The organism is Aneurinibacillus sp. XH2 (assembly GCF_001439585.2).
Lineage (GTDB): Bacteria > Bacillota > Bacilli > Aneurinibacillales > Aneurinibacillaceae > Aneurinibacillus > Aneurinibacillus thermoaerophilus.
The window spans coordinates 287,844-403,186 of record NZ_CP014140.1 but is presented as its reverse complement, the minus strand read 5'-3'; the positions used below and the strand labels follow the sequence as shown (position 1 = coordinate 403,186).

Here is a 115,343-nt window from a genome sequence, read left to right as displayed (position 1 = left end):
CCAACTGATCGCGCTCTTTTCCTTTCTTTTTGGCTTCCTCCTGACGCATTTCTTGCTGGCGGTACGGATGGATTGGCTGAATATGACCCGTTCTTTCAATTCTCACTGTTATCACCCCGGCTTTCTTTATTACATTTATATACTTCTTATTCATTCTTTTTTATTCTTCATTGCTCCATTAATATATACATTTCGTTTGAACTTCGGCATTTGTGCCTATTTCCAGTTCATTAACCGCCTTGTTCTCGATAACAAAAAGCCGATTACTTGTTAATAAAGTAATCGGCAACTTTCACAAAAAGTTTAAGTTTTTCTTTACTTCTCCGCTGCTTCTTTTGCCGCAGCAATGGCTTTCTCATAATCCGGGTGATTTGTTACCTCCGGAACGTATTCCACATACGTTACTTTATTGTCTTTATCCAAGACGAAAATCGCGCGGGTCAGCAGACGAAGTTCTTTAATCGCTACGCCGAATGCTTCGCCGAAAGAAAGATCACGGTGGTCGGACAGCATTTTTACATTCTCAATGCCTGCTGCTCCGCACCAACGAGCCTGGGCAAAAGGCAAGTCTACGCTTACCGTCAACACTTCCACATTTGGAAGTTTGGACGCTTCTTCGTTAAAGCGACGGGTTTGCGCATCGCATACGCCTGTATCAATGGAAGGAACAACGCTGATGAGGTGCACTGTTCCTTTGCCATCATTCAAGGAGTACGGCTGCAAGCCTTGCGCCAATACAGTAAAGTCTTTTGCTGTATCGCCTACTTTTACTTCTTCACCGATAAGGGTTACCGGGTTGCCTTTAAATGTAACGGCTCCTGCTCTTTCAATTGCCATATGTAATTCCTCCCATTCAAAAGTGGGTTGTCCTAGTTACCATTCTAGTAGAGTTTCAACTAAATTACAACATTTACACGTTGTTAACATTTCTAACTTCTACATCGTTTCTTTTATTTTTTTCGCTTTTCCTTTCAACAATTTAAGTGCACCATTTTCTAACCCAACAGTATAGGTAGCCTTATAAAGCGAAATTCGCTGCTCCCCCTGCACATTTTCTTCGGCTTCAATGATCACGACCACTTCGGCTGTGGAAGAAGTAGTGGAGCCGAGCACAATATTTTTCAGCCGGACACTCAATGTATGCAAATATCCTTCCCGAAAGTTTTCATAACTGGTACCAGTCTTCCTTCATATATTAAGGATGCGAATGGAGGACACGAAAAGATGCCTTTCCACGTGTGATTCATGACGTGCTGCAAATGGTGTGGGGACAATCGAGACAAGCTGTTTTACAACATCAACACCCTCTTTACCCCATAAGCTGTAATATGCCGTATCCGACAAAAATAATGAGTATAAAAAAAGCGAGAGTCCCTGTACTGTCATCGATCTATCCCATACAGAACAGGAACCTTCGCTTACTTTTAACCTAAATGGCTCTTCAAACGGTGAATCTGCTCACGATTTTCATGCGCCGTATCAATCGCATAGCGTACTTCTGCACGCAAGTTGCCAATTTCGCGCAAAATTAAATTGTCGCTCTCCAGATTTTTCACCTGCGCTGCACTAATCAATTGCTTCATTTCTTCGAAATTTTGTTGTACTAACCGATCGAGCTCATCAAACCGTTTGTCCGCTGCCTCAAATTTCCCATCAACTTCGTCAAACCGCTTGTCTACCGCTTCAAGCTTCCGATCAATTCCGTTAAACCGTTCGTCTACCGCTTCAAGCTTCCGATCAATTCCGTTAAACCGTTCGTCTACCGTTTCAAACTTCCGATCCATCTCGTCGAATCGTTTGTCTACCGTTTCAAACTTCCGATCCATCTCGTCGAATCGTTTGTCTACCGTTTCAAACTTCTGATCTATCTCGTCGAATCGCTTGTCTACCGTTTCAAACTTCCGATCCATCTCGTCGAATCGTTTGTCTACTGCCTCGAACCTCTTATCCACTGCACAAAACCGCTCATTCATTTCTCTTCTAAGCGATTTTTGTTCGTTCTCGAACCGATCCATCCGTGAGTCAATGCCGTGTATAGCTTCAAGAATTCGCTCGAGCATTTCACCGCTCATCTTTACCGCTCCCTTTCCCGCTTCTTATAGTATCCATTCTAACATAAAAGCCCGAAACACCTGTACAACTTATCTGGCCACAGTCAACCCGTACACTTCCGCTCCCGGAATCCCTTCTTTCAGCGCACGAGCGGCCGCATTTAGCGAACTTCCTGTCGTGTATACATCATCCAGCAGCAACAGCGCCTGTACCTCAAAGCTATTCACTGCTTGCGCGTCCGAAAAATAAAACGCGTTTTCCAGCGCGTGCAGACGGGCCGCACGTTTTTTCTGACTCTGCTTCTCCGTTTCTTTTCTTCGCTCCAACAGTCCATACACAGGCAAGCCAATCCTCTGCCCCAAGAAACGCGCCATTTCTTCCGCCTGATTAAACGTCCGCTCCACTAAGCGTTTTTCATGAAGCGGAATATACGTAATCGCGTCGATCTTCATCTCTCTATAATACAAATACCAGGCACGCCACAATAGCTCCACCATCATTTCTGCCAGCCTGCGATCTCCACGATATTTATATCGTGCAAGCAACTCTTTCATTGGCTTGTTATAACGGACCGCGCTGCGCGAATAGCAAAAATGCCTGCTTTTGCGCCGGCAACAATCCGGACACGGCTCATTCGTCGGCCAAGCACGCCCGCATATCGGACAAATGGTATCTGTCAAAAACACAAATTGCGATTCGCAAACACTGCAAAACGTCAGTCCTCCTTTTCCTGCTCCAGGCTTAACAGCCGCCTCTCCGCGCTTCGGATTCCCACACAGCGTACACCGCGGCGGTGGCGGATACAAAATATCCAGAAGCCAGCCTGTCCAACGTTTCCAATGTAACAAATTCATATTCTCTCCTCCCTCTTTGTGGCCTTTAGATATCCCAGTTTTTTCGCCAGCCGGTTCATCTCCCGAATCTGTCGAATAGACGCTTTCATCGCCTCAGTCACCTCTTCCGCCATAAAAATAACCATACCATCAGGAGCGACCGCTGAACGGCCTGCTCGCCCTGCAATCTGAACGAGCGCTGCTTCATCAAAAATCGGCGCGTCCGCCTGGCACACCAATACCTGAATCCCCGGAAGTGTCACGCCTCGTTCCATAATGGTCGTCGTCAGCAAAATCTGTAGCCTGCCCTCCCGCAACGCTTTCACTTTCGCTTCGCGCTCCGGATCAGCGGCATGAACAACCGCCAGTTTATTCTGCCATTTGCTGTTGTATGCCATAATATATTCGTATAATTGAGGAAGCTGCTGAATAGCCGGAACAAAGATAAAAGCGGGCACCCCTTTTCGTTCGATATCCTTCAAAAAGGAGAGGAGGGAAAAAATCGGCTTTTTCGCGCTTAAACGTGCGTTTAATTTGCTTTCCTGGCGAATTCCTGGTTCGGGTAGCGGGTGTCCATGGTAGCGAACCGGAATTTTGACATGAGGCAGAAAATCCTTGGCATAGCTGGGTTTGCGTATTCTTTTTTGATAGTCGGGGCGCGGCGTAGCCGTCAAGTATATGATTTTCCCCGACAACGTTCGGGCGCGATTCACCGCAAACGGCAGCATCTCATCTTGGTTGTACGGAAATGCGTCAAGTTCATCAAGTATCACCACGTCGAAATGCCGGTAAAAACGAAGCGCTTGGTGAGTTGTAGCCAGAACGAACCGTGACGCATTCCACTTATCCTGCGCTTTGGCACCGCCGTATAATACGGAAAGCGGATGGTTCGGAAACGCGCGACGCAGCCTCGGAGCCAGTTCCAGCACAACATCCCGGCGCGGAGTTGCCCAAAGCACGCGCTCTCCGTTCGCCAGCACATCATGCAGCAACGGAAACATGACCTCCGTTTTTCCTGCGCCACAGACTGCCCACACCAAAAACTCCTGCATCCCCGTCTCCTGTCGGTAAAAATCAAGCATACTACGTGCCGCAGCCCGTTGCGCCTGTGTCAACTGCGGATAATAAAAAAGGGCTTCCTCGGTGCAACCTTTCGGATTCCGCTTTCTCTCATCAGCTGCAAACAAATAGTAGCTACTGCAACTACTACTGCGCCCCATTGTCAGGCAACGGCAACAGTACGGACATTCTCCCTGACAGCGATAACAGTAAACAATATGGATGTGCTCCTCTTCCGCCCCGCAACGGTTACAGCGGTACCTTATTCTTTCTTCGCTTTTCTCGCCTCGGATCAAACACCAGATCCAAGAAACGAAAAGGGAGAAGCTACTCCCTTCTCCCTTTTCTGAGACCCTTTCCACTCCTGGTTTGCGTTCGACCTTCCCGCTCTGTATCCATTCCTGCAGAAGCTCTTTCATTTCTTCTTCTGTTATCCTTCTCCTGCCATCACGAAACAGTAACTGAAACAGCCAATACACTTCCTCTTCCAAGAGTGCCCGTCCCTGAAAAAGCTTGTAGATTTTCTCCTTATCTTCCCATTTCATAATTCTATCCTGCTACTTTTCAGAATCATATTCATCGTCATCTTCCGCGACCTGCCAGAGCCCCTCATCCACTTTACATTTTCTTAGAATCACTTCTCCTTTTTCCCCCATGAAAAATTCGACAAAGTCGCCTGTCTGCAAATTCACCCTTTCTCTAATTTCTTCTGACAGAAACAAAACTCCGTCTTTCGTCACTTTCACTTCTGTAGTTTTTTTCATAGGTACTTTTTCTCCTTTCCAAAATTAATAACAAGGATGCATATTTTGTCATTCTTTGTACCTATTTAATTCGCCAAAACCCATTATTTTCCTTTTTTTATTTTTCAATTTTTTGTTTTTTTCTGCATTTAATCCCGAATTTTTACATGAAATTTTATGTCTGACAAATCTAAAACGCGGAAATACTGGAAAGAAAGAGGTGAGAATAGGTGGCTAACAAACTCTATGTATCGCACGCGCGCGAGAAATTCCGCGAACGAACAAAAAAATTAAAGCTGGGACAGTACGTTAACGCTCTATATATTAATACATACGATCCGTCCTATTATGAAAAACGACTTCGCTACAACCGCTATGACGCTCGTGCTCTCTATTATTTAGGTCAGCGTTATGAAAAAGAAGAAAACTGGGGACAGGCGCTTCATTATTATAAGCAGGCAGTGCAGGCAGAGCCGCACTACGAAGCGGCCATCGGCGCGCTGATCCTGCTCCGGCGCAAACAAGAAGAAAGGTTCAGAAAACTCGCATCGCAAGCAACACGCAGGAGACCCGTAAGAAAAAAAATGTCGCTGCTCCAGATGGTAACAGCGATTTTCACAGGTTACTTTCTCATTTTAATGATCGTATTTGGTATTCTTCTTCGCTAGCGTCTTATTCGACCATTTCGTTTATGTTCCTCATCCAAGTCCGCAGCTGTTGATTAAGCAAAAGTCAAGATAAAGAATAAAACAGATTGCCCGTATGCTTTTTTAATGTGGAAAATCCAAAAACCATGTATGAAGCGGAAGCAATGGTTCTTGAGGTTTTATATTTCTGATTGGCAAATCGGGCCACGCTCTTTGAATCATTGGAAGTAAAGTGGAACTATTCACTTCTTCATTCACATATATTTGAAGTGAGACACCATGCGCTGCAGATACCCAAAGCGCGTGGCGTACCGCGTATTCCAGGTGTTCGTCCGGATTGTCGAGCAAGAGCACCACTTGCAGCGAACCGCTTTTTCTTCCGGTACGCTGCAAATGCGGCGGAAAACGATCAAAAAGGAAGCGGCCGCCCCATACGAGAACCCAAGCCAGTATCACATAGACAGCCGCCGTGATGGCAGCAACTGACCATACCCCATCATGTTTCCCCCCTTTTTTCTTACTATATGCGGAACAAAGCAGGAAGGAAACTGATAACAAACCGCTCCATTATTTATTTGCCCGTTTCTTGCTTCTAACTTTCCGGCTTCTCACACTATGACAACCGTACCCAACCGTTTTTGATCGACATAACAACCGCCTGCGTACGATCCTGCACATCCAGCTTTTGTAGAATGCTGCTGACATGGTTTTTTACCGTTTTTTCGCTGATGAACAATTCTTCACCGATCATGCGGTTGCTTTTTCCTTCTGCCATCAATTGCAGCACTTCGCGCTCGCGCGGCGTCAGCGCCAGAATGTTGCTTTCTTTCTCGCTGACACCAAGCTCGCTCACATCGCTTAACAGCACATTCTCATCATGGTTGTGCTCAATGCTGCTTAGACGACGAAACTCACTAATAAGCTTGCCAGTTACTTTCGGATGAATATAAGCTTCCCCGCGCACTACCGAGTTAATCGCTTCGATTAGCGAGTCGGAATCCATTTCTTTCAACAGATAGCCGGCCGCTCCGGAAAGAAGAGCCTTGTATACATAATTCTCATCATCATGAATCGACAGAATAATAATGCGCGATTCCGGCGCTCGTTCCTTGATGCGCTGCGTAGCCTGCACGCCGGTCATTTTCGGCATGTTAATGTCCATCAGGATTACATCCGGCTGAAATTCAACTGCCATCTGGCACGCTTCCTCTCCATCGGACGCTTCGCCAACAATATGGAAACGATCCTCCATCTCCAAAATCCGCTTAACTCCTTCACGGAATAACTTATGGTCATCTACTAACAGAATCGAAATCTTTTGCTCCGTCATACTAACCTCCATACATTCATTAAGGTTTTGTTTCTATGCTATTACCACGCTTACTGCCTTCTTCAATACGAAGAGGAATACTAAACAGGACGCTGGTTCCTTTGCCGGGGGCGGACGTAATTTTCATCTTGCCCTGCAAAAGCTTGACCCGTTCTCTCATCCCCATGATTCCAAATTGCGGCCGCTCCGCTTTTACCGCTTGGTCGAATCCCACTCCATCATCGAGCACGCGAAAATGCACCACATGTGGCTTAAATTCAAGCCTTACTTCCACATGGCGGGCTTTTGCATGCTTTGCTGTATTGTTTAGCGACTCCTGAATTAAGCGGAATACGGCGACTTCAATCGAATTCTGCAGGCGGCATTCCGGGGTAAGCAACGTAAGCTTCGTCTCGATCCCATGCCGCTTCTCATATTCCTCAAGGTATTTACGAAGCGTCGGCACAAGTCCTAGATCATCGAGTGCCATCGGACGCAGATCAAAAATAATCTTTCTTACATCCATAAGGCTTGCCCTTGTAAGTTCTTTTAATAACCTAAGCTCTACCTTAGCTTCGTCAATCCGATTTTGATTAAGCATTCTCTCAACGATTTCGCTCCGCAAGGTAACATTGGCCATCGATTGCGCCGGACCGTCGTGAATATCGCGCGCCACTCGCTTCCGTTCTTCTTCCTGGGCCTGAATGATCTGAATTCCCAGCAGCTGCTGATTCTGGGCTGACTCCAGCGCAATCCCCACTTTCCTTAAGTTGCCCTGCAGGTAGTTTAGCACAATTCCCATCTGCGCAATCAAGTTTTCCGATTTCTCTATGGTGCTTAAAATGCTGCGGTGGCGCCGCTCCAGCTCGTCCCGCCGCTGCCTGAGATGGAGCTCCTTATCCCTTGAGAGCGACAGCTTAATCTGCATCTGGCTGGCTTGCTCATACGCTTCGCGTATTTCCGCCTCACTATATTGGTGGAAACTACGGCTAATACTAGCCAGCTTCTGGCGCGCCTTTCTCGCCTGCAGTTCAAGTTCATCCGTCTGGCTAATGACCCATTCGATTTCTCTTTTTAGGGCTTCCAGTTCGAGGCTGATATAATTGCTTTCTTTATGCGCGTTTTCCGCGATATCAAAAATCTTTTCCCTACTTTCTTCCACCGACGAAATCGTCTTATTCATGACCTCATCAAGCAGTTGAAAATCAATGTTCGCCTCGGTCACGTACATCCCCTCTCTATCATTAGCCAATAAGTACCATTCGAATTGTTACCTTCTACGCTTCTCTTCCCTACTGGTTGACTTCCTTTATAGGCAAGAAGAACAAAAACTCTTTTCCTATTGTATCATTCATCCCACATAAACAAAACAAGACCCACACACTATTGATGTGTTGGGTCTTTAGTCTTATTTTTATTAGCGAGCGGAAAGTTCAGAAGCTTCTTTCTTAAGAATTTCTGCCTTATCCGTTCTTTCCCATGGAACATTTAGGTCATTGCGACCAAAATGTCCATACGCGGCAGTTTGACGGTAGATCGGTCGACGCAAGTCAAGCTGTTTGATAATGCCTGCTGGACGAAGATCAAAATGTTTGCGCACAAGCTGAACAAGAATTTCTTCATCCACCTTGCCTGTCCCGAATGTATCTACATTAATGGATACAGGCTGCGCCACCCCAATCGCATAAGCTACTTGCACTTCACACTTCTCCGCCAACCCCGCGGCCACAATGTTTTTCGCTACATAGCGCGCCGCATACGCACCGGAGCGATCCACTTTGGTCGGGTCTTTACCGGAGAAAGCGCCGCCACCATGACGAGCATATCCACCATATGTGTCCACGATAATCTTGCGTCCGGTCAATCCAGCGTCACCCTGCGGTCCACCGATAACGAAGCGACCTGTTGGATTGATAAAATACTTCGTTTGCTCATCGAGGAACTCGGCCGGAACAACCGGCTTAATCACATGTTCTTTCAGATCCTTCTGGATTTGCTCAAGCGTTATGGACGGATCGTGCTGCGTAGAAATAACGATCGTGTCCACACGTACTGGTTTGTTTCCTTCATATTCAATCGTTACCTGCGTTTTGCCATCCGGACGCAGGTAGCTCAACGTTCCATCTTTGCGGACTTCCGTCAAACGACGGGACAGTTTATGAGCAAGAGAAATCGGAAGCGGCATCAATTCTGCCGTTTCGTTGCAAGCGAATCCAAACATTAAGCCCTGGTCGCCAGCACCAATCGCTTCAATTTGCTCATCTGTCATCTGTCCTTCGCGCGCTTCGAGCGCCTGGTCAACCCCCTGCGCAATATCAGGAGATTGTTCGTCAATAGAAGTTAGAACCGCGCAAGTGTCAGCGTCAAAACCGAATTTCGCGCGAGTATATCCGATTTCACGAATCGTTTCACGAACCACTTTCGGAATATCTACATAGCAGCTTGTCGTAATCTCGCCCGCTACAAGCACCATGCCTGTTGTTACGGATGTTTCCGCCGCTACACGAGCGTTTGGATCTTTTTCAAGAATCGCATCAAGAATGGCATCGGAAATCTGGTCGCAAATTTTGTCCGGATGGCCCTCCGTTACCGATTCCGATGTGAAGAGATGACGGCCTTTTTTCAGCGCCATGTTCACGTACCTCCTTATAAACCATGAATATATAGATGGTCTTGGTTAAGATACGGTACTCCCTTCCCAAACGTTGTCGCAAAGCAGTAAAAAACCTTTTCCATTATTTTATCCTGGAAAAGGGTCATCTTTTTACTCATTCTTTGCCCTTTATCTTCCAGAATCAAGTATGTATCCATACCTGTTCTGCTGGTTAGCACCGTTCATCGCGCCGGGAACACTTGTCCGCGCTAGCTCGTTGCGCGATGTGGTTGCCGGGCTTCATCGGGCCAGTCCCTCCGCCTGCTCGGGATACAAGGGTCTTCCGTTCTCAATGAGCATATCTTATTTAGGTTTGGATGTCAATAAAGAAAAATACTTGGTTGTTCGTTCGACCGTGCTACCGAACTACATATTCACCGCGGATCATAATGTCCGCCGGGCCTTTTACAACTTTGAGGCCACGGCCGTCATCGCGCGGCAACAACAAATGGTGATTGGCTGGTACCGGCTCGCCCTGCGTAATGTTCGTGCCTGCGGTCAAATCCGGGAGACCATACCCTTCGCCCGGCGGCGTATGAGCGACCACTTTTCCGGTCCGAACAATAAATTCCGTGCCCGCATAGCCAATAATCGTCTTTCCTGCCGGAACTTTTTCCACGATCAGCTTCGCCGCAGCCGGTGTCTGCGTGTCGCTTGCCGGTTTGCCGGGCTGGGATTTCACCACATTCAAAATCTCCTGCTTTACTTTCTCCACATAGCTCTTCGTTACAACCGGATCTGCATCGGAGCCGGGCTCAGGCGTAGCTGCCAAACCGGTGGACACCGCCCCGATCACCAAGGCCAACGCGGCACCTGCCAATCCATATCCCCATTTTTTCATGTACATTCCTCCCTGCGTATACTGATCTAAGGGAAGAAGCCGGGCATCTCTCCCCGGCTTTTCCATCCTCCCAATTACGGTATAAATGGTTATCTAATTGTATATACGCCCGGGAAGGAATTTTGTTGTGAATCCATGCTTTACTTTACATAAACGAACAGATTATCCCCTCTCGTTTCGACAAGGATGGACGGAAAGTCGCTGTCCAATTTTTCAAGCGAAAGCCAGAGGACACCTTTTTCGTTGCGTACATATGCATTATTTTTGCTCGGATATTTGCGCACAGTTTCACCACAGCGCATGGTCGCTATTTCCTGGGACGCATCCCAATAAACTTGGCAACCATACAATTGGGCAAACGGGCGAAGCGCGATAAACCATTTGCCATCGATTTTTTTCGCAACGCTTTCGCCCGCAGGAATACCAGCCACCGAAGCAGTCCCGTTCGAATGTAGAACAAGAGCAGTGGAACCATGCAAATACGAAATCGCCTTGATAACCTGCTCATTCGGGTTTTCTACGATAATATCCGGCGTAATGCCGTGCCCGTTGATCTTCCGAAGTTTCGGGGAGAAATACTCTTCGATCGTCAGCTTTAAAATCCCGCCTTGTTTCAACGGTACCAATTCCTGAACCGTGCCTTTGCCGAATGTTTTGGTGCCGACGATTTTGGCAACATTGTAATCCTGTAGCGCGCCTGTCAGCACTTCGGACGCGCTGGCCGTTCCTCCGTTTACAAGGACGACAACCGGAAGCGAGATCGCTCCGGATTTGGCCATAATCGCCGTTCGTTTGCCGCTTCGATCTTTTACATATACAAGCGCGCCTTTATCGATAAATTCATCGGCAATTTCCAGCGCCGCATCCAGGTAGCCGCCGCCGTTGTCGCGCAAGTCAAGAATCAACCCCTTCATCCCGTCCTTTCGCAGCTTGGCGAGATGCTTGCGAAACACTTCTGCGCTATTTTCAGAAAATGTGTAAAGCACCATATATCCAATTTTATTGTCCAGCATGACACTATCGACCGGCGAGAATTGCAGCGCCTCACGCATGAGTGAAACTATCTGCTCCTTTCCCGCGCGTTTAATCGTAAGTTCTATGCTGGAACCGACTTCACCTTTCATCCATTCCGTAACCTGCTCGATAGACTGCCCGGCAACCCGCTTGCCGTCAACAGCAATGATTTCGTCACCTGCCCGCAAACCAGCTTTTGCCGCAGTCGAACCTTCAAATACACTTTCGATGAGCAATTTGTTATTTTCTTGCTGAATATATACGCCAATGCCTACGAACGTACCTTCTAAGTTGTTATAAAATTCTTCAAACTCCTCATTCGTAAAATAGGTAGTGTAAAGGTCGCCCGTTTCCTCCAACAGCCCGCGAATGGCGCCATCTGTGAGACGCTTTACATCCAGCTGGCTGTTCAAATGTTTTTCCATTACGGTTTGCAGCACTTCATGAATCCGTGCTTCCTCTGCGGCATACGGATTGTTTGCGGCATTCGGCACATTCTCCGCCGCCAGCGTCGGAGCGGCCATGCTTCCTGCTACGGCCATAAGCATGCTCCATACAAGTAAGTGTTTCATCGTTTTTTTCAAAGTACTCAACTTCCTCTCCCTATTCACATTTTGCTGCTTGGTTTACTTCCTTCCTCTTAACTATCATTCGACGCGCGCGCCAACTATCCTTTTTTTTCCTCGTATACAGCGAGCGCGGCAAACACTTTGCGCCGCATCCACTGACGGTTGATCTGCCTCCCATGAATCACCAACTGGGAGGAACGGCCACCGTCAAGATTAAGCGCGATATGACAGCCGACCTGCCGCAAAATATGTGCCAGTTCGCGACAGGTCAATCCTGAAGGGCGGCCATCCGTCACCGCAAAAATAACATCCGTCTCTGTCAATCCAACGGCCGTGCGCGGATGAGACTCCGCCGCAATCGTCGTTTCTATATGCGGACTTGCCACAAGGCCCGGCAACAGCAGCGGCGACGACTCCACCGCCCAGTGCGCCTCCTGGAAATCAGCAATCGTTCTTCCTTTCACCGTGTCGATCCGGACGATACCTGCGACATCCCGATACAGGTAAAAGCCGCCCATTGAACGGTCAACAGTCGTGCCATTGCTGTATTTCATGCCGGAGATGGAATACCCGCCATCAAGGTGGAAAAAGTTTGCGTTCATTAGAATTATCGGCACTTCCTGTCCTTCTTTTTTGAGCCTGTCATACATACGGGTAAGCCATTCCCCTTCCGGAAGACAGGGAAGCAATTCAATGGGCGTTCGTCGTGAAACCTTTACAAAATGCACCGCCTTTTCTTTCCAATATTTCATTCTACTCTCTGTTCTCTCCTTTTCGTCATCGACCGTATTTTATGGTAAAATAGAAAAGATATTTTGCGGAGGAAAGTACATAGTATTACAGAATACAATGCACTTTCCCAAACATTGAAAAAATGGGACACGCCTGTGTCTTATTTTTTCAGGCACATAAGGATGGGCATCGGTTATGTTATTTCATACGGCTGAATTCTTTTTTCTTCTTATTATTACGTTTATTTGTTATTACTTGTTTCGCAACGCCCGGCTTGTCATTTTAAGCGTAGCCAACTGCCTGTTTTACGCGGCAGCAAGCTGGGGGTTTCTCGGGCTATTTCTTGGCATGTCGTTTACTTCCTATTTAATCGCCCGGCGAATTCCGAAAGGACAAAGTCGGTTCTGGCTCACGATCGGAATTATTCTGAACGTGGCCAACCTAGCATTCTTTAAATATTCTATGTTCATCATTCAAAACCTGGAAGCGGTAACCGGCCTGACGCTGGTCGCCAAAGACGGATTTTGGGCCCATATCGTGCTTCCGATCGGTATTTCCTTTTATACGTTCCAGCTTATCGCCTATCTGACAGACGTATATAAAGGTCGTATCGAGCCTACGGATTCATATCTTCGCTTCTGGGTATTTATCGCGTTTTTCCCGCACCAGCTGGCGGGCCCGATCATGCGTGGGCATGAATTCATGCCCCAGGTAGAACAGACACATAAACTAACGCTGACACCGACGGAATTCAAATACGGTGTCTACCTCATTCTATGGGGACTTGCAAAAAAAATTCTGATCGCGGATCAAGTGTCTCCCATCGTTGATGAATATTTCAAAAATCCAGCTGACTTGACAATGGCCCAAGCCTGGACAGGCGCATATTTGTTCGGATTTCAAATTTACGCCGATTTTTCCGCGTACAGCGATATGGCGGTCGGACTCGGGTATCTGTTCGGATACCGCCTACCACTAAACTTCTTAAGCCCGTATATTAGCGCGAATGCGACCGAATTCTGGCGACGCTGGCACATTACACTATCGAGCTGGATTCGTGACTACATCTACATTCCGCTGGGAGGTTCGCGCAAAGGCCGCTTACGCAAGGACGTCAACCTGCTTGCGGCGATGTTGATTTCGGGACTATGGCACGGCGCGATGTGGACATTCGTCATCTGGGGCTTCCTGCACGGAATGCTGCTGATTATTCATAAATGGTATGCAGACGGACTGAAAAAGCTGTTGGATGCGCTGCCTTCGCCAGGCAAAGCTGTCTCTCGCATAATAGCCGTGCTATACCGGATAATCGCCGTGGTTCTCTTTTTCCACATTACCACGGTTACATGGGTATTTTTCCGGGCAGAAAGCGTGCAGGACGCGTTCGATTATGTAACGGCCATGTTTGACCCGGCAGGCTGGGCCAATTTCGTGCAGCAAATTTCATCACAGGCGTTCTACCTACAGATCGTCCTGGTGCTGTACGCTGCCCACTTGCTGGAATATATCGTGCGCCGCAATGAAGAAGGAATCGCAGCATGGTGGCACCGCCTGGTTCCGTCTCCTGTGCGTGGAATCGTATACGCCCTGCTTGTGTTCGTCGTTATCGCCATGATTAAGGGTGAGAAGCATGATTTTATCTATTTTCAGTTTTAAATTAAACAAAAAAGGGAGCTTCCTTCAACTTGTCAGAAATGAGAAAGGAGAAGTTACATTAAGACGCTCAAAGAGACGTCGGAAGCAGTCGTGGTGGATGCGCGGATTTTTGTGGGCTTTGTTGCTTGTGGCGCTGTGCGAAGCGTTCATTTTCCGCAATCCGGCGCTGTACGGAATGAGCCCGGCCAGCTTTATCGGGCAAATTACAGATGTCGAGAAACGACTGGAAAGCCAGAATACAGCGAAAATCAAACTGCTTGTACTCGGCGATTCGCAAAGCATGGACGCGCTGCGCCCGCCGCTGCTCGCCGCAAGGTACGGCCTGAAACCGGATGAAGTGTTCAACCTGAGCATAAGCGGTGGCAAAGCGGTTGATATGCTGCACCTGTATGAGAAGCACAAGCAAGATCTGCCGAACCTTCAGCACGTCATTATTTCGGTAAACGAGCACCAGTTAAACGCTTCTACTGATTTTTCAGACAACAAATTCCGCTATCACGCGACGCTTGCGGAACGGTTGCAGGTGCCGCATTTCGAAAACAAAATGGATCTGGCTTTCGGCTGGCTGCTTTATTCATATGGACTGCGTGAAGTGTGGACCGAGATGGCGAAGCTGTACTGGGAAGACAAGCTGCCGCAGCCACCGCGGGATCAATACAAATACAAATGGGGGCTGCCGCCTGTGGAAGCCCGCGAGGCCAATCACCTTGGCCCAGCCTATGCTGCCGAAGTAGCCAAGCGATGGATGCGCGACTACCAGTTAAAAGGCGTGGAAACGAACGCCCTGGAACGGCTGATGAAAGAATTGTCCAAGCAGGGAGTATCGTTCACCGTAGTCCAGCTTCCGCGTACGCAGGCGTTTGAAACCATTATGAAAAAACAGTACGCTTCCGAGCAGGCCGCTTACCGTCATCTAGTCGGAGAACTGTCGACCAGATATAATGGGAGATTCATAATCATCCCGCCGACGCTGGATGATTCGTATTTCCGCGATGCGAACCATGTGAACAAGAAGGGCGCAGAAAAAATTACGGCAGAGCTGTCCTTATAGCTCTGCCGCTTTCTCACCATTTTCCGCGCTTATTGCTGCTTCATCGTGAAAATTTCCCGATCATGCTCTCCGATCTTCATATCATAGAATCGCAAATCCTTCTTCGTGACCATGTTTTCACACAAAGTTTTTAATCCGCCTTTCATATCCGCTATATCATACTGGACAGAATCGATAACTGCTCTGCTTTCAAGCTGATTGTTTCGGATCGCGTGTACCATCTGGTGCAATTCTTTCTGCCCGACTTCCAGTATATCTACGCGCTGTTCCAGCTTATCCATGCGTCCTTCCAACGTATCCATGCGCTGTCCGAGCTTGTCCATACGCACTTCCAACGTATCCATGCGCTGTTCGAGCTTGTCCATACGCACTTCCAACGTATCCATGCGCTGTTCGAGCTTGTCCATACGCACTTCCAGCGTATCCATGCGCTGTTCGAGCTTGTCCATACGCACTTCCAACGTATCCATGCGCTGTTCAAGCTTGCCCATGCGCTGTTCCACTTTGTCGAGCCGATTATCTATATTTTCCAACTTCTGATTAACATGCTGCAGCTCGCCCAATATCCGGTTCAACACAGCTTCCATCCCATTGCCTCCCCGTGATTTTATGCACTCATTATACCACAAAAGCCGATCGATGCATTCAATTATTTTACATTTTTTAACAAACGGGAGACTTGTAGACTTTGCTGCTCTCCCTTTTTCCACGACGAAGCGGAACAGAGGCCTGTATTACTGCGGGCAGACAAGATGCATTCGCGTCAGAGTTGAAAACTTTTCAAAACATATGATTGAATATTCATTCACTTATACAAACAACAGACTTCTTTGCAAATTTTTATGTGTGAATAAATGTGAAAAGTTATGAGTGAATATTCATTCACAAATAAATATAAAATATCATCCAAGCCGCATTATTCAATAAACACCGTCTGACTTTCTGCATCCCAACGTGCCTTCGCGCCCAAAGCTTGCACGACATGATAAACCGGAAGCATCATCCGTTCATTTTTAATCTCTGCAACCACATCGGTCGGGACAACCGTTCCGTTTACCATAATCTTTCGTTCTCCTACCTTGATTTGTACGACCTTATCGCCTTTGAATAAAGTAACCGTATGTGCTGCTTTGTCCCAGACGATATCCTTCTCCCCTACACCAAGTACTTCGGCGACATAGCGAACAGGTAAATAGGTACGGTCATCCTTAATGTACGGAGCCGCATCCATAACTTTCTCGTTATCGCCGATTCTATAAATAGTACTGCCTATCGTAAACGAGCCGCTCATTTTTGTATCAGTCGGGGCAGGCGTGATAACGCTTGCATACTGAAACGCAGAACCTGTCGTTACATTGAAAACTTTGCTATTGAATGGATGGGATAGCGCATAGCCCGCAACTTTCGCTTCCATGACTCCTTCCGGCACGCTCCGATCCAGGCCAAGCTTAATTCCCGAAATTCTAATTTTGGAAGGTTTGGTGCTCTCCGCTTTCACATTGAATGTAATCGCATCGTATATAGATTCCGCCTTTACAATCTGCACGGAAGCTGTATCAATTTTCAAATCCCCTTCTATGACTTCAACTTTCGGCGTCGTGGTATATGTAACCCCTTTTGGAAGATAAACCACGACGAATCCGTTCTCCGTCCCAAGCGGTCCCATATCGATCGCCTTTCTAATGGCACCCGGCATTGTCTCAGCGAGGAAAATATCAGGTGCTTCCTGCCCCTGCAAACCAATTCTCAACTTTCCTTCCCCCGCCGCTTTAGGAATCACCGGGGGGATGACTTTAGCGACGAGAACTTTTTGCTTTTCGATACCCGCTCCCTCAACCGTCGCCTCGATATCGCCCAGGGTACCTGTCTTCACGGCGATGGCTGCTTCAAAGACAAGCTTGCGCTTGCTGCCGGAAGGCGTGGACGTGGAAGGAATGGTGAACGTAATCCGATTACTATCGCTGTTGACAACGCCTCTCACGTCGCTGCCTGAATAACTGATAAGATGCCTCACTATATTGCCGGAAGGCGTAACCGTTCCAACGATTTTCACAGTGCTCGGGAACTCGACTTCAACTTCCCGCCCTCCTATGAACGCGCCTGGCGAAGTTTCTTCAATCGTCATTTTGACAACTTTTTTGTCATCAAATTTACTGGAAAGAATCTGGTTAACTTGCTCTACCTTTATATTCGCTCCCCACTTCTGATACTTCGCCACAACCACTTCCGCATCGCTCAGTTCCGTACCGGAAATCGATACGTATACATCCCCCGGAACGGCTCCGTCTTTCGGCTTCACCCTCGGTTTTACATAAAGAAAACCGCGATCCTTACTCCCTGCTGGAATATTCAACGTTGCCCGTAATGTATTCCCATCCTTAATAATATTTGTAAAAGTCGCTCCGGTAAATCCGCCCGTACCTGTCAGCTTGATGTCCCGCCATTCAAACTGCGACGGCAAGCGGAACGTAACCGGCGTAGAGGAGCCCCGCGTAATCTGTCCTGGAGAAGCCTCTTCAATCCGTACTATACCTGTGTCAGCTTCCGTTTCCCCTATCGCCTCTACCGTATCAGCAACGGCTATCGTCTTGCCTGTCCGAACAATAGCGAACGTATACTCGCCGGAAGTAATGGTGCTATCCATCGGCTCCACCTTGACCTTCAGTTCGCCTGTCGCACCATTCACTTTGATATCCAGGGGAATCCGTATCTTGTCCGCTTGATCCCCATCGTTGTTCACGATATTCGGGCCTGCCGGTGTAACGACCAGAGTGCTCTCCGTCATCAGTACCGCCGTGGCGTTTTCCAAACCCGCCGGAACTCGATTCCATTCCACTCCTGGCGGCAATGTCACACGAAATGTGTCTCTAGTAGTAAAGTCGATATCCTTTTCGCCTACATACAAACTGGCAGCCGGATTGCCATCAGCATGATAATTAGACGAAAGATGTAAAATCCGGTCTACGTAATTGTTGCTGTTCGCTTCTACTATAGACATCCAGGGCATCACTGCCAGAGGCGCCGCTAGTGCCACAAAAGAAACCTGCCGTACTCCTTTATACCATTTTTTGTGACCTCTTTTCATCACTTTCCCCCTTTTATGCTCTTGTTTTTGCCTCTCACCATGCCAGAACACGATCAATAGAAAGCGCTATCATTTCCTTGAGCACTCACCCCCCTAAAAATTCTAATATTTTCATATATTTAGATTATATATACAAAATTTTGGAATCGTCAACAAAAAATATAAATAATCATTCTTTTTAAAATATTCTTTGAGACAAAAAAATAGGAGACACTCGCAAGTGTCTCATCAAATGGTTCTGCCTCCCTTTCTCCATCACAATCAACCTTTTATCCGAAATGTTCCGCCGCCTGAATCGACCATTCACTGAAATCAGGATTTTGCTTTTTCCGTGATTCTTTATCATACACAAGCTTCCAGCGCGTGACTGATTTCGGCGCAAGCTTCACCTGCGATAAATCAAAAGCCTGCGCAGCGACGACATCTCCGGCCGCATCGCGCAGCACGAACGCCATATCTTTTTTTAGCGCCACTTCTTCCGTTCGGCCATTGCGCAGGAATAAGTCAACCACTAAGCTTCCATCTTCCACATCATCCACCGCGGCACCAATAAAGTTGATCTGGGCCTCCGTCTCTTGAATCGCTTTTCGAATATTTTCCGTCACTTGCTGTTCCTGTTTTTCCATGTACTCACGCATCGAGAAATGTACCGCCGGTTCAAAGTCTAGCTCCGAAACGACCGGGCGAACCGAGCTATCCTCCATATGGAAGCCTACCTTCCAAGACGAAAAGTCGGCCTGTGGTACCAGGAAGTCATGATGTGGGAACAAAAAGCGCAACGGCACCGCGCTATGCGCGGGAATCACCGTCTCCTTCATGTCAAACATACTGCGGGCCACCGTATTTTGATTGGCATCCTGTAACACCAGCGGCAGCCGTTCCAGAGAAATGTCCGCATCCATATTGTTGCGCAGCACCAGCATCAGCTTCAGCCCGTTCACTTCCTGCTCGATTTTATAGCCGTCAATCGCAACCTGTCCTTCCGCAATCGGGGACAACTCGCTTATGAAGAACTGAAGTACGTATCCTTCCTCCTGAGAAAAACTCTTATCGTGCCCCGGCAGGAAATAAAGTTTCATTCTCGTATTTGTTTCCTCTACTTCGCCGGCCGCTTCCGCTTGTTCCTCTTTCTTTACCGTATTCTCTGCTGTCTCCGCTTCCAACGCTGCACCCGAAGAGCGGAGTTTTTTAAAAAACGAAATCATAGGTAGAATTCCTCCTTTTGTTCCTTGTCTATTATATCCTTTTTGCATGCAAAGCAGAAGGATAAAACAATGGAAAGTAAGAAAAATCTCCGGTGGCAGAACAGAACAAGCCGTTCCGTCGTCTTTTCTCTTATTTCTGTTCCCGCTCCTGCAATAACGCGCGGCGCAGCTTGCCCAAGGCCCGTTGCTTGCATTTTTTCATACGTTCATACGGCACATTCAGCCGCCTGGCAACCGCCCGCAAAGAATAGCCGTCACGAATATGCAAGGTTAGGCAAAGCGCCTCCATCTCCGACAAATATGCCATCCACGCCTCCCAGACAAGGGACGCATCCGGCGGCAATAAGTCCGCGTCTTCCCATTCCGGTGTCCCTTCCTGTTCCTCTTCATCCCCTTGTGCCGTAAGAAGGCGATGACGGTCATACCAGCGTCGTTCCTGCGCGTACCAGTTCAGTAGTGCGCCTCGCACAACCATAAACAAATAGCTGGAAAGCGAAGCGCCCCGTTCCGGATTATACAGCCCGAGCTTCTGCCAGCAGGCGATTCGCGCCACCTGTTTCGCTTCCTCACGCACCACTCCGGCAGAGTAACGGGATATCCAGCGCTCCAGCAACGGTTCATATTCCTGGAAAAAAAGTGCCCAATCTTTCTCTTCCATACTTCTTGTCCCCCATTGTGCGAGGGCCGGCCCTGCAAAGATTGCGCGCACTTTCATCCTAGCGGAAGCGCGCATTCGGCGCAGAACACGGTTATGGAATAGAGAAAAATTGTTCACCTTTTCATATGGGACATAGCGACTATCACGAGATAGGCGTCAGTTTTTACACTTTTCCGCCGTAATAGGGGAAAATTGAGCTTCTTTCCTGATGCGGGCCGTAAATTTATAATACACAAACTCGGCGTGAATCAGCTGCTTTTTCAAGCGCTGGAATGAATACGGAAGCTCCAGCGTATGGTTATCTTCAAGGACAAGGGTCACAGAGGCATCGTGCGAATGGAAACGGTAGGACTGGATAGAAGACATACTTACGTACGCTGTTCGGTGTGCCGCGTTGTCGTACCGCGGATACCAAAACGGTATGAGCGTCAGCCCGGCGGAAAGCACGAACGGCGCATGCTTACGCTGACCCAGTATCTCATAGGAAAAACGTAAAAGAAGCTTTTCGCTCATACAAAACCAGCGAATTAAACGCTTACAAAAATCCTTGCTGTTGCAGACTACATAATAAGTATCTGCACCAACATACAAAACCGTAACATCCCCCACACCCGGCTGCCGCGCCGGATAAAACGCATGGCCATGCCGCGCAAATTGCTCAACCGCTTCTGCCACTTCGACAAACTCCTCCATATAATCCCTCCCTATATACTACATTTTTAGGAATAATGTCCTTAGGTATATTATATCAACATTTTTTGTAAAATCAGGATATGATTCATCGCAAGTTTCATGATGATTTCCTAATATTTGTTGTTTTTCAACAAAAATCTATCCTGCTATCTTTACCGTCTCGACATCTGTATGATAGAACCTCATGTTCCCTGCCCGCTCGTCCTTTTTTTGCAACAAAGGAAGAAGCGCTGCAAGTGTATTTCGCAGCGCCTTATGCAACAAACATTACTGGGCGGAACCGCCGCCAGCGGATGCTCCTGCGGCAACCCAAGGTTTCTCATATGCCAGCTTCAGATTATCAAGTTGAATCAATGTGTCAAAAATTTTCTTTTTCTTATCGGCTACTGCCAGCTCGGCAGCGGTCACGTCAGCTTTAATTCCTACGCCGGTATCATAGCGTACTTGCGCCATTTTCAACGTTTCTTCCGCTTTTTTAAGCTCAATCGTTAACGCTTTGTACTGATCTTCCAGTTGCTTGATAGAATAATAGATAGCACGCATGCCGTCGGCCAAATTTTTCTTCGTATCATCCACTTTATTGGCCACTTGCCGTACTCCAATTTCTTCCGCTTTGTAAGAAGTTGAGCTACTTGCATTATACGTATATAGCTCCACATTCAAACGCTGGATTTTCAACTGTTTTTCCGCCATATCGACCAAATCGCTGTTGGAGACGACGTACGTTATATCATTTTCCAGGTCGGTTTCGCTTCTCTCAAACGGTTTGAACTGTGGTTCATCAACGAGCGCAAAACGTGCCTCCTGCGGAGCACCAATGAGCGCATTCAGCTTCGTCCAGGCATCATCCAGCGCTTTGTCCGCGGCAGCTTTCTGTTTTAGAGCCGATTCATATTTCCCTTCTTCCTGGCTTAATTCGTACTGGCTCAGCGCCCCTTCTGATGCTTTATAGAAAGCCACATCTTTTTGCACTTCCTGGTTTTTGACATTGGCCTCAGCCAGCTCTTTCTGTTTCTGCGCTTTTAAAACATTGTTGTAAGCTGTTTTCACCGAATAAATAATGTTGTCTTTTTCCAGATCATATTTGCGCTTGCTGATGCCCCAAGCCGTATCCGCTTGTATTAAAGCTTTCGCCTTGGCACGCTCTGCTGCTTCTTTCTCTCCGTTGCCTACACCGATAGGATAAGATTGAATACCGGAGCCGATAGTTTGTCGAATTTCAAACGAGCGATCGATTTCATCCGCCGCATTTTTGAGCGGGATGCTTGCGTTAAACGCCCGTTCCAGCGCCTGTTCATACGTAAGCGACTGGCTCTGGACGACCGAAGTTGTTTCAGCCGCGTATACCGGAAGGGAAAGCGGGAATAATAGAGCAGTAGAAAGGACAAAAGCAGGTAGCTTTTTCATATTTTTCATCTCCCTCTAACAAAAGGAAAATAAAGTTGTAAGAAAAAAGGAACTCCCAGATGGGAGCCCCTTTTTCATGTAGTTGTCAAGCTTATTATTTCACTTGGATTGTGATTTCGCTCGTTTCTTTGTTCCAGTTGATTTCAGCATTCAGCGCGTTAGCCAGGTAACGGATCGGAACCATTACGCGGTTGTTTGTTTTCTCTTTATTGCGCCATACCGGAACATCCATCGGAGTTTTTACACCGTTAATTGTCAGGAACTTGTCGCCGACTTTACCGGAAATTACGCGGTCGCCTTTGAAGATCGTGAACGTGCTTGTTTTGTCATCCCAAATGATTTGATCGTCGGATACGTTCAGCGCGTTAGCAGCGAAGCGTACCGGCAGGTAAGCGCGATCCCAGCCTACAAGCGGAGCAGCATCCATTTCGATTTCTTTGCCGTCAACCGTGTATGTTTTGCTGTTGAGCTTGAATACAATATTCTTCGCTGTTGTATCGGACGGAGCCGGCGTGATCGTTGAACCAATTTTGAAAGTTACAGCATGTTGTGTATTGAATGTGCCCGGATTCTTATTATCAGTTCCTGTATAAAGGCCTGTTCCTACCCAACCTTTAGAGTCTTTCACATAGTTCTCAACAACTGCAGAGCCACCGATTTTCGCTTCGATATCGCCTTCCGGAACGGTACGATCCAGCGTCAGACGAACATCAGAAACTTTCAACTTCATCGGCTTAGAAGTGCTTTCCCCTTTAATCGGGATAGCCAGCGCATTGTCGTTTTCAATGCGGCGAACGTTGCTCGTATCGATCGTGCCGTCGCCTTCTACAACTTCAACTTTCGGTACTTTAGAGAATTTCACGCCGCTAGCGAGACGAACGATGATTTCTCCATTTCCGCTCGGACCTTCAACATTCTTTTCAAATACACCTTTTTTCGCTTCTGTAATGTAGAAGGTAGGACCTTCCTGATCCTGCGCACCAATTTTCAGTTTTGCAGTGTCACCTTCCACAGAAACGGCTGCCGGAGCGATGGCTTTCGCAACGACTGCTTTTTGTTCGTTGATACCGCCACCGGAAACAGTAGCTTCAATGTCGCCCGTTTTGTTAGCATCGATGCTCAGACGAACTTTAAATTCAATTTTTCCAGGCGTTGTGTTTTCTTTAGTAGTTGGGTTCTTAATTGTAATGCTAAACTCATCGTCTGTACCGTCAATATCTGTCGGTTTGATAGCTTCCACTCCAGATGTGCTCCAGTCAGACACTTCAACAACTTTCACCCAAGACGGGAACTTCACATCAATATCGCGTTCTTTGTAGAAAGAACCCGGTACAGATTCCTCAATCGTGATTTTAGCTGTCTTCGTATATTCATCGAATTTACCAGCTACCAGCTCTTCTACTTTTTCAACTTTAATATTAGCATCGTAATCGCCATATTTTGCTACTGTCAGGTCAGCATCAGAGAAATCGCCGCCACTAATGTTAACAGTTACATCTGTGCCTTTTGCAGCATCACTTTTCGCTTTAATGCCAGGCGTGATGTAGATGTAACCAGGAGTCTTAGTCTTTTCTTTAAGTTTTACCGGAATTGTTATTGTACTATCATCGTTTTTAACAGGAGAGCCTATTTCTGCATTACCAATAAAGCCACCACCAGGTGTAACCTTTGTGTCAGACAAGTTCCATTCAAAGTTGGACGGTAACTTCAATTTCAGATTATGTGTTGTATCTGCTGAAATAGCTTCAGCAAAGTTTTCGTCAATACGAATTTGTCCGCCTATACCGTTCTTACCAATGTAACGAACAGTATCCACAACAGCACGTGTATTACCAGTGTTTACTGTAGCAAATACGTATTCACCGGAAGTAACAGTGCTGTTCATGCTATCAATTTTCAATTTCAGTTCACCGCTGGCACCATTCATTTTCACATACAGCGGAATATTAATTGCATATTTGTCATCCGCTTCTCCATCGTCAAAACCTGTACCTAGAGGACGAACTTCAATCGTTCTGCTTGAAATGACATTAACTTCTGCTTTCGTGTCAGCAGCAGCTTCACTTTCAGAGCTGAAAGTTTTACCTGTCTTATCAACATAAAATTTAGAAGAATTAGGGAAGTTCCATTCAGTACCAGCCGGCAGCTCCACACGGAACGTATCGCTCGTAGCCACTCCAAAGTTTGTGTCATCTTCTTTAATAATAAGGTGGGATTCACCCTTTAATGTTCCATTGCTGCCTACATTCACTTTCTTATCAACAAGGTTTGTGCTGTTCGCGCTTACTACACCTGCGCCGAACGGAGCAGCTACAGAAGCGAGAAGCGCAGAAGTCGTTAAAACTTTAAGAGCTTTATTCGTCTTCACGTTTTTTTCCTCCTAAGTTAGGGTAATATTTTTGCGGAATTTGCCACCGTGTTTACCATTCCGATTCTTAGCCGTCAGTAAACACGTGTCTTCATTGTGAAGGAACATTTCCGCTTTCGGTTCGGTTGAGAGTATTGTTTATCTATATATCTCGAGCCTCTTACTCCCACTATGTACCTTCACCCCCTTTCGAGGAGTAGAGCTCTTCTTATGTACAATGTAGTATAATGAAAGTTTCACGTGAGACTAAATCATAGAATGACTCTGGTATAATCTACTATTTCATGTCTCACAAAGCACAGTATACAATGCCCCAGTCTAAAAGTAAATAGAGAAGCTAGTAAAAAATGCATCTATTCACTTGTTAGACATATCTGCAATATACTGCATTAATATAGACGAATATTCATAGAGAAAAGTTGCGCAAAATCTAATGTATTTTTTGGTTTGCTACTTTCTCTTTGAAATATTCATCCTCTGTCATTTGACTTACATCTTATTAGACGATGAAACCTAAAAAAAGTTGCACCTGCCGAAAAAAATTTTTTTCGGCAGGTACAAAAACCTATCGTTTTTTCATGAACTGATTCTGTCTTAAGATTCGGTTCTCTCTTCTCTCAGCAAAGAAACACTAACCCCAAACAAAATCCAGAAAATAAACCCTGTCCCGATAACCGAGTCATTGAACATAGCCTGTACAAGGTACGCACACCATCCGGCAAACAAGCTGGCGAGAATCGCCTGCCGTTCTGTCTGAATTCGTCTTTTAAAAAGGAGCACATGCTGCCAGGCATGACGCACAATAAGAACGAGAAATGCCAGCAACATGATTACCCCTGAACCAAATGCCAGCCCAATGTACATGTTATGCGGCTTATCCACAATCGTGTTCGGATCATTGATTCCCGAATTTTTATACGGATCGTCCTGCGGAAAGTAATACGCTAACGTATCCATTCCATAGCCAAGGAACGGGTTTGCCTGAATAAGTTCCAGTGTTTTGGACCATATATAGACACGCCCCGTTCCCGCTGCCCAGCCCTGCGGCGGTAAGTTGAATTCGTCGTCTGCATTTCCAGACTCGGTTGCCGCACTAGCAACATGCACAGAAAACGGGGAATGCTTTTGTACAAAATCTTTCCATCCAATTGCTTCGCCTGCGCTGTTCTTCCCTTCCATTGCCCCGCTGGAAGTTCCAAAGAAAAAGCCTAAACTCTCCTTCCATACTAGCGAATTATGGCTATTCATAGCAAAGAAAACTAACGGGAACGCAATGAGTATAACTAATGCTGGTAAAAGCGCGGCTTTTTTGTTTCGTCTTAGTAAAACCATTACAAAAATAAGCGGCAATAGCACAACGAACGTAACAAAGCCACTGGTTGACAACGAACTAAGCAAAAGAGCAAACGCAACAACGGCACAAATAATATCCAATGCCTTCTTCTTTCCTTGGCCAGAAAGCAAGGCTTTTGTCAAAAACAGTACAACAAGCATACCGGCAATCCCGCTAACATAGTTAGGATTGTTAATGGTACTGCTCACGAATCCGTTTAATGATTCTTTCGATAATCCGGCCGGAAGCAGAATCCCCTGGAAAAAGGCATTATTCAGTATATCGTAACCATAAAAATACGCGAGACCAAGCCCGGCATTGATGAATAAAAGCGGGTACAGCGCATAAATAAGAAGATCCATTTTCTTTTCTGTATACAAAATATTAGCGGCAATAAAGAAAAGAATAAAATAGCCAAGGTACGTCAGCGTTCCCTCATGTCGGTTGTACTGTCCAAACATCGCAAGCGTTTTATACTCCGCAAATACACCGGATAACAGGACAAACACAAACATGATAAGAAGCGGAAAATTTATATAGCTTGGTTGAATCTGATACCCTTTGGCCAACATCTTGTATACAAAAACACAAATAGCAAATGCAACTACAAGCATAAGCCAGATAAATTTGTAATATGTAAAAATATCCGCCTTCATCCCCGTATCAAGTGACGTACCTGTAATCACAGGAGAGAAGAAGGGAAAAATGGCGGCTCTTGTTAGCAATGGAATAACAGCAAGCGCAAACAGTAACCCCCAGATTAAGACTCGATCCGCGCTTTTCTGTCCTTCCATATTCAGCATTTGATCAATATTCATTCCCTGTTTTGTGCTCACTTTATTTCCCCTCCTTCGTTATTTATATTTCGTCGCCATCTCTCTCAGCATGGCGTCTGCCTGTGCGGATAACTGTGGATTCGTATTTACTTTCTTCGCTTCTTCTAAATATCTTTTTGCCTTTTGATAGTTTTGCTTCTTATATAGTACCTCTCCATACTGAACAAGATATTTCTGATTCCTCACTAAAAATGGCCTTTGCTTCCGCGCCTGAATAAAATATTTTTCCGCCTCATCATATTTACCCTGACCGGCAAAACTGGAAGCGTATCGCCATTGCAATATGTAGCTGTCTGAATGTGTGGCAAGCAACGGTTTTAGTACTTTCTCCGCTTCGGCAAATTGGTTTTGCTGCAAATGTTTTTGCGCCTGCATATATGCTTGCGCATCCGCTTGATACACTTTATCCTGGTTTCCTCCCATGACTATGGCAGTGATGATACCGATAAGTGTCAACCCAAGTAAGCTATATACAATATTATTTCGCGTTCGTCCTGAGACCTTTTCTTCCATTGCACTTCCTCCATTTCTCCTTTTGCCCTTTACTCGTTTCGACAAATCTTGCTAATCATCCTGCCTATCCAACAAAAAACTCACTGGCTTATCTTTTTCCACATAGAAGACAAACGGCCGCTTTGTGGCACGTCGGTTGAAAAGAAAACGACAAAAAAACAGGGAGCTTCCCTGTAAAAATGCCTAGCTTCTTCTTTTGCCCACGATTTTTTCTTGTCCCACGGCTATTTCAAGATTCAATTTCTTGATTAAATCTTGTTCATAAAGCTGTTGATTATGGTTTACCCCGCTCGATTGTTCCCACTGAAAAACGACCCGCAATGTCTGCAACAAAATTTTAATATCAAGCGCCAGCGAATAGTTACGTACATACATTAAATCAAACCGTAACTTATCCTCTACCGTCGTACTATACTTTGCCATCACCTGCGCCAGGCCGGTAATGCCAGGCTTCACAGACATTCTATATGTGTAATCGGGTAAATTCTCCTTAAATTGATTGATAAAAAAAGCACGTTCCGGCCGGGGCCCAACCAGACTCATATCCCCTTTCAATACATTAAAAAGCTGTGGAATCTCATCCAGCCTTGTGGCCCGGATAAACTTCCCTAACGGCGTAATGCGCGGATCGTCATCCGTCGCCAGGGTCGGGCCTGTCTTCTGCTCCGCATTATGTACCATACTTCTAAACTTGTAAATCATATATTCTTTGCCGTTCCGGCCGATTCGTTCCTGCTTGAAAATCGCCGGCCCTTTCGATGTAAGCGGAACGAGAATAAACAGGACAAGCATGATAGGGCTTAACAATACGATTAAAACCGCGGACACCACGATATCAAATGCACGCTTCAAAAACAATTGTGCAGCGGTTAATCCCGGAGGCTGTACGGACAATACCAACATGTCGTCAATTTGCTGGGGTTCGGCATCAAGAATAAAGAGTTCAAACAGTTCCGGTACAAGCAACACTTCCTTACCATAACGGGAACAATAACTCAAAATATCAGCCTGCTGTTCCCGGCTAAGCGATGGGCTAAGCAATACGACATCCACTTCTTGTATAAGGTTCATCATCCGCTTCCATTCACTTACCGGTACAAAGTTATGAATAATGAACCACCCGGACGTGTGCTGCATAAATTTTCGAGCAAACTGAAGGCCCTGCTCCAAATTTTCGTCAATAATCAATACTTTCCTGCGTCCATACCGCTGCTTAGCTATCCACCAAATAAATGAACGCACTAAAGTAAAAAGGATAACCTGAATGATAAACGAAAGTACGATAATGCTTCGTGGAAAAGAAAATCCCCGGTACCAAAAGGTAAGCGCCATCGTAAACAAACTCAACATCCCAATGGAAAGAACAATGGTGTAAATGAGATGATATAGACTTTTCCTTCTCCAATTGGAATACAAGTCAAACATGTAAAAAATAATAAGCGCTACAAAAGACAAGAAAGGCCAGATAGTTATATAAGAAGACCAGTTATACATAGGTATAACTTCACCAAACTTTAAACGGAAGGCCAAAATAATTCCTACATTTACTAGAAATAAATCAAAAATAGAAAACAAAACTTTATAAAATTTGACTACTGAATTTCTGCTCATACCGTTGCCATCCCCAAAAAATAAGATTTCTCAATAAAAACCTCCATTCATTAACAATATACCTGACAAAATGCTACATGTGGAGGAAATTTTTTCACGATTTATTCCGCATACGTAGATAATATCTTCCATATTTGTTCACTAGAACGTTTCCATGAAAATTGTTTGCATCTTATTTTTCCTTTTTTCTCAAGCTCTTCACGCAGTTTCTTTTCCTCTATCACCCTTTCGATCCCTTCTGCTATTGACTTTACTTCATAAGGATTTACATATATAGCCGCATCCCCTGCAACTTCCGGCATCGACGTCGTATTCGATGTAACCACCGATGTTCCCGTAGCCATCGCTTCCAAAATCGGAATCCCAAAACCTTCATATAAAGAAGGATAAATAAAAGATAAGGCTCCCGCGTAAATGGCCGGTAAATCCTGGCCCTCCACATACCCCGTAATAATCGTTCTTTCCGGCAGTTTTCCAAGCTCTTTATTTGCGGCAAACGCCAAATTTCGACTTCCCACAATAACCAGTGATACATGCTTATATTTCGTATTTATTATTTTCCAGGCTTTAAAAATACGCTCAAAATTTTTGCGAGGCGAAATGGACGATACACTTAAAATATAATCCCCATGCAATCCATATTTCTGTCGAACACGTCGAATTTGTTTAGGAGACACTTGGAAAAAGTGATTTTCTATGCCACAATTAACAACACTTACTTTTTCCGGTGACACATTTAATATTTCTATTATTCTACTTCTGGAATATTCCGAGACCGTCAAGATATGTTCTACTCTTCGAGTAAGCTTAGGCAACAACCAGCGGTACCAAGCCGCAAATTTCGAACTATACCATTCCGGGTGTTCAAGATGGGCAATATCATGGAGCGTTACAACTTGCTTAGATACTAATAAAGGCCCCGCCCCCGCTGGCGACCAAAGCAGAGCATTCCGCGGCATTCTGCCCGGAAGTACAATCTGCTCCCAAAAATGACCTGCTTCTCCGGAAAAGCTCTTGCCCGGCTGTATGATATGAACTCTATCCCGTAAATGATTAGTAATCTCCCAAGCATACCGTTGTACTCCGGTAACAACTTGATTCATGAAACGAGCATTTACATAAATATCTCCCATTATGTTGTTCCACCTTCCAGGAGTTCCTGGTACAACGTATATACACTTTGTACCATTTTCTCTCGTGTGAAATGCTCATAAACCCTTTCTTTCCCTCGTTCACCATATTGCTTTCGAACAGATTCATTTTCAATTAAGAAAGTAAGAGCTTGTGTCAAGGATTTTATATCTTTTGGTGGTACTACAATTCCTGTTTTTCCATCCTGATTTACAAATGGCACACCTGTAGTTAAATTTGTGCTTACTATAGGCTTTCCGCACGCCATGGCTTCAAGTTGGACAATCCCAAAAGCCTCACTTCGCTCTACAGAAGGTAAAACGAAAATGTCACAAGCATGCAGATATGTCACTAATTGCTCTTTGCTTGCCCCTCCCAAGAAGTTTATTTTTTCCGTAATTCCTAGTTCCTCAGCTCTTTTTTGTAATAACGGTTTTAAAGGCCCTTCGCCAACAAGAAAAAGGGAGGCATTTATCTCTGTCATCGCCTCAATTAAATATTCGACACCCTTGTAATAAACAAGACGTCCTACAAACAAAATAATAGGCTTTATAGCCACCTCTTCTCTTACCTTTTTCACATTCTCAAAAAGCTTGTCTGTTTTTTCCCATTCTTTAACATCAATTCCAAGCGGAATTACCCGACATTTATCTTTATGCTCTTTTAAGTATGGAGAGGCCTCAACCATATTCGGTGAAGTCGCAATGATTGTGTCCACTTTTTCAAGAAATCTCTTTAGAAAAGGGTGATAAAGCTTCAAAAAACGCTTTTGCCTAACGATATCACTATGCCATGTTACGACTGTTTTCGCCGGTATATTTGCTATCTTGTCTACAAGCAAATAAGACAACTCTCCTAACGGAAAAGGAAAGTGAAAATGTATAATATCGGTCTTAATTTTTTTAAGCCAAAGCGGAAACGTAGGAGCTACCGGCATGGAAAAGTAAGTGCCAATACTCGGAACCCTATGTATCTTTGCCTTATGTTCGATTTCCTGTACATATTTCCATTCAGTATTAGCAACAAGCACCTCCATTTCCGCAAGTGAACACATTCCTTCTACCAAATCATATACAACTTTTTCAACCCCTCCAATGACCGGGGGATAAAATTTATTTACTTGTAATATTTTCATATATAACTCCTGTTTTTTTACTTTCTTCTTACAATAAGCTCCGATAGACAGTAACCGTTTCGGAAGCGGCTTTTTTCCAGCTAAACATCCGGGCTTGTCGTCTGCCCGCTTCTTCGTATTCTCTTCTTTTCGCCTCATTTGTCAATAGCTCACCAATACTATCGATAAATTCTTCCGGTTTCTCCAGTGATACCAATCTCCCCGCTTCTCCTACAATTTCAGGAAGAGAAGATACATTAGAAGCAATAACGGCTACCCCACATTGCATGGCTTCCAATACGGGAATACCAAATCCTTCGTATCGTGATGGAAACAGGAACACATCCGCATTCTCATACAGAACAGGTAAGTCCATATCTTCCACATAACCAGTAAAAATTACATCGTTATGCAACCGATATTTTTCAAACGTCTTATATACTTTTTCGTACTTCCACCCTTTCGCCCCAGCAATCACAAGCTTATGAGGAAATTTATATTTTTGTTTAGCAAGAGCATATCCTTCCAGCATAAATGGGATGTTCTTTCTTGGCTCAATTGTCCCTACATACAACGCGTATTTTTCCGGTAAATTATATTTCGCTTGTACTTCTTCCTTTAAAGGCCTGTCCTCTTTTTTAATCTGGTCGTCTGCCGCCAAATAAATGACGCTGATTTTTTCGTCAGGTACATCATAATAGCGAATAATATCCTCTTTAGTATGCTGTGATACAGCAATAATATGGTCTGCCTTTTTTATTGAATAAGGGAGCCATAAGGAGTGATGGCGATACGTCTGCTCACTGGCCACCTCTGGAAACTGAAGAAAAGCTAAGTCATGAATGGTAAGTACATTTTTTGCCTTTCTGGTTTGATAAGTAATAAAATTACCTCCATGAAAAATATCGAACGATTCCCCTAAGTCGACAGGCAAGTCATGCAAAAAGTTAGGCTTCATTAAACGCCGAATCACCTTATAGAAATACCGGGAATTTCTGATCTTAGTCGACGGAACATCTAACATTTGCAATAATTTTACATTGAACTGTTGATTAAACCAATAAAACAAATCAATATCCTGATTCTCCTGCAGGCTGGCCGTTAGTCTCTCTACATAACGCCCAATGCCGGTGCGTCGTCCTAATAAAGGCTGTGACTCAAATAAAACCTTTATGATAATCCCTCCTAAAAAAACAGGCCCTTGAAGATTATCTCCCAAAGGGCCTCAGAGAATATCAGCGAATAACTTTTACTATGCAATCCTTGCAACAGTCTAGCGTTTCTTCCCATGTCATACACAGGCGAATAATATCTTCCTCGATCAATTCACTGCCTGTTTGTACTTCGACAAACTGTAAATCGGTAATAGCACGAATGGCATGTTTAGCACCCACAGGAATCTGCAAGACGTCTCCCGGTTTTACATGATATAATTGATCGTTTAAAACAAATTGTCCTTCACCGGAAATAATCGTCCATACTTCACTCCGCTTATGATGAATTTGGTAACTTAAGTTTTTCCCGGCATGAACCCCGATGCGTTTCGTTAAAACTTCATTTCCATTCTCTACTTTCGTATGATCCAGTACACGGTACCATCCCCAGCGCCGCTCTTCATACATTGGGCGCTGATTAAAGTTTTTCATAATATCTTTGATTCGGGGACTGGCTTCTTTATCCGTAACAAGAATACCGTCCGGGCTGGCTGCAATCACCGCATTAGATATTCCTAGAATGGTAACTGGAATATCGAGTTCGTTAATCAGATGCGTGTTTTCACACCCCTCGCTAATGATACCTTTTCCCAGAAGATTCGTATTCATCTCTTCGGTTAGTGTATTCCATGTTCCAAGGTCTTTCCATTCGCCTTCGTATGGAAGCATAATAATATTTTGAGCCTTTTCTACCACTTCGTAATCAAAGCTGATCTTAGGCAACTGGTTATATGTATGAAGCATTTCTTCATAATCAGTTGGTAATTTTTTTTCTTTTAAAAGAGAAATAAGGTATCCCAACTTAAATGCGAAAATTCCGCAGTTCCAGAATGCTTGCTGCTTCATAAGTTCTTGCGCACGGCTTGTACTTGGCTTTTCAACGAAATAATCAACAGCTAATACATTCGCTACAACATCATGTTCACCTTTTTTGGGGACAATGTAGCCATATTTTTCAGAAGGGAAGGTTGGTTTTACCCCTATTAACGCTAACTCTGCAGATGATTGTACAAGTGCTGTTTCCAAATCTTTAACCCGATCAAAAAAACGCGATTCCACATATGGATCAACAGGAAGAACAGAAATCACATCATCCTCTCGTACTCCTTCCATGGAGTATAGATATGTGGCTGCTAAAGCGATTGCTGGGAATGTATCTCTACGTTCGGGTTCGATAATAAGAGGAACTTCAGTTCCTAATTGGGCATGCAGCATGTCTACTTGTGATTTGCTAGTGGCAACGTAAGAGTCTTCTGCTAAACCAACTGTATGAAGCTGGTTCCATACTCGTTGTACCATGGATTCAAATTCATTGTTATCATTTTTGAGTACTTTTAAGAATTGTTTAGATCGCGAATCGTTAGATAATGGCCATAATCGTTTACCCGAGCCACCGGAAAGTAAAATGAGTTTCATTTTATAGTGTCTCCTTACATTAAATATACTTCTATATAAGTTGAATTAAATAAATTCTTCTTCTATCCTGTGTTACAATAGAAGCAAACAAACTAGGAACGGGATAGGAGAAATAGACATGAATATTCATCCAACAGAACTGCAAACTGTACAACAAGCGATGAAACAGACAAAAGACAAGCGAATGTATGAACGCTACCAAGCCATCTCTTTATTTCTGCAGGGATACAAATATGAGCAAATCAGTGCCATCATTGGCCGGAATAAAAAAACGGTGGGCACATATGTCAAAGCCTACCGGGAACAAGGCTTAGAGGGGCTCGTGCGCTTGTTCGCCAAGTAACCGTTTAAGTTGTTCGTTTTCTTTCACAACTTCTTCGGCATCTAGGACAGGAACCGTAGAGAAGTCGATGTCTCCATGTTTTCCGCTTTCCAGCTCTCGCTTCCAGTGCCCCACCATGTTAGCAGATAACTCATAACGGCGGGCAACGGCTGCTAAATTACCGGTCTCTTTCGCTTCTTTCACCACTTGTTTTTTGAAATCAATCGAATACTTTCTTCTTGTCATTGATGTCTTCCCCCTCTGTCACTATAAGTGTAATCAAAATACACCCTTAGTGTCCAACTTCTCTAGGGGGCTAAAAAGGCAGAAAACCTTCAAGACCTATCAGCCACAAGCCTCAACATGAAAATCAAAGTTTTTCACAGAAAAAATAAAAGACATGCGCTTCTAAACGACTATACTCTCAATTGCTCGTATAAATTTATCTATAATGGTTGACCATCTATAATACTTATCTACATACCCTTTCCCATTTTTCCCTAATTTATTACATAAATGCTCGTGTTGAAGCAATAGATTTACACATGTTTTAAACTCTTCATAACTCTTGTAATATAAGCCAGCATTCCCACGTTCACAATGCCCTTTTAAAACTTCGCATTCTTCATTAACTAGAACTGGCCTATTTAAAGATAGGCTCTCCAAAACAACCATAGATAAACTTTCGTACTTTGAAGGCATGATTAAAAACTTAGCTCCAGCAATTCCACTAAATTTCTCCTCCTCCGAAACAAATCCTAAGGGTATAATGTCTTCACATTTCGGAATATGTATAACCGATTTTCCCATTAACACAAGCTTTAAATCATTTCTTGTTTCTTCTTTGTAACGCATAAAATAATCAAAGAGTTCTTTACAACCTTTTGATTCATCAATCCTCCCAACATAAATAACATAAGGATCTACAATTTTAAATTGTTCTTTAAATTGTTGCTGAGAAAGAATTTTTTGTGGAACATCCACACCTACTCCGGCAACATCGAATGGAAGGTATGAATTACGAAAAAGCTTATGAACAAATTCTTGTTCCTCAACTGTAAGAAATATATTGTAGCGTGGTAAGTGGAATATAGGTCGAAAAATAGAAAAATATATATATGGCTCGTCATGCGCTGTCGGCACAAAAATACTCTTTTCTGGAACTAATTGTATACCATGAAATGTAGTAAAGTATAAATATGTAAAAAATATAAAAACATCATATTGATTACTATATTTTTTTATATACTCTATCATTTCAAAAGAAACTGGTCCTTGCTGTCTCATCCACTCTAACTCTTCATATACAGTTCTCTTATCGTTATTTAGTATTTCATAAGTTATGGAACCAAACCTATCCATATTCCTTATTTGATTAGTAGAAAACCTTCGAACAAAAACACCATTTATTTCTTCTATATCATGCTCGTAATAATCAGCCCAAGTTGTATAATCAATAGCTTTTGTAGTTAATACTTCTACCTCATAATATTTAGATAAGCGTTCTGCAATCATCCTACAACTAGCTTCCGAACCACCATTAACTTCCAATCCATACCTCTGTACTACAAAAGCAATCCGTCGCTTCATAGCAACTCCTCCACTATTAACTTCCAAGAAGCACCTCTTGTATGCGTTCTCTAAATATATTTTCTGTATTCTTTTTAGAAAAAAACTCTAAACGTTTCTTTTGATTTATAATCATTCTTTCTTTAATCTTAGGTGTGCTTAATACGATATGCATTAACTCTGCAATCTCTTTATATTGCTTTTCTAATACAAGAATCCCGCCATTCCCTAATGTTTCACCTATTGCACTACTCTTGTAGGCTATAATAGGAATTTCAAAATGCATCGCTTCAACTAACGGCACGCAAAACCCTTCATGCTCACTCATACATAAAAAAAGATCCGCGTTTGTATAATAAGCCAATATCTCTTCAAACGAAATATGTCCTGTTATATACACATCTTCTAACTGCAACTCTTTAACAAGCTCCATAAGCTCATTATAGTACCTCTCCATCCCACTATAAGAACCTACCAAAAACAAGCGAGAATCTTCATTAATATATTTTTTATAATAATAAAACACTTTGATAATATCTTCTTGTTTTTTATTAGGGGCTATACGACCAACAAATAAAATATTAGTTATATGCTTTTCTGCTTTGAATTTTTCCATCAGCTTTTGACTTGGATTTCTTTTATAATCTTCGAAGTTTATAATAATTGGTGTTACATGTGTATTTTTATAGCCCAATTCCTCTAACTCTAATCGATTATATTCAGAATCAGCCCAAGCATAATCAATATATGGTACTAAAAACTTTAATTGTCTTCTACCTTCTATACAAAGCTCCTGAATTTCTTTATAATCTCTAAAAAAAACATCAGGAGTGATATTATGATAAATAAGAATTTTTTTTCCCTTAAAATTAGGCAGTTTATATGCAAATGGATAACCAATCGCCATATGATAAATCAAAGAACAATCCTTTGGGCAACTACTTATAGGCAAAGCAACCTCTTGCATTGCAGGATGAATTGATTCGGCATAAATCTTGGAATCAAAACCCATTTCATTTAACAAATTCATTATATTTAAGACGCTATTACTAACCGCATCTCCGGGACTGATAGAAGGTAATAGTTGATTAATTATCAATGAATATTTACTTCCTTCCTACAACATAATAATCTTGATTACCAAAAATTATCTCATTCCAGACTTGCAAAACCTGATTAAATTTATCTAGTGAATTTGACTTAACACCCTCTAATTCCAAGTATGGAAGTTGTGTACTTTCATGATTTGGAGAAAAATAATGTATCTCAACATCAAAGAAACCTGCTGATTCTAAAACAAACTTTGAGGTATATGGATGAACTGGCTTTACATGGGTAGGATCCATATAAAAGCTCTGTGCAAAAATTGATAGACTACGTGGATTTGGTGTCTCCGCAATAAAGTAGCCCATTGGTTTTAACTTCCTATAAGAGATATTTACAAGTGAGATAAATTGTTCGGTTGTTAAATGTTCAATAACTTGTCCTAAGAAAATACCATCTACCGAACGATCAGGAACAGAATTTAAATAGGAAAACAAATCACTTTTAACTATCGGAAAACCACGATCCTTGCAATATGCTACCATGTCTTCATCTATATCTACACAAGTAACTTTTATTCCCTTAGAAAGCAAAAGTTCTGTGAATTCTCCACGCCCACATCCAAGGTCTAAAACATACTGTCCCTCAGAAAAATACTTTAGATACTTCTTTTGTCTATTTATAATCTCTTCTCGAGAACCTCTGTAATATTCTTCAAATAAATAGTAGTCAAATTCTGTGTCCGTTTCCTTAATTTTTTCTTCTAAAGAAACTACGTCTATATTCTCATTTGAAGTTAAAACTTTACTTTCTTTATTTTTCAACATTCTCTCAATCCGACGCAATCTCTCTGTTTGTACTCTTATTGTATGATAAATAGGTTGTATAGTGTTTTTCTGTTCTTCATCAAAAAGTTTTAGTCTCTGTTTCAGCTTTTGTTCTAACTTTTGTTCTAGCTTTTGTTCTAACTTTTGTTCTAGCTTTTGTTCTAACTTTTGTTCTAGCTTTTGTTCTAGCTTTTGTTCTAGCTTTTGTTCTAACTTTTGTTCTAGCTTTTGTTCTAGCTTTTGTTCTAGCTTTTGTTCTAACTTTTGTTCTAGCTTTTGTTCTAACTTTTGTTCTAGCTTTTGTTCTAGCTTTTGTTCTAGCTTTTGTTCTAACTTTTGTTCTAGCTTTTGTTCTAGACTTTCATTATAATCTGTTATTTGCTTAACTTGTTCAATAAGAGGATTAAGAGTACGAACAACATTTGCATTGAAATTTATTTGCTTTTTTACACCCGGATTCACATACCAGTGAATTAGCTTACGAATTAACCTCTTACAAAATACGATTAACCGACCAATAACTTTACGGTTCGATTTGATAGGATAATCTAATGAATAATCCCAGGTTTTTTGTAATAAATGTTGCTCTATTTCTAACTCGGTTAGATAATTTTGACCGTTAACTACTACTTTTTCCGGGATTTCTCGTACATCTCCTCTTGCCAAAACGTTCTCTTTAATTTGTCTCATTATGTCTTTTACATCAATTTCAGCATCATCAAATTCGATTTTCATTAAACCATTACTCCTTTACTAAACTCTACTGTAGCTTTTAAATAACACACACCTACAAACGGAGCCTCGTCACCCGGAACAACCTGTAATAAAGCAGCATGATCCCACCATTCGTAGTTCTTCGCTGTATGTGTATGCCCCTCGTGTGCTGCTACAGTTAAACTATAATTTCCTATACCAAAATTAGCAGGAATTTTAAATATAACAGAAAATTTTTCACCGATTTGTAAACTTTCTATATTCTTTTTTAAGTAGTAAGTATTCGTCCCGAACACTTCGTTCCCTAACCTATCTTTAAACATAAATCCAACAGTTGGACAATCAATTTTTTTCATACATTTCAAATCAATTTTTATCTCTATTTCTTCCCCTACTTGGACAGCATTCACCTTACGATTGCCAGAAAACAACTCAACTTTTTCAATTTTAATATCACCGTTACCAGATCTAGTATCTACTTTTCCATCTTTACCTATGCTCTGCTTAATATTATAATCTGCTTCACGCTTGGCAATAATTGCATTATAATAATCCAGTACCTCTTCAGGTGTCCCTTCTTTAATCATTATCCCCTGATCTAAAAGAATTGCTCGATCGCAAAGATTTTTGACGGCACCAGGATCATGTGAAACAAATAAAATTGTCGTTCCCTCACTACGAAACTTTTTTATTCTATCAAAGCATTTATGTTGAAAATAGGCATCTCCTACAGATAAAGCCTCATCAACAATTAAAACATCTGGTCTTATAGCGGTCGCTACCGAAAAAGCTAAACGAACAGCCATACCGCTTGAATATGTTCTCAACGGCTGATGAATATAATCTCCAATTTCAGCAAATCTTTCAATTTCAGGAAGCAATCTTGTAATCTCTTCATTTGATAAACCCATTAATTGTCCAGACATATATACATTTTGTATGCCTGTAAAATCAGGATGAAAGCCCATGCCTAACTCAAGTAAAGCTGCCACCCTTCCATTAACTTTAAATTCTCCTTCCGAAGGCTGTGTTGTACCTGTTAAAATCTTTAACAATGTACTTTTCCCAGCACCATTATGTCCTATAATGCCAACGGATTCCCCTTCTAAAACATTAAAAGATAACCCCTTTAAAACAAATTTTTCCTCATGTTTTTTACGACCAGTTATCCACTCAAACAGTCTATGCCATTTTCTAGCATATTTTTTATACTTTTTCCCTAGGTTCTTAACCTCAATTCTAGACATTAAATCTCGTCCACCATTTCTTTTTCCAGCTTTTTAAAAGTCACATACCCTAATAACATCATAATTAAAGCACCTAAAAACGGAATGAATAGCTCATTCCATTGTGGCCATTTTTGATAAACAAAAATAGTTTGAAATGACTTAACTATTGGATACATAATATTTAATTCAAAAATAGATTTAAATTTCTCAGGAACAGCTTTGATAGGATAGACAATAGGCGTTAACCAGAACCAGAATTGCAAAAACACGCCAAACGCATGCCCTATATCTCTAAAGAATACATTTATTGTTCCAAGGAACATCCCTATTCCTACAGCAAACATTTGCTGCAATAACAAAAGAGGAAAAACACCAAGAAAATACCAACCTGGGAACTGGCCTGTTATTAACAAAAACACAATAAACAAACCAAAAATAATACTGAAGTTAATCGTCGAAGATATCACCACATAAATAGGTAATGAAGTTCGCGGAAAGCTCACTTTCTTCAATAAGTTCCCCTGTTCTAAAAATACATTTTGAAAACGTTGTAATGTTTCAATAAAATAATTCCATGGCAGTAGTCCTGCACACATATAAATACTATACGCCAATGAGTTATCAATCTCAGGGAGTTTAGCTCTCATTACTTGAGAAAAAATGATTGTATATACTACAATGATTGCTAAAGGATTAAGAATAGCCCACAGTGAACCCAGTATTGAATTAAGATACCTAGATTGAAAATCGCGAGCTGCTAACCCCCAAATAAATCCTCTGTATCTCCAAATTGCCTTTAAAATAATTTAACACCTCTCTTATGCTTGACGGTAACTTTGTAAAATCTCGAATAAAGACTTTTCAAGAGGAATTCTTGGTTTCCACCCTGTAGAATCCTTCAATCTTTTATTAGAACCTATAAGAGTTGGAACCTCAGAAGGTCTTAATTGTAACGGATTTAACTCAGTATCAATTTTCACATTAGCCATAGCTAGTAATAAGTCAAGAACATCTTGAATCCTTGTGCCAATTCCAGAACATACATTATATACGTCACCTGTTTTTCCATATTGAGATAATAACCAATATGCTTGCACAATATCGCGTACATCGGTAAAATCACGAACAGCCTCTAGATTTCCAACTTTTATAATTGGTTCCTGCTTTTCCATCTCAATATCAACAATCTGTTTAGCAAAATCCTGCGTAACAAAACCTAAACTTTGACCCGGGCCAATATGATTAAATGTTCTCGTATGAATAATATCCATCCCATATGCTTTGACATATTGTCTAGCAAGCATCCCAACAGAAGCTTTACTTACACCATAAGGACTCATAGGACGTAATTGGTTCTCTTCCGATACAGGTGATTCTTCTGGTAATATCATTCCATACTCTTCAGAAGATCCTATGGTCAGTATACGACAATCTAGATTACTGTCGCGAACTGCATCCAATACATGCAAAGTACCAAATACATTTGTAGAAAATGTCCCCTTTTTATTAAGCCAAGAGTCCTTAACAGAACTCTTGGCTGCAAGATGAAAAATATAGTCTGGCTTAATATCAGAGATTACCTTTTTAACCCTTTGAGAATCCATAATATCTAATGATATCATTTCAACGTTAGGTAATTTTGCTTCATTATTTCTAGATGTCCCAAAAACTTCTACATTTTGCTCAGTTAGATGGTTAGCTAAATATTTGCCTACGAAGCCTGCAACTCCAGTGATTAGGGCTCTCATTATTAATACACCTTCATTATTTATTTTAACTGTTTACGGATTAAATCCATATCATTATCCACCATCATTGTTACTAATTGTTCAAAAGATGTTTTACGTGGATTCCATCCTAGTTTGTTAATTGCTTTACTAGCATCTCCCAACAATACATCTACCTCGGCAGCCCGGAAGAATTTTGGATCAACAACTACGTAATCCTCATAATTCAGCCCTACATGTCCAAAAGCAATCTCACAGAATTCACGAACGGAATGCATTTCTCCTGTCGCAATCACATAATCATCTGCTTTTTCTTGCTGTAACATCAACCACATACATTCAACATAGTCTTTTGCAAAGCCCCAATCACGCTGTGCATCCAAGTTCCCAAGACGAAGTTCTTTTTGTAAACCGTGTTTAATTCTCGCTACCCCGTCTGTAATTTTACGTGTAACGAATTCTATACCACGTCTCGGAGATTCGTGATTAAATAAAATCCCTGAACATGCGAACATATCAAAACTCTCGCGGTAATTCACAGTAATCCAGTGTCCGTATACTTTTGCTACACCATATGGGCTACGCGGATAAAATGGAGTCGTTTCTTTTTGTGGCATTTCAACAACTTTTCCAAACATTTCACTAGAAGATGCTTGATAAAACTTAGCATCTGGTTTTTCCATTCGCAATGCCTCTAAAATATTTGTAACTCCCAGCGCCGTTACTTGACCAGTTAAAATAGACTGTTCCCATGATGTTGCTACAAAAGATTGCGCTCCTAAGTTATATACTTCATCCGGTTGAATCTTTTTTATAATTGCCACTAGCGAAGATAAATCTGTCAGATCACCGGAAACTAGTGTGATTTTATCTTTTAAATGCTCGATATTAACCATAATAGGAGTACTAGTGCGACGAATTAAACCGTACACTTCATATCCTTTTTCTAATAGTAGTTCTGCTAAATAAGAGCCATCTTGTCCTGTAATTCCTGTAATTAAAGCTTTTTTCATAATTTTGCTCCTCCAAAAAAATCTACATAATCTTTCAAAATAAAAACTATCCATATTTATAAATTGTTTATTTTAATTGATTCCACACTACTAACGCATTCTCTTCTTCAAACTTCCCTTTTAACTTTTCAAACCCTTGCCTATTTAATATCAATATCCGAATCTTCCTACGAATTAACTCTTCCGCTTTCTCTACTAACACCTGTAAATACCCCTTATCAACTCCGCCTACAATCACCAAATCAATAATCCCGGAGTCAATCCCTTTTGCGTAATCACCAGTAATAAGTGCAAGCTCCACATTTCCAAGTTTACGCAATACCTCTTCAATTAACTGATCAATGCCTATGTATTTCTTTACAATATTATGTAAGTCCTCAAATAGCGCGTGACCACGGTTGGCGCGGTACACTTTCGTCCGGCCTTCGCTTTCTGCCTCCAGCAAGCCCGCTTCTGTCAGCCGGTTCAGTTCCACGCGCACCGCGTTGGTCGACTCGCCGAACTCTTCCGCCAGCGAACGCAAATAGCCGCGCGCTTCTGCGTTCAAAAAAAACTTCAGCAAAAGTTTGATCCGCGTTTTCGACGTAATTAAATAGTCCAGCAATTTCTTCACTCCGGAACATCCTGCAAAAATCAGCAGGAAAGTAAATCATTTCCGAGTAATAATTTTACTCGTCATTTTATTAGACGTCAACCGCAGCGGTTTGTTGCGGTCAAAAAATTTTTTCGCTTTGTTTATTTGAACTGTATGCCCTGAATAAACGCGCATTTCACATCGAATCATAGAAAAGACTCGCGGATGAAAGCCGCGAGTCTTTCTTCATTTAATTTACCTTCTCTATTTCGTACACTTCATTATTCAGCAGGTAAATCGCTACGTTGTCACCTTTACGCAGACCGCGCAACAGCGATTGCAGGTTGACCTGACGGTTAAACAGGCTGTCCGGCAGGTAGTAGCTTTGCTTCGCGGTATAGATTCGGTCGCCCAGCGGATCAAGCGAATTAAAGGTAGTCTCGACTTTCGTCAGTACAACGATACTTTTCGCGCCATTGGTTGCCTCTGCCACCTGTACACGATCACCCGGTTTCAAAACGTTGATATTCGTATATTGGCGGTCGCCAATCTGAATCGTTGTTCCATATGCGGCAGTCACTTCGCTGGTCACGCCGTTCAAGTCACGCACCACAATCCGGCCCATTTCCGGAGACACAGATACAACTTGTCCATATACGTTCGGCACAATCGCAATTTCTTTGAGATCATCACCCAAATATGTGGCCCGTAGCACATCGCCCTTCTTCACATCAGACACTCTCGGGTACGGGATACCCGGAATGGAGAAGGTCACGCGGCTATCGATGATGACATCATGCGATCTTCCATTTTCATCCTGTACGGTGAGGCGATTCGAGTATGTGCCCCCATTTTCTGTAACACGGTAAACGAACGAGCGTTCCACTTCAATATCCGTAATCTTGTTTCCATTCATCTTCATCGCGATCTTGTCGCCAATCCGCAGATCGCGCAGATCCTCACCGCGCACATCGTAAATCGTAATATCTACCTTCGGATCAACTACGTATACTTTCGTTTCGCCTGTTGCCAGCTTCACTGTCAACAACTTATCATCCGTATTTACGCGTACCACTTCGGCCCGGACGCGGTTATCGGCGTTAATATAGATAATTTTGTTGTCTTCGTTCAGCTGAATCGAAACGTTCATATCCTTATCCAGTGCATCCAGCTCTTTTTTCGATGAACCGTTAATCAAAATCTCCGCGTTGGAAACGACCTCGTACGCCTTGAGTTCACCGTTGGTGGTCTTCAGCGAAAGAATACGGTTCTTTTTATCCAGAGCAAAGATGCTGCCGGACAATAAGTCTTTATTGTTGTAGACGGTACGATTCTTCACAGCCAGTGACGTAATCATATCCTTCTGTACTTTAAATTCCACTTTGTCGCCGACTTTCACGTCCGCCAGCGTAGGCGCAAGCGCACCGTTTAGCGTAATAATGGCGTTCTGTGCAACCGTATATGCCTGAATCTTTCCATCTTCACCTTGCAGAGTTACGAATCGATCCTTATCGCTGATCGCCTTAACCGTTCCAACGTCTCCCCCATTTGTTTTGCCGGCTTCCGCTTCGACAACAACCTTGCTGACGATGCCGTTCGTCAGCTCCAGCTTAACCTCATCGCCCGGAAGTAAATCTTCGATGCTCGGGAACCGCTTGCCTTTGTATTCGACATACGTAATATCACTGTACTGGTACGTCTCCAGTTTTCCGCTGGACGCTTTAATCGTCAGCAATTTGTTTTGCTTGTCGACATCATAGACACTGCCTTGCAAGCTTTGTGCCTTGCTTAAGCCCGTACGGAACAATTCAGAAACCTGTCCATCCGTGTTCAATCTGAATTCTACCTCATCGCCGTTCACAAAATCGGAAAGCTTAAGCCTGTCCATTCCTGCTCCGATTACCGCATCCTTGGCGATCGTATAAGTTTGCAATTTTCCATCAGCCAGGCGCAATACAACCGTGTTGGCTTCTATAAACACTTTTTCCAGTACCGCTTTGTCATATTTCGACTTTTGTTTAAAGTTGATGACTTCCACGTATCGAGCCTGTCCATTTTCACTAATAACGAGCAATTGACTGTCCGTTCCCAGATTAGCGGATGTTGTCTTTACATTTCCGTTATAAAACTGGGTGTCGCTTGTAATGGTATAGCGGTACTGTTCCTTGCCTGACTCATCGGTCAGCGTTAACGTATTGCCGCTTACGCTTTGCAGATAACCGATGCGGGTGTTAGCCGATTCAATCTTAAGGAAACGTTCTCCCTTGCTGAGCATGGTGACCATTTCCGCGCGCGTTACGGCACGGTTCGGCTTGAAAGCCGTTCCTGCTCCTTCTTTGTATCCGGAGATTAAGTCATTCGCAACAGCTACATCTACATACCCCTTCGCCCAATCCGGAATGCTTGATCCGTCGGTAAACAAGGTGGAAGATGCTTTGCCTACTTCCGACTCCTTGTCAATCATGCGAACCATAAGCTGTGCGACCCAGGCGCGCGAAGCAGGCATATCTGGATAAAAGTTTTTCTCCGTTGGCTTAATCAGACCTTTGGAAATCGCCAGCGCAACGGAACCTTTTGCCCAGTCCGGCACACTGTACGGAATCGCCGTACTCTCGTATTTTTTCGCTTCTTCCGTAAGTCCCATATTTCGGACAACCATCGCCAGCGCCTGCAATTGCGTTACACTTTCGTCCGGTCTAAACGTTCCGTCGTTATATCCGGCCACCACATCGCGAAGCCCCATCTTCAAAATATACTGGCTGGCCCAGTGATTGGCAGACACATCTTTAAACTGGCCGGATGCAGCATTCGACGCGGCATCAGCCACAGCAGGTAGAAGTCCGTTTACGCTAAGCAGTCCGGCAAGCGTAAACGGAACGATAGTACGTGTAATACGCTTCATGTCTCACGGTCACTCCTCTTTCTTGTTTTTGTATCATGTCATTCTCTACTATACTTAATTTTAAAAGATTTTGCAGGTAACGTATACTAGACGAAGATAATATTGTAAATGTTTCAAGAAAGCCCCGCGGTCTTTGCCCGCTTACCCTCATGTTTATATAGCAAAGGCAGAACGCTACGTTGCGAGTTTTTCAAGCGATATCATCAGAAAACAGTCCGGCTGATGGAGCAGCCGGACTGTTTCGCACTGCTAAAATGTAGGGGTTTTTGCGGGAGCCGGCTGGTTCTTGGCGGTTCCTTCCCCTAGTTGCCCTGCTCCGTTTTCGCCCCAGGCCCAGACCGTTCCGTCCTCTCCAATGGCGAAACTGCTGCCGGACTTCGCATATACTTGTTTGATATTTGATAGTTTGCCAACCTGAACAGGCACGCTGCTTTCCTTTCCTTCTGTTTTTCCTATGCCTAATTGCCCTTGATTATTTTTGCCCCAGGCCCAGACTTTTCCGTCTTCATCAAGCGCAAGCCCGTGATCTTCACTTACAGAAATCATCTTGATTTTAGTGAGGACTTCGATTTTTACAGGCATCAAACGATTTTCTCTCGTTCCATCACCCAATTGTCCTTCATCGTTCTTGCCCCAGGCCCAAACCGTTCCATCACTCTTCAAAGCAAAATTGCTGTCTCCAACCGTAAAGAGCTGCTGGACATCGGATAAAAAGTTAACCTGGACAGGAGTTTTACTAGCACCATTACTACCATTACCAAGCTGGCCGAAATCGTTATTGCCCCACGCATACATATTGCCACTCCGTTGAAAAGCGATGATATGGTTCGTTCCCATGACGATCCTGGAAATTCCTTTCAAATCATCAATGCGGACAGGGATGTAGCGGTCTTTGGTCGTGTCGTCGCCAAGCTGACCTTCATTGTTACGGCCCCACGCATAAACCGTGCCATCATTTTTTACGGCAAACGCGTGGCCCTGACCGCCAGCAATGGACGCTATGTCCCGCACCTCCAAAACTCTCGTGGGCGTTTTAACAAAGGCTCCTGCTCCTTCGCCCAATCCCAGCTGGCCGTATTTATTGCTGCCCCACGCATAAATGGTGCCATCCTTCGTTAATGCCAGACTATAGCCATTGCCATCACTGTCGTTGGCCGCTACGACTTCTATAACATCGCTCAATCCTTTTACCTGTACCGGCGTATTGCGTGACTGGTTCGTACCATCGCCCAGTTCGCCGGATTTGTTTGTGCCCCAGGCCCAGACCGTTCCGTCGTTGGTCAGCGCCAGGAAATGCTCCTTGCCATTCACAATGGTTTTTATATCGCTCAGCTCTTTAAAAAGCTGCGGGGTCGCAAGGTTTTTGCCTTGTTCTGTTGTCGGTAGGAAGTTTTCCTTTCCGCTTCTCCAAACTTCTTTTTTACCGATGAAGAAGGTGTGGTCTTTATCTCCCTGAATGCTTACAATTTCATTTTGAATTTGGAATTTCTGTGTGACCGAGGCGCTGAGTTTCTTGCCTGACTTGGCGTAAATACTATCGTTTACGCACAAAAAGTATGTTTGTCCCGATCCATATCCGTTTGTGGGCGGTTTGACCGTAATGGTTTGATCTTTATCGCCAAACACAAGCGTGACAGATACTTTATTGCCGGATTCATCCTTTACGAACAAAGCGCTATCATCGACCGTATAGCGTTCGATTGGCGTATTAAAACGAATCACCCATCTTACGTCAGTCGGCTGTTTGGCTTTCGCGTCCATTCCGTTTTCGGTCTGGATGCTGACAACAGCCGGCGCTCCTGTTTTGATTTCCTGTGCCAAAACAACCGGCGCTCCGGGCAACCATGCACCAGATAGTAACCCACACGCCGTGACCAACGGAATCAACGTGTTCTTTTTATTCATCTTTTTCCTCTCCCAATTATTAATAGTCGATCTAATTATTATTCTACTTTATTATAGGTCTTTTTTAGAAGAAAATCGTTTTATTTCCTTTATGATTTGCAAGCGAACGTTTTTGAGCGGCGGGAGCGAAGCAGCCATAACGCGAGGAGAATACTATAGAAAACGCCAAAAGCGTCCAACCAGACGTCAAGCAGCATGCCGTTGCGGTGGGCGGTAAAAAGCTGGTGGAAAAAAGCCTAATAAAAAGACGAGCGCCAAGCACTCGTCTCTTTCACTCATTGCTTTCCTGTTGTCATCTGCTTGATTCTGCGCGCCGTTTCCAGAAGCGGTTTTTTCTTCTGGCCGACCCAACCGATGAGCTCGGCGACAAGTTGCAAAATGAATAGCAACGCGCATACGATAATGAGCGCGCCCCACAGCGTTGACTGCGAGAACACAATCGCCGCAGTCGCGAATACGAAGCTGATACCGTAGATTGCCAGCACTGCGCCGCGGTGAGACAATCCCATCGCCAGCAGGCAGTGATGTAAGTGCTCCTTGTCTGCCACCGAAATCGGCTGCTTATTGAGGAAACGACGCACCATCGCAAAAATCGTGTCCGACAGCGGTACCCCAAGAATCAGAATCGGTATAATAAAAGCAAATAAGGTTGTGTTTTTGAAACCCATAATGGATAATGTCGCCAGATTAAATCCAAGGAACAAGGCGCCAGTGTCGCCCATAAATATTTTAGCCGGGTGGAAATTGTAACGGAGAAATCCAAGAATCCCGCCCAACAAGATCGCACAGTACAGAGCGACCACTGGATTTGGCATCACGAATACCGCCATAATCATCATCGCGGCCGTGGCGATGCCCGATACACCGGCGGCCAGTCCATCCAGCCCGTCAATCAGGTTAACCGCATTCGTAATCCCAACAATCCAAAAAATTGTAATCCCTATGGCAATCCAATCCCACTCAAAGCTTAGCATGCCCTGAAATGGCAAATTTACAAACTCAATTCGCAGGCCATAGTACACAACAACCGCCGCAGCCACAATCTGGCCTAATAGCTTCAACTTTGGAGACAATTCGAAACGGTCATCGAGCGCGCCCACCAGCACAATGATCGTACCGCCAATAAAGATTCCCAACGTCGCCCGAGAATACGTCTCCACCATCGCTTCAGAAGAAATGCCCATCTGCTCAAGAAACGGGCCAATTTTCTCAAGGAACGGAGGGAATACCAGCAGGTACGCCGCCAAAAAACCGAGGTAAATCGCAAGTCCTCCAAGACGCGGCATCAGACGCTGATGAACTTTACGGTGATTGGGCTTATCCACAGCGCCGACAGCAATCGCGAGCTTTTTCACAAGCGGCGTCGCTATGAGCGCCACGACAAGCGAAAGAATAAACCCGTAAATATAACTACTCTCCATGTTTCCTCTCCTTATATTTTCAATTATATCCTTCAGTCTTTTGCTTCATTTTCTACGCAGTATAACTTGATTCCACAGTACCGATAGCACGAACTTCGGCAAAAGCAACTGCCTTCTCCAACGCTTCGGCTGCGACAGAAGACGATACAGCCATTCCAGATTCAGTTTCTGCCAGACTTCAGGCGCCCGCTTGACTTTACCGGACAGTACGTCAAAGCTGCCACCGACGCCCATCGCCAGATTGACCGGCAAATCGGGCAAATGGCGGGCGATCCACTCTTCCTGGCACGGGGCGCCAAGCGCCACAAACAACAGGTGCGGGCGTTCCCGCTTGATATGATCCAAGATGTTCTTTTCCTCTTCCTTGGAAAAATACCCGTCAAAATGCCCGCTGTAACAAGCATTAGGGTATTGTTTCTTTAGTGTTTCCGCAGCTCCCGCGCTGGATTCGGGAGACGCACCAACCAGCATGTATTTCCAACCGTATGTATCGGCTTGCACCATCAAAGCGTGCAGCAATTCGTAACCCGCCACGCGCTCCGGCAATGGTTCGCCAATCCAGCGGGACGCAAGTACGACGCCAATTCCGTCCGGGGTAACCACTTCAGCCCGGCGCAACAAGTTCAAGTACGAAGGATGCTGGCGTCCCATCATAACAATCTCCGGGTTGGCCGTTACGACTTGTGTTTTCTTGTTGTCCACAATCCGGCGGGTGAGCAGTTCAACCGTCTCCTGCTTGGTCGCATGCAGAAACGGTACACCCAAGATGGTGACCCGCTTACATGTATCCATACCTGTATTCATCCATTCCCGTTTTTCTTCATCTACATACTAAGGTGGTACAATCCTCCATATAGATTATACCGCCTCCATTTTATATTAGATCCGACAAAAGTACAAACAAAAAAAGATCCCTTTTTCTCGACAAAATTTCACAACCTAGAGCTGTTGATTATGGTGAGTGTTTCCTCGTTTACTCATGGAAAGAAAGGATATGCTGCTTTATTGGCCTGGCGGGAACGCCGACCGCCGTACAATGGGCAGGCAAAGGCTTAGTAACGACCGCTCCCGCACCAACAACTGTATATTCACCGATTTCCATACCAGGAATCACGACCGCGCCGGCGCTTATCTGCGCCCCTTCGCGAACCGTGACATTGCCGGATAGGTTCGCACCCGGCAAAACCGCCGCATAGTCTTCAATGACGCAGTCATGGCCGACCGTACAACCGTAATTAATAAGCACGTGTTCGCCGATGGTGACATTGGTCGTAATGACGCTGCCCGCGCATATCGTCGTACCTTCGCCGATCTTGTTTTCATCGCCGCATACGGCAGTCGGATGAATCAAAGTAGCAAATTGTGCGGTCGGCTGCCATTGTTTTATGTGCTCTATGACTTTCTTTTTCACCTGCGGACTTCCTATCCCGCAAATGACAAACACATCCCGGAAGCGCGGTTCCGCTAACAAGTCCAATGGACCGAGCACCGGAAATCCATTGCGTATCTCTCCGTGAATGGATGGGGTGTCATCCAGATAACCGAGCACTTCCCACTCAGGCCGGACATTGTTGATGTCTTTGATTAGCTGGACGGTTTCCCTTCCTTGACCGCCCGCACCAAGAATAATGATTTTTTTCATGTTATTCCCCCTATACTCGGTAATACTTCCGATACCATGCCGCAAAACGATGTAACCCATCCGCAAGCGGGGTTTGTGGACGATAACCAGTCGCGCGGATCAGCTCCTGCACGTCAGCATATGTATCCTTTACGTCGCCCGGCTGCAACGGCAACCATTCTTTTTTTGCTTCCCGGCCAAGCACCTGTTCAAGCGTCTTAATAAATTCAAGCAACGAAACCGGTCGTTGGCTACCGATATTATAAATCCGGTACGGCGCATAGCTCGACGCCGGGTCCGGCGCTTCCGTCCTCCAGGCCGGGTTCGGCACCGAAACACAGGACATTAACCGCACAATCGCTTCCACCGCGTCATCAATATACGTAAAATCACGCTTCATATTTCCCCGGTTAAAAATTTTTATCGTTTCCCCGGCGAGAATGGCGCGGGTAAACGAAAAATACGCCATATCCGGCCGGCCCCATGGCCCGTAAACGGTAAACAGACGGACACCTGTCGTCGCAAGACCATATAAGTGGCTGTATGTATGGGCCATCAATTCATTCGCCTTTTTGGTAGCGGCGTACAGGCTTACCGGATGATTCACGTCATCATGTTCGGAAAACGGCTGCTTGCCATTCGCGCCGTACACCGAACTTGAGGACGCATACAACAAATGCTTAACCCGATGATGGCGGCACGCTTCCAGCATATTTACAAATCCGGTTAGATTTGAATCAGCATATACATACGGATTCTGCAAGCTGTGACGCACGCCGGCTTGGGCGGCCAGATGAATAACTATTTCGATTCGATAGGCGGAGAACAAGTCTTCGATTGCCTGCCTGTCCTCAAGCGCCGCCCGTACGAACGTGAAATGGGGTTGTCCGATAAGCTGTGCAAGCCGTGCTTGCTTCAGCGATACATCATAATAATCGTTGAGGTTATCAAGCCCGACCACAGGATACCCTTCGTGCAGCAAGCGTTTTACCACATGGAAGCCAATAAAGCCCGCACATCCTGTTACAAGAATGGTTTCTTTTGTTCCCATAAGCCGTTCCTTCTCTCTATGTTTGTTTTTTACTATTATACAATAGAACATTCACGGTAGCCGGTCGGGCCGGCAAAACATCTACCACAAAAAAATGCCCCCTGCCGGCGTATATCATCCGGCAGGGGGCTGGCTTTCTTCCTAGTTTCTGTCTTTTTTGTCGTTATTCTTTTTGTCTTTCTCTTCTTTATTTTTATCTTTTTCTTCTTTATCTTTGTCCTTTTTTGGTTCAACCGTTACGTCAAGCTTACCAACATCAATGCTTTTCAATTTGGCAGTAATGGTTGTTGTACCCGGCTTGTGCGCCGTTAACTCCCCTTTCCTGTTGACCGTCGCTACTTCCGGATTCGAAGACTCCCATGTTACACCCGAGCGAATGGATATTTTGCGCGGGAATGAAACATTTACTGTAAGCTGTTTGGTCTTGCCCGGAACAAGGCGACCCGGCTGAATGGACAGCGTTACATTTTTCCGGATGAATGCCTGAAGAAAAGCATTACGTGCTACATTATTTGGATCGATCTCCGCTGCCAAACGTTTTCTCATTTGAATGACTTCATCGATAGAAAGGGTAAGTTCAGCAAGTTTGTTTGCAAATTTCTTGTATTTGCCGTGCTCCAATGTTCGCTTAACAGCATCATCAACAATGTCATCCAGCGGTTTATTCGTATCCACCATATGATCCATCATGAGGTCAGCTATAATTTGCTTGCTAATATCCTTAACAAAATCAAGTAAATCTTTTATCCCAAACTCGTTCCCAAACAATTTTTGCAATGTAGCAGAATGCTTTTGTTTAAAAGAAAGCAGGTTTTCTTGTAGATTATCCGGCGTATAGAAAAGCAGCGTAAAGTCACGAAGAAGAAAAGTCGCTTCTTCAACTGTTACGCCTTTTTGTTTTGCCGCTTCAATAAATTGCGGGTTTTGAATCACGGTATCGCGCCACCAAATCAGGGACTTTTCCTGAATCGAATCGCGCACCTGGCGAAGCTGTGCCTTTCCCTCTGGGGTTAAGCCCTTAAGAACCTGAATAAACTCTTCAATATAGTCCGCTTTCATCCCCATCACAAAGTCATCCGCCTTCTCTTTTGCGTAAGAAACCTGCGGCGCAAAAGCAGCGACCGAAGGCAAGGCTACGGAAGCAGCCAGCACAGGCAGAAGCAACTTACGCGTAAACTTTCTTTCCTTCTTCATACTCAATCCCTCCATTTTCTTATTTAAGCGCATGTGGCAACCCGGCCAGCAGGGCACCAAACAGCCATACCCAGCGATTATCATATAAATCTCCACTAATCTGCGCGGCGTACAGACTGAAAAAAAAGCAAGTAATGACAGTAGCTATCAGAGAAACATCCATCCCTGAAAGTTCGCTCTTTTTCTTGCTTATCATTAACCGTACGGTTGCAAACGCAGCTACTGCCAGTACAATCAGAAATGCCGCAAGCCCAATCGCACCCAATTCGCACATCACTTCCAAAAAGATGTTGTGCGGATAGCGAATTTCTTCGGAGTACATCCGGGCAAACGAACCTGTCCCCCATCCTGTGAACCAGCGCTGCTGGAACAGATACCAGGCAGCCTCAGCAAATACAAAGCGGGCATCCACGGACGTCCCTTTATCTTCCTGAAACAGTAGAGTAAGCCGAATCCATGCGGTTCCTCCGGTAATCTTCTCCACAGGAATAACAGTAAATATGGAAACAAGAAGAGCACCGACAATCCCCAATGTCAGCAGAAAGCGGGAGCGCTTCTTGTTGCTGCTTTTCAACCAAATCAGTAAACCATACATGACAAGCGCCAAAATAAATCCAATGAACGCCTGCCGCGAGCCGGAGTAAAAAGCGGCAATTGCGTAGATGGCAAACGCGATATAGCCGCATACCGCAAAACCACGTACTTTAATACAGTTAATTAGAAACAGCGTACTCAGCGCCCCAATAACCATAAATCGCCCGAACACATTCGGACCGCCACCCAGTGCAGAAATTCTCCCATTAGCCAAACCGCCGCTCAGGACGCCGCCCGCGATCCCCAACAGTGCCAGGCCAAATGTGATGACAGCCAGTCCAAGGAAAAAGTTCACATAATGCTGCCGTGACGTCACCATGCTTAACGCCAGCACAAGCAAAGGCAACGTGTAAAAAGCAAACTCTATCAACTTTGTTGTCCCATAGGAAGGAGAAACGGAATACATCACTCCGGCTGCCAGCACCGCCAGGAAAAGCAAACAGGCAAATAAATAGGCTCTACTAAGAAGAGCATGAAATCTGCGGCGCATGATCATTACGAATACAGTCAAACTCAAGCTGAGAGCGGCAACATAGACCGGGCCATCTATCGTTTCCAGGAAAGGAACACGATTAAAGCGTCCGCCCAGCGATGTAATAACCAGCCCCAGCTCCGGCAGCGCAAAGATCACAAGCGCAAGCAGCACGACCACCAGCAAACCAATGATTTGAATAGCCGGAATGCTTACGCTCAGAGCAGCAAGCATCACACCCAAAAGCGACATACCGAAAAAAGGCAACATTCTTTCTTTGAGCCGGGGAGCTACGGTTTTAAACGACATATACTACAACGCCTTTCCGTGTCATTTTTTATGCGACATCTTTTGCTGTTTTATCTGTTCCGCACAACTTCCGAATGCTCATTGCCGAGAGGAAAAACAGAATCACATACCCGACTGCCATAACGCCTCCGTATAAGCCAATGGCCAGCGCAGGCGGAGCTTTCCACCAGGCCGCGCTGACAAGCGCGGCGATAATCAGCACGATCCGCCCGATCTGCCAAATAAGATGAACGTGCTGGCATTCAATAATATCAAGCGTCTGCGAGAGCGGAAATACAACAAACTGAATCAAGTACATGAAAGAAAGAATCTGGATGTATCGCCCCGCTTCGTACCAGATGCCTCCAAATACGAGCGCAAACAACTGCGGACCGGCGATCCCAAGCAACAAAGAAGGAAGGAGGCCAATGAAAAACAGTTTCTTTGCTGTTTGATAGAATAGACGAAGCAACTGTTCCGGATTTTGCCGGGCGAGCCGGGAAGATTCACCCGTATAGACCTGGGCTACAGATTGCCCGATCATGGTCATGGGCACACCGATAACCCGCTGTCCAAGAGCGAACCAGCCAAGAACCTGCGGCCCGTAGAAACTCGCAAGAATAAGAGCAGGCAGCTGCAAGCCGCTGCTGTTAAGAAGCCCGGACCAGCTGGAGAATAACGGGAACCGATAATAACGACAGGCCGCCTTTCCCACACCAGAAAGTGAAATCTTCCGCAAAATATGCCGGTCATAACGCCACGATAGCAGCGCTAACGTTCCGCTGCCGCTGACCCGTCCAACTACATCTCCATAAAGCAGGCCAGCCGGCCCTTTGATAAATAATCCTGCCAATATCTGTGTACATACCATTCCGAAGCTTTGACTGAATTTCGTACGTGAGATGCTGGCGAATCTCTTATAACGAATCGCCCAATAGTTAAGAGACTGGTAGAGACCCAGCCCCAGAAAGCTGACAGGCAGCAAAAACAGATACGGCAGCATCTTCTCTGCCTTCAACGATAATAGCAGCGTATCGCCGAACAAAAAAACAGCCGTACCTATGAGCAGCGTCATACCAAATACGACCAGGACAGATAAAGCAAATACATTGGCCGCTGTCTCTTCTTCTTCCGGTAGAAGGATCGCCAGCTCATACCGTAAAGATGAAATAACTACAAGAATCGATAACATAGCGGTAAATACCGCCAGTACACCGAAACTCTCCGGCGTATATAGCCGGCTAAGAATAGGAGATGCAAGGAGTAACAAGCCCTGCGTAAGCGCCGTGCCCCCTGCCAATACCACGACGTTTCTGGCAAATTTGCTTTTCGGCAGCCTGCGCTTGATTTTTTCTACTACCCCCTGAACCCCTGCTATTCTATTCACATAGTCCGCCTCCTGTATGTTCACTCAATTTATTTGCAGTCTACTCATTGCGAATTCCGCTTGATACCAGTGTGTAGTCAGCCGGTTTCGTATAAATGGCCATACCTCCGACCACCGCAGCGCCGGAGCCGGGAGCGATCCCAAGCCACACCCTCGCCACTTCAGGCCCGACAACGAAGAAAAGAGGATCGCTGTTGTCAGAGCCTGTAATATATACACCTCCATACCTTTTTTCTGACCAGTACGGAACATTTTCTTCCTTTCCTTTCAGCCACCCTCCATGTTTCGCGTTTACGATATTGCCCCTGGCATCATAACCTTTTATTACAACTCTCCCGGCACTGTTTCCCGGAGAAGCGCGTTTAACAACAAAAGATTTTACTTTTCTTGTATCGATCATGACGCCAAGCGCCGTATCTTTCACAATAAACGTACCATCCTGATTTCTGCTAATTGCCTGGCCGCTGACGCTACCAAGCACATCATTGGATCCGTCAGTCAAAAAAGACATGCCCACAAATGAAATGTGGCCGTCTGGCAGCATGCGGAACCGCTCAGACAGGTTATAACTGGCCAAAAGGTGGCTGTGCTCTTCCAGCACCCGCTCGGAAGCGCTACTGGTAATTGTGGACGGGTACAGGGAGCGATCATCAATACGCGCCGCTCCCATACCAGTCGAAATGACATTGTCACTGCTACCGTTAACGATACGCGCTGCATACGTACCGTTTCCTTCGTTCCGAATGTATTCAAACGTATTAAGCTTTCCATGTTCGATAAGAATTGGCAGCGCTTCAGCCCCCTGAACCAGCCCACTCTGGCTCAACTCAAAACTCGGTTTAATAAAAATATTATTATTGTTGTTTTTATACGTTCCATCCTGGCTTGTAATCACAACTCCGATTCGATCCTCGTTCGCATGAAGTGAGGGACGTACCGAAAATCGGCCTCCCATATACAAATTTTCGTTTATCCAGCCAATGCGACCGTTCTTTCCCTTTTGATTGGTCAGTTCCACTCCGATATGATTACCAATAAACTGACCGAGCCGTACTTCATTGTAGGCAAATCCTTTGCCAGCACCAATAAACTGGCTTCCTATGGTAAAGCAGTCGGCCTGTCGAATATCAATAAAGGAAGATGTGGCATTAAAAATCCGAATCCCGATCGCCTGCTTCGCCGGATCACTGGAAAGCCAAGCAGACTGCTTCTTTCGAATGACAGCAAGACCCGTGTAGGATGCCCGTGTCGTTTTCCCCTGCTCGCCAATTGTTACGAACGGTTCATACGCATCTCCTGTATAAATCAGGGGAGCGTGCTGCTCAACCGAGACATTCGGCGGTATCTGTATCGGGGTATCCAGGGCATAGCCCTCGGCAGGAGGAAATACCAAGACAATATTCGATTCAGGAGAAAATTGTGATGCTGACAGTTTCTCCGCATAAGCAATGGCTTGCGAAACGGCCAATGCATCATTCGTTTTACCATCCCCTACCGCCCCGAATTGCATCACATCTATCATTCGTTTTGCTTTCTGCGCGTCCTGCGTATTTCCGCCTTGAACGTTAACCTCCGGCTTTGATAGCAAAACAAACCCTACAGCTACGAAGCTCATGATAAGACTCAGAACAGATACATAGGTTGACCATCGATGCTTCATGTCTACTCCTTTGTCGGCAGTTGGGAGCCGTCTTCATATACAAGCGGTACGATAAACCTTTCTTCTTCCGCTTTGCTCTTTAGCTTGGAAGAATGTACAGGTATGGCGGCAACGGTACCGAGTACCGGAAGATCAAGATGACTCTCAATTTCTTCTTCTGTACGTATTCTCCGATCTGTTAATTCCAGCAAAAATGCCAGTCCAACCGAAACCGCCAATCCAAGAAAGAAAGCTGTACTGATATGCAACGCCAACGTTACCAACTTAGTCGAAGACGCCCGCTCCGCTTTTGCCTCCGCCAAAACTTGTATGTTTTCGATGTTCATCCGTTTAACAACTTCACTTTGGAAGGTAGCAGCGAGCATATTCGCTATCTGTGCTGCCTTTGTCGGATTACGATCTTCTACGGTAATGGCCATAACCTGCGAATGACGTATGCCGCTTACGCTGATTTTCTTGGCTAATGCTTTCCCTTTATCCGGCTCCCCCAGTTTCCCGGCAACAAGTTCCAGAAGGGAAGGGCTGATAATGATTTCATTGTAGGTTTTAATCAGTTCTACATTCGCCTCAAGCTCCGAGGCAGGAAGCAAATACATTCCGCTTTCCTGCCTGGCCTTATGAATCAGCAACTCAGCGGTCGCCTTATAAGCAGGAGGAATGAAAAAAAAGCTAAGCACAGCGCTGGTTAAGACTGCGGTTAGCGTGATGGTCACTATCATAAAAAGATATCGCTGCAAAACACGAAGAAGTCCTCGTACATCACTCTGTATCCGGTATTGTTCCATGCCTATTGTCCCTTACTGAGCCATTTACTTTACATCAAGCAAACGTTGAATGATGACAGCAACCTGGGCACGGTTGGTTTTTGACTTCGGCGCGAAATGATGCTGATCCATTCCCGTGATGATCCCTTTTTCTACTAGCAGGGCTACGTTTGCTTGCGCCCATGTTGCAATATTCTTCCGATCTGCAAACTTCTCTAACTGTTTCTTGTGCTCCGCAGCAGGCTTTATACCCATCGTTACATCCAGCGCGCGAGCGACCATGGTCGCCATTTGCTCCCGTGTCACCGGCGCATTCGGATCAAACTTGGTTTTGCTCACACCGCTCACGATATGGAGGCGCGCCGCAATTGCCACATCAGCGGCAAACCAGTCTTCGTTTTTCACATCGGTAAACGAAGGGGATGGACCTTCTGCTGTTTTCTCATTTAACTTGAGCGCCTGAACCAGCATACGGGTAAACTGTGCCCTGGTTACATGGCCAAGCGGTTCAAATTTGTCTTCGCTTATTCCATTCAATACACCCGCCGCCACAAGCGCTTGAATCGCTTCTTGCGCCCATGGTACTTCTCCTAGATCAGTAAAAGCAGGCACCGGTTTGTCTTCGGGTTTTGCAGGTTTTTCAGGTGCTGGCTGAACCGGCAACTGTTCCGGTTTTTCCGGTGCAGGTTCTGTCGTTTTCACCGGTTCCGTTACCGGTTCCTTGATCGGCTCTTTTGCCGGCTCCTCCTCTTCATTCGGAGATGCTGTGATTTGGTCTTTTGCCTGCATTACATCTTCAATCGTGATATTGGATTCGCGTACTTCCTGCTTCAGCTTTTCATATTTCTCCGTGTCAACCGTTTGTTTTACCGCTTCTTCCGCAATTTGCTCAAGCGGCTTATTCGGTGATTCCAGCATTTCCTGCATGGCTTTTTCTTTGATCATCTGCTGTTCTTCCGGGGTGAGTTGCTGCAATAATTCTTTCATTTTTTGCACTTTGCTATCCGTTACATCCTCCGTTGCCGCCTTTGCCGTTGTGGTCCATCCTATCGGCAGCAGCGTAACAGAAGGCATTGCCACCGCAGTCGCAAGCAGCGACAACGCCAGTTTATGTCGAAATCCGTTTTTCTTGTTCATATCTATCCCTCCATAATTATTCGTAGCGCAACGCTTCGATCGGGGGAATCCTTACCGCCCGCAGCGCCGGAATCATCCCGAACAGAAGACCTGCACCGATCGCAAACACAATCGTATACCCTACCATCTCCAGCGGAATATGGTTCGGCAGTATCGGAAAATACGTGTGAATGGAATAAAGAATTCCATATGTCGCGGCCAAGCCGAGCAGGGCGCCTGTCACGCTTAAAAAAACCGCTTCAAACAAGAACTGGGCGAGAATATGCCACGATTTTGCCCCAACCGCCTTGCGAATCCCAATTTCCCTTGTCCGCTCTTTCACCGTCAAAAGCATTACATTCATAATCCCAATACCCCCAACCAAAAGCGCGATACCGGTAATCGCAAGGGTAATCACACCGACCAGATCCATCACGGTTTTGATAACATGAATCACTTCTTCTGCCTTTACCAAGTTGAAATCTTTTTTCTTATGGTTTTGTCCGATAACATTGTTGATCTGCTTTTCGACCTGCGGCACGTTTTCCGTCTTTTTCGCGGTGAAAAATAGCAAAGAAGCATTGTCCACGTTGCCTATCTTTTCAACCACATGGTATGGCGCATATACCCGATCATCAATATTGAAACCGAACATTTTCTTCTCATCCAGAACGCCGATCACCATAAAATTCTCCCGGTTAATCGTAACCGTTTTTCCGACCGCAGGCCTGTCGCCGAATATGTTGTGCTTAATGTTGGCCCCAAGTACAATGACATGCTTGTTCTGCTTGCATTCGGCATCGGTAAAAAATCGCCCATCCGCCAACCTGACATCAAGAATAGGCAGAAGATCAGGCGTTGTCCCGGTAAAAATCATTTCATATCCTTTTTTGTTATACATAAGCACGCCCATGAATTCATTTTGTGGTGCCGCCTTTTCTACGCCCGGAACCCGCGCTTTAACATCCATCGCATCCTTGTATGTGAGCGTGCTGGCGGAAGGCGCGAAGGAAGCAAAGTCGGAAATACCGCTATCAATGGCTTTCTTATTCAGCAACTTGCCCGGTACAACGGTAATCTGCCGGGCGCCAAGCCCGGAGAATTGTTGCAGCAAGCTCTGGCTAAAATTGTAGAGCACCGTCATCATCGAAATAACGAGCAGCGCGGCGACCGCCACGCCCAAAATCGCCAGCAACGAACGACCGCGATACATCCAGATGCCACGCAAGGCCATCCTCACATTACGGAATAGCATTACCCGCGGTTCGCCTCCCTTTCCGGCGCACCACGATACGGAACGAGCTTGCGATCCAGCATATACAGAATTCGTTCCGCAATCCGGGCCAGCTCGTAATCGTGGGTTACCAGCATGATGGTTTTGCCCTGTGCATGCAGACGTTGCAAAATGTTGATCACCTCTTGTTTGGATTGCGCATCCAGATTTCCTGTCGGTTCGTCGGCCAACAGAAGCGAGGGCGAGGCGACAATCGCGCGGGCAATGGCTACTTTCTGCTTTTGACCGCCGGACAGGTGAACGGGTACGTCTTTTTTGCGTGAAAGCATCCCGACCCACTCTAGCGCCTCATCCACCCGCTTGCGCTTCTCCCGGGCAGACATCCGGGTATACTGAAGCGGCAGGGCAACATTCTCGCCGACGGTCAGCCGAGGAACGAGCATGAACTGCTGAAAGATAAAGCCAATATGGCGGTTGCGGATAGCAGCCAGGCGGCCCCCGCCATATTCGGTTACATCTTGTCCGGCGAGCCGGTATGTGCCTGAGTCGGGCTTGTCCAGAAGCCCAAGGATATTTAGCAACGTCGATTTGCCGGAGCCGGAAGGGCCGAGGATGGATACGAATTCACCCTGTTTCACATTCAAGTCCAGATCTTCAATGACGGTTCTTTTTTCCCGCCCATCTTTGTAGTGGCGGGAAATGCCCCGAAGCTCAATCATAGTTGCCCATCCGTTCTATGAATGGTTTGAGCTGGAACACGATGTCATCCACAATGTCGCGCGTGTCCATCGTGTCGAGCTGTTCGCCTTTTTGATAGACATCCAGCAAAATATGAAGCAGAATTTTTTGATCGAGCTCGCTTTCCATGAGTTTCGCCATCACCAGATATCAACTCCCATTACTTTTCGGCGCCAAGCGCCACTTCGAGTTTCAGCCGTTTCACGATCGTCTCCGCCGCTTTCTGCTTGCTTTTCGCTTCCGCGATGTCGGCCGCCGGCAACTGATATGTTGGCACAATCTCTTTCAGCATCGCCTTCATCTCTTCCGGCGCAACCGGCATATAATTGTTGGAAGCCGCCTGTTCAAGCTTTTCAAGTTTGGCCATAAATTCCGGAACAGAGAACGGGGTCGCCCGGCCGATAAAAATCCGGTTATGCGCTGTCGCCGTCGTGCCTTCCTCGGCGGTCAGCAGCTCCTCATACAGTTTCTCGCCCGGTCGCATACCGGTGTATTCGATTTTGATATCACGTTCCGGTTCCAGCCCGGACAAACGGATCAGGTCGCGCGCTAGCTTATCAATTTTTACCGGCTCGCCCATATCAAGCACAAACGTCTCGCCACCCTCCGCGATGGCTCCGGCCTGAATAACCAGCTGCACCGCTTCCGGAATGGTCATAAAATAGCGAACCATCTCCGGGTGCGTCACAGTGACAGGGCCGCCTTCTTTGATCTGCTGCTTGAAAAGCGGAATCACACTACCGCGGCTGCCCAGCACATTGCCAAAGCGTACCGCAACGAATTTCGTGCTGCTGCGACGGTTCAGGCTCTGGATAATCATCTCGGCAATTCGCTTGGTCGTGCCCATTACGCTTGTCGGATTGACCGCTTTGTCCGTCGAAATCAGAACGAAACGCTCCACGCCAAACAAGTTGGCGCACTGGGCCACGTTTTTCGTTCCAATAACGTTGTTCTTAATCGCTTCCGCTGGATTGCGTTCCATCAGCGGCACATGCTTGTGCGCCGCAGCATGGAACACCACCGCCGGGCGATATCGGTCAAACACTTCCACAATCCGCTGCCGATCCTGGATATCAGCGATAATCGTCTCATATTTCAGGTTTGGATATTTGCGTTTCAGCTCGTTTTCGATTGCGTAAATGCTGTTTTCACCATGGCCGAGCAGAAGCAACGTTTCCGGGTCAAACGCGGAAATCTGACGGCACAGCTCCGAACCGATCGAACCGCCCGCCCCCGTCACCAATACAACCTTACCTGTCACATAATCGGCAATTCCTTTCAGATCGACTTCCACCGGATCGCGTCCGAGCAAGTCTTCCACATTGACATCGCGAATCGTACTGATCGACACCTTGCCATGAATCACATCGCTGACGCGCGGCAAAATTTTAATATTTGCCGCCGTCTTCTTGCAGATATTAATGACTTTTGCCGTTTCCGACTTTGCGGCGGACGGCAGCGCCAAGATGATCGTATCAATGCCAAGCCGCTTTACGACAGCCGGGATGTCGCGGCGCGTGCCAACAACGGGCAACCCGGCCACTTCCATGTACAGTTTGGATGGATCGTCATCAATGAACGCGACCGGATACAGCGTCGTGTCTGGAAAACGCTGAAGCTCCTTCGCTACGAGCGTGCCCGCGTCCCCGGCGCCTACAATGAGCGCCTTTTTATGGTGCGGCTGGATTTTCACGTATCTGCCGCGCGCGATGCGCCAGATCAGGCGCGAACCGGCAATACCGACCGTTGTCGTCATCCATGAGAGAAGGAAGATCGAAAGCGGGATGACGATACCCACCCCCAGCGCGCGCGCCGTAAAATACAACGCAAAGGTCAATACCAACGCCAGTGTGGTTGCGCGAATGATAAGCAAGAGTTCGCCGATGCTTGCATACTTCCAGACGCAACGATAAAGATGTGATACATAAAACACACCGCATGTAACAAGCAAAATCAGTCCTATCGCATACGGCATACTGTTCCAGAACGGCTCCGGAATGTGTCCTTCGAACCGGAGCAAATAGCTGACAAGCACCGATCCAAGCACGATGAAAGTATCAACCGCCAACAACAGAATTCTCTGCGCATATTTCACAGCGGCTCACCTCCGTTATTTCGTTTCGATATACAGTTTAAGCGCTCGTTTAATACCCTGAATCACCCGTTCCTGCTCCTCTTCCGTTAGGCTGGAGCCGGAAGGCAAGCAAATGCCGTTATGGAATAATTCATCAGATACACTGTGCCCTTCCGCGTGCGGATAATATTTGCAACCTGTAAACAATGGTTGCAAATGCAGCGGTTTCCAGACCGGACGCGCTTCGATGTTTTCTTCTGCGAGCACATCCACAATCTCAGCCGCGCTTACGCCGGTCTGTGCTGGATCTACCGTCAGAGCAGTAAGCCAGCGGGTCGCAAAACCGGATTCTGCTTCCGGCATAAATGCGAAACCTGGCACATCCGCAAGCGCATTGACATAGCGATCAAACACTGCGCGGCGAGCTTGTATCCGTTCATCCAGCACGCGCAACTGACCGCGACCTACTCCCGCGAGAATGTTGCTCATCCTGTAGTTATAGCCCAGCTCGCTGTGCTGGTAGTGGCGAGCCGCATCGCGCGCCTGTGTTGACCAAAAACGAGCTTTCTCCAGCGCTTCCGTGTCGTCCGAAACAAGCATGCCTCCGCCAGACGTAGAAATAATTTTGTTTCCGTTAAAGGAGTACACACCGAAGGCACCGAACGTACCGCTCTTTTTGCCTTTGTATGTCGCGCCGAGCGACTCGGCCGCATCCTCAAGCACCGGAATACCGTATTTTTCGCACAGCGCAAGCAGCGGCTCCATATCAGCGCTCTGACCGTACAAATTCACAATTACAACCGCTTTCGGCAACGCGCCTTCCGCTTCAGCGTCCCGCAGCGCTCGCTCCAGCGCGCCGGGCGACATATTCCATGTCTCCGGTTCGGAGTCGATAAAGACCGGCGTTGCGCCCTGGTACAAGATTGGATTGGCGCTCGCCACAAACGTTAAACTTGAACAAAACACCGTATCGCCCGGCCCGACACCCAACAGGCGCAGACCAAGGTGAATGGCCGCCGTGCCAGAACTGAGCGCAAGCGCTCCCTTCGCGCCGACATACTCAGCCAGTTCGCGCTCGAATTCTTCCACGTTCGGCCCGAGCGGCGCAATCCAGTTCGTCGCAAATGCTTCCGCGATATAATGCTGCTCTTCTCCACTCATGTGTGGCGGAGATAGGTAAATTCGTTTGTTCATTGTTCTCATGCCTCTTTCCGCTCATTTTGGTACGTATTCCCGCTCTGTCCCATAAACTCCGTCGTCGTCGCATGCCCTTCTTTGTTAATGCCTTCCGAGCGGATCACTTTGAAAAGCGTCAGCCACAAAATTTTCATGTCCAGCCAGAATGACTGGCGATCCACATACCAGACATCCAATTCAAATTTTTCTTCCCAGCTGATGGCGTTCCGTCCGTTCACCTGCGCCCAGCCGGTAATGCCGGGTTTTACCTCATGACGGCGAGCCTGGCGCGGTGTGTAGCGCGGCAGATATTCCATCAGCAATGGACGGGGCCCAACCAGGCTTAGCTCGCCTTTGACCACATTGAACAGCTGCGGCAATTCGTCGAGGCTAAGCCTGCGTAGCCAGCGTCCGAACCCGGTCAGGCGAACTTCGTCAGGCAACAACTCCCCGTTTTCGTCCCGCTCGTCGGTCATGGTGCGGAATTTGTAAATGTAAAATGGCTTGCCGTGCAGACCGGGACGCTTCTGTTTAAACAGGACAGGCGAACCCAGCTTTATACGCACAAGCAGGGCGGTAATACCCATAACCGGAAGGGTCACCACCAGCAGAACTAGTGCGCATACCAGGTCAAATACTCGTTTTGCCATGTTCTCCCCTCCGTTTCGCTGCCATCATCGTCAGCTATTTGTCCCGTCTTACCCTTGATTGCGCAGCAATTGGTCTTCAGGAACATCACGCAGCTTTCTGGCCGGAATACCCACAACCAGTTCTTCCTTCTTTACATCCCTCGTAACGACGCCGCCGGCCGCGACCGTTCCGTCCTCTTCAATCACAATGCCCGGCAGTGTAATAGCACCTGCACCAATGCGGCCACCGTCCTTGACGGTAATGCCTTTCATCTTACCGAAGCGCTCTTTGCTGCGGGCCATATAGTTGTCATTGCTGGTGACAACGCCCGGCGCGACAAACACATGGTCGCCAAGATTGGAATATGCCGTGATATAGCAATTGGTCTCCAACTTGCATTTGCGGCCGATGGAGCAATCGTTCTCAATTGCAACGCCGCGGCCTACGATCGTACCTTCCCCCACCGTCACGCGTTCACGAACGGTGGCAAGGTCAGCTACAAATACTTCATTTTCCAGAACAGCTCCCGCATAGATGATAGCCGATGTGCCAATCGTGCAACCGTCGCCGATTACGACCGGGGGATTCTTTTTCACTTCTTTCAGGGCAGAATGTTTCGCTTTAACCGGTTGTTTGCCAATGACCGCGTTATCCTGAATGACTACGTTATGCCCAATGACACTGCCCGCGTAAATGATAACGTTATGCCCGATTGTCACATTCTCTCCCAGCACAACGCTGTCCTCAATAATCGTGTTTTTACCAAATGTTATGTTCATATGTTTAGTTTCCTCCCTTCTTGGTTGCTCCGACCTGTACCGGTGCCACCGCCAGACGATCGCAACCACCGTACGACAAATCTTCTTCTATAACATTAATGAAACGGTGTGCCAGCTTTTCCCACGAGTGATTGCTCTCTACATAGAAACGCCCCTTCTCTCCCATTTGGTGAAGAGCGGTTTGATTTATGGCTAACCATTGCAATGCTTGCGCCATTTCCTGCGGATTGCTAACTTTCAAACCAGCGCCTGAGGTTTCAATTGGCGTTTCCGGTAGCTGGCATAACAGCACGATCGGAAGCTTCGCTGCCATATAGTCATACATCTTATTTAAACTGAATCCCCATTTGTAAATTTCTGCGTCCTGCATAGAAATCAGCCCCACATCGGAACGAAGCAGAATCTCCGGAACTTCCTCTTTTTTGACAGGAGGAATAAAAGTTATATTGGTTAACTTTTCTTTTCTCGCCCGTTCTACAAGCCGCTGCTTCTCCGGTCCATCCCCAATCATAAGAAAATGAATGTGATGATTTCGGTCTTTCAGAATACCGGCTGCATCAAGCACCGGATCCAGATGGTTGGCAATGCCGTGCGCACCCGTATACGTAACAATCAGCTTGTTCTCCAAAGAAGCGAACAACCGCTCAAGATCCGCGGAAAGCAAAGCCTGCTGCTCATACCGCTGCAGGTCGGCACCATTCGGAAGATACAGCACTTTTTCTGTATCAATCCCCTGCTGGGCCACATACTTATCCGCCTTGTCAAACAGGACGATAATACGGCGGGCATTTCTGTATAAAAAAAGCTCTAACTGACGGAGCATCCAAACGACCGGATTCCGTTCAGAAACTTTGCCGAGATCGATCAAGGTTTGTGGCCATAAGTCTCGCTCTTCAAAATAAAACGTACAATTGAACTTTTTGGCGAGCAAACAACCAACAAGCGCCGCCAGCGGGTGCATGAGTGTTCCGATAATTAAATCCGGTTTTTCTTTTCGTTTTTTGCCAAGCAAATAAGCATGGATGGTATAGCTCAGCATGTTGGCGACCCTGCGCCAATCGTTCTTCTTATAGGCAGGTGTTTTGATCCAGACGAAGCGGACGCCATTATACTGTTCTTCCTTCCATCGCAGATGCTTTTCCGGAATATAACGCTCCTTTCTCTCCTGATGGGTAAAGGAAGAAGCAAAAATCGTGACGTTATAATTGTGTTTGACAAGCTCTCGAGCTAAATCGTAATGACGCGTACCACCGCTCGCACCTGGTGCAATCGCATAATGGTTAAAAATCCAGATGTTCACCTCTTGCTCTCCCTCCTTTCAAAATCGAAAATTCCAGGCAATTCATTCCTCCATCCCATCGATAAACCACTTGCTTATCGGTTTGCATGGAAGAAATAAGAAAACAGCTGGAAAGATACAGATACTGTAACCTTTCCAGCCAATCTTTCACCGTTCCCTTTTCTGCAAGCTTTTTTCCTGATTAATTCACGGCGAGAAAAGCCAAAAGAATAAGGTGCTGAAAAGGGAGAAAACGACAAGTCAAGAGAGCGCAAATTCCAGTCATATAGCTCGATGTTTCCATATGCCTTTCATCACACCCCTTCAATATTCTTATAAAATTTCATATCGTTTCGGCTTGACCGCATTTTTCAGTGCATTTCTAGTATCAAGCACAGCATACGCGGTACGGCCGATAAAATCGTAGTCAAAAGCGGTATGATCCGTTGTAATCACCACAAGATCTGCCTTTTTCAACGTTTCCTCCGTAAGATCGACCGACTCGTATTCCTTGCCATGGCGTTTAAAAGACAGAACATGTGGGTCGCTGTAAACGACATGCGCCCCTCTCTCCTCCAGGATGTCAATGATATGAAGCACTGGTGATTCACGAATATCGTCAATGTCTTTTTTATAAGCTACGCCAAGCAAATGGATCGTTGAGCCCTTCAGCGGTTTACCATCCTGATTCAACAGATTGGCAGCGCGCTCCGTCACGAATTCGGGCATGCTTCTGTTAATTTCGCCGGCCAGCTCGATCAAGCGTGTATGGTAGTTGTATTCTCTCGCTTTCCAGGTCAGGTAAAATGGGTCAATCGGAATGCAGTGTCCGCCAAGACCCGGCCCCGGGTAAAACGCCATGAACCCATAGGGCTTCGTTTTTGCCGCATCGATCATTTCCCATACGTTGATCCCCATCTTGTTGCACAGAATCGCCATTTCATTCGCCAGCGCGATATTAATATGACGGAACGTATTCTCATAGATTTTCTCCAGTTCAGCGACTGCCGGGCTGGATACTTCATGCACGTCGCTGTCCAGCACCGCACGGTACATGGAAGCAGCAACTTTGGTGCAATCCGGCGTTACGCCCCCGACCACTTTCGGTGTATTCTTCGTGTTAAACTGCTTGTTACCCGGGTCAACACGTTCTGGCGAATACGCCAGGAAGAAGTCCTTGCCGCAGACAAGCCCCGATTCTTCCAGAATCGGCTTGAGCAATTCTTCGGTCGTGCCCGGATATGTGGTACTCTCCAGCACAACGAGCATGCCAGGATGAAGATATTTCGCCACTTCACGCGCCGACGATTCCACATAACTTGTGTCTGGTTGTTGATAGGTATCCAACGGTGTTGGTACGCAAATTGCCACCGCGTCTACTTCGTTGATAAAAGAGTAGTCAGAGGTTGCACGCAGCTTTTTCCGCTCTACAATTTCGCGCAGATCATCGTCCACAACATCACCAATGTAATTGATACCTTGATTGACCATCTCGACTTTACTAGCCTGCACATCGAACCCAATGACGTTAAAACCGGCTTTCGCTTTCTCAACCGCAAGCGGCAAGCCGACATACCCGAGGCCCACCACACCGATAACGGCCGTTTTCTGTTCAATTTTTTGAATAAACTGCTCGACTAACGAAGTTGCGAACGCTGCTGCTTGTGTCATACTCTCTCTCCCTTCGCTTCGAAGAATTCGCGGACAATAGAAATGACATATTCCTGATCATCAATCGTCATTTCAGGATAGAGCGGCAGCGCAAGCGTACCGGCGGCCGCTTTTTCCGACTCAACAAGACTTCCGGCCACATATCCGAGGTCTTTATATACTTCCTGCCTGTGCAACGGTACCGGATAGTACACGCCGGTCGCGATACCGTGTTGCTGTAAATGACCTATAAGTTCATCGCGATACTTGGTTTGAATGATATAAAGATGGAAAACCGCTTCGCGATTTGGCTTTACGTATGGCAACTTGAGAGGCAGGTCTTTCAGCGCGTTGTTATACATCATGGCTTTTTCACGGCGTTGCCGGTTCCACTGGTCAATGTATTTCAGTTTTACCTGCAACATGGCCGCCTGAAGCGCATCGAGCCGGCTATTGTAACCGATCATGGAATGATAGTATTTCGGATTGCTACCATGTACGCGCAGAATTTGGATTTTGCGCGCCAGTTCTTCATTGTTTGTCACTACGATTCCGCCGTCCCCGTATCCGCCCAAGTTTTTCGTCGGGAAAAAGGAGAAACAACCGGCGGTTCCAAGCGATCCAATCTTTTTCCCATTGTATGTAGAACCGATCGCCTGGCACGCGTCTTCGACTACAAACAGGTTGTATTCATTCGCGATCGCCAATATTTCGTCCATATCAGCGGGCTGTCCGAAGATATGAACAGGCATAATTGCTTTTGTACGCGGTGTAATGGCTGCGGTAAGTTTTGCCGGGTCGATGTTGTATGTGTCTGGATCGATATCGACGAATACCGGTGTCGCACCCAGCCGCGAGATCACTTCCGCGGAAGCGAAAAACGTAAACGGAGAAGTAATCACCTCATCTCCCGGCCCGATTCCAAGCGCGTCCAACGTCAGAAGCAACGCGTCCGTACCGTTGGCGACGCCGATTGCGTATTTCGTGCCGCAGTATTCCGCCATAGCCTGCTCAAAATTTTTCACGAATGGCCCCATAATGTAGTTGCCGCTCTCAAGTACGTTGTCCACAGCCTGCTTAATTTCCGGTTTAATGTCCTGATACTGGGCGGTTAAGTCCAGCAGGGATACTTTGCGCATTGTCTTTGTCATATTAGTAAACTCCTCTCACTATTGTACTAACTACTTCTTTGTGATGGCTCCATTTTACAGGAGCGTGTTTTTCCGCCGCTTCGTATATGGTTAGTACGAGCTGAAGAGCATTACGCCCATCCCATCCGGTGACCAGCGGTTCTCTGTCTTCTCGAATCGCTCGGATCATGTCGGCGATAATATGCTGGTGACCCGGCGTACCATACGGATCCTGCTCTACCTTTTCCATGATTTTAGCAGTCTCTTTTTCCGGTATGTCTTTAAAAATAAGGTGTTTAATCCAGTTGGCAGTCCGTCCTGAAATGACCGCTGTTCCAGTTTCGCCGAAAATGCTAAGCGATTCTTCATAGTTTTGCGGGTACACCGTCGCGGCCGCCTCGATGATGCCAAGTGCGCCGTCTGTGAACCTCAACACAGCAACCGATACATCTTCCGCTTCGATATTGCGCAGGCGGGTCGCGTTATACGCCTGTACTTCTTCGACCGGTCCGGCAAGCCAGTACAGCAAGTCTAGATTATGAATCGCCTGGTTCATTAATACGCCGCCATCCATCGCCTTTGTACCGCGCCATGCCGCCTGATCGTAATAACTCTGGTCGCGGTTCCAACGCACGGTGGCATTCACGTGGCTAAGCTTGCCAAACAAGCCTTTGTCGATAAGTTTTTTCAGTTCTGTCACAGCCGGGCGAAAACGGTTTGGGTGTACTACAGACAGCTTGACATTGTTTTCCGCGCACGCCTGAATGATGCGATCCGCATCTTCCAGCGTCAGTGCGATCGGTTTTTCTACAATGACATGCTTTTTCGCCGCAGCAGCCTGCACGGCCAACGGAGCGTGTAGACCGCTTGGCGTGCAAATGTTGACTACATCAAGATCCGGTTCGTTCGCCAGCATCTCTTCCAGTGAAAGATAGCCACGAACGTTATGTTTTTTCATATATTCCTGAATTCGTGCAGGGTTCGTATCACAAACCGCTGCCAGCTCCGCTTGTTCAATATTACGAATTGCTTCGATATGCTTGGTCGCAATATGACCGCATCCAACGATAGCAAATGAAATAGTAGACATATAAACAAAAGCCACCCTTCATCCAAGAGATAAAATAAATTGAATGATTTCGGGATTGGTTATATAATAGTAAGAAGTAACATTTTGATAAAAAGATAGAATAGGTGAATTATGGGCATTCAACCCGACCTCACACCATACCCTCGACGATAAAACGTCTAAGGCATTGTTGCATGCCCACAGCATGGCCGAGTGCCTGCAGTGATAAAGGTGCAGCAGACTGTTACCTTGGCCCCGGCATTTAGAAGAGGCCGAAAAATTTTTTTCTTTTCTTTTTTGGTTCAAACGAGCGCGGCGGGGGCGCTATAATATCTTTTCCCGCAAGAACGAGACAGGCATTTTCCCGGAAGAAATGCGTGTACTGTTCTCCGATATTTCTATTAATCCATTCATAAGCCGCTTGCAGCGCGAATCCTCTTTTCGTTACATGGTGTGCGTCTGAAGCAATAAAGTGAATTAAATCGTGTTCAATAAGTTTGCGGGAAATGTTTTGTAAACGGCTGCCAAATTGACCGATGACGCTGGCTGCCGTCAACTGGGCAAACGCGCCTTCTTCCACCATGCGATGCAGGATAATGGGACGTTCGCATATTTCCTGATTTCGTTCTGGATGCGCAATAATGGGAAGATAACCTTCTACCTGCATATCAAACAACAGGCGGTACGTATAAGCTGGAACATGATCACATGGCAGTTCAATCAATACATACAACTGTGTTTCATTCATTGTTAACAACGTACGTTCTGCCGCCCGAAAATCCCGAAGAATGTCGCCATATAAATGCAGCTCCATTCCCGGAAAAATTGTGAGCGGAATCACATGTTCTTTCAATAAGCGATTCGCTTCATCCGTTTTCTGCAAAATCAAGGGAGCAGGGTTTTCATATTTTCCATCCTTATGGTGTGGCGTAGCGATCACATGCGTAATGCCATTCTGCACAGCATCTTTTGCCAGCGCCAGTGTATCCTCCGGACACTGCGCCCCATCATCCAGCCCCCATAAGATATGATTGTGAATGTCTACATTCATTCTGTTTTTCCCTTCCCTATCTAAACCTTTTTCTGCTAGTTCTTGTAATAATAGTAGTAATTGTTATGTTTTATTTGCTTATTATTAAGCACGACACCAAGCAGGCGCGCGTTTGTATGCTCAAGCTGCTGCTTGGCCCTAGCGGCCAGGTCACGGTTCGTTTTGCCCGCGTTGACAACCAGAATGCATCCGTCCACTAGTCTGGAAAGAATCGCTGCGTCTGCAACCGCAATGACCGGTGGTGTATCAAGAATGATCGCTTCAAATTGGCTATGCAATTCTTTTAATGCCAGCTTCATCTTCTTTGACCCTAATAATTCGGCAGGATTCGGCGGAATGGGGCCTGCTGTCATAATAGCAAGGTTCTCAATTCCGGTTTCTTGCACAGCATCTCGTAGCTGGATCTGACCTGCTAAGTATGTAGTCAGGCCCCGACGGTTCGGCACCTGAAAAATATGATGACCGGCTGGCTTCCGTAAGTCTGCATCTATGTATAGAGTGCGCTTAGCTGCCTGCGCCATCACCACAGCCAGATTGGTGGCAGTGGTTGATTTCCCTTCTGCCGGACCCGTGCTCGTAATTAAAATTGTTTTGATTTCTTCGTCTACACTCGCAAATTGAATGTTTGTACGTAACGTACGATATGCCTCTGCTATCTGCGATTTCGGATTCCAGTAAGCAATTAATTTTTCATATCGCTTTTTATCAATTGCTGTATTCATCTGTTCTCACCTGCCGCTGCCATCCTAACTTTCTTTTCCTCTTTCAGCCTCGTGTGCTTCGCGCCGTTCTTTGCATCAATGACGGCAATCGTACCAAGCACAGGTAATCCGAGATGTTTTTCGACATCTTCTTCCGTTTTCAACGTATTGTCCATATATTCAAGCAAGAAAGCAAGGCCGACAGAAAGCATGGAGCTAATGGCCAAAGCAATCGCAACATTGACCAGAAGTTTTGGCTTTACTGGCGTGGCTCTCTCATCTGCCTTTGCTTTAGTAAGTACCTGAACGTTGTCCACTTTCATTAGCTTCACAATTTCCGAATTGAATGTCTGCGCTACTGTATTGGCGATAAGTGCCGCTCTTCGCTGGTTCGTATCTTCAGCCACAATAGAAATAATCTGTGAGTTTTTGACTGCGGAAACCTTAATCTGTTCAGTTAAGCTGGCTACTTTATCCGGTTCCCCCAGCTTTTGCGCTACAATTTCCATGATCCGCGGGCTTTTAATGATTACGCTATACGTTTCTATCAATTGCAGATTAGACTCAATTTCTGACATCGAAATGATTCCTGTCTTGTCTCCATCCTGTGATTTGTTTACAAGCAGTTCCGTTTTTGCCTCATACACAGGGGTCATCAGAAATTTGGTAACCCCCGCGCTGACTCCCACAACTCCCAGCGTAATCAGAACAACCATCCAAAGTCGTTTGCGAAGAATAGTGACCATTTCTCTAATATTGAGCGTTTCTTCTTGCAATGACATCCTCCAGTTCCTCTCTCAGATTTTCAATTTTTGTCGATGGCCTTCACGTAAATCAATATATAACAAGGTTTCGAAATGAAAAATGATACAAAAATTGTATTTTATTACGCTATTCTTGGTTAATTCATACCAACTTACTATTTTGAATTTTCAGTTTTAAACTTTACAATGTCACTTTTTTTAGAAGGTTTCATTATTTTTCTGTGATCAATTTATTAAAAGTATATGAAAAACATTATCATTTCGATTTTCATTTTTTCTCACTCTTTTCCTTATATATCAAGCGTTTCAGCCATTTTAATGCAAAGAGGTATGAAGTAAAAAATAATAATTCCTTCTTTTTTCCTTGACAATAAAATTTCTATGAATTTTCACCCAGATCAATCATATCTTTTTTTGTAGTAAATTATATGTCTTCCTATCAAACCCGCCTATTTTTCGAGTTTTTCATCATTTTTAAATAAGAAAATCTCGCGGACATTGTCGGTCTTTCTCTCCTTCCGTGCCACACGCTCCACATGAAAAAAAGAAAACATTTGGAACACACCTCGCAAGTTTTTCCTCACTTACTTATGAAAAGAAAGCATATGTTGCTTTATTACTGTAAAGTAACATATGCTTTCTTACTACAAAAAAAGAGAGGCATTCATAGCCTCTCAATCTATGAATATTTATTTGTATACCCGCAAAAAAGCATCCATACGATCGATAGCCACTTCCAGATTTTCGAGCGATGTAGCATACGAGCAACGGATGTGCGTCGCTCCACCTTCGCCGAATACATGACCTGGAACGACCGCCACCTTCTGCTCAAGAATCAGTTTTTCCGCGAACTCTTCCGCCGTCATACCGGTGGAAGCGATAGAAGGAAACGCATAAAAAGCGCCCTCCGGTTTGTGGCAGGGCAAGCCAATTTGCTCAAATGCCTTTACGACGTAATTGCGGCGTTGCCGGTAGCTCTCAACCATTCGCTTTTTCGCTTCCATACCGTGGCGCAGCGATTCAAGCGCCGCCACCTGTCCCATAATCGGGGCGCACAACATCGTATATTGATGAATTTTTACCATAGCCTGGATGATATCTTCCGGTCCCGCAGCGTATCCAATACGCCAGCCAGTCATCGCAAACGCTTTGGAAAATCCTGATAGCAAAATCGTACGCTCTTTCATTCCCGGCAGCGATGCAAAGCTCGTATGGCTTGTATCGTATGTCAGTTCCGCGTAAATCTCGTCGGAGATTACGATTAAGTCATGGCGTTTGACCACTTCCGCAAGCTTTGCCAGTTCTTCTTTCTTCATAATGGAACCGGTCGGATTGTTCGGAAAGCAAAAAATGATCGCCTTGGTTCTGTCTGTCACCTTTTCTTCAATATGCTGGGGCGTTAATTTAAACTGCTGTTCAATGGATGTCTGCACCGCCACGGGCACGCCACCCGCCAAGCGCACGACCGGATCATACGATACATAGCACGGCTCCACCACTAATACCTCATCGCCAGGATCAAGAATCGCACGCAGCGCCAGATCAATTCCTTCACTCGCTCCGACTGTAACCACAACCTCTTTGTCCGGGCTGTAATGGACATCAAAAGCAGCAGCAAGATATTTGCAAATCTCTTCCCGCAGCTCATACAGACCGCTATTAGACGTGTACGCGGTATAACCTTTTTCAAGCGAAGCGATCGCTGCTTCCCTTGTATTCCATGGCGTCACAAAGTCCGGCTCTCCTACCCCAAGCGAGATAACGCCTTCCATAGAAGACGCCAGTTCGAAAAACCGGCGGATGCCGGATGGCGGAATCAATTGGATCGTACGTGACAATCTACGGTTGGCAACCTGCATCGTACTCATGGCGTCACAACCATCCTTTTGTCATCCTCGGGCTGTTCTAAAATTACGCCGTCATGCTTATATTTTTTAAGAATAAAGTGCGTTGTGGTCGAAATGACAGAATCCAAAGCAGACAATTTCTCCGATACAAACTGCGCAACCTGACGCATCGTTTTTCCTTCAATAACGACCGACAAATCGTAAGCACCGGACATCAAGTATACGGACTGCACTTCTGGAAAACGGTAGATTCGCTCCGCTACATCGTCAAATCCGACATCGCGTTTCGGCGTTACCTTTACGTCAATCATCGCAGTCACCAGGTCATTTTCATCGACTTTTTCCCAGTTTACAATTGCCGGATACTTAATAATGACTTTCTCTTTCTCCAGCTTGGCAATCGTTTCTTTTACGTCTTCCACCGTCGTATCCAGCATCGTAGCGATAGTTTCTGCGGAACGGCGGCTGTTCTCCTCCAAGATGTGCAGCAATTCGCGCTGTTTCTCTCTCTCCATATTCATCCAACCTTTCTGCATAAACTTACTTTATTATTTTATCCAACAGCGCAGCTCGAAGCTTCTCTTTATCCTTATCCGGCTTCAGACCGCAAAGTTCTCCCCTGACTTATAATAATTTTTAAATAATTCCTATCAAAAAAAAGAAAAGTGTTCTTTTATCCGAACACAAGATCATACATGTGCTTCCATGTTTTTATATCAAACACTTCAAAGGCGTTGCCGTCGCCCAGAATGCTGTATCCCGTAATTAAGCCCGCCAACAGAGCGATAAATAAGAGAAAAGGCACAAGTGTAATTTTGAGAAGTAGCGGCATGCTTTCCCTTCTCTTTGCTCTTTTTTTCCGGGATGCTCTATTTTTCCGTGGATACTCCCGGGCGGCCGCCGCAGCTGAAACTGCGGAGCTAGACGGCTGTTTATGTTGTTCTGGCATCTTATCAACCTCTAAAAATTCGATTAGTAATATCCATCATCTGATCGTTGTATGAAAGCGCCCGCGCGTTAAATTGGAGCGCCCGCTGCGCCTCAATAAGCGAAGTCATCTCTTTACGCAGATCGACGTTGGACATTTCAAGGCCGCCCTGGCGAACCGCTAGGCCCGCTTGCAGCGTCATGCCCGCCGGGTTGCTCAGCCGCGCGTATTCGTTAAGCTCCGCCCCAGCCGGTATTGCATAGTAATTCTCTCCGACCCGTTCTAGTATATTCGGGTTCTGCACCGTGTATACCCCGAGGCGCGGTCCCTCCTGCTCCATACCGTTCAAACGATATGTAATCCGTCCATCCGCCTTCACTGTAAAATGCGTAGCGCCGACGGGAATACGGATCGGCTGGGGATCGCCGCCATCATCCATTACGAAATCGCCGGAGCCGGTTACCAACTGAAGCCAGTTTCCTGACGGTATAAGCTTAAAATTGCCGTCCCGGGTGAAAAGCGCCTGAGCACCGTTGGGCGACAACCGCTGTACGCGGAAAAACGCCTCTTCCCCCTCAAGGTACAAATCAGTAGGCACATCCGTCTTCTTGATGGCTCCTGAAGCAAAGTTGGTTTGCAGCATCGCTTCTTTCGTTCCGAATCCCGGTCGGGTGCCAAACGGCGTTAAGCGGCTAGGCTCATATCGCGCGTAAGGCTGATTGTTCAATCGACGAACCAAGAGCGTTTCAAACGTCGTATCCTGGCTCTTGAACCCCACAGTATCGGAATTAGCCAAATTATTCGCAATTGTATCAATGCGCAGCTGCGTCGCCCGCATGGCGGAAGCAGAGTTAATCATAGAATGGTTCATCACTTACACCTTCTTATCCGATTTTCCCGACTTCATTCAGCTTCTGCAACGTAATGTCATATGCCTGCAACACGCGCTGATTCGCTTCATAGCTGCGAAGCACCGCCATTAAATCAATCATCGTTCTGCCGGCGTCAACATTGGAACGTTCAATGTATCCCTGCTTGATGGAAACAGCCGGATCAACCGCCGGATTGTACAAAGTCGGCGCTCCATTTCCTGTATAACGAAAGGTCGTATCCGCCTCTTTCACAAGATCTGCTGTCGGATTATCGATTCGATAAATACCCAGTCGTATGGGAGCAGTGCCCGGATTTCCCAGCGCGATCAATCTCCCGTCGGACGTAACCTGCAAGTTCTCCTTATTCAACGGCGCGTCCCCGAGAAGCGCGCGCAAGTTAATCGGCTGACCAGCCGCATTCAGTACTGGATATCCTTCCATTGTGGTTAGTTGACCAGCGGCATTCATCGTCCAATTCCCGCTACGTGTATAGTAGACTTGTGGAGGACCTCCGCCTTCACCCGGCTTTTGAACCGCAAAAAACATGCGGGGCTGTACCTGCCTGCCGTCCACTTCGATAGTCGGAATTCCCCCGTCAACCAAAGCGATATCCAGCACTTTTCCTGTCTCAAAGATATCTCCCTGTGCAAAATTAGGCACTAATTCCTGATTGTATACTCCATGCGAAAGGCGGCCAATCACCTGCTTCGAGCCCGGAAACGCGGGCAGCCCCGCCACTCCACCGGCCGTGTCGCGAATGCGTTCCAGCAATAGCTCGGGGAACGTGCGGAATGTGGAGTTATCCGCTTTATACCCCGGTGTATTCACATTTGCCAAATTGTTCGTTAACGCGTCCTGCCGCGCCTGATTAGCAATCATGCCTGAAGCGGCAGCGTCTAGTCCACGCAGCATGTTCTTTCCCCCTGTTTTCCTCCATGACAGATAAAGGCAAGCGACGTAAATACGTCTTATTTATTATAGCAAATCAATCTCAAAAAACCTACGGAATCTATACTTACGAAAAAATCTTTTTACGCATTTTCCGCTGCGGAGACTTGTCCAAATTCTCCAGCATAATGCCTGTCCCTACCGCTACGCAGGCCATCGGACTCTCCGCGATGAGCACCGGCACTTTTAGTTCTTCACTCAGCAAACGATCCAGACCATGAAGCAGCGCTCCGCCCCCCGTCAGCATAATGCCGTGGTCAATAATGTCAGCCGCCAGTTCCGGTGGCGTGCGCTCCAGCACATTCTTCGAAGCCATCACAACAGCCTGAGCGACTTCCTGTAACGCTTCACATACCTCTTCAGATGTGACAGTGAGCGTCTGCGGTAAACCTGTCACCATGTCGCGGCCGCGAATATCGATCTCTTCCTTGCGCGATCCGGGAAACACCGTGCCGATTTGGATTTTAATATCTTCGGCAGTACGCTCCCCGATAAGAAGCTTATACTTTTCTTTAATGTATTTCATAATAGCGAGATCACACTTGTCCCCCGCCATCTTAATAGAAGAGGCGGTGACGATGTCTCCCATAGAAAGCACGGCTACATCGGTCGTCCCGCCACCCATGTCGACCACCATATGACCGTACGGCTGGAAAATGTCCATCCCGGCGCCTACGGCGGCCACTTTAGGTTCTTCTTCGAGGAACACTTCACGCGCTCCGCATTTTTGCGCCGCTTCCCGAATCGCTTTTTGCTCGACGGAAGTAATATTGGTCGGTGTACAGATCAAGATACGCGGCCGAGCCATGAAACCTTTGACGCCTATCTTCTTAATAAAATAATTAAGCATCGCCTCGGTAATCTCGAAGTCCGCAATCACCCCGTCTCTTAGCGGGCGGATAGCTACAATATTTCCCGGCGTGCGACCAACCATGCGGCGGGCTTCTTCCCCGACGGCCAGCACCCGTTTCGTATAGGTATCAATCGCTACAACCGATGGTTCATCAAGCACAACGCCATTGCCCTTTACATAAATGACGACGTTGGCCGTGCCCAAATCAATTCCGATATCTCTGCCCATCATGTGAGAGCCTCCCTGTAACTATTATATCATCAGAATATTGTACTACGCATATTGTCCTGTCACAAGGAGAATTTTCTCCTAGGCAAGCTCTTCGGCCTCCTTCTTCCGATATGCCTTGCTTTTGCGTTTGTACTTAATCTTAGTCGCTTCTCCCCCTCTTAGATGACGTACCGACTTATGATATTCGAGAATTTCTTTAACTTCATTGGCCAGTTCAGGATTGATTTCAGGCAGTCGTTCCGTCAAATCTTTGTGCACCGTACTTTTCGACACGCCAAACTCTTTGGCAATCTTGCGAACGGTATTTCTCGTTTCCACAATGTAGTGGCCGATTTTCATCGTCCGCTCCTTGATGTAATCGTGCACGCTTCTCGCCTCCTAATGCTAATTGGTCAGTGGTCTGATACATTATATTGAGGCAAGTGCGCATATATGCGAAAAAAGGCTGATAGCATGTACTATTCAGCCTTTTTTCTTCATTTTCTTTTATTTTCGTTTTATTTTGCCGAAGGCGTGTCTTCTTTTTTCAGCAGATATTGTTCTGGCGGTACTGTTTCTCCATTTTTATGCACCTCAAAGTGCAGATGGATGCCGAGTGCTTTTTCGAATACGTTGCGACCCGCCATTCCAAGTATTGTACCCTGATCGACCGTATCGCCAACCTTCACTTTAGCATCTTCAAGGCTGGCATATACGGTAGAAAGTCCGTTCTTATGCTCGATTTCTACCTGGTAACCGAGCATCGGGTCACGCTCCGCTTTTACAATTTTACCGGCGGCTGCGGCCATAACTTCAAAAGATTTCTTATCTTTGCTCGCAATCGCGATGCCTGTGTTCGGCCAGTAAGAGTTGTCATACTGAATAAGCGCGGCTTCCTGTTCTTTTTTGTCAGATGTGTCATCATAGAACCCCATAACTTTCTCGGTCTCATCCGCTTTTGCCGGCCAAGCGAGCGGTTTGTCGGATACGCTCACCGGTACAGCAGACTGTTCATTCTGCTTAACCTCAGCCACCTGCTGCGGCTGTGTCACTTCCGGCGTAGCCTTCTGTGGCACCCCTGTATTGTTTGAGAAATCTTTGCTGTTTTGATACCACATTACGCCCGCAAGAATAATAGCTGCAATTCCCATATACATTGCGGGAAAAATCCATTTTTTGCCCAAGATACGTCTCCAGCCACCGGATTGTACTTTTTGAATTGGAGAGGATGTTTCAGTAGCTTTTCTTTTTTCATCCATTGTTTATCACCTCAGCATCCAGTTTTGACAGGAATATGAGGGAATAAACATAAGGAGAGAAGTTTTTTGCATAAAAAAGACGAAAATTGGGCACAAGCTTTACTCTTTTTTGCTTATTTTATTACGCTACTTTATCCACTTCTCTCCATTTTCAATGTTAACGCCTTTATAAAAATATTTGACAATTTCCTCTACCGTTTTTCCTTCTTTCGCCATACCATTGGCGCCCCACTGACTCATCCCGACTCCATGGCCATATCCAAACGTGCGGATGACGACGTTTTGTCCTTTAATGCTTAATGAAAAGTGCGAAGAATTGAGGCCGAGAAGCTCACGCACCTGGCGTCCGGTAAATACTTTGTCCCCGATTTTGATCTCTTTTATGCGCTGTCCGGCAGTACGGGAAATAGTTTTGTTCCAGGAATCATTGCCTGCGGCGACAGGTTGGGCAATCTTTACTTTTAACCTCTTTTCAAGTTGGTCAATAGACATTGTTACCGTCTCCTGATAGCGCGGCGCATTGGCGTCCCAGGGCACTTTTACACTGCGAAGATACGGAAGTTTGTATCCCCAATAGTCCTCGGAATTTTCGGTATAACCATTGCTTGTGGCAAAAAAAGTGGCATTAATCGGTTCATTTTGATACGTAAGAACTTGTCCGGATGTCTCCTCAACCGCCTGCCGAATACGCGCCTCCTTCCACGTATATGAACTCCCCCACCGCTCCCTTTTTTGTTTTTCGTCGATATACACTTGATGTTTTACCGTATCAGTCACATGTGCGCCTTTTGGAACATCGCTGAAATCTTTTTTGGCAAGACGGAGCGCGATATACGTGCGAGCGGCAAGAGCCTGGGCTTTGAGCGCTTCCATTTCAAATTCGGCGGGCATTTCGCCCGACACAACACCGCTCACGTAGTCTTCAAGCGGAACTGATTCAATTTTCCCGGTTTCGACCCGGAACACTTTAATCGAAAAGTTAATATGCATAACCGGCTTCTGTGTCGTATGTGAAGTCCTTGGAGCTGCGCTTTTTCTGATAGCAGACGCGGGCCGGGGTTGCTCATCAGATCCAGAATAAATAAGGACAAGCGTCGACGGAACCGCAAGCAGAATGATGACAATAGCAAGGGCGATATAGAAAATCGGCTTCATGTTTCTCCCCTTCCGGATACCAGTTGGACAACTTTTCTTTCTCTACAAAACTATGCCGCAAGAAGAGAAATATGCATCTAATAAAAAGAACAGGCTTATCTTTCACATGCCTGTTCCTTTTTTTCTTATTGTTCATCAAGTAATGCCTCTAGCTTTTTACGTAAAGCCCGTTCGCCACGTTTTCTTTCTTTTTCCTCTTCCTGAAGTGCCTTCATAATAGAAAAACACATTGCAGCTAAAATAACGGCGAACGGCAATGCCGTTACGATGGATGCCGTTTGCAATCCTTCGAGCCCTCCGCTAATAAGCAACACAATGGCAACCACAGATTGCAGAATCCCCCAAATCACCTTGACTTTGTTGGATGGATGCAAATCGCCATTAGAAGAGAGCATCCCTAGGACAAACGTTGCGGAGTCTGCAGAAGTAATAAAAAATGTAATAATAAGCAACGTCGCTATCCCGGCAAGAATAGAGCCTAGCGGCAAATTCTCCAGCATGACAAACAAAGGTCTCGTCACATCTGTTTGGACAATTTCGGCTAAATGTGCCCCCATAAAAATTTCTTGATAGAGGCCCGTTCCACCGAAAACAGCAAACCAGAGAAAGCTAAACAAACTCGGAATAAGCATAACACCAAGCACGAACTCGCGAATCGTCCTGCCTTTGGATACACGCGCAATGAACGTTCCGACAAATGGAGCCCACGCAATCCACCACGCCCAATAAAATAGCGTCCAATTTGCCACCCATGTGCCTTCCGTAAATGGTGTAAGCCGTAAACTCATCTGAATTAAATTTTGCACATAATTTCCTAGCGTAGTTGTATACGTATCAAAAATAAACGAAGTCGGTCCTACCAATAATGTAAAAACCAACAAACTGAACGCCAGTATCAAATTGGTATTACTCAATAGTTTAATCCCACGATCAAGCCCTGTTGTCGCCGACAGCAAATACAACACGGTAACAACAGCAATAATGATAATTTGTGTGGTGGTCGTATTAGCTATCCCGGTAAGATGAGTAAGGCCACCATTAATTTGCAAAACGCCAAGACCAAGGGAGGTGGCGACTCCGAATGCGGTTGCAATAATAGCCAGAATATCAATCAGCTTACCCAAAGGCCCCTTTACTTTTTCGCCTAATAACGGATAAAACGTTGCACTGATCAATCCTTTTTGTCCTTTACGAAATTGGAAGTAGGCAAGCGATAACGCAATGATGGTATAAATCGCCCACGGCTGCAAACCCCAGTGAAAAAAAGAATAACGCATCGCCTGACGCGCCGCTTCCGCTGTTTGCCCTTCTCCGGTGGGTGGAGTCACATAATGACTGAGCGGTTCCGCAACCCCCCAGAACACAAGTCCAATCCCCATCCCGGAACTAAACAGCATTGCAAACCATGTCAGATTGGAATACTCTGGTTCATCATCATCATTTCCCAATTTCACTTGTCCATATTTTCCAAAAGCCAAATAAAGCGCAAATACTAAGAACGAAAAAGCTGCCAATAGATAAAACCAGCCGAAATCCCTGGTTATGACTTCTAGTGTCTGGTCAGCCGCTTGCGAAAGACTTTCAGGCAGCAGACCTCCCCAAACAACAAAAGCAACGATTACTGCAATCGAAATGTAAAATACCAAACTTTCCACCTCTTCTTTTAGTTTTGCAATAGGGAATAGCCAAACAACGCTTCTTTCCCTATTATTCACACTCCTCCTCTCCTGTTTTTAGATAAAAAAATCCCTTGAAAACTGTGAACTTTCAAGGGACTTCTTTTCTCCAATAAAACCAGAATCAAATAAGTACAAAAATGCGCTTAGGCAAGGGACGCTTTTGTAGAAGAAGCAGCCATAGCTATTCCTTCGCTCACTTCATCCTTTACAAGCTGCACAACCGGTGTGCTGTGGCGCTCAATATCCGCGCCCAGCGCGCGAAGCTTGCCTACGATATCCACATATCCGCGGTCAATATGGTGCAGTTCCGTCACTTCTGTCTCACCTTCCGCGATAAGTCCGGCAAGAATGAGCGCCGCCCCGGCCCGCAGATCAGTCGCTTTTACTTTCGCACCCGTCAAGCGCGCCTCGCCGTTTATGATTGAGGTACGCCCTTCAATCCTGATATTGGCACCCATACGCTTAAATTCGTCGACATGCATGAAACGATTCTCGAATACCGTCTCGGTAATCATGCTGGTACCTTTGGCGGACAGCATCATCGCCATAAACTGTGCTTGCATATCAGTAGGGAAGCCAGGGTGCGGCAACGTTTTGACATCGACACATTTCAGTTCCGGGCCGCAGTACACGCGGACACCGTTTTCCAGTTCATCAATAATGACGCCCATTTCGCGCATTTTTGCTACAACTGGTTTTAAATGATCGGCGATGGCGTTCTCGACAAACACATCGCCACGCGTAATCGCAGCCGCCACCATAAACGTGCCGGCTTCAATCCGGTCAGGAATTACAGTATGTACGGCACCAGTCAAGCGCTCCACACCATCAATGCGAATCGTATCCGTTCCCGCTCCACGTACGCGTGCGCCCATCGCATTCAGATAATTCGCCAGGTCGACAATTTCCGGCTCCTGCGCCACGTTTTCGATAATCGTGGTACCCTCCGCAAGCGTCGCTGCCATCATAATATTTTCCGTGGCTCCAACGCTCGGAATATCCAGATAAATTTTCGTACCTTTCAGGCGGCCATCCGTACTGGCAAAAATGTAACCCTGACCGATTTCCACCTTTGCGCCCATGGCTTCGAAGCCTTTCAAATGCTGGTCAATGCCACGCGAACCAATCGCGCAGCCACCCGGAAGCGGAATCTTCGCTTTCCCTTTTCGGGCTAAAAGCGAGCCCATAACAAGGAAAGAAGCGCGCATTTTACGAACCCATTCGTACGGCGCCTCCACTTCTGATAAATTCTTCGCATCTACTTTCAATACTTCAGCTTTACTGTCGTATTTTACATCTACATTCAGTGCACGAATCACTTCGCTAATTGTATAAACATCATCCAGTCCAGGAACGTCATGAATGACACTTACTCCCTCTTCTGCCAGAATCGATGCTGCAATGATGGGCAATACGGCATTTTTTGCGCCGTGTACCCGTACTTTTCCCGATAGACGTCGTCCACCGCGGATAATAATCTTGTCCACGTTACATTTCCCCCCGCGTCCTATGCTAGTATTCCACTGTAATAATTGGTATTCCTGCTATTATCATCGTTTCTTGATTGTTTTTATCATAATGGGTTGCAACTTGCAAGTTCATGGAGCGATGGTTTGTTTTAATAGCTGTATTAAATAGGGGCGAATAAACTGAATAGCTAAGGACCGTTTCTTCTTCCAAGCTTTCAACCATTGTTCCGTCGAGAAAAGCCAGTATTTGTCTGACTTTCTTCTTTTGCAAGTCATTTTCCAGTTTACCATTATAAATTCCCCTAACACAAGAGATAATTTGCGGTAGCTCAGAACTATTTGCAGGAATTTGCATATATTCCGCGATCATGTGCTTCATGACCCGTACCTGGTTTTCTTTACCCCGGAACGTTAGCCCCAAATTACCGTGCATGTCTTTCCCCTGCGCGGAAACATACACGCTCACATATGCAATTAGTTCAATGTCTTCATTGCTCTTTCGCTCACCACGGTATATACGCACGCCGTCGTCCCGCTGCTCTTCCCTCCAAGATACTAAACCGACCTGTCTGGCAATGGCTTGCAAAAAAAGCTCCACGTCCTGCTCATCTTGAAAACGAAGGCCGACCTGCTTATATCGTATCTGTACCTCACGAATGGATGCGCCTGTGCTTTCAACAGCCGCAAGCAATGTCTCCGCATCGGAAAAAGCCCGCTTAGCAATCGCTTCTCGTGATGCTAAAGATACAGACATCCCCGCTAATACAGGGTACGCCAGTAGCAAAAATAACATAAAAATTCCCGCTACCCCGATATATTTCCATACTTCCGTCATTCTCATATATTTTCCTCTCCCGTTTCTCTTGTTTTACTACTCAGTCTGCGCGAAAAACGGGAACCCTATACTGTCAAATGTTTAGAAAAATTGACGAAGCAACTGTGTCCAGCCGAAATAGTCGGTGAAAAAAGACGCAACACCATGCCCGATAAAGATGGACAAAAAAATTTGCAGCAACTTGGCGCGCGCGCCTTTCGGATTTGCCACAAACAGATCAAACCGAAACGCCTGTAGCGCCCAGAAACTCAAGCCAATGCACACAAGCGACAGTAAAATGTTGATCATTCCTGCTACTGCCATGTTCGTCTCACTTCCTTGATATAATTATAATAAACAAACTCACAGGCGTTGCCGCTCTTTCTCTCCCTCCGCCCCACACGCTCCACATGAAAAAAGGCAACGAAAAAAAAAATGTCCCCCGCTTATTGTATCACAATAAGCATAGAGGAACATTCTTCAATGACTTATTCTCTATTCACTGCCCACCAGGTTGAAACATTTGTTGCAGCGGAAACTTATGGTGAATATATTGCATGACCGGATCTGGCATAATGCCAGCTGCAACTGTGCCAACAAGCGCAATCAATACAACCAAACCAATGGAAGCCGGAACTTTCAAAGGAGCTTCCGTTTTGCCTGGACGCATATACATCTGGCGAATCACACCAAAATAATAATAGTAAGACACTACGCTGGTCGCGAGCATAATACCTGCCAGCCAGTAACTACTGTGCACAATGGCGCTCATGAAAATGTAAAACTTGCCGAAGAATCCAGCCGTAATCGGGAGACCAGCAAGCGAAAGCAGGAAGAATGTCATGGCAATAGCCATCCACGGCGCCCGATGATACAAACCCGCGAATGATTTTAAATCTTCCGTTTTCTGATCGCGATTCACGAGCATAATAATCGCAAACGCCCCCATATTGGCGAACAAGTATGCAACCAAATAGAACATTGTTTGCTCAAACATCAGCACCGTTAACGTAGCAAATGGTACAAGCAGATAGCCAGCCTGAGCAATGCCCGAATAAGCCATCATCCGCTTTATATTCACCTGACGCATGGCCAGCGTATTGCCGATAATCATGGATGCCGCAGCAACAATTGCAATGTAAACACTAAGCGTATTCACCAGCACGGAACCTTGCTGACCCGTCTCCATGTCAAAGCTAACTAAACTGCCAAAGCTAATGAGGAAAACACGCAAGACAATCGCAAAGCCAGCCGCTTTGGAAACAACCGATAGAAACGCAGCAATCGGCGTCGGCGCTCCCTGATATACGTCGGGCGCCCACATATGATACGGCACCACAGATATTTTGAACGCGAAGCCGACAAACATTAAGAAAAACGAGAAATAAACCAAAAAGTCGAAGCCATCATAAAAGACGCTCGATAACCGTTCAGCAATCACATACAGATTCGTTGAGCCTGTCAATCCGTAGATAAATGACATGCCATACAACGTAATCGCGGATGCAATGCCACCGGAAATAACGTATTTAAACGCCGATTCATTGGAATGGATGTGCTGTTTTCTTGTTCCGACCAAAATATAGGAAGAAATCGAAAGAAGCTCAAGCCCTACAAACAACGTAATTAAGTCGGAAGAAGAAGCCATCAGCATCGCGCCAAGTAAGGCGGTCAGAATTAAATAATAGTATTCACCTGAATATCTTATGTTTTTACTTTCATCGATATAGGTAAGCGAAATAAGAAACACAAAGGCTACACCGCTTAAGAAAAGCAACTTGAACGCATTGGCGAACCCATCCACACGGTACATATCGTTAAGAATAGATACAACATTTTGGCCGGTGTTTCGTACTACAAAATATCCCGCAACGATGATTCCCAAAAATCCAATCCAGGCGAGAATGCGCCGGTCGGCTTTTTTATTCATGAATAAATCAAGCAGCGAGAGGAGTGTAGCGACACCCAGTATAATAAATTCAGGGCTCATCACCGACCAATCGTATTGAGCAAGGTTCCCCCATTTACTAACACTACTCATCGGCTTTTACCCTCCTATCCTTGGCACGATATTTTGCAGCGTTGTCTGCAGCGGTTCGCTTAGTACGGCAGGATATACACCGATTAAGATAACCAAGCTTAACAGAACAACCATCGGAACAACTTCAATCGCCTGTGCGTCAGACAGCGACTCATGCTTCTGCTGAATAGGGCCAAACGTTGTTCCAAGTATCGCGCGCAGTAAGTACGCTGCCGTCAGGATAAGACCGAGGGCGCCAACAGCAGCGATCACCGGCTTTACGCCGAACAAGCCGACAAAGGAAAGAAATTCACTAATAAATCCGGACATACCTGGCAGACCAGCTGAAGCCATCATAGCGGTCAATAAAACCCCGCTGATCATCGGCATTGATTTCGCAAGCCCGCCCAGCTCACGAATATTGCTTGTGCCCGTACGTTCATGCACAAGCGACACCATATAAAACATGAGGGCTGCGATAAGACCATGCGATACCATTTGGAAAACCGCGCCCTGAAAACCCTGAAGATTCGTGGCGGCAAGACCAAGCAACATAATTCCCATATGGCTTACGCTGGAGTATGCCAGCATCTGCTTGAGTTCATCCTGCACAAGCGCAAGTACGGCGCCGTACAAAATATTAATCACGCCCAATACTGCGATAAGAGTGGACAGTTGATTCATCCACTCAGGGAAAAATGCTGCGTTCATACGAATAAGCGCGTAGCCACCAATTTTAATAAGCACGCCGGAAGAAATCATAATGACCGCCGGATGCGCTTCCTGGTACGCTTTAAGCATCCATGTATGGAACGGAACGACAGGAATCTTAATCGCAAACGCAATCAGCAAGGCCAAGAACAGGCCGAAACGAATAGAATCCGGAATATAGCCTGGCAGATTGGGCACATTACGCGGCGACATCGGATCGGTTAACAGTTGCCTAATCTCTTCCATGCTCAACGTACCTACAAGAATAAACAGCGTTACGAATACGATAAGCATAATCGCCGAGCCTACGCCGTTATAAAGGAGGAACTTCATGGCCGCCCTCTCTCGATCCATGTATCCCCAAATTCCCATCATAAAGAATAGCGGAATAATAGTAAACTCAAAAAAGATAAAAAACTGAAACAGATTCGTTGAAGAGAAGACACCAAGCATTCCCATCTCAACGATTAGAAATAAAATGTAAAACTCTTTCCAGCGCTTATTAATGCTCAGTGCCGCTACCGCTGCCATTGTACTAATGACAGTCGTCAGTACAAGCAATGGCATGGACAGACCGTCCACCCCGACCTCAAATGTAATCGGAATTGCCTGTTCGCCGATCGGAATGCGAATCCAGTTCCATTGCTGTGACAATTGCATGCCTTCCGCTACCAAGTTAAAGTTAGCATACAGCATGAAAGTCAGCACAAGCGGAACGAGCGTCGCCAGAATCCCGATCGCTTTGACTGTGCCAGGCAGGCTTTTCGGGATAAAAGCGAGCAACAGCACACCCAAAAGTGGTGAAAATGTTAGGATTATAAGAAAATAGTTCGCCATTGCCCAACATACCCCCCTGCTATTGTTAAACCAACAATTAGAAGCACGAGCCCGATAAAGGCGATTGCTCCATATGTCTGGATTTGTCCGTTTTGCATTCTTGCGCCCACACCGCCGATTCCCCTTGTAAACGCGGCAATGAGACGCACGAGTCCATCAATAACCCATACGTCAAATATATGGAGTCCTTTTCCGATCGCGCGCAACGGTTTTACAAATACGGTATCGTATATTTCATCCATGTAGTATTTGCGGAACGATACCCGGTACAGCACGCCACCTGTACCTTCCGCCGGCATTTTGCCCCTGCCGTACATCATCCAGGCCAGCGCAATACCTGCAACAGACACCGCAATTGCCACAATCGTTACCCATCCAGCACCGTGCGTACCACCATGAAACGCGGTCATATCTTCCGTCAACCATTCTCCCAGGACAGGTTTCCATGGCGTATTAATAAATCCAGCAATAACAGCTAGCACAGCCAGCACAATCATTGGCAACGTCATAACGCCGGGTGATTCATGCGCCTGACTTCCGCCCCTCGACTGCCCACCGAATGTCAGGAAAAAGAGGCGGAACATGTAAAACGCCGTAAACGAAGCAGCGATCAGCGCAACGACAAACAAGTCAATATGCCCGGAATCCAGCGTTGCCACGAGAATTTCTTCCTTGGACCAAAAGCCGGCAAAAGGTGGGATACCGGCGATAGCAAGACAACCGACCAAAAAGACGGGACCTGTAATGCGCATTTTCTTCCATAGGCCGCCCATTTCAAAAATATCCTGCGTATGCACGGCGTGAATCACACTGCCCGCCGCAAGGAATAATAGAGCTTTAAAGAAAGCGTGCGTCATCAGGTGAAATGTCCCTGCCACATAGCCGGCCGCGCTCGCCGCGCCAAGCGCCAGCATCATGTAACCAAGCTGGCTCACGGTAGAATATGCGAGCACGCGTTTAATATCCCTTTGCGTCAAACCTATAGAAGCGGCAAAGATTGCGGTAAAGCCGCCTATATAAGCGACAACCTCCGTTGCTACCGGCGAGGCGAGGTACAAATCATACATCCGCGCCACCAAATACACACCTGCTGCCACCATTGTCGCGGCGTGAATTAACGCGCTGACAGGCGTCGGACCTTCCATCGCGTCCGGCAACCACGTATGAAGCGGGAATTGACCGGATTTACCAACCGCACCGACAAAAATCAAAATGCCAAGCAATGTAAGTTTCCATTCTTCAATGGCGCCCGCCGCGATCTTATTGAAAATTTCGCTGTAATCGAAACTGCCAACCCACCAAAAAATAAGCGCAAGCGCAATAAATAGCCCAACGTCTCCAATACGTGTCACGATAAACGCCTTCTTCGCCGCCGCTCTCGCTTCCGGTTTATAAAAATAAAAACCTACAAGCAAGAATGAACATACTCCGACAAGCTCCCAGAATATGTACAGCTGAAGAATGTTCGGCGAAAGCACTACGCCCAGCATGGAGAATGTAAAAAGGGCAAGATACTGATAAAACACCGGAAAACGTTCATCGCCGCGCATATAGCCGCGAGAATAAATGTGAACCAGCATACTAACGAGTGTGACAACAACCAGCATCATTGCGTTCAGCTGGTTTACCTCAAAGCCCATTGTAATTTTCTCCCCGGCAAATGTTAACCAATGAAAATCTGTATTGATATAATCTGTGGCTCCCTCGACAAACCGCTCAAAAAAAACCAGAAGGGCGAACACAAACGACGCAGCTGTCGCCAGAATCCCGACGTACGCCGCTCTTTCTTTCCATTGACGACCAAAAGCCACAAGCAGCACGAAAGCTATAAGCGGGAAGAGCGGTATGAGCCAGGCATTCGCTATCATATCCATATTCACCAGTCCTTTTTCCATTCTATCGCTTCATCAAATCCATCTCATCAACCTGTACAGTATTACGGTTACGGTACAGGGAAATGAGAATGGCCAGCCCTACTGCCGCCTCGGCTGCTGCTACCGTAATGGTGAACAACGAGAAAATCTGCCCTGAAATATTTGGAAACATGCCATACTTGGCAAACGCGACAAGGTTAATATTGACCGCATTTAGCATAAGCTCGATCGACAACAACACAATAACGGCGTTCCGCTTGGTCAGCGCGCCATACAACCCGATGCAGAAAAGAATTAACGCAACCAGCAAATATGAAGTAACCGGTATACTCATTCGTCCTCCGCCTCCTTCTTAGCCAAGATAATGGCTCCTACAAGCGCGACCAGCAAAAGAACAGAGACAGCTTCAAACGGAATGACGTAATGGGTGAATAACTGAATTCCAATTTCTTTCACATTGTTCTGCTTTGTGAAATCGGCCTGCTGATCGCCCCAATGTGCGCTTTGAATACCTAAGAATGCAACGATAAAAAACACGGCGATCCCAGCAAACGCAATGTATTTAAAAGGCCCTTTTCTCTCTGTTACTTCCGTCGCATCATGGCGTGTTAACATAATACCGAACAGCATCAAAATAGAAATCGCCCCGGAGTACACCAACACTTGCGTCACACCGACAAATTCGGCTTCCAGCAGCACGTAAAGCCCAGCAATACCTAAAAACGTAAACGCCAGCGCCACTACCATATGCACAACCCGGGTAAAGCTAATCATAAAAACCGCTCCCCCGATGGTCAACAAGGCGAGAACAAAAAAAGCGATGAATTCTCCGCTCATCTATGCGTTCCCTCCCCGTACATTCGTATTATTAGCGTCCAGCCACTTGAGGTTCTTGAACAACTCGTCACGGCTATACGCTGCAAGCTCAAAGTTGGTTGTCATCACAATCGCCTCAGTCGGACACACTTCCGTGCAAAGATCGCACAGAATACAGATTTCAAAGTTAATATCGTACGTATCAATGACTTTTCCTTTTTTGTTCGGATCATCGCTTTTCTTCCCGACAAGATTAATGCAGTCTGTCGGACAAATCCGGGCGCACTGATTGCACACAATGCACTTATCAGGTGAGAAATGCTGAATGCCGCGAAACCGTTCCGGCCACACCATTTCCTGGTCCGGATACATATGGGTCACTTTCTTTTTGGTCATCTGTTTAAACGTGTAAGCCATCCCCTTGGCAAAGCCTAGCATAATATCACCTCTTTTATAGCACTGTTTTTAACACCGCGGTGATTAAAATATTGACAAGCGCAAGCGGCAACAGTACTTTCCACCCCATCTGCATAAGCTGGTCAACGCGCATCCGCGGGAATGTCGCCTGTAACCAGAAAATAAAGAAGACAATAGCGCAAAACTTGATGGCGAACCAAACGATGCCCGGAATAAATCCGAGGAATTCAAACGGCGGCAACCATCCACCTAAAAACAATACTGTTGTCAGCGATGCCATCGCAAAAATGTACACATACTCGGCCAACATGAAGAAAGCCCAACGGAAGCCGCTATACTCAACATGATAACCGGAAATAAGTTCCGATTCTGCCTCCGTTAAGTCGAACGGTGTCCGGCTTAACTCCGCAAGCTGCGCGATGATGAAAATCACAAACCCTAAAAACTGTGGAATAAAAAACCACATACCCATTTCCTTTTGCTTCTCAACAATATCAATCAAGTTGAGACTGCCGGTCATAAGAATAACGCCGACGACAGACAGGACGAGCGGAATTTCGTAGCTGATCATCTGCGCCGCGGAACGCATGGCGCCAATGAGCGCCCATTTGTTATTGGATGCCCACCCACCTGTAACAACCCCCAGCACTGTAATACCGGAAATTGCAATATAATACAGTAGTCCGACACCTAAATCGGCGAAATGAAGCGATTCGGTAAACGGCATCACCGCCAGCACAGCGAACGCAGGCATAAATGCAAGCACCGGGGCGAGAATAAAGAGCGGTTTGTCCGCCGCTTTCGGAATGATATCTTCTTTTAACAAAAGTTTTAGCACGTCGGCAACCGTTTGCAGAAGGCCGAAGGGACCAACCCGGTTTGGACCAATACGAAGCTGCATCCAGCCAAGAATTTTACGCTGAAAATAGATAGAATACGTTACAAATCCAAGTACGATAGCCAGAAGAATGACCGCAGACAAAACAAAAATAAAGCCGTTCTGCCATCCCAGGCTCTGTTCTAGATAAGCGCCCATCAGCCGTCTACCTCCCCTAGCACAATATCAATGCTTCCGAGAATCGCCACCATATCGGCAATGTTTTTGCCTATCAGCAGTTTCGGAAGAATCTGCAGGTTCGCGAAAGACGGTCGGCGGAACTTTATCCGGTACGGCTTATCTTTGCCGTTGCTGGCGATATAACAGCCAATCTCTCCGCGCGGCGATTCAATTCGAGTGAACGCCTCTCCCTGCGGCGTACGAATGACGCGCGGAACTTTCGCCATGATCTCGCCGTCAGCCGGGAATTGCTCAGCCGCTTGCTCAACGATTTTTAGAGATTCTTCCATCTCCCGTAAGCGGAGCTTATAACGGGCATAGCAATCGCCCGCCGTCTCGGTCGGCACTTCAAAATCAAACCGATCATAAATAGAATAGGGAGCATCTTTGCGCAAGTCCCATTTCACGCCAGTGGAGCGAAGCAACACACCACTTAGCGAATAATTGATCGCCTCTTCCTGCGTAATCACACCAATGCCTTTCAAACGGTTTAAGAAGACCTCATTTCCGCTGACAAGCTGATGGTAACCTTCCAGTTGTCCGCGCATGTATGAAACGAACTCTTTCACTTTATCAATCCAGCCTTCCGGCGCGTCCCATTTCACACCGCCGACACGCATGTAGTTATACGTAAGGCGGGCGCCGCACAATTCGTTGAAAAGGGCAAGAATTCGCTCTCGGTCCGCGAACGCGTACAAAAATGGGCTTAACGCCCCGATGTCGAGCAAGTATGTGCCAAACCATACCATATGACTGGCGATGCGCTGCAATTCCATCACGATTACGCGCAGATATTCGGCACGCTCGGGAATTTCCAGCCCCATGAGCGTCTCCACTGTATGCACCATCATATAGTTATTGGTCATCGCGGACAAATAGTCCATCCGATCTGTATAAGGAATGATTTGGGTGTAATTCAAGTTTTCTGCCAGCTTTTCCGTACCGCGGTGCAAATACCCGATCACCGGAGTCGCCCCCGTAATTGTTTCCCCATCAATTTTGACAATCAGACGAAACACCCCGTGCGTACTCGGGTGTTGAGGACCTACATTGAGCAGCATTTCTTCGGTTCTGATTCCCGACTTGGTGCCCACCTCCTCACACCTCCTCGTCATATTGTACATAATCTTTGCGAAGCGGATGTCCTACCCAGTTATCCGGGAGCAGAATACGCTTCAAGTTGGCGTGACCTTCGTATGTAATGCCAAGCAAATCATATGTCTCGCGCTCAAACCAATCGGCGCCTGCCCAAATATCCATAACAGATGCGACTTTTGGGTTATCCCGAGCCAGTTTTACCTTTACGCATACATTGTACCGCTGTTTGTAGGAATAAAGGTACACAATCGACTCCATATACGTTTCATAATCCACGCCAAGACTTAAAGATAAATAATCGAATGCCAGTTCTTCATGGTCATGCAGCAAGCGAGCTACGTCATGCCATTTCTCTTTCTTGACGATTAAGGTTGGCATATGCTCGCTCAACTCGTTAATGTACGAATCCTCAAGCACATCGGTACCAAAGTTTTCTGTTATAACTTTCACAATCTTATCAAGTACCGGCTGCTTTGGAGACGGCTTTTTGGAGCCTTCGTCCGCTTCTGCTCTGCCCGTTGTACCTGCTGCCTTTGCCTTGGCCGCGGCTGCGGCGGCGGCTTTCGCTTTGGCAGCGGCAGCGGCCTTCGCCTTAGCAATTGCATCTGCGTCCCCTTCAGCGGCTTTTCCTCCCGCTCCTTCCGCTTCCATGCGTTTGCGCTTTGCCTCCGCAGCAGCTTTGGCTGCAGCAGCGGCTTTCGCTTTTTCTTCCGGTGTCGGCTTCTTCTTCTCTTCACTCATTCACCGGTCACCCTCTTCCCCGTCTTTGCTTCGTATCTAATCTTCTCTTGTAGTTTGTTAATGCCGTAAATAAGCGCAGGCGGGCTCGGCGGGCAACCCGGAATATACACATCAACCGGGATGATCTGATCCACGCCCTTCACTACGGCATAAGAATGCACATATGGCCCTCCGGCTGTAGCGCATGACCCCATGGCAATCACCCATTTTGGCTCAGCCATCTGGTCGTATAAACGGCGCACAAGTGGAGCCATTTTCTTTGTAACGGTACCAGAGACAATCATACAGTCAGCCTGACGCGGTGAAGCCCGGTAGAACACGCCAAAACGATCCGTATCCCAGTTGGCACCGCCTGTGCCCATCATCTCGATCGCACAACAAGCCAGACCGAATGTTAACGGCCAAATGGAGTTGCTGCGGGCCCAAGCCTTTAACTGTTCAAACGTACTGAAAAAAACATTGCGTTCAAGCTCTTTGCGTTCTTCCAGACTGATGTCCTCCAAGTTCAGTTCCATTCTAACACCTTCTTCTTCCAGGCATAGATTAACCCTATTACAAGCAGCACAATAAAAATAACCATTTCGACCAGTGCGAATAACCCAAGGCTGTCATAGGCGACCGCCCAAGGATATAAGAAAACCGTTTCTACGTCAAACACTACGAACAAAAGAGCGAAAATGTAGTATTTAACGTTAAATTGTACCCAGCTTGACCCTACCGGCTCCACCCCGCTCTCATAAGTTTTTCTCTTTTCCTCCGTCGGATTGCTAGGGCGCAGAAAACGCGCCAATGTAAGCGCACCCACGGGCAAGAGAATACCCAAAAAGAGAAAAATAGCAACAATCAGATAATTATTCATGTATACTGTCGCCATACTTTTCCCCCCTACCCTAAATTATGAATTTTTTATAAATCATTGATTAAAAACTTTAAATAGATGAAAACTCCATACAATTATATCAAATGGTACAGGTACTGTCTAATAGTGGAATTTCAAAGCTTATGATATATTGGGAACTGCGCCGTTTGGTATAATGGTAACGAAATTTTATAGATAAGGAAGTGATTCTTTTGGAGACAAAGAAAATAGGCGTCATCTTCGTCTGTTTAGGAAATATATGCCGCTCTCCACTGGGAGAAGGAGTATTCCGGCATCTGGTGAGAGAAAAAGGAATTGAGGATTACTTCGTCATCGACTCGGCAGGCACTGCGAGTTATCATGTTGGAAAATTGCCGGATCCAGGTTCCAGACGCGTCGCGGAAAAACACGGGATTTCGCTGGCCGGACAATTCGCCCGGCAGTTTACCACAAAAGATTTGACCCAGTGGGATTATGTCATTGCTATGGATGCTTCCAACCAAAGCAACATTCGATGTTTGGGCGCAGTAAACGGAAACTTGCACCTGCTTCGCGAATTTGATCCTGAAGGCCCCGGTGACGTTCCCGATCCATGGGCGCGCGGTGATGAAGCGTTCCTTGAAACGTACACCATTATCCGCCGCTCCTGCGAAAAATTGCTCGAGCATATTATCAAAGAGCACAATCTGCCTAGCTAACTTTGCTTTGTTTGTCTTTCCTTCATTATAACATACGATGCAAACTTTAGTCTTAGACATGAAAAAAGCTCCTCCGAAACTTATGGAGGAGCTTTTCCTTCATAGAATTAGCATATTATTTTCCGGCAACATCTAAACGCGTCATGGCGCGTTGCAGCGCCAACTGTGCACGTTTAAAGTCAATGTCTTCTCTCTCGTTTTCAGCGAGGCGGCGCTCTGCGCGCTCCTTTGCCGCTCTTGCGCGGTCTACGTCAATCTCATCAGGAAGCTCGGCCGTTTCCGCAAGAATGGTGACTTTATCCCTGCGTACCTCCATAATGCCGCCGCTCACTGCGATTTTGTCGTCTTCGCCTTCGTGCTTCTTTACCAGAACCGGAGCAATCTTAAGCGGTGTAACCATCGGAATGTGATTCGGCAAAATACCCAAATCCCCTTCAACACCTCTGGCTACAACAATGCGAGCATCGCCGCGGTAGACAACCCGTTCTGGAGTGACGATTTCGACTGCGATTGTATTCATTTACGAAACCCTCCCCATTATCAGGGTTGAACCACTACATTTTCTTAGCTTTCTCAACCGCTTCTTCGATTGTTCCTACATACAGGAACGCTGCTTCCGGAAGATCGTCGTGTTTACCTTCCAGAATTTCTTTGAAGCTACGAACCGTTTCTTTAACCGGAACATATTTGCCCGGGAAGCCTGTGAACTGTTCAGCAACGTGGAACGGCTGGGACAGGAAGCGCTGAATTCTGCGTGCGCGTCCTACGATCGTTTTATCTTCATCAGACAATTCGTCCATACCGAGGATGGCAATAATGTCTTGCAGTTCTTTATAACGTTGCAGGATAGCCTGAACGCCGCGCGCTACTTCGTAATGTTCCTGACCTACAACGGCAGGAGTCAGAATCCGAGAAGTGGACGCCAGCGGGTCTACCGCAGGATAAATACCAAGCTCGGAAATACCGCGGTCAAGGTTCGTTGTCGCATCCAAGTGCGCAAACGTTGTTGCCGGTGCCGGGTCGGTGTAGTCGTCCGCCGGTACGTAAATCGCTTGGATAGACGTTACGGAACCTTTCTTCGTAGATGTGATACGCTCTTGCAGTTGACCCATCTCCGTAGCCAGCGTCGGCTGGTAACCTACCGCAGAAGGCATACGCCCAAGCAGCGCGGATACCTCGGAACCTGCCTGCGTGAAACGGAAGATATTGTCAATGAATAAAAGTACGTCACGTCCTTCTACATCGCGGAAGTATTCCGCCATGGTCAAACCTGTCAGCGCTACGCGCAGACGCGCTCCCGGCGGCTCGTTCATCTGGCCGAACACCATGGATGTTTTATCGATAACCCCGGAATCTACCATCTCGTGGTACAGATCGTTACCTTCACGGGTACGTTCGCCTACGCCCGCAAAGATCGAGTAACCGCCGTGCTCCTGGGCGATGTTGTTAATAAGCTCCTGAATCAATACCGTTTTACCTACGCCGGCACCACCGAACAGACCGATTTTACCACCTTTTGCGTATGGCGCAAGCAAATCTACAACCTTAATACCTGTTTCGAGCATTTCATCGGCTGTGGATTGTTCTTCAAACGACGGCGCTGCGCGGTGAATCGGATAATATTCAACATCCTTTGGCGCTTCTTTCAGGTCGATTGGCTCTCCAAGCACGTTAAATACACGACCCAGCACTTTCGGTCCTACCGGCACAGAAATCGCTTTGCCTGTGTCTACCGCTTCCATTCCACGAACCAAGCCGTCAGTGGAAGACATAGCAACCGTACGAACAGTATTGTCTCCTAGGTGAAGAGCTACTTCCAAAGTAAGATCGATAACCTTGCCGTTATCGAGTGTTTCGTTAATTTTAATAGCGTTATAAATCTCAGGCAGGTGTCCGCGTTCGAACTGAATATCTACGACCGGACCCATAACCTGAAGTACGCGTCCCTTGCTCATCTGTTTCCCTCCTATCTAACGCATCGAAGCTTATTCGAGCGCGCTCGCTCCGCCTACGATTTCGGCGATTTCCTGTGTGATCGCCGCCTGGCGGGCACGGTTATAAAACAGTGTCAGGCGTTCAATCATATCTGTAGCGTTATCCGTTGCGTTGCCCATTGCGGTCATACGGGCCCCTTGCTCGCTCGCCTTAGCGTCCAGCAGCGCGCTGAAGATAAGGGTTTCCGCATATTTCGGCAACAGGTCGGCAAGCACTTCGTCTGCAGACGGTTCAAAATCATATGTCGGCGTACCTTCTACCTTCTCGATCTCAGCAAGCGGCAAAAGACGCAGTTCCGTCGGCACCTGCTGAATCGCGCTGACAAACTTATTGTATACAAGGTATAACTCGTCAATTTTTCCGTCGGCAAACAATTGAACAGCATTGCGTGCTATGCTTTTAATGTCAGCAAACGTCGGAGAATCGGACAGATTCACGAACTCGTCCGCAAGCGGATATCCGCGTTTTTTAAAGAAGTCACGACCTTTACGCCCCAATGCGATGATCGTGTATTCATCTTTGCTGTTATGCCGTTCGGCGATGGTACGCGCTACGAGACGAAGAACGTTGGCGTTGTATCCGCCCGCCAGCCCCCGGTCAGACGTAATGACTACATAACCCGTCTTCTTTACGGGACGACTTTCAAGCATTGGATGCTTCGCTCCTGACGTACCAGCCGCAATACTCATTACTACTTCGCGCATTTTTTCCGCGTAAGGACGAGCGGCTTCCGCTCTTTCCTGGGCGCGACGCAATTTCGCGGCAGCGACCATCTTCATCGCCTTTGTAATTTGCCGCGTATTCTGCACACTCTTAATGCGCGACTTGATTTCACGAAGTCCTCCTCCGGCCACGATTGTTCACCACCTTTATCCTTCATCTAAATAAAGCTTCTTTCGTTTATACAACATACGAATTACTCAGAAGTTACGAACGTCTTCTTGAACTCTTCAATGGCTGCGTTCAATTGATCTTCTGGTGGTAACTCTTTCGTGTTCACAATCGTGTCGAAGATTTCTTTTTTGTTATGTTCGATATAAGCAAGCAGTTCTTTTTCAAAGCGGCGTACGTCTGCTACCGGAATGTCGTCCATGAAGCCGCGCGTAACCGCATAAATAGAAACAACTTGCTTCTCAACCGGCATCGGTTCGAACTGACCTTGCTTCAGAATTTCAGCCGTGCGCTCACCGCGCGCCAGACGCGCTTGCGTTGCTTTGTCAAGGTCAGAACCGAACTGGGCGAACGCTTGCAGCTCGCGGTATTGCGCCATGTCAAGCTTCAGAGAACCGGCAACTTTCTTCATTGCTTTAATTTGCGCGGCACCACCTACACGCGATACTGAGATACCTGTGTTAACCGCCGGACGTTGACCGGAGTGGAACAGGTTCGATTCAAGGAAAATTTGACCATCCGTAATCGAAATTACGTTCGTAGGAATGTATGCAGATACGTCACCTGCCTGTGTTTCAATGAACGGCAGCGCAGTCAGAGAACCGCCGCCAAGATCGTCGCTCAACTTAGCTGCGCGCTCCAGTAAGCGGCTGTGCAAATAGAATACGTCACCCGGATACGCTTCACGACCCGGCGGACGACGAAGCAACAGCGAAAGTTCGCGGTATGCTGCTGCCTGTTTGGAAAGGTCGTCATAAACACACAGTACATGTCCGCCTTTATACATGAAGTACTCGCCCATCGCTACGCCCGCGTACGGAGCAAGATAAAGCAGCGGAGCCGGATCGGACGCTGTAGCCGATACAACGATCGTATATTCAAGGGCGCCATGCTGGCGGAGCGTTTCCACCACACCTGCAACCGTGGATTGCTTCTGGCCGATTGCGACATAGATACAAATCATGCCATTGCCTTTTTGGTTAATGATTGTATCTAAAGCGATGGCTGTTTTACCCGTTTGGCGGTCACCGATAATCAACTCACGCTGACCACGGCCGATCGGGATCATCGCGTCGATCGCTTTGATACCTGTTTGCAGCGGCTCATGTACGGATTTACGTGCCATAACGCCGGGCGCCGGGCTTTCGATCGGACGGAATTCAGTTGTTTCAATCGGGCCCAGACCATCCAGCGGCTGACCGAGCGGATTCACAACGCGGCCGAGCAGCGCTTCTCCTACCGGAACCTCCATGATGCGACCTGTGCGCTTTACTTCGTCGCCTTCACGGATTTCTGTATACGGACCAAGGATAACGACACCTACATTATCTTCTTCAAGGTTTTGCGCCAGCCCCATTACACCGTTCTGGAACTCAACGAGCTCACCGGCCATAACGTTTTGCAAACCATGAACGCGCGCGATACCGTCACCAACCTGGATAACAGTGCCCACATCCACAACCTGGATGTCAGATTTATATTTTTCAATCTGTTGTTTAATCAGAGAGCTAATTTCATCTGGTCTGATTGCACTCACCTTATGGTTCACCCCTATCTATCATACTTGGGCTTGCTTAATTTGCTGCGTAAAGCGAGCCAGCTTTCCTTTGATGCTACCATCATAGAGGCGGTCACCGATGCGAACAATCATGCCGCCGATAATGGAAGGATCGACCTTTGTCGTTACACGCAGCTTTTTATTTAATTTTTGTCCGAATTGTTCAGCGATCTTTTGCACTTCAGCTTCTGTCAACGGTTTTGCGGTAGTGACTGTCGCGTCAGCAATGCCGCGCGCCTCGTTGGAGAGCTCCGTGAAGTGCTTGAGGACGTCGTTCAGTTCGTCTTCACGTCCCCGCTCAATAAGAATATGAACAAAGTTCAGCGCGATGTCAGAAATTTTACCGGCAAACAAAGCATTCACCATTTCCTTCTTTTCATCGGCTGTCACTTTCGGATGAGCCAAAAGCATGTTCAACTCATCATTTCCTTTAATGATATCCGTAATCTGGATAAGTTCGTTTTCCATTGTTTCGACTGCCTGTTTTTCACTGGCTACTTCATAGAGGGCGCGGGCATAGCGCTTTGCAACAGCACTCATACTTGACCGCCCACCTGTCTCATAAACTGTTCAATCGTATCTTGCTGTTCTGCTTGCGACATTTCTTTTTCAATAATTTTAGAAGCAAGAAGCACGGAAAGACCCGCTACTTGATCGCGTACAGAAGCAAGCGCTTTTTCCTTTTCGCGGTTGATTTCCAGCTTCGCCTCTTCAACCATGCGCTCCGCGCGCTCTTGAGCTGCGGCGATGATTTGCTCCGCTTCGTCCTCCGCTTGCTTTTTCTTCGTTTCTAAAATGCTCTGCGCTTCTTCACGCACCTTTTTAAGTTCAGCCTGCTGCTGTTTTAAAAGGGCTTGCGCTTCCGCATTCGCTTTCTCAGCAGCCGCGATTTGTCCTTCGATATGTTCCTGGCGTTTTTGCAGTACCGACATTGCCGGCTTCATTGCAAACCTGGAAACAAGCGCCAGAAGAATTAAAAACACAACCACTTGGAATAGCAGCGTGCCTAATTGAGGTAACACAGTCCGTCAACTCCTTTCCTGTAGCAGGAGAATTCACTTAGGTACAAAAGGAAGGCGAAGGATAACGGCCCTCGCCCCGATAAAAATATCCAATTGCTGAACGTTTTCTTTACCTATTAGCCGAGACGTCCGAACAGCATGAAACCGATAGCAACTGCGATAATCGGAACCGCCTCTACCAGACCAAGACCAAGGAACATCAGACCCATCAGACCACCGCGTGCTTCCGGTTGACGAGCAACACCTTCAATAGTACGAGAAACTACAAGACCGTTACCAATACCTGCGCCAACAGCGGCCAGACCAAAAATTAAACCTAATGCAATTGCGAAATCCATTATGATTTCCCTCCTCAGCAAATTATCAAAACATGCATTTTTATAAGATTAAAAGGGTTCATTAACAAAAGTAAAGATTAGTGTTCATCCACAACTTTTTGGGAAATGTACACTAGAGTTAATGTTGTAAAGATATACGCCTGAATAGTGCCAACAAATAAGGAATAACCTAACCAAACGATAAGCGGAAGGCTGACAACCGCAACGGAACCTGCAAGCAGAAAAGCAATCAGAACCTCACCCGCGAAAATGTTACCGAAAAGACGGAGCGGGAGCGTCAATGGCTTGATAATAAATTCTTCCATAACATGCAGGATAAACATCAAAGGATGCGGTTGGAACCAGTGTTTCACATAACCTGCCGGGTCTTTCTTGATGCCCAGATAGTGCGCGTAGAGAAGCACCATCAGTGCCAAACCGAACGTTACGCTCGGAGAAGCGGTCGGTGACTTGAACCAGTTCACAGTTACACCTTTTACCGTTTTTCCGTCATGTACAACTTCATGGCCATGTTCATTGATGACCTCCTGAGTGATACCCAGGGCCGGATTCGGTTCAGTATACAGCACGCTGAAGTTGGCCATGACCCCCAGCTGGTTCCCGATAAAAATGTACAAGAAAAGAGTTAAGGCTAGCGTTACAAACTTGGTGCTAGTCTTTGCGTCCATAAATTGGCCAGCAATTCCACGAACGAAATCAATGACCCATTCAAAGAAGTTTTGCCATCCTCTCGGTACGCCCGACGTCATGTTTCTGGTACTAATCATAACGACAATAAATACAAGGACAGCAGTCAAAACAGTCATAAGCATGACAGGAATATCAAATGTCATACCCAAAAACTCAAAGGTTGGAGAGTAGTGTTCCATCTTCTCATTCACCCCTTTCGTAAGCGCGTTATTTTTGTATGGATAAATATTGATAGATAGCGAATAGAAGTGTAACGACTGGAACTGTCATTAACCCAACAATCACCCCGTAGAAGGAAAAGATATGTGGCATTCTAAAGGAGACATATACCGCAAACCCCGCAAGCAAAAAACGGGGCAGCATTCCTACGCTTCTCATCCTCCTGCCGGGGTGCAGCGCCACATCTCCAGCCTGTAGCGTTTTCACAAAAAGGATAAATCCGTTTGCCATGCTGACCAGCATCCCAAGAATTAACCCTTGAAAAAATACTCGCTGCGGCATAAATAGCCACAACAAGACAACACCCGTAAACAGAAGAAATATGTATCGGGCCATCGTTTTAATTGATGAAGTAAATGGTTCCATGCTATTCTCCAAAGAACTGTTTCACCAGAAAGAAAACTCCCATAATCCCTAACCCTAAGCCGAACAATAAACCGATAAGCATAAACCACGGTTCGGTTTTCAGCCAATTGTCGACCGCACGTCCGACCCAGAAGCCAAAAATAACAGAGGTAGCAAGTTCTACCCCTATTGTTCCAACTAATGCAAAAGCTTGCAAAGGTCCGTTCTTCCTATCTTTCACGCACGGTGCCCCTCTCGTTACTCGCTTTTACACACTTCCAGCTTTCCACAAAAAAATTCGACATAAACTATCGATTTTTTCAAGAAAAAGGTTAGGAACAACGTGTCATAACGATGTATGATCTATTGTCCCTAACCATAGTACTTAAGCATTTATCGTTTGTCAACAATATGCAAATGGATTGTCACTTTTTCGACAAAACCGACACGTTTTATACGGTTAAATTGTGGTATTTATCTATTTTCTACTTGACAGGATTCAATTTTTTCCATTTCAACGATCGTTGCCACACCCTGTCCACCACCAATACAAAGTGTAGCCAGCCCGTAACGGGAGCCCCGACGTTTCATCTCATGAAGCAACGTTACAAGCACACGTGCGCCGCTCGCGCCAACCGGATGTCCAAGCGCCACAGCCCCACCGTTGACATTAAGTTTCTCATCCGGAATGTTAAGCTCACGCCCAACCGCCAGCGATTGGGCGGCAAACGCTTCATTCGCTTCTACTAGGTCAATGTCATCGATGAGCAGGCTGGCTTTTTCCAGCGCCTTTTTCGTCGCTGGAACCGGACCGATCCCCATGATCGCCGGATCTACACCCGCGCTAGCATTGGCGCGGATAACCGCCATCGGCTTAACACCCAATTGTTCTGCGCGCTCACGGCTCATGAGTACAAGCGCAGCGGCTCCATCGTTGATGCCAGACGCATTGCCTGCCGTTACCGTTCCGTCCTTTTTAAATGCCGGCTTCAGCTTAGCAAGTTGCTCGACCGTTACGCCTGCGCGCGGAAATTCGTCTCTGTCGAACAGAATAGGTGCCCCTTTGCGCTGCGGAATTTCCACCGGCACAATTTCATCGGCAAATTTGTTTTTCTTCATGGCCGCTTCCGCCTTCTGCTGACTCCAAGCGGCGAATCTATCTTGCTCTTCGCGCGTGATGCCGTATTTCTCGGCAAGGTTTTCCGCCGTAATGCCCATATGATAGCTATTAAACGCGCAGATTAGAGCATCTTTCAGCATGCTGTCTTCCACTGTCTGATCGCCCATGCGGTAGCCTGTACGCGCTTTCGGCAGTAGATAAGGCGCAAGGCTCATGTTTTCCATACCGCCGGCCACCACGATATCAGCATCTCCCAGCATAATGCTTTGCGCGGCAAGATGCACAGCTTTTAAGCCGGAACCACATAATTTATTGATCGTCATGGAAGGAACTTCGTGTGGAAGACCTGCTTTGATCGCAGCCTGACGCGCTGGGCCTTGGCCGAGGCCAGCTTGCAGAATATTTCCCATGATTACTTCATCTACTTGATCGCCGGATACACCTGCGCGATTCAACGCTTCTTTAATCGCAATCGCTCCTAACTCGGTTGCGGAAATGTTGCTCAGTGACCCCATGAAGCTTCCAATCGGCGTGCGGACAGCACTTACAATCACGACATCTCTGTTACTCATGACATCTACTCTCCCTCCGCTTTTTTGCATACCTACTGCATACCCGTACTATATTCGATGATAAAAAAGTGGATTCCTGCCAAAGAGAAAGAATTTAATAATAAATTTGACAACAAATCAAATAAGAAAAATTCATAAGCGCGGAGGAAGAAGCGCCGTATCATCTACACCAGAACTTGTTGTCAAACCGAGCTACATGCTTTTCATCATTCGGTCGATGACAACAAGGGACTCAGCGCGGTTCGCCGTACGATTCGGGCCGAATTTGCCGTCTTTATCCCCGCTCAAGTACCCACGTTCTGACAGAAAGCGAATGCTTTCCGCAGCATAGAGCGGAAATGCAGAAACGTCTCCATACGACGGCTGGGCAATAACCGGCTTATCTGGGTTGCCATATCCTTGTTTAATGGCATTATGCATAATGACAGCCATCTGAGCGCGGGTAATCGGCGCATCCGCTTTAAACGTACCATCGTCAAAACCGGCAACAATTTTCTTCTCTACCGCCGAAAGGATCGATGCTTTCGCGTAGTCCGGCAGCTTGTCCCTAAACGGCGACGCAGCAGATGATGATTTGCCTTTTGTCCAGCCAAACGCTCGGTCCATAAATGTCACAAATTGGCCGCGCGTCACAGGAAGAGATGGCCCCATCTTGGTTGGCGTAATCCCGCTGACGATGCCTTTCTTATGCATCTCAAGCAATATCTGTTCTGCCCAGTGTCCTTTAATATCCGTAAACCCGACATCATCCGGCGCCGGTTTGACCGGCGGCGGAGGAGGAGCAGGCGTGGTGCCTGCAGGATATTCAAGCGAAAATTCATCGAAATAAATAACGCCCTGTGTCTCCAGCGTGGAATCTTCCTCATCCACTACATATAGGCTCTTAAGCGAAACAGGATACGCGACATCGGCCGGGAAGCTTGCCGTAACCTCTTTCCAGTCTGTCCAATCGACTTGCTTCGCCAAATCTACATAATGAGTTTTACCTTTAGCATCCACAAGCTCAGCGCGCAGCCAATGCAAGCTATTATCACCATATACCCACATCTTCATGCCCATCGGCCTACCCGGTAGCACGAGTGGCTTCGAACCGAAGCGTCCATAAGCGAAACGCATATCAACATTGGAAGATCCTGTAAAATTGTACTCCAGACGCAACGCTTTTCCGGAAGCTTTCACCGGTTCACCTTCCATTGTCTGGCGGAAGGAGCCATTCGCACTAATAGAGGCTGGGATGGTTGTATAGCTTAATGAAGTTAAATCATCCGTATTGGTCCAGAATGACCATCTTGTTCCTACACTCACCGGCACTTTACGAATAATGTTCTTGTATGTCACAACAAGTTCGCCCGCTTTGTTCTGCTGGCCTGCTGTAATGGTAAAACCCTGCAATGTGCCAAGTCCCGGAGTCAGCGAAGCTTTTACCATACTTGGAGAAGCCGGGATAAGCTGCCCGGTTTTTGTTTTAAGGGAAACGGAGAAATCGATCTTTCCCCCTGACCGCAACGCCAGCGGCGAAGGTGAAACAATAACATCCGTAACATCCTTTACTTCCGGGCTTGCTACCGTCAGATTGAGACTTTTCTTCACGCCTTTGTATTCGCCTGTAATGGTAATCGTACCGCTGCGTTTTGGTGTGAATACATTTTTATTAAACGTTCCGTCTGCCGGATTCGCTGTCCATGTAATTTCGGCCGGGTCCAGCTTATACGGATTATAGTGTTTGTCATATGCCTTCACCGTAATAGCAATCGGTTTGCCAAGCATTGTTTTACCGTCCGTCGTAAACAGGAAGTTCGCAAATTCTCCCGGAGGAGCGGTATTGAAAACGGCGAGACCCGTCGGTACGGCGCGCATGCTGCTGCCAAGCTTCGGCGTATTTAGGAGCGTCGTCTGCGTGTCTCCCGGATAACGTGCCACCATGGTTGTTGAACCGCCGCCATCCAAGTTCGCCGCGTTGTAGGCGCCAAGTTGCTTCATTAACTGTGCCAATTCATCCAGCGTAACCCCACGGCTTTTCGATGGGCCTTCCACGACAACCATGTACAGTGTCTTGCCGTCTTGCGATACGCCGAACGCGGTGCGCGGCTGGTATCCTCCAATATAATCAGACGGAATTTTGCTCAAGGCTTGTCCGTTTTTCACGAGCAACATGTGTCCGCCCACCGCGCTATATAATTCGCGGTCACCGATCGGAAAATCAGTCGTCGTCTGTAATGTAACCTTTACCGGATCGCCAACTTTAAAATGGCTCATCAAGTATTGCTTGCCGACCCCGTGTCCCCATAAAACATATCCGCCCTGCGGAATTGTATAACCGACCGGATTGCCGACACGCATATCTTTCACCTGATCATTAACCACCAGAATCTCTACAGCATCTTCGTATCCCTTAATAGCGCCAAGGCTTGTATAGCCAAAGTCAGCGGTATACAGGTTGATTTTGTTTAAATGGCTTTTATCATTCGTCGGATTGTATTCTTCTTTGTTGACCCCCTGAATAATGGCGGTTGTCCCATCCGGCGCCTGTACTGTGCCCTTGAATCCAAGATGAGATACAATCGCGGTCTTATCATTCAGCAGGCCAAAAGAGTACCAGTTGTTGATTTTCCCCATGGATGACACAAGCTTGCCCCGGTCAAGCACAATGCCAAACGGAGCGCCTTTGCGGTCCATGCGGAAAAAATCGGCGTTAATCGCCGCAATAGCCCCTCTTTCATCGGCCATTTTTTTCACATTTTGTCGAACCGTAAGCTTTCCATTTGTCCCATATATAGGCCCTACTTCCGTGTATGGATTGTTCAGATCGACTTTTGTAACAAAAACATTCGAAGCTTTTCCTCCAATTACAAGCCGATATTTTAGAAGGGTTGTCCCCTCTCCGAGCGGAGATTCGGACAGCTTCTGTAGGGACATGCCTGCAGCCATTCCCTGATACGGCATCTGCAAGGTAATGAACGCAAGTGCAGCCACAAATGCGACAATTACCTTGCTTATGTAACTTTTCATCATCCTTCTCCTTTCTTCTAAAAATTAATGTCATGTTTTCCCCAATTAGTTTAGACGCCGCGAATCAGGGAATGTTTCTACAAAGATTCATTTTTATTTACAGGTGCAAGTACCTCCATAAGCCGGGACTGAAAAATCCGGAAAAACAAGACAGCATTTATTTGCAAATATAGAGAGGCTTTTTTTACCTGTTCGAGCGATGTAATATGCACAGCATTCAATTCGCATATCGGCTCTTCATGCTTTACAGCATAATACTCGCGCTGCACGACTTCCGGACTTTCCCGGAAAAAATATTCCGCTTTCCTTGCCACCTTCGGCTGACGGAGGCGATCCGCCTTCACAATCGGTTCAATTTTATGAAAAGGGATAGATGTTTTCAGACTGTATACCTTTCTACCTTCATCAGCAGCCACATATTGAATATCCGCCGTAAGCATACCGTGAACAAACAAGTAACGGGAAGGGAGTAAAAAGCGACAAGAAAGCGATGAAACTTCCCATTCAATGTCTATCGTTTCTTCCACTCGGTGGGGCAACGAAATCGTTTTCGCTATATTCATGTCTACCTTTTGTCGCGCGATAAGCACCGGAATTTTTATTGCATGCATGCTTCCTCTCGATACACTAAATGAGGAATGCGCTCCCCCCCTATATTGTTGAGCAGGAAAAAGAGCGGCGGTTTTTTTCCTCAGCGAATGTTTCCGCTTCTTCTTTTTCCGTTTTTTTTTCTTCGGCTGCTTTATGGTGGAAGTAAGACGGTAACTATCTAGCATGCTGGCCCCCCCTTTCTCTCCTATTCATCAGGATATAGACGAAATCCTGTCCTCGTTCGCCTATTTTATCGGAGAAGCCAGCTGTATACCCGTTTAAACGCAGCCTTTCAGGCTATTATTCTTCGGGAGGAGTTGGAGGAACATTAACGTGCACCTGCTGATTTTGCAGCACTTTAACGGTAAGATCGAGCACCATTTTTTGAATAATTTCCCTAAATACCCCTTCTTCAAATGGGCCACCTTGCAGTGGCTCACGATCAAGCGCTTCATCCCATTCGGTAATATCAGCGCGTACTAGCTCACAAAAGACTTGCTCATTGAAGAATTCAACGCTTTGTTGATGGAACTGCGACAAGTCCGTAGACATGAGGCGGTCTTTGGATGGGAATCCCTGAGGCAGCGGCCGTTCTACCAGAAAATCAAATTCTTCGCGCACATTGAAGAATGGGCCAACCGGTGGCGTGAGGAATTCGGCAATTTCCGCTACGCAATCGAAAGGAACATCTACCGTCAGAGAATTAATAACAGAGCGCACTTCGACCGCATCACGCGGAGAACCCGAAGGTGTTACGTACTGAATATTCTTGCGCACAAAACCGCTCAGGAACAACTTGGCGCGCAGTTCCTCGCCCGGCAGAATACGCGGCTGGATCAGACGGCATTGCGTCAGTTTTACACGCTTTTTGATTTTCTTGATTTCAAGCACATCTTCTGGAAACGTAATACGCGCTCTTATCGGCAACTGTACCGATACTTCCTGTAACAGCACCGGAACTTTGATAATGGGGTTACCCCTGGTTAGGTTAGGTCGAACCACGCGCGCATCACATTCATTTACGCTAGCCGATTCATCGAAATTGATGGGCATTACCAATTCCCCCCTTGAAATTTGACATACTGCATATTATGAGACAGGACGAACTCTGTATAGACATAATACCCAGGACATACGTGGATTTTTTATATAAACAAAAAAAGCGCGCCCTATGACAGGGCACGTCCTATATTATGGTAAAAACGGCATTGGCTTTTTGTCTCGCAATCCAAAATAGTAAAGAATTGCTTCACAAATACGGCGGGAAGCTTCACCGTCTCCATAAGGATTGACCGCTTTTGCCATTTTTTCGTATGCTCCCCGGCTTGTCAACAATTCATCGGCCAAGCTAAAAATCGTCTCCTCATCCGTCCCAGCCAGCTTCAGGGTGCCGGCCGCAATGCCCTCCGGGCGCTCCGTCGTGTCACGCAATACAAGCACAGGCACGCCAAAAGCCGGCGCTTCCTCCTGTACACCGCCGGAATCAGTCAAAATCAAATAGGAGCGGGACATAAAATTATGGAAGTCCACCACGTCCAGCGGTGCAATCAGACGAATGCGTTCATGTTCACCCAAATACTTGTTAGCCGCTTCCTGAACCACCGGATTAAGGTGTACAGGATATATGACAGCAATGTCCGGGTGCTTGTCCACAAGACGGCGAATCGCTCGGAACATACGCGCCATCGGCTCTCCTAGGTTCTCGCGTCGGTGCGCCGTCATGAGTACCAACTTCTTGCCGGCCATCTCTTCCAGCACTGGGTGCGTATAATCTTCGCGCACCGTTGTTTTTAAAGCATCAATCACCGTGTTCCCGGTTATGTAAATCGCATCGTCTTTCTTATCTTCCTTCTTCAAGTTTTCCGCCGCCTGAGCGGTCGGTGCAAAATGAAGATCAGAGATTACTCCCGTCAATTGCCTGTTCATCTCTTCGGGATACGGCGAATATTTATTCCATGTGCGCAAACCCGCTTCTACGTGTCCCACCGGAATCTGATTATACAGCGCGGCCAGGCTGGCGGCGAATGTCGTCGTTGTATCGCCGTGGACAAGCACCATATCCGGCTTTTCTGCCTTCATAACCTCATCAAGGCCTTCCAGAACACGGGTTGTAATCTGTGTAAGCGTCTGACGTTCTTTCATTACATTAAGATCCGTGTCGGGCGTAATTGAAAAAATATCAAGCACCTGATCCAGCATCTGTCTGTGCTGGGCCGTTACGCAAACAAATGGTTCCAGTTCTTCATGACACTGCAATTCATGGACAAGCGGCGCCATTTTTATCGCTTCCGGCCGTGTGCCAAACACGGTCATAATTTTCTTTGTGACCAAGATTTCACCTCATTTGTATTACTTTGTACCGAACAAGCGGTCTCCAGCATCTCCAAGGCCCGGAACAATGTAGCCATGGTCGTCCAGCTTTTCGTCTACCGCAGCCACATAAATGTCGATTTCCGGGTGAATTTGTTGGAATTTTTCGATGCCCTCCGGCGCGGCAATCAGGCACATAAGTTTCATGTTTTGCGCACCGCGGTTTTTCAAAGCGGTAACCGCCGCAGCCGCAGAACCACCTGTAGCAAGCATCGGATCGATGACGATCAATTCACGTTCGTTTATGTCAGTTGGGAGTTTTACGTAATATTCAACTGGCTCCAGCGTTTCCGGATCGCGATACAAGCCAACGTGTCCCACCTTGGCCGCAGGGATGAGCTTGCGCATGCCATCTACCATACCGAGACCAGCTCGCAAAATCGGAACAAGACCTACTTTTTTACCAGCGATCACTTTTGTTTTACAGGTTGTAACCGGCGTTTCGATTTCGATCTCCTTAAGCGGCATATCGCGCGTGATTTCATACGCCATCAACATCGCGACTTCATCAACCAGTTCACGAAACTCCTTCGTACCTGTACGCTTATCACGAATGTATGAGAGCTTATGTTGAATTAATGGATGGTCTAATACGTATACTTTACCCATCAGGGAAGCCTCCTGTCTGCATAACATAAAAAAAGTCTGATTACTGTTGACTGCTTTTTGCACTGCGTTATATTATAGCAGACTGGAATTGGAGATGCATCTGTGAAAAGGAAATCCAACGAGGCAATTTATTAACAATTAAAAGGGATGAAGCAAACACTCCATCCCTTTTCGCATGTGTAAACTTAAATTTCTAGGTGCGGATACATCGGGAATTTTTCGCAGAGAGCAACGACACGTTGTCGTGCTTCTTCCTGTTTCGTTCCATCCTGCGGATTTTTCAGGCATAGCGCCATAATCGCAGCAATTTCTTTCATTGCTTCTTCATCAAAACCGCGGCTTGTAACCGCAGGCGTACCGATACGGATACCGCTCGTCACAAACGGACTTGCCGGGTCATACGGAATGGTGTTCTTATTGCATGTAATACCTACTTCGTCCAGTAAGTGCTCAGCGTCTTTACCTGTCAGGTTCATATTACGCACGTCGATCAAAATCAGGTGGTTGTCTGTGCCTCCGGAGATCAGATTGAAACCTTCGGCTTTCAATGATTCAGCCAACTGTTTCGCGTTGGCGATAATGCGTGCGGAATACTCTTTAAATTCCGGCTTCAACGCTTCACCAAAAGCCACCGCTTTGGCTGCGATAACATGCATCAGCGGACCGCCTTGAATACCAGGGAATACCGCTTTGTCGATTGCTTTTGCGTATGCCTCTTTGCACAAAATCATACCACCGCGCGGACCGCGGAGCGTTTTGTGCGTCGTCGTCGTCACAAAATCGGCATACGGCACCGGGGTTGGATGATGACCAGTCGCTACAAGACCCGCAATATGCGCCATATCCACCATCAGGTATGCCCCCACACTATCGGCGATCTCGCGCAGTTTTGCAAAGTCAATGACGCGTGGATAGGCGCTTGCGCCCGCTACAATCATTTTCGGCTTATGTTCTTCCGCTTTTCTGCGGACATCTTCATAATCAAGCACCTGTGTGTCTTTGTCCACACCGTATTCCACAAAGTTATACAAAGTACCCGAGAAGTTGACCGGGCTTCCATGCGTTAAGTGGCCTCCATGGGAAAGATTCATGCCTAGCACAGTATCTCCGGGCTTCAAGAATGCAAAATATACCGCCATATTTGCCTGTGCGCCAGAGTGAGGTTGCACATTGGCATGTTCAGCCCCGAACAGTTGCTTCGCACGGTCGCGCGCCAAATTCTCAACAATATCCACATATTCGCATCCGCCATAGTAACGCTTACCCGGATAACCTTCTGCGTATTTGTTCGTTAGTACCGTACCCATCGCTTCCATAACCGCTTCACTGACAAAGTTCTCGGAAGCGATAAGTTCGATTTTTGAACGCTGGCGGCTCAGCTCCAATCTAATCGCTTCCGCTACTTCCGGATCATGCTTTTTCACTTGTTCTAGCATCCTCTCTTCTCCTCCTATTATACAATTGGCTTAATCAGTCACCATCCTTTTGCGATTTGAAATCATTGGACGAATGACAAATATTAAAAATAGTAGGTATTGTTAATGACAGTTTTCTTCTAGCGAGGTGCGTTCATACACCGCGCGCGCTCCCCCGATTAGTTTCGGACGCGTAACGGCCATCGTTACGTGCGCTTCCCCAATTTGTCTAATACGAGGACGTACCGGTACAGCCACCGGTTTTAAATGCATGCCGATGAACGTATCACCAATATCAACGCCAGCATCAGCCTGAATCGACTCCACGACAACGGCGTTCCGCATTTTTCGAAACGCACAAGCCGCCATCGCTCCACCCGCTTTGGGAACAGGAACAACAGTGACTTCAGACCAGCCGAAGCGCTCGGCTGTTTCCTTCTCTACCACAAGCGCCCGGTTTAAATGCTCACAACACTGGAACGCGACGGAAAATCCGAACTTCTTGCGCGTATCTTCAATCGCTTCATACAGCGCAGCCGCTACTTCTTCGCTGCCTGCCGATCCAATCTGTTTGCCAATAATTTCACTCGTGCTGGTTCCAAATACAAGGACATGCCTTTCACCAAGCGGCCTGACCATCAGCAAATCTTCCAGAATCAAAGTAAGGTCTTGCTTCATTTTTTCTACATTCACAGGTCTTCACGCTGCCTTTATCAGAACGGATGGTAACAATCAATATTTCTCCTCAATTTCTTTAATTTTCTCTATCCGACGCAGATGACGCCCGCCAGAAAATTCAGTTTCGAGCCAAATTTTCGCAATTTCGAGCGCCAATCCTGACCCGATTACACGCGCACCCATTGCGAGAATATTGGAGTCGTTATGCTCGCGCGTCGCCTTTGCGGTGAAGCAGTCGTGCACCAGCGCACAGCGAATGCCTTTCACCTTGTTCGCGGCAATGGACATACCAATACCGGTACCGCAGATAAGAATCCCGCGATCAAATTCTCCCGCTGCTACCTTCTCAGCAACCGGAAGGGCATAGTCTGGATAATCGACAGAATCTTCGCAGTTACAACCAAAATCTTCATATTCAATACCTGCTGATTCAAGATACTTCTTGATTTCTTCCTTCAATGCGTAACCGCCGTGGTCAGCAGCAATCGCAACTCTCACGTATGACTCCTCCGTTTCTGTGTATCCTTTCCATCTCCTATGTATTATACCCGATTCGGAGCAAATGCATAGAGGATATTTCGAACGCAATATGAAAAACCTGTACATTTTTGATTATACATCATAAATTGTTCGGAAATAAAGCGTTTCTTTTGTCGACATCTGCCTAAATGTTTCCCGGGAAATCGACAGCATTTTATTTCCTGCTTCGACATCCCGGTTTTCGTAACACAAGAAAAACTCGCGGGCAATGCCCACGAGTCCTTTTTCCACTCTTATATCTGGAATTTCGCTACATGCTCCTTCAACTGTTCCGATTGTGTGCGCAATACCTGACCCGCAGCCGCCACTTCCTCCATAAATGCTGTTTGATCCTGCGTCGCCTGATAAATGACCTCTGCGCCATGCGACGTTTCATTTGCTACCTTGGCCACATTGCGAGCGTGCTGCATCATTACTTTCATGTTTTCACTCTGTTTTTCGATAAGAGACGCAATATGTTCCACGGAAGCTACCACTTCATGTACGGAACCGGCGATATTTCGCAACGCTTCCGTCGTTTGTTCCCCTCGTTCTGACTCTGCATCCGCAATCGTTACTTGTTCTTCAATTTGCTTTACTGCATTCGCTACTTCACGCTGCATCTGTTCAATAAGCGCAGTAATATTCGCAGCCGCTTTGCCGCTTTCATCCGCAAGTTGTCTTACCTCATCCGCCACGACGGCAAACCCTTTTCCATGCTCACCAGCCCGGGCCGCTTCAATACTAGCATTCAGTGCCAACAAATTGGTCTGTCCGGCCAACTCGCTTACTACTCGCGTAATGCTGCCGATCTGTGCCGCATTCTGC

The 115,343-nt window shown here is 46.3% G+C and carries 113 protein-coding genes and 1 riboswitch (2 of these 114 cut by a window edge); of the genes, 5 read left to right on the top strand and 108 right to left on the bottom strand.

Annotation, left to right across the window (positions count from 1 at the left end; genetic code table 11):
• From flgM to ACH33_RS01945, 7 genes are all read right to left on the bottom strand, one after another.
• Positions 1 to 115 carry the 5' end (the start) of a flagellar biosynthesis anti-sigma factor FlgM gene (gene flgM, locus ACH33_RS01975; RefSeq protein ID WP_162264987.1) on the bottom strand. Its footprint begins 155 nt before the window's first position, so 115 of the gene's 270 nt are visible here — the first part of the coding sequence; the start codon lies at positions 113 to 115; the stop codon falls past the left edge of the window.
• A gap of 200 nt (positions 116 to 315) precedes the next feature.
• A complete protein-coding gene (gene tpx, locus ACH33_RS01970) occupies positions 316 to 837 on the bottom strand; it encodes a thiol peroxidase (RefSeq protein ID WP_057897497.1) in 522 nt (173 codons plus the stop codon).
• A 99-nt stretch (positions 838 to 936) separates the two neighbouring features.
• On the bottom strand, positions 937 to 1,137 hold the full coding sequence (locus tag ACH33_RS01965) for a hypothetical protein (protein WP_162264986.1): 201 nt from the start codon (positions 1,135 to 1,137) through the stop codon (positions 937 to 939).
• 287 nt (positions 1,138 to 1,424) lie between these two features.
• Entirely contained in the window at positions 1,425 to 2,072 is a 648-nt protein-coding gene (locus ACH33_RS01960; protein WP_057897495.1) for a coiled-coil domain-containing protein, read from the bottom strand.
• A gap of 69 nt (positions 2,073 to 2,141) precedes the next feature.
• Positions 2,142 to 2,906, bottom strand: coding sequence for a ComFC family protein (locus tag ACH33_RS01955; protein WP_057897494.1), 765 nt, complete (start codon positions 2,904 to 2,906; stop codon positions 2,142 to 2,144).
• Positions 2,903 to 4,489 carry an ATP-dependent helicase ComFA gene (locus ACH33_RS01950; protein ID WP_057897493.1) on the bottom strand — a complete coding sequence of 529 codons (1,587 nt, stop codon included), beginning with the start codon at positions 4,487 to 4,489 and terminating at the stop codon, positions 2,903 to 2,905. Before ACH33_RS01950 ends, ACH33_RS01955 begins: the two co-directional genes overlap by 4 nt.
• Positions 4,490 to 4,501: 12 nt before the next feature.
• Positions 4,502 to 4,708 (bottom strand): AbrB/MazE/SpoVT family DNA-binding domain-containing protein, encoded by a 207-nt coding sequence (locus ACH33_RS01945; RefSeq protein ID WP_057897492.1) that lies wholly within the window; start codon positions 4,706 to 4,708, stop codon positions 4,502 to 4,504.
• A gap of 209 nt (positions 4,709 to 4,917) precedes the next feature.
• On the opposite strand from ACH33_RS01945, the gene ACH33_RS01940 reads away from it, so the two are divergent.
• The gene (locus ACH33_RS01940; protein ID WP_057897491.1) at positions 4,918 to 5,355 is read left to right on the top strand and encodes a tetratricopeptide repeat protein; all 438 of its coding nucleotides are present in this window, start codon (positions 4,918 to 4,920) and stop codon (positions 5,353 to 5,355) included.
• 102 nt (positions 5,356 to 5,457) lie between these two features.
• Here the strand turns inward: ACH33_RS01940 and ACH33_RS01935 are convergent, their stop codons facing one another.
• From ACH33_RS01935 to ACH33_RS01905, 7 genes are all read right to left on the bottom strand, one after another.
• On the bottom strand, positions 5,458 to 5,892 hold the full coding sequence (locus ACH33_RS01935) for a hypothetical protein (protein WP_091261001.1): 435 nt from the start codon (positions 5,890 to 5,892) through the stop codon (positions 5,458 to 5,460).
• Positions 5,893 to 5,947: 55 nt separating this feature from the next.
• Positions 5,948 to 6,664 (bottom strand): response regulator, encoded by a 717-nt coding sequence (locus ACH33_RS01930; protein WP_175493636.1) that lies wholly within the window; start codon positions 6,662 to 6,664, stop codon positions 5,948 to 5,950.
• A 19-nt stretch (positions 6,665 to 6,683) separates the two neighbouring features.
• Positions 6,684 to 7,895, bottom strand: a complete 1,212-nt coding sequence (locus ACH33_RS01925; protein ID WP_236781944.1) for a sensor histidine kinase — start codon at positions 7,893 to 7,895, stop codon at positions 6,684 to 6,686.
• A 165-nt stretch (positions 7,896 to 8,060) separates the two neighbouring features.
• Positions 8,061 to 9,269 carry a methionine adenosyltransferase gene (gene metK, locus ACH33_RS01920; protein ID WP_139184992.1) on the bottom strand — a complete coding sequence of 403 codons (1,209 nt, stop codon included), beginning with the start codon at positions 9,267 to 9,269 and terminating at the stop codon, positions 8,061 to 8,063.
• A 153-nt stretch (positions 9,270 to 9,422) separates the two neighbouring features.
• Positions 9,423 to 9,573, bottom strand: a riboswitch (SAM riboswitch).
• A gap of 81 nt (positions 9,574 to 9,654) precedes the next feature.
• A complete protein-coding gene (locus ACH33_RS01915) occupies positions 9,655 to 10,137 on the bottom strand; it encodes a hypothetical protein (RefSeq protein WP_139184989.1) in 483 nt (160 codons plus the stop codon).
• A 140-nt stretch (positions 10,138 to 10,277) separates the two neighbouring features.
• Complete coding sequence (locus ACH33_RS01910; RefSeq protein WP_139184990.1) at positions 10,278 to 11,723, bottom strand: S41 family peptidase; 1,446 nt, start codon at positions 11,721 to 11,723, stop codon at positions 10,278 to 10,280.
• Between the two features lie 95 nt (positions 11,724 to 11,818).
• The gene (locus tag ACH33_RS01905; protein WP_057897484.1) at positions 11,819 to 12,472 is read right to left on the bottom strand and encodes a phosphodiester glycosidase family protein; all 654 of its coding nucleotides are present in this window, start codon (positions 12,470 to 12,472) and stop codon (positions 11,819 to 11,821) included.
• A gap of 175 nt (positions 12,473 to 12,647) precedes the next feature.
• Between ACH33_RS01905 and ACH33_RS01900 the strand changes: the two genes are divergently transcribed.
• Together ACH33_RS01900 and ACH33_RS01895 are read left to right on the top strand one after the other, a co-directional pair.
• Positions 12,648 to 14,108: an MBOAT family O-acyltransferase gene (locus ACH33_RS01900; protein WP_057897483.1), complete on the top strand. Its 1,461-nt coding sequence runs from the start codon at positions 12,648 to 12,650 to the stop codon at positions 14,106 to 14,108.
• Positions 14,083 to 15,159, top strand: coding sequence for a hypothetical protein (locus ACH33_RS01895; protein ID WP_057897482.1), 1,077 nt, complete (start codon positions 14,083 to 14,085; stop codon positions 15,157 to 15,159). Before ACH33_RS01900 ends, ACH33_RS01895 begins: the two co-directional genes overlap by 26 nt.
• A gap of 29 nt (positions 15,160 to 15,188) precedes the next feature.
• On the opposite strand, the gene ACH33_RS01890 is transcribed toward ACH33_RS01895, so the two are convergent.
• From ACH33_RS01890 to ACH33_RS01825, 14 genes are all read right to left on the bottom strand, one after another.
• Positions 15,189 to 15,746, bottom strand: coding sequence for a hypothetical protein (locus ACH33_RS01890; RefSeq protein ID WP_057897481.1), 558 nt, complete (start codon positions 15,744 to 15,746; stop codon positions 15,189 to 15,191).
• A gap of 329 nt (positions 15,747 to 16,075) precedes the next feature.
• A complete protein-coding gene (locus tag ACH33_RS01885) occupies positions 16,076 to 18,244 on the bottom strand; it encodes a copper amine oxidase N-terminal domain-containing protein (protein ID WP_057897480.1) in 2,169 nt (722 codons plus the stop codon).
• A 269-nt stretch (positions 18,245 to 18,513) separates the two neighbouring features.
• Positions 18,514 to 19,449, bottom strand: a complete 936-nt coding sequence (locus ACH33_RS01880; protein ID WP_057897479.1) for an SLAP domain-containing protein — start codon at positions 19,447 to 19,449, stop codon at positions 18,514 to 18,516.
• 130 nt (positions 19,450 to 19,579) lie between these two features.
• Positions 19,580 to 20,107, bottom strand: a complete 528-nt coding sequence (locus ACH33_RS01875) for a sigma-70 family RNA polymerase sigma factor (RefSeq protein WP_057897478.1) — start codon at positions 20,105 to 20,107, stop codon at positions 19,580 to 19,582.
• Positions 20,108 to 20,263: 156 nt separating this feature from the next.
• Positions 20,264 to 20,800: a competence protein ComK gene (locus tag ACH33_RS01870; RefSeq protein ID WP_057897477.1), complete on the bottom strand. Its 537-nt coding sequence runs from the start codon at positions 20,798 to 20,800 to the stop codon at positions 20,264 to 20,266.
• Between the two features lie 267 nt (positions 20,801 to 21,067).
• Positions 21,068 to 22,207, bottom strand: a complete 1,140-nt coding sequence (locus tag ACH33_RS01865) for a TolC family protein (RefSeq protein WP_057897476.1) — start codon at positions 22,205 to 22,207, stop codon at positions 21,068 to 21,070.
• 94 nt (positions 22,208 to 22,301) lie between these two features.
• A complete protein-coding gene (locus tag ACH33_RS01860; RefSeq protein WP_057897475.1) occupies positions 22,302 to 24,575 on the bottom strand; it encodes a copper amine oxidase N-terminal domain-containing protein in 2,274 nt (757 codons plus the stop codon).
• Between the two features lie 594 nt (positions 24,576 to 25,169).
• Entirely contained in the window at positions 25,170 to 26,744 is a 1,575-nt protein-coding gene (locus tag ACH33_RS01855; RefSeq protein ID WP_057897474.1) for an O-antigen ligase family protein, read from the bottom strand.
• A gap of 18 nt (positions 26,745 to 26,762) precedes the next feature.
• Entirely contained in the window at positions 26,763 to 27,257 is a 495-nt protein-coding gene (locus ACH33_RS01850) for a tetratricopeptide repeat protein (RefSeq protein WP_057897473.1), read from the bottom strand.
• A gap of 183 nt (positions 27,258 to 27,440) precedes the next feature.
• The gene (locus tag ACH33_RS01845) at positions 27,441 to 28,868 is read right to left on the bottom strand and encodes a sugar transferase (protein ID WP_057897472.1); all 1,428 of its coding nucleotides are present in this window, start codon (positions 28,866 to 28,868) and stop codon (positions 27,441 to 27,443) included.
• Between the two features lie 101 nt (positions 28,869 to 28,969).
• Positions 28,970 to 30,001 carry a glycosyltransferase family 4 protein gene (locus ACH33_RS01840; protein WP_057897471.1) on the bottom strand — a complete coding sequence of 344 codons (1,032 nt, stop codon included), beginning with the start codon at positions 29,999 to 30,001 and terminating at the stop codon, positions 28,970 to 28,972.
• Positions 30,001 to 31,134: a glycosyltransferase family 4 protein gene (locus tag ACH33_RS01835; protein ID WP_057897470.1), complete on the bottom strand. Its 1,134-nt coding sequence runs from the start codon at positions 31,132 to 31,134 to the stop codon at positions 30,001 to 30,003. Before ACH33_RS01835 ends, ACH33_RS01840 begins: the two co-directional genes overlap by 1 nt.
• Before the next feature lie 28 nt (positions 31,135 to 31,162).
• Positions 31,163 to 32,332 carry a glycosyltransferase family 4 protein gene (locus tag ACH33_RS01830; protein ID WP_057897469.1) on the bottom strand — a complete coding sequence of 390 codons (1,170 nt, stop codon included), beginning with the start codon at positions 32,330 to 32,332 and terminating at the stop codon, positions 31,163 to 31,165.
• Positions 32,333 to 32,348: 16 nt separating this feature from the next.
• A complete protein-coding gene (locus tag ACH33_RS01825; RefSeq protein ID WP_057897468.1) occupies positions 32,349 to 33,743 on the bottom strand; it encodes a sugar phosphate nucleotidyltransferase in 1,395 nt (464 codons plus the stop codon).
• Positions 33,744 to 33,861: 118 nt separating this feature from the next.
• On the opposite strand from ACH33_RS01825, the gene ACH33_RS01820 reads away from it, so the two are divergent.
• The gene (locus ACH33_RS01820) at positions 33,862 to 34,086 is read left to right on the top strand and encodes a helix-turn-helix domain-containing protein (RefSeq protein ID WP_057897467.1); all 225 of its coding nucleotides are present in this window, start codon (positions 33,862 to 33,864) and stop codon (positions 34,084 to 34,086) included.
• On the opposite strand, the gene ACH33_RS01815 is transcribed toward ACH33_RS01820, so the two are convergent.
• From ACH33_RS01815 to ACH33_RS01530, 59 genes are all read right to left on the bottom strand, one after another.
• Positions 34,054 to 34,311 carry a transposase gene (locus tag ACH33_RS01815; protein WP_057897466.1) on the bottom strand — a complete coding sequence of 86 codons (258 nt, stop codon included), beginning with the start codon at positions 34,309 to 34,311 and terminating at the stop codon, positions 34,054 to 34,056. The genes ACH33_RS01820 and ACH33_RS01815 overlap by 33 nt on opposite strands.
• A gap of 162 nt (positions 34,312 to 34,473) precedes the next feature.
• Positions 34,474 to 35,655 (bottom strand): glycosyltransferase family 4 protein, encoded by a 1,182-nt coding sequence (locus tag ACH33_RS01810; RefSeq protein ID WP_057897465.1) that lies wholly within the window; start codon positions 35,653 to 35,655, stop codon positions 34,474 to 34,476.
• Between the two features lie 16 nt (positions 35,656 to 35,671).
• Entirely contained in the window at positions 35,672 to 36,733 is a 1,062-nt protein-coding gene (locus ACH33_RS01805) for a glycosyltransferase (RefSeq protein WP_162264985.1), read from the bottom strand.
• A 7-nt stretch (positions 36,734 to 36,740) separates the two neighbouring features.
• Positions 36,741 to 38,240, bottom strand: coding sequence for a class I SAM-dependent methyltransferase (locus tag ACH33_RS01800; protein WP_057897463.1), 1,500 nt, complete (start codon positions 38,238 to 38,240; stop codon positions 36,741 to 36,743).
• Entirely contained in the window at positions 38,240 to 39,466 is a 1,227-nt protein-coding gene (locus ACH33_RS01795; protein ID WP_057897462.1) for an ABC transporter ATP-binding protein, read from the bottom strand. The genes ACH33_RS01800 and ACH33_RS01795 overlap by 1 nt, the downstream gene beginning before the upstream one ends.
• Positions 39,466 to 40,218, bottom strand: a complete 753-nt coding sequence (locus ACH33_RS01790) for an ABC transporter permease (RefSeq protein WP_257721595.1) — start codon at positions 40,216 to 40,218, stop codon at positions 39,466 to 39,468. Before ACH33_RS01790 ends, ACH33_RS01795 begins: the two co-directional genes overlap by 1 nt.
• A gap of 48 nt (positions 40,219 to 40,266) precedes the next feature.
• On the bottom strand, positions 40,267 to 41,196 hold the full coding sequence (locus ACH33_RS01785; RefSeq protein WP_057897460.1) for a GDP-mannose 4,6-dehydratase: 930 nt from the start codon (positions 41,194 to 41,196) through the stop codon (positions 40,267 to 40,269).
• Positions 41,197 to 41,216: 20 nt separating this feature from the next.
• Complete coding sequence (gmd, locus tag ACH33_RS01780; RefSeq protein WP_057897459.1) at positions 41,217 to 42,188, bottom strand: GDP-mannose 4,6-dehydratase; 972 nt, start codon at positions 42,186 to 42,188, stop codon at positions 41,217 to 41,219.
• A gap of 67 nt (positions 42,189 to 42,255) precedes the next feature.
• On the bottom strand, positions 42,256 to 42,801 hold the full coding sequence (locus ACH33_RS01775) for a helix-turn-helix domain-containing protein (protein WP_236781943.1): 546 nt from the start codon (positions 42,799 to 42,801) through the stop codon (positions 42,256 to 42,258).
• A gap of 211 nt (positions 42,802 to 43,012) precedes the next feature.
• Entirely contained in the window at positions 43,013 to 45,664 is a 2,652-nt protein-coding gene (locus ACH33_RS01770; RefSeq protein ID WP_057897458.1) for an S-layer homology domain-containing protein, read from the bottom strand.
• Between the two features lie 249 nt (positions 45,665 to 45,913).
• A complete protein-coding gene (locus tag ACH33_RS01765) occupies positions 45,914 to 47,569 on the bottom strand; it encodes an RCC1 domain-containing protein (protein WP_057897457.1) in 1,656 nt (551 codons plus the stop codon).
• A gap of 275 nt (positions 47,570 to 47,844) precedes the next feature.
• Entirely contained in the window at positions 47,845 to 48,990 is a 1,146-nt protein-coding gene (locus ACH33_RS01760; RefSeq protein WP_057897456.1) for a glycosyltransferase family 4 protein, read from the bottom strand.
• 45 nt (positions 48,991 to 49,035) lie between these two features.
• Positions 49,036 to 49,794: a WecB/TagA/CpsF family glycosyltransferase gene (locus tag ACH33_RS01755; protein WP_236781942.1), complete on the bottom strand. Its 759-nt coding sequence runs from the start codon at positions 49,792 to 49,794 to the stop codon at positions 49,036 to 49,038.
• Between the two features lie 169 nt (positions 49,795 to 49,963).
• Positions 49,964 to 50,632, bottom strand: coding sequence for an acetyltransferase (locus tag ACH33_RS01750; RefSeq protein ID WP_057897454.1), 669 nt, complete (start codon positions 50,630 to 50,632; stop codon positions 49,964 to 49,966).
• 10 nt (positions 50,633 to 50,642) lie between these two features.
• Positions 50,643 to 51,662 carry an NAD-dependent epimerase gene (locus tag ACH33_RS01745; RefSeq protein ID WP_057897453.1) on the bottom strand — a complete coding sequence of 340 codons (1,020 nt, stop codon included), beginning with the start codon at positions 51,660 to 51,662 and terminating at the stop codon, positions 50,643 to 50,645.
• A 141-nt stretch (positions 51,663 to 51,803) separates the two neighbouring features.
• Positions 51,804 to 52,856 (bottom strand): Ig-like domain-containing protein, encoded by a 1,053-nt coding sequence (locus ACH33_RS01740; RefSeq protein ID WP_057897452.1) that lies wholly within the window; start codon positions 52,854 to 52,856, stop codon positions 51,804 to 51,806.
• A 19-nt stretch (positions 52,857 to 52,875) separates the two neighbouring features.
• The gene (locus tag ACH33_RS01735; RefSeq protein WP_057897451.1) at positions 52,876 to 54,231 is read right to left on the bottom strand and encodes an O-antigen ligase family protein; all 1,356 of its coding nucleotides are present in this window, start codon (positions 54,229 to 54,231) and stop codon (positions 52,876 to 52,878) included.
• A gap of 28 nt (positions 54,232 to 54,259) precedes the next feature.
• Entirely contained in the window at positions 54,260 to 55,597 is a 1,338-nt protein-coding gene (locus tag ACH33_RS01730; RefSeq protein WP_057897450.1) for a lipopolysaccharide biosynthesis protein, read from the bottom strand.
• Positions 55,598 to 55,637: 40 nt separating this feature from the next.
• On the bottom strand, positions 55,638 to 57,257 hold the full coding sequence (locus tag ACH33_RS01725; RefSeq protein ID WP_057897449.1) for a hypothetical protein: 1,620 nt from the start codon (positions 57,255 to 57,257) through the stop codon (positions 55,638 to 55,640).
• A gap of 2 nt (positions 57,258 to 57,259) precedes the next feature.
• Positions 57,260 to 58,042, bottom strand: coding sequence for a YveK family protein (locus tag ACH33_RS01720; protein ID WP_057897448.1), 783 nt, complete (start codon positions 58,040 to 58,042; stop codon positions 57,260 to 57,262).
• A 24-nt stretch (positions 58,043 to 58,066) separates the two neighbouring features.
• Positions 58,067 to 59,158: an S-layer homology domain-containing protein gene (locus ACH33_RS01715; RefSeq protein WP_057897447.1), complete on the bottom strand. Its 1,092-nt coding sequence runs from the start codon at positions 59,156 to 59,158 to the stop codon at positions 58,067 to 58,069.
• Positions 59,159 to 59,174: 16 nt separating this feature from the next.
• Positions 59,175 to 60,371, bottom strand: coding sequence for an ABC transporter permease (locus ACH33_RS01710; RefSeq protein ID WP_236782001.1), 1,197 nt, complete (start codon positions 60,369 to 60,371; stop codon positions 59,175 to 59,177).
• 20 nt (positions 60,372 to 60,391) lie between these two features.
• Positions 60,392 to 61,090 (bottom strand): ABC transporter ATP-binding protein, encoded by a 699-nt coding sequence (locus ACH33_RS01705; protein WP_057897445.1) that lies wholly within the window; start codon positions 61,088 to 61,090, stop codon positions 60,392 to 60,394.
• Complete coding sequence (locus tag ACH33_RS19005; protein ID WP_156423982.1) at positions 61,083 to 61,253, bottom strand: YwzD family small protein; 171 nt, start codon at positions 61,251 to 61,253, stop codon at positions 61,083 to 61,085. The genes ACH33_RS01705 and ACH33_RS19005 overlap by 8 nt, the downstream gene beginning before the upstream one ends.
• Before the next feature lie 16 nt (positions 61,254 to 61,269).
• On the bottom strand, positions 61,270 to 63,204 hold the full coding sequence (locus ACH33_RS01700) for a polysaccharide biosynthesis protein (protein WP_057897444.1): 1,935 nt from the start codon (positions 63,202 to 63,204) through the stop codon (positions 61,270 to 61,272).
• Positions 63,205 to 63,219: 15 nt separating this feature from the next.
• Positions 63,220 to 64,377, bottom strand: a complete 1,158-nt coding sequence (locus ACH33_RS01695) for a DegT/DnrJ/EryC1/StrS family aminotransferase (protein ID WP_057897443.1) — start codon at positions 64,375 to 64,377, stop codon at positions 63,220 to 63,222.
• Positions 64,378 to 64,382: 5 nt separating this feature from the next.
• Positions 64,383 to 65,009: a sugar transferase gene (locus ACH33_RS01690; RefSeq protein ID WP_057897442.1), complete on the bottom strand. Its 627-nt coding sequence runs from the start codon at positions 65,007 to 65,009 to the stop codon at positions 64,383 to 64,385.
• Between the two features lie 48 nt (positions 65,010 to 65,057).
• Complete coding sequence (locus tag ACH33_RS01685) at positions 65,058 to 65,768, bottom strand: N-acetyltransferase (RefSeq protein WP_057897441.1); 711 nt, start codon at positions 65,766 to 65,768, stop codon at positions 65,058 to 65,060.
• Between the two features lie 4 nt (positions 65,769 to 65,772).
• Complete coding sequence (locus tag ACH33_RS01680; protein ID WP_057897440.1) at positions 65,773 to 67,068, bottom strand: glycosyltransferase family 4 protein; 1,296 nt, start codon at positions 67,066 to 67,068, stop codon at positions 65,773 to 65,775.
• A 312-nt stretch (positions 67,069 to 67,380) separates the two neighbouring features.
• Positions 67,381 to 68,718, bottom strand: coding sequence for a nucleotide sugar dehydrogenase (locus ACH33_RS01675; protein WP_057897439.1), 1,338 nt, complete (start codon positions 68,716 to 68,718; stop codon positions 67,381 to 67,383).
• Complete coding sequence (locus ACH33_RS01670) at positions 68,715 to 69,848, bottom strand: DegT/DnrJ/EryC1/StrS family aminotransferase (RefSeq protein WP_057897438.1); 1,134 nt, start codon at positions 69,846 to 69,848, stop codon at positions 68,715 to 68,717. The genes ACH33_RS01675 and ACH33_RS01670 overlap by 4 nt, the downstream gene beginning before the upstream one ends.
• A 1-nt stretch (position 69,849) precedes the next feature.
• Positions 69,850 to 70,917 (bottom strand): Gfo/Idh/MocA family protein, encoded by a 1,068-nt coding sequence (locus ACH33_RS01665; protein ID WP_057897437.1) that lies wholly within the window; start codon positions 70,915 to 70,917, stop codon positions 69,850 to 69,852.
• A 241-nt stretch (positions 70,918 to 71,158) separates the two neighbouring features.
• Positions 71,159 to 71,947, bottom strand: coding sequence for a tyrosine-protein phosphatase (locus ACH33_RS01660; RefSeq protein WP_057897436.1), 789 nt, complete (start codon positions 71,945 to 71,947; stop codon positions 71,159 to 71,161).
• Between the two features lie 35 nt (positions 71,948 to 71,982).
• Positions 71,983 to 72,669: a CpsD/CapB family tyrosine-protein kinase gene (locus tag ACH33_RS01655; RefSeq protein WP_057897435.1), complete on the bottom strand. Its 687-nt coding sequence runs from the start codon at positions 72,667 to 72,669 to the stop codon at positions 71,983 to 71,985.
• Complete coding sequence (locus ACH33_RS01650; RefSeq protein WP_057897434.1) at positions 72,666 to 73,430, bottom strand: YveK family protein; 765 nt, start codon at positions 73,428 to 73,430, stop codon at positions 72,666 to 72,668. Before ACH33_RS01650 ends, ACH33_RS01655 begins: the two co-directional genes overlap by 4 nt.
• 671 nt (positions 73,431 to 74,101) lie before the next feature.
• The gene (locus ACH33_RS01645) at positions 74,102 to 75,280 is read right to left on the bottom strand and encodes an aminotransferase (protein ID WP_057897433.1); all 1,179 of its coding nucleotides are present in this window, start codon (positions 75,278 to 75,280) and stop codon (positions 74,102 to 74,104) included.
• Positions 75,277 to 75,774, bottom strand: coding sequence for an Lrp/AsnC family transcriptional regulator (locus ACH33_RS01640; RefSeq protein WP_057897432.1), 498 nt, complete (start codon positions 75,772 to 75,774; stop codon positions 75,277 to 75,279). Before ACH33_RS01640 ends, ACH33_RS01645 begins: the two co-directional genes overlap by 4 nt.
• A 158-nt stretch (positions 75,775 to 75,932) precedes the next feature.
• Positions 75,933 to 76,208, bottom strand: a complete 276-nt coding sequence (locus ACH33_RS19970) for a DNA-directed RNA polymerase subunit beta (protein ID WP_057897431.1) — start codon at positions 76,206 to 76,208, stop codon at positions 75,933 to 75,935.
• Positions 76,209 to 76,212: 4 nt separating this feature from the next.
• A complete protein-coding gene (locus ACH33_RS01630; protein WP_057897430.1) occupies positions 76,213 to 77,058 on the bottom strand; it encodes a flagellar hook-basal body protein in 846 nt (281 codons plus the stop codon).
• 13 nt (positions 77,059 to 77,071) lie between these two features.
• Positions 77,072 to 77,971: a flagellar hook-basal body protein gene (locus ACH33_RS01625; protein ID WP_057897429.1), complete on the bottom strand. Its 900-nt coding sequence runs from the start codon at positions 77,969 to 77,971 to the stop codon at positions 77,072 to 77,074.
• Between the two features lie 103 nt (positions 77,972 to 78,074).
• The gene (locus tag ACH33_RS01620; RefSeq protein WP_057897428.1) at positions 78,075 to 79,091 is read right to left on the bottom strand and encodes a rod shape-determining protein; all 1,017 of its coding nucleotides are present in this window, start codon (positions 79,089 to 79,091) and stop codon (positions 78,075 to 78,077) included.
• 78 nt (positions 79,092 to 79,169) lie between these two features.
• On the bottom strand, positions 79,170 to 79,457 hold the full coding sequence (gene spoIIID, locus ACH33_RS01615; RefSeq protein WP_057897427.1) for a sporulation transcriptional regulator SpoIIID: 288 nt from the start codon (positions 79,455 to 79,457) through the stop codon (positions 79,170 to 79,172).
• Between the two features lie 131 nt (positions 79,458 to 79,588).
• On the bottom strand, positions 79,589 to 80,329 hold the full coding sequence (locus ACH33_RS01610) for a M23 family metallopeptidase (RefSeq protein ID WP_057897426.1): 741 nt from the start codon (positions 80,327 to 80,329) through the stop codon (positions 79,589 to 79,591).
• Between the two features lie 126 nt (positions 80,330 to 80,455).
• Entirely contained in the window at positions 80,456 to 81,484 is a 1,029-nt protein-coding gene (gene spoIID / locus ACH33_RS01605; protein ID WP_057897425.1) for a stage II sporulation protein D, read from the bottom strand.
• A gap of 125 nt (positions 81,485 to 81,609) precedes the next feature.
• Positions 81,610 to 83,130: a glycine betaine uptake BCCT transporter gene (locus ACH33_RS01600; RefSeq protein ID WP_057900206.1), complete on the bottom strand. Its 1,521-nt coding sequence runs from the start codon at positions 83,128 to 83,130 to the stop codon at positions 81,610 to 81,612.
• A 176-nt stretch (positions 83,131 to 83,306) separates the two neighbouring features.
• The gene (gene murA / locus ACH33_RS01595; RefSeq protein WP_057897424.1) at positions 83,307 to 84,650 is read right to left on the bottom strand and encodes a UDP-N-acetylglucosamine 1-carboxyvinyltransferase; all 1,344 of its coding nucleotides are present in this window, start codon (positions 84,648 to 84,650) and stop codon (positions 83,307 to 83,309) included.
• A 25-nt stretch (positions 84,651 to 84,675) separates the two neighbouring features.
• Complete coding sequence (locus tag ACH33_RS01590) at positions 84,676 to 85,473, bottom strand: YwmB family TATA-box binding protein (protein ID WP_057897423.1); 798 nt, start codon at positions 85,471 to 85,473, stop codon at positions 84,676 to 84,678.
• Positions 85,474 to 85,548: 75 nt separating this feature from the next.
• Positions 85,549 to 85,770 carry a DUF1146 family protein gene (locus tag ACH33_RS01585; RefSeq protein ID WP_057897422.1) on the bottom strand — a complete coding sequence of 74 codons (222 nt, stop codon included), beginning with the start codon at positions 85,768 to 85,770 and terminating at the stop codon, positions 85,549 to 85,551.
• A gap of 175 nt (positions 85,771 to 85,945) precedes the next feature.
• Complete coding sequence (gene nuoN / locus ACH33_RS01580) at positions 85,946 to 87,487, bottom strand: NADH-quinone oxidoreductase subunit NuoN (RefSeq protein WP_057897421.1); 1,542 nt, start codon at positions 87,485 to 87,487, stop codon at positions 85,946 to 85,948.
• 6 nt (positions 87,488 to 87,493) lie between these two features.
• Positions 87,494 to 89,014 carry a complex I subunit 4 family protein gene (locus ACH33_RS01575; RefSeq protein ID WP_057897420.1) on the bottom strand — a complete coding sequence of 507 codons (1,521 nt, stop codon included), beginning with the start codon at positions 89,012 to 89,014 and terminating at the stop codon, positions 87,494 to 87,496.
• On the bottom strand, positions 88,993 to 90,909 hold the full coding sequence (gene nuoL / locus ACH33_RS01570) for an NADH-quinone oxidoreductase subunit L (protein ID WP_408863263.1): 1,917 nt from the start codon (positions 90,907 to 90,909) through the stop codon (positions 88,993 to 88,995). The genes ACH33_RS01575 and nuoL overlap by 22 nt, the downstream gene beginning before the upstream one ends.
• Position 90,910: 1 nt before the next feature.
• Positions 90,911 to 91,222 carry an NADH-quinone oxidoreductase subunit NuoK gene (gene nuoK, locus ACH33_RS01565; protein WP_057897419.1) on the bottom strand — a complete coding sequence of 104 codons (312 nt, stop codon included), beginning with the start codon at positions 91,220 to 91,222 and terminating at the stop codon, positions 90,911 to 90,913.
• Positions 91,219 to 91,725, bottom strand: coding sequence for an NADH-quinone oxidoreductase subunit J (locus ACH33_RS01560; protein WP_057897418.1), 507 nt, complete (start codon positions 91,723 to 91,725; stop codon positions 91,219 to 91,221). Before ACH33_RS01560 ends, nuoK begins: the two co-directional genes overlap by 4 nt.
• A complete protein-coding gene (nuoI, locus tag ACH33_RS01555) occupies positions 91,726 to 92,142 on the bottom strand; it encodes an NADH-quinone oxidoreductase subunit NuoI (protein ID WP_057897417.1) in 417 nt (138 codons plus the stop codon).
• 13 nt (positions 92,143 to 92,155) lie between these two features.
• Entirely contained in the window at positions 92,156 to 93,157 is a 1,002-nt protein-coding gene (gene nuoH / locus ACH33_RS01550; RefSeq protein WP_057897416.1) for an NADH-quinone oxidoreductase subunit NuoH, read from the bottom strand.
• Positions 93,157 to 94,239, bottom strand: a complete 1,083-nt coding sequence (locus tag ACH33_RS01545; protein WP_236781999.1) for an NADH-quinone oxidoreductase subunit D — start codon at positions 94,237 to 94,239, stop codon at positions 93,157 to 93,159. The genes nuoH and ACH33_RS01545 overlap by 1 nt, the downstream gene beginning before the upstream one ends.
• Before the next feature lie 37 nt (positions 94,240 to 94,276).
• Entirely contained in the window at positions 94,277 to 95,017 is a 741-nt protein-coding gene (locus ACH33_RS20435) for an NADH-quinone oxidoreductase subunit C (RefSeq protein ID WP_057897414.1), read from the bottom strand.
• Positions 95,014 to 95,532 (bottom strand): NuoB/complex I 20 kDa subunit family protein, encoded by a 519-nt coding sequence (locus ACH33_RS01535; RefSeq protein ID WP_057897413.1) that lies wholly within the window; start codon positions 95,530 to 95,532, stop codon positions 95,014 to 95,016. Before ACH33_RS01535 ends, ACH33_RS20435 begins: the two co-directional genes overlap by 4 nt.
• Positions 95,523 to 95,891 (bottom strand): NADH-quinone oxidoreductase subunit A, encoded by a 369-nt coding sequence (locus ACH33_RS01530; RefSeq protein ID WP_057897412.1) that lies wholly within the window; start codon positions 95,889 to 95,891, stop codon positions 95,523 to 95,525. The genes ACH33_RS01535 and ACH33_RS01530 overlap by 10 nt, the downstream gene beginning before the upstream one ends.
• Positions 95,892 to 96,079: 188 nt before the next feature.
• On the opposite strand from ACH33_RS01530, the gene ACH33_RS01525 reads away from it, so the two are divergent.
• A complete protein-coding gene (locus ACH33_RS01525) occupies positions 96,080 to 96,574 on the top strand; it encodes a low molecular weight protein-tyrosine-phosphatase (RefSeq protein ID WP_236781941.1) in 495 nt (164 codons plus the stop codon).
• A 115-nt stretch (positions 96,575 to 96,689) separates the two neighbouring features.
• On the opposite strand, the gene ACH33_RS01520 is transcribed toward ACH33_RS01525, so the two are convergent.
• From ACH33_RS01520 to ACH33_RS01425, 21 genes are all read right to left on the bottom strand, one after another.
• Positions 96,690 to 97,094, bottom strand: coding sequence for a F0F1 ATP synthase subunit epsilon (locus tag ACH33_RS01520; protein WP_057897410.1), 405 nt, complete (start codon positions 97,092 to 97,094; stop codon positions 96,690 to 96,692).
• 34 nt (positions 97,095 to 97,128) lie between these two features.
• Positions 97,129 to 98,529 (bottom strand): F0F1 ATP synthase subunit beta, encoded by a 1,401-nt coding sequence (atpD, locus tag ACH33_RS01515; protein ID WP_057897409.1) that lies wholly within the window; start codon positions 98,527 to 98,529, stop codon positions 97,129 to 97,131.
• Between the two features lie 30 nt (positions 98,530 to 98,559).
• On the bottom strand, positions 98,560 to 99,423 hold the full coding sequence (atpG, locus tag ACH33_RS01510; RefSeq protein ID WP_057897408.1) for an ATP synthase F1 subunit gamma: 864 nt from the start codon (positions 99,421 to 99,423) through the stop codon (positions 98,560 to 98,562).
• Between the two features lie 62 nt (positions 99,424 to 99,485).
• On the bottom strand, positions 99,486 to 100,997 hold the full coding sequence (gene atpA, locus ACH33_RS01505; protein ID WP_057897407.1) for a F0F1 ATP synthase subunit alpha: 1,512 nt from the start codon (positions 100,995 to 100,997) through the stop codon (positions 99,486 to 99,488).
• 21 nt (positions 100,998 to 101,018) lie between these two features.
• Positions 101,019 to 101,558: a F0F1 ATP synthase subunit delta gene (locus ACH33_RS01500; protein WP_057897406.1), complete on the bottom strand. Its 540-nt coding sequence runs from the start codon at positions 101,556 to 101,558 to the stop codon at positions 101,019 to 101,021.
• Positions 101,555 to 102,040 carry a F0F1 ATP synthase subunit B gene (gene atpF / locus ACH33_RS01495; protein WP_057897405.1) on the bottom strand — a complete coding sequence of 162 codons (486 nt, stop codon included), beginning with the start codon at positions 102,038 to 102,040 and terminating at the stop codon, positions 101,555 to 101,557. The genes ACH33_RS01500 and atpF overlap by 4 nt, the downstream gene beginning before the upstream one ends.
• A 116-nt stretch (positions 102,041 to 102,156) precedes the next feature.
• The gene (gene atpE / locus ACH33_RS01490) at positions 102,157 to 102,378 is read right to left on the bottom strand and encodes a F0F1 ATP synthase subunit C (RefSeq protein WP_043067557.1); all 222 of its coding nucleotides are present in this window, start codon (positions 102,376 to 102,378) and stop codon (positions 102,157 to 102,159) included.
• 77 nt (positions 102,379 to 102,455) lie between these two features.
• Positions 102,456 to 103,211, bottom strand: a complete 756-nt coding sequence (gene atpB / locus ACH33_RS01485) for a F0F1 ATP synthase subunit A (protein WP_082706144.1) — start codon at positions 103,209 to 103,211, stop codon at positions 102,456 to 102,458.
• Positions 103,212 to 103,275: 64 nt separating this feature from the next.
• Positions 103,276 to 103,653, bottom strand: a complete 378-nt coding sequence (locus ACH33_RS01480; RefSeq protein ID WP_057897403.1) for an ATP synthase subunit I — start codon at positions 103,651 to 103,653, stop codon at positions 103,276 to 103,278.
• Position 103,654: 1 nt separating this feature from the next.
• On the bottom strand, positions 103,655 to 103,873 hold the full coding sequence (locus ACH33_RS01475) for an AtpZ/AtpI family protein (RefSeq protein WP_057897402.1): 219 nt from the start codon (positions 103,871 to 103,873) through the stop codon (positions 103,655 to 103,657).
• 233 nt (positions 103,874 to 104,106) lie between these two features.
• Complete coding sequence (locus ACH33_RS01470) at positions 104,107 to 105,324, bottom strand: acetyl-CoA C-acetyltransferase (RefSeq protein WP_057897401.1); 1,218 nt, start codon at positions 105,322 to 105,324, stop codon at positions 104,107 to 104,109.
• Positions 105,325 to 105,516: 192 nt separating this feature from the next.
• Positions 105,517 to 108,336 carry a phosphodiester glycosidase family protein gene (locus ACH33_RS01465; protein ID WP_082705834.1) on the bottom strand — a complete coding sequence of 940 codons (2,820 nt, stop codon included), beginning with the start codon at positions 108,334 to 108,336 and terminating at the stop codon, positions 105,517 to 105,519.
• A 74-nt stretch (positions 108,337 to 108,410) separates the two neighbouring features.
• On the bottom strand, positions 108,411 to 108,944 hold the full coding sequence (locus ACH33_RS01460; protein WP_139184948.1) for a hypothetical protein: 534 nt from the start codon (positions 108,942 to 108,944) through the stop codon (positions 108,411 to 108,413).
• A gap of 280 nt (positions 108,945 to 109,224) precedes the next feature.
• Entirely contained in the window at positions 109,225 to 109,977 is a 753-nt protein-coding gene (locus ACH33_RS01455) for a CsxC family protein (protein WP_057897398.1), read from the bottom strand.
• Between the two features lie 138 nt (positions 109,978 to 110,115).
• Positions 110,116 to 111,237, bottom strand: coding sequence for a non-hydrolyzing UDP-N-acetylglucosamine 2-epimerase (gene wecB / locus ACH33_RS01450; RefSeq protein WP_175493582.1), 1,122 nt, complete (start codon positions 111,235 to 111,237; stop codon positions 110,116 to 110,118).
• Between the two features lie 36 nt (positions 111,238 to 111,273).
• Positions 111,274 to 111,903 (bottom strand): uracil phosphoribosyltransferase, encoded by a 630-nt coding sequence (upp, locus tag ACH33_RS01445; protein ID WP_057897396.1) that lies wholly within the window; start codon positions 111,901 to 111,903, stop codon positions 111,274 to 111,276.
• A 185-nt stretch (positions 111,904 to 112,088) separates the two neighbouring features.
• Positions 112,089 to 113,339, bottom strand: coding sequence for a serine hydroxymethyltransferase (glyA, locus tag ACH33_RS01440; protein WP_057897395.1), 1,251 nt, complete (start codon positions 113,337 to 113,339; stop codon positions 112,089 to 112,091).
• A gap of 102 nt (positions 113,340 to 113,441) precedes the next feature.
• A complete protein-coding gene (locus ACH33_RS01435) occupies positions 113,442 to 113,996 on the bottom strand; it encodes a TIGR01440 family protein (RefSeq protein ID WP_057900204.1) in 555 nt (184 codons plus the stop codon).
• Between the two features lie 54 nt (positions 113,997 to 114,050).
• Positions 114,051 to 114,494 carry a ribose 5-phosphate isomerase B gene (rpiB, locus tag ACH33_RS01430; protein ID WP_057897394.1) on the bottom strand — a complete coding sequence of 148 codons (444 nt, stop codon included), beginning with the start codon at positions 114,492 to 114,494 and terminating at the stop codon, positions 114,051 to 114,053.
• Between the two features lie 114 nt (positions 114,495 to 114,608).
• Complete coding sequence (locus ACH33_RS18995; RefSeq protein ID WP_156423981.1) at positions 114,609 to 114,767, bottom strand: hypothetical protein; 159 nt, start codon at positions 114,765 to 114,767, stop codon at positions 114,609 to 114,611.
• Between the two features lie 2 nt (positions 114,768 to 114,769).
• Positions 114,770 to 115,343, bottom strand: the 3' end of a protein-coding gene (locus tag ACH33_RS01425; RefSeq protein WP_057897393.1) for a methyl-accepting chemotaxis protein. The gene runs 716 nt beyond the window's last position; the window shows 574 of its 1,290 coding nt (coding positions 717-1,290); the start codon falls outside the window, past its right edge; the stop codon is at positions 114,770 to 114,772.

Excerpts from the sequence above, each read along its gene's own strand:
- ACH33_RS01795 (WP_057897462.1), bottom strand. The coding sequence starts at position 39,466 with ATGTCTAGAATTGAGGTTAAGAACCTAGGGAAAAAGTATAAAAAATAT.
- ACH33_RS01845 (WP_057897472.1), bottom strand. The coding sequence starts at position 28,868 with ATGAGCAGAAATTCAGTAGTCAAATTTTATAAAGTTTTGTTTTCTATT.
- ACH33_RS01770 (WP_057897458.1), bottom strand. The coding sequence starts at position 45,664 with ATGAAGCGTATTACACGTACTATCGTTCCGTTTACGCTTGCCGGACTG.
- ACH33_RS01815 (WP_057897466.1), bottom strand. The coding sequence starts at position 34,311 with ATGACAAGAAGAAAGTATTCGATTGATTTCAAAAAACAAGTGGTGAAA.
- ACH33_RS01890 (WP_057897481.1), bottom strand. The coding sequence starts at position 15,746 with ATGGAAGCTGTGTTGAACCGGATATTGGGCGAGCTGCAGCATGTTAAT.
- ACH33_RS01520 (WP_057897410.1), bottom strand. The coding sequence starts at position 97,094 with ATGAATACAATCGCAGTCGAAATCGTCACTCCAGAACGGGTTGTCTAC.
- ACH33_RS01950 (WP_057897493.1), bottom strand. The coding sequence starts at position 4,489 with ATGAAATGGGAAGATAAGGAGAAAATCTACAAGCTTTTTCAGGGACGG.
- ACH33_RS01585 (WP_057897422.1), bottom strand. The coding sequence starts at position 85,770 with ATGGCAGTAGCAGGAATGATCAACATTTTACTGTCGCTTGTGTGCATT.
- nuoN (WP_057897421.1), bottom strand. The coding sequence starts at position 87,487 with ATGAGTAGTGTTAGTAAATGGGGGAACCTTGCTCAATACGATTGGTCG.
- ACH33_RS01455 (WP_057897398.1), bottom strand. The coding sequence starts at position 109,977 with ATGCCCATCAATTTCGATGAATCGGCTAGCGTAAATGAATGTGATGCG.
- ACH33_RS01910 (WP_139184990.1), bottom strand. The coding sequence starts at position 11,723 with ATGAAACACTTACTTGTATGGAGCATGCTTATGGCCGTAGCAGGAAGC.
- ACH33_RS01695 (WP_057897443.1), bottom strand. The coding sequence starts at position 64,377 with ATGAACAAACGAATTTACCTATCTCCGCCACACATGAGTGGAGAAGAG.
- ACH33_RS01670 (WP_057897438.1), bottom strand. The coding sequence starts at position 69,848 with ATGACAAAGACAATGCGCAAAGTATCCCTGCTGGACTTAACCGCCCAG.
- ACH33_RS01715 (WP_057897447.1), bottom strand. The coding sequence starts at position 59,158 with ATGAACAAGAAAAACGGATTTCGACATAAACTGGCGTTGTCGCTGCTT.
- ACH33_RS01575 (WP_057897420.1), bottom strand. The coding sequence starts at position 89,014 with ATGGCGAACTATTTTCTTATAATCCTAACATTTTCACCACTTTTGGGT.
- ACH33_RS01660 (WP_057897436.1), bottom strand. The coding sequence starts at position 71,947 with ATGAATGTAGACATTCACAATCATATCTTATGGGGGCTGGATGATGGG.
- ACH33_RS01765 (WP_057897457.1), bottom strand. The coding sequence starts at position 47,569 with ATGAATAAAAAGAACACGTTGATTCCGTTGGTCACGGCGTGTGGGTTA.
- ACH33_RS01720 (WP_057897448.1), bottom strand. The coding sequence starts at position 58,042 with ATGGAACAATACCGGATACAGAGTGATGTACGAGGACTTCTTCGTGTT.
- ACH33_RS01535 (WP_057897413.1), bottom strand. The coding sequence starts at position 95,532 with ATGGAACTGAACTTGGAGGACATCAGTCTGGAAGAACGCAAAGAGCTT.
- ACH33_RS01625 (WP_057897429.1), bottom strand. The coding sequence starts at position 77,971 with ATGCTGCGTGGACTAGACGCTGCCGCTTCAGGCATGATTGCTAATCAG.
- ACH33_RS01885 (WP_057897480.1), bottom strand. The coding sequence starts at position 18,244 with ATGAAAAGAGGTCACAAAAAATGGTATAAAGGAGTACGGCAGGTTTCT.
- ACH33_RS01740 (WP_057897452.1), bottom strand. The coding sequence starts at position 52,856 with ATGAAGAAGGAAAGAAAGTTTACGCGTAAGTTGCTTCTGCCTGTGCTG.
- ACH33_RS01875 (WP_057897478.1), bottom strand. The coding sequence starts at position 20,107 with ATGGAAGAGAAAGATTGGGCACTTTTTTTCCAGGAATATGAACCGTTG.
- ACH33_RS01945 (WP_057897492.1), bottom strand. The coding sequence starts at position 4,708 with ATGAAAAAAACTACAGAAGTGAAAGTGACGAAAGACGGAGTTTTGTTT.
- upp (WP_057897396.1), bottom strand. The coding sequence starts at position 111,903 with ATGGGTAAAGTATACGTATTAGACCATCCATTAATTCAACATAAGCTC.
- ACH33_RS01870 (WP_057897477.1), bottom strand. The coding sequence starts at position 20,800 with ATGGAGGAGTTTGTCGAAGTGGCAGAAGCGGTTGAGCAATTTGCGCGG.
- ACH33_RS01545 (WP_236781999.1), bottom strand. The coding sequence starts at position 94,239 with ATGCTGCTCAATGTAGGTCCTCAACACCCGAGTACGCACGGGGTGTTT.
- ACH33_RS01480 (WP_057897403.1), bottom strand. The coding sequence starts at position 103,653 with ATGGAACCATTTACTTCATCAATTAAAACGATGGCCCGATACATATTT.
- ACH33_RS01465 (WP_082705834.1), bottom strand. The coding sequence starts at position 108,336 with ATGATGAAAAGTTACATAAGCAAGGTAATTGTCGCATTTGTGGCTGCA.
- ACH33_RS01900 (WP_057897483.1), top strand. The coding sequence starts at position 12,648 with ATGTTATTTCATACGGCTGAATTCTTTTTTCTTCTTATTATTACGTTT.
- gmd (WP_057897459.1), bottom strand. The coding sequence starts at position 42,188 with ATGAAAAAAGCTTTAATTACAGGAATTACAGGACAAGATGGCTCTTAT.
- ACH33_RS01500 (WP_057897406.1), bottom strand. The coding sequence starts at position 101,558 with ATGAGTGCTGTTGCAAAGCGCTATGCCCGCGCCCTCTATGAAGTAGCC.
- ACH33_RS01850 (WP_057897473.1), bottom strand. The coding sequence starts at position 27,257 with ATGGAAGAAAAGGTCTCAGGACGAACGCGAAATAATATTGTATATAGC.
- spoIID (WP_057897425.1), bottom strand. The coding sequence starts at position 81,484 with ATGAAGCCGATTTTCTATATCGCCCTTGCTATTGTCATCATTCTGCTT.
- ACH33_RS01880 (WP_057897479.1), bottom strand. The coding sequence starts at position 19,449 with ATGATTTCGTTTTTTAAAAAACTCCGCTCTTCGGGTGCAGCGTTGGAA.
- ACH33_RS01750 (WP_057897454.1), bottom strand. The coding sequence starts at position 50,632 with ATGAAAAAAATCATTATTCTTGGTGCGGGCGGTCAAGGAAGGGAAACC.
- ACH33_RS01560 (WP_057897418.1), bottom strand. The coding sequence starts at position 91,725 with ATGAGCGGAGAATTCATCGCTTTTTTTGTTCTCGCCTTGTTGACCATC.
- ACH33_RS01960 (WP_057897495.1), bottom strand. The coding sequence starts at position 2,072 with ATGAGCGGTGAAATGCTCGAGCGAATTCTTGAAGCTATACACGGCATT.
- ACH33_RS01460 (WP_139184948.1), bottom strand. The coding sequence starts at position 108,944 with ATGCATGCAATAAAAATTCCGGTGCTTATCGCGCGACAAAAGGTAGAC.
- atpE (WP_043067557.1), bottom strand. The coding sequence starts at position 102,378 with ATGGATTTCGCAATTGCATTAGGTTTAATTTTTGGTCTGGCCGCTGTT.
- wecB (WP_175493582.1), bottom strand. The coding sequence starts at position 111,237 with ATGACCGTGTTTGGCACACGGCCGGAAGCGATAAAAATGGCGCCGCTT.
- ACH33_RS01785 (WP_057897460.1), bottom strand. The coding sequence starts at position 41,196 with ATGAGAGCCCTAATCACTGGAGTTGCAGGCTTCGTAGGCAAATATTTA.
- ACH33_RS01810 (WP_057897465.1), bottom strand. The coding sequence starts at position 35,655 with ATGAAGCGACGGATTGCTTTTGTAGTACAGAGGTATGGATTGGAAGTT.
- ACH33_RS01745 (WP_057897453.1), bottom strand. The coding sequence starts at position 51,662 with ATGGGAACAAAAGAAACCATTCTTGTAACAGGATGTGCGGGCTTTATT.
- ACH33_RS01435 (WP_057900204.1), bottom strand. The coding sequence starts at position 113,996 with ATGAAGCAAGACCTTACTTTGATTCTGGAAGATTTGCTGATGGTCAGG.
- atpD (WP_057897409.1), bottom strand. The coding sequence starts at position 98,529 with ATGAGCAAGGGACGCGTACTTCAGGTTATGGGTCCGGTCGTAGATATT.
- ACH33_RS01620 (WP_057897428.1), bottom strand. The coding sequence starts at position 79,091 with ATGATGGGCAGAGATATCGGAATTGATTTGGGCACGGCCAACGTCGTC.
- ACH33_RS01685 (WP_057897441.1), bottom strand. The coding sequence starts at position 65,768 with ATGAACATAACATTTGGTAAAAACACGATTATTGAGGACAGCGTTGTG.
- ACH33_RS01630 (WP_057897430.1), bottom strand. The coding sequence starts at position 77,058 with ATGAACCATTCTATGATTAACTCTGCTTCCGCCATGCGGGCGACGCAG.
- ACH33_RS01825 (WP_057897468.1), bottom strand. The coding sequence starts at position 33,743 with ATGAAACTCATTTTACTTTCCGGTGGCTCGGGTAAACGATTATGGCCA.
- ACH33_RS01735 (WP_057897451.1), bottom strand. The coding sequence starts at position 54,231 with ATGTCGTTTAAAACCGTAGCTCCCCGGCTCAAAGAAAGAATGTTGCCT.
- atpB (WP_082706144.1), bottom strand. The coding sequence starts at position 103,211 with ATGACATTTGATATTCCTGTCATGCTTATGACTGTTTTGACTGCTGTC.
- nuoI (WP_057897417.1), bottom strand. The coding sequence starts at position 92,142 with ATGCTAGGCTTTGCCAAGGGGATGGCTTACACGTTTAAACAGATGACC.
- ACH33_RS01690 (WP_057897442.1), bottom strand. The coding sequence starts at position 65,009 with ATGGCAAAACGAGTATTTGACCTGGTATGCGCACTAGTTCTGCTGGTG.
- ACH33_RS01650 (WP_057897434.1), bottom strand. The coding sequence starts at position 73,430 with ATGTCATTGCAAGAAGAAACGCTCAATATTAGAGAAATGGTCACTATT.
- ACH33_RS01640 (WP_057897432.1), bottom strand. The coding sequence starts at position 75,774 with ATGGAGAGAGAGAAACAGCGCGAATTGCTGCACATCTTGGAGGAGAAC.
- ACH33_RS01590 (WP_057897423.1), bottom strand. The coding sequence starts at position 85,473 with ATGAGAATGACGGAAGTATGGAAATATATCGGGGTAGCGGGAATTTTT.
- ACH33_RS01760 (WP_057897456.1), bottom strand. The coding sequence starts at position 48,990 with ATGGAGAGTAGTTATATTTACGGGTTTATTCTTTCGCTTGTCGTGGCG.
- ACH33_RS01725 (WP_057897449.1), bottom strand. The coding sequence starts at position 57,257 with ATGAAGCATCGATGGTCAACCTATGTATCTGTTCTGAGTCTTATCATG.
- ACH33_RS20435 (WP_057897414.1), bottom strand. The coding sequence starts at position 95,017 with ATGAGTGAAGAGAAGAAGAAGCCGACACCGGAAGAAAAAGCGAAAGCC.
- ACH33_RS01835 (WP_057897470.1), bottom strand. The coding sequence starts at position 31,134 with ATGAAAATATTACAAGTAAATAAATTTTATCCCCCGGTCATTGGAGGG.
- ACH33_RS01955 (WP_057897494.1), bottom strand. The coding sequence starts at position 2,906 with ATGAATTTGTTACATTGGAAACGTTGGACAGGCTGGCTTCTGGATATT.
- ACH33_RS19970 (WP_057897431.1), bottom strand. The coding sequence starts at position 76,208 with ATGCCAGAACAACATAAACAGCCGTCTAGCTCCGCAGTTTCAGCTGCG.
- nuoK (WP_057897419.1), bottom strand. The coding sequence starts at position 91,222 with ATGAGTATACCGGTTACTTCATATTTGCTGGTTGCGTTAATTCTTTTC.
- nuoH (WP_057897416.1), bottom strand. The coding sequence starts at position 93,157 with ATGGGCGCTTATCTAGAACAGAGCCTGGGATGGCAGAACGGCTTTATT.
- ACH33_RS01675 (WP_057897439.1), bottom strand. The coding sequence starts at position 68,718 with ATGACACAAGCAGCAGCGTTCGCAACTTCGTTAGTCGAGCAGTTTATT.
- ACH33_RS01705 (WP_057897445.1), bottom strand. The coding sequence starts at position 61,090 with ATGATTGAGCTTCGGGGCATTTCCCGCCACTACAAAGATGGGCGGGAA.
- glyA (WP_057897395.1), bottom strand. The coding sequence starts at position 113,339 with ATGCTAGAACAAGTGAAAAAGCATGATCCGGAAGTAGCGGAAGCGATT.
- ACH33_RS01800 (WP_057897463.1), bottom strand. The coding sequence starts at position 38,240 with ATGAAAATCGAATTTGATGATGCTGAAATTGATGTAAAAGACATAATG.
- tpx (WP_057897497.1), bottom strand. The coding sequence starts at position 837 with ATGGCAATTGAAAGAGCAGGAGCCGTTACATTTAAAGGCAACCCGGTA.
- ACH33_RS01820 (WP_057897467.1), top strand. The coding sequence starts at position 33,862 with ATGAATATTCATCCAACAGAACTGCAAACTGTACAACAAGCGATGAAA.
- ACH33_RS01530 (WP_057897412.1), bottom strand. The coding sequence starts at position 95,891 with ATGGCGACAGTATACATGAATAATTATCTGATTGTTGCTATTTTTCTC.
- nuoL (WP_408863263.1), bottom strand. The coding sequence starts at position 90,909 with ATGGAAAAAGGACTGGTGAATATGGATATGATAGCGAATGCCTGGCTC.
- ACH33_RS01755 (WP_236781942.1), bottom strand. The coding sequence starts at position 49,794 with ATGAATACAGGTATGGATACATGTAAGCGGGTCACCATCTTGGGTGTA.
- ACH33_RS01895 (WP_057897482.1), top strand. The coding sequence starts at position 14,083 with ATGATTTTATCTATTTTCAGTTTTAAATTAAACAAAAAAGGGAGCTTC.
- ACH33_RS01930 (WP_175493636.1), bottom strand. The coding sequence starts at position 6,664 with ATGACGGAGCAAAAGATTTCGATTCTGTTAGTAGATGACCATAAGTTA.
- ACH33_RS01905 (WP_057897484.1), bottom strand. The coding sequence starts at position 12,472 with ATGAAATATTGGAAAGAAAAGGCGGTGCATTTTGTAAAGGTTTCACGA.
- ACH33_RS01710 (WP_236782001.1), bottom strand. The coding sequence starts at position 60,371 with ATGGCCTTGCGTGGCATCTGGATGTATCGCGGTCGTTCGTTGCTGGCG.
- ACH33_RS01470 (WP_057897401.1), bottom strand. The coding sequence starts at position 105,324 with ATGAGTAACAGAGATGTCGTGATTGTAAGTGCTGTCCGCACGCCGATT.
- ACH33_RS01840 (WP_057897471.1), bottom strand. The coding sequence starts at position 30,001 with ATGGGAGATATTTATGTAAATGCTCGTTTCATGAATCAAGTTGTTACC.
- ACH33_RS01665 (WP_057897437.1), bottom strand. The coding sequence starts at position 70,917 with ATGTCTACTATTTCATTTGCTATCGTTGGATGCGGTCATATTGCGACC.
- ACH33_RS01915 (WP_139184989.1), bottom strand. The coding sequence starts at position 10,137 with ATGAAAAAATGGGGATATGGATTGGCAGGTGCCGCGTTGGCCTTGGTG.
- ACH33_RS01655 (WP_057897435.1), bottom strand. The coding sequence starts at position 72,669 with ATGAATACAGCAATTGATAAAAAGCGATATGAAAAATTAATTGCTTAC.
- ACH33_RS01610 (WP_057897426.1), bottom strand. The coding sequence starts at position 80,329 with ATGGATGAAAAAAGAAAAGCTACTGAAACATCCTCTCCAATTCAAAAA.
- ACH33_RS01865 (WP_057897476.1), bottom strand. The coding sequence starts at position 22,207 with ATGAAAAAGCTACCTGCTTTTGTCCTTTCTACTGCTCTATTATTCCCG.
- ACH33_RS01645 (WP_057897433.1), bottom strand. The coding sequence starts at position 75,280 with ATGAGTACGATGCAGGTTGCCAACCGTAGATTGTCACGTACGATCCAA.